Here is a 102,704-nt window from a genome sequence, read left to right on the forward strand (position 1 = left end):
GATGGATACCCCGTCCTCGGCGACCGAGAAGGAGTTCTGGATCTCCTCGCCGTCCAGGCGGACGGATCGGATCTTCGAGGTCGTCGGGTCCACGGTGCCCACGCGGCCCTGCCGGGTGACCCACCAGATGCGGCCGTTCCAGTCGGGCATCACGGAGGTGACGGGGTCGCAGGTGCCGCTCGGCCACAGGTTGGTCCAGCCGACGCAGTCGTGCGGGACCTGGCCGGTGAGGTCCCAGTCGGCGTCGACGGTGAACTTCCAGGTGCCGTCCGGGTTCTGGGAGTGGGCGAGGCGCAGGATGTGCTGGCGCGAGTCGGCCAGCACGGCCCGGTCGTGGTTGTCCAGGTAGAAGTAGGCGCCGCCCGAGGTGTCCTTGAAGATCTTGGAGAAGTCGAGGGTGGTGATCGCCTCGACGGTGGAGGAGCGCTGCGGGAGTTGGTGTTCGGCGAGCGTGGCCAGGGTCCGCGGGTCGAGGAGTTTGACCTTGAAGCCGGAGAAGGTGCCGCAGACGGTGACCAGGCGGCCGGCCGAGTCGAAGGTGGCGGTGGCGCATTCGCCGCCGAGAGCGGCGATCTTCTCGCTGGTCACCTTCGGGTTCCTGCCGAGCGGGCCGGACCACGGCGAGGTGGCGCTGCCGGCGGCGTCGGAGTGCATGCCGCTGCGGCCGTTGGGCGCGAGGTAGGGGTGCTGCGGCGGCGCCTCACCGGGCAACGGGAGGGCGGCGGCCGGGCTGCCGTCGTACTGGCTGACCAGGCGATGGCCCGGGGCCTTGGGTATCTCCTCCGCCTGTGCCGGGGATATCCCGTACATCGCCACGAGCACGGCGACGGCGGGGATCACGGCGCAGTTCAGCGCTCTTCGGAACATCCGGGCTTCCTCGATTCCTGTCGGTTCTTATCGGTTTCCGTCGGTTCTGCTGACACCACGTCTGATACCGCGCCGGCGCCAGACGCTAGGTCGAACCGTCGGAGGAGTCCATGGAGGAGCGGGATGATTCACGAACGCGCAACAGTCGATCACCCCCGCCGGGTCAGGGGTCGAGGCCGGAGACCACGTTCGCCGTGGCGGCGAGACCGCTGTGGATGGTCGCGGCGATGCTGCTGCTCGCGAGGTAGAAGCCGAGCAGGACACAGACGAGGGCGTGGGAGAACTTGAGACCGCCGCCCCGCAGGAAGATCCACGCGAGGACGAGGAGCAGGACGATCACGGAGAGGGAAATCACCATCGAAGCCTCCTTCGGGCGCCGCCATGGTGGCGCAGCGGAGGGGCTCCGGGGGCAAAACACGTGTCGGCCGTACGGGTGTTGACCCTGTGTTACCCCCGCGAGGCCGATGGCGCACGGGACTTGCCCGGTCCCGGCAGCCCGTGCCATATATGTCCAGACCTTTACGAGCCTGCGGCGGAAGGCGCTCCCGTGCGACATCCCGCGCGACACCCCTGGGGCCGGACCACCGCCGCGCTCTGCCTCTGCGCGGCCCTGGCCGCCTGCTCGGGCGGCGCCGAACCTCCCGGCGCCCCGGTCGGCATCACCGCCCAGGCGGGCAGCGCGACTTCGGTCCACGTGATGTGGGAGCCGGCCGCCGGCGGGACACCGGTGACGGGATACCAGGTGTACCAGGCCGACCGGCTGATCCGGAGCCTGCCCGCCGACAAGACGATGGTGGACATCACCGGGCTCAGCCCGCTCACCTCCTACGCCTTCACCGTCCGGGCCGAGGACGCCGGCGGGCACCGCTCCGCCCGCAGTGCGGCCGCCCGCGTCACCACCCCGACCGCGCGGGCGGAGGACCACCGACCCCCCACCGCCCCGACCGCCACCACCGGCCGCGCCGACGGGCCCCGCGCGGCCCGGCTGACCTGGGCACCGGCCGGCGACGACACGGGGGTGACGGCCTACGACATCTACCAGGGCGGTGTCCGCATCCACACGGCCGGCCCCGGCGAGACCACCACCGCCCTGACCGGCCTCCAGCCCGGGACCCGCTACGAGTTCACCGTCCGGGCCCGGGACGGGTCCGACAACACCTCCCCGGACGGCCCGGTCGCCGAAGTGACCACGCCGGCCGATCCGGGGCAGGGGCCGGACACAGCGCCCTCCGGGTTCACGGCGGTCCCGTCCCCGGGCACCGTCACCCTGTCCTGGACCGCGCCCGACACCGGGCACGAAACCGACGAGTACCAGCTGTACGTCAACGGACAACCCGTCACCGTCATCAGGTTCGGGGCCGGAGCGGTTCCCCACGGCAGGGTGGAGCACCGGCTGACGGCGACCGAGCCGGCCGGTACGGTCTGGTCCCTGAAACTGCGGGCCAGACTGCCCGACGGCAACTGGGGCGCCTTCACTCCGGAGCGGCGGACCGTCCTCGTCGGCTGAGCGATCCACTTGAGATCCAGTGGTGATTCTGGCGTGAACGGCATGGCCACGAAAGAAGATCACGCACAATACATCCGTGTTCGGTGAGTACTCGGTCAACAACAATCAGGCACCCTCCGCAGGTGGCGCCCCTGAGCCGGCCTCTCGCGCCGTGCCGGGAAACCTGCCTCCGGAATCGGCGGGGTTCATCGGCCGGGAGCGTGAACTGAGCGATCTGCGAACGCTTTTGGACATGGGGCGGCTGGTCACCCTGACGGGGGTGGGCGGAGTCGGCAAGTCCCGGCTCGCCCTCCGCGCCGCCTCGACCGGCCGGCCCCGGCCCGACGGGATCTGGTGGGTCGAGCTGTCACCGCTGCGCGATCCGGGCCTGCTCACCGCCACCGTGGCGCAGGCCATCGGGCTCGCGGGCCACTCCCCGCGCCCCCTCGACGAGGAACTCTGCGCGTGGATGGCCGACAAGGACCTGCTCCTGGTCCTGGACACCTGCGAGCACCTGATCCCCGCGTGCCGCCACCTCGTCGGCGAACTGCTGCAGTCCGCGCCCGGGCTGACGGTGCTCGTCACCTCGCGCGAACCGCTGGGCAGTCCGCGCGAGATGGTCTTCGAGGTGTGCCCCCTGCCGTACGAGGCACCGGACAGCGACGCCCTCGCCCTGTTCCGCGCCCGCGCCGTCGCGGCGATGCCCGAGGCCGCGGACGCGTTCCTGGATCCCGAACGGGCTCTGCTGGCAGCCGAGGTGTGCCGCAGGCTCGACGGGATCCCGCTCGCCCTGGAACTGGCGGGCGCCCGGATGCGGATGTGGACGCTGGAGCAGATGGTGAGGCGGCTGGACGCCCGGTTCGAGGTGCTGACCGACGCCCGGGCGCTGCTGCCGCGCCACCAGACCCTGCGGACCGCGATCGGCTGGAGCCACGAACTGTGCGAGCCGGTGGAGCGGTTGCTGTGGGCCCGACTGTCCGTGTTCACCGGCGACTTCGACGTGGCCGCCGCCCGGACGGTCTGCGCGGGCGGTCCGCTGCCCGCCGCCCGGGTGGAGCGGGTGCTGGCCGGGCTGGTCGCGAAGTCCGTGGTCCGGCGCACCGAGGAGCGCGGCGCGGGCGCCCGCTACCGGATGCTGGACACGATCCGCGAGTACGGGCGCGACTGGCTGGCCGAACTCGGGGAGCTGCGCGCCGTCGCGGACCGGCACGCCCACTGGTACGCGGCGCTGTGCCACGCGGCGGAGCGGGGCTGGATGGGGCCGGGGCAGGTCGACTGGTACCGCAGGATGAGCGCCGAGCACGCGCAGCTGCGGACCGCCTTGGAGCACCTGCTGGGCACCGACTCGGAAGCGGCCCAGGAGATGGCCGGGGCGCTCTGGTTCTTCTGGTTCGCCTGCGGGCACGTCCACGAGGGCCGCGCCTTCCTGGAACGGGCGCTCGCGACCGGTCCGCGCACGGGCCCCGCGTACACCCAGGCGGTGTGGGCGCTGGGGCTCACGACCCTCCTCCAGGGCGACATGGGAACGGCAGCGGAGCTCGGCCGGCGGTGCGCCCGCGAGGCGTCCCGGCTCGGGGACCCCGAACCGGAGCTGCGGGCCGCCTATCTGCACGCGGTCGCGGTGATGATGCCGGGGGACCCGGTCGGGGCGCTCGGGCTGGCGGGACCGCGGGCACGGGCCGCCCACGGTGGCCGCACTGACGGGACGGGCCGGCTGCTGTGCCGACTGGCCTCCGGCTTCGCGCTGTGCGACGAGCGGCGGTTCGAAGAGGCCACCGAGGAGGCGCGGGGGCTGCGCGAGGCGTGTGCGGCGCTGGGTGAGCGGTGGCTCCGCGCCTACGCCGATTACATCCTGGCGGTCGCGGCGCTGGGCGCCGGCGACCACGGTGAGGCGGCCCGGCACGCACGGGCCATGCTGTCCGGGAAGCGGCTGCTGGGCGACCGCTTCGGCATCGCGCTCGGCCTCGATCTGCTCGCGGCGGCCGTGGCGGGGCTGGGCGACGGGGAACTGGCGGCGCGGCTGCTGGGCACCGGGCACGCGTGGTGGCGCACGGTGGGGCGCCCGCAGATGGGCTCCCCGTCACTGACGGCGCTGCGGGACGAGGGCGAGCGGCGGGCCCGCGCCGCGATCGGCGACGCCGCGTACGAGAGCGCGTTCCGGGGCGGCGCGGCGGCGGCGACCGCCTGACCGCGCGCCCGTGGGCACCCCGCCTCCCGGACCGGCGGCGGGCGGGCCGCCGTCAGTACGGGAGGGGCCTGCCCGACGGGGTGCGCAGATCCAGGTCTCGGGGGGCGGGCTTGGGGACGGGCTTGCGGATCAGCTGCTGGCGCATGCTGCCTCCTGGCTCAGACCAGGGCCGGTCGGCGGGGTTCCACCGTGCGGCCGTCGGGGAGCAGCTCCCCGGTGTCGTCGAACACCACCAGACCGTTGCAGAGCAGGCTCCATCCCTGTTCGGGGTGGAAGGCCACGGTGCGGGCAGCGTCGTGATCGGCGCTGTCGGCGGACGGGCAGGGGGGCTGGTGGGAGCACATGGCGCACCTCCTCGCAGTGTGGGGCGGGAGGGCCGGTGGTCACCCGGTCGAATCCGCGATCCACGGTGGCGGTGAGTATTGCTGATCGCCGCCCCCTGACGGAACCCATATTCGCGGTCGAGTTCAGGGTGTGTATGCCCGATTACCATGCGCTCATGCCCCCGATCCGGATCGTTCACCGCACCTCCCTCCCGGCGCCCGAGGCATGGCGGAGGCTGACGGACTGGACGCGCCACGGGTCCCAGGTCCCCTTGACCCGGACGACGGTCGAAACGGCGCCGCCCACCCGCGTCGGGACGCGCTTCACGGCGCGCACCGGAGTGGGGAGGGTCACCTTCGACGACCCGATGGAAGTCACCGTCTGGCAGCCGCCGACGGCGGGCTCGGCGGGGCTGGTGCGCCTCGTCAAGCAGGGCCGCGTGGTCATGGGGTGGGCGCAGATCGAGGTCCGGCCGCTGGAGCCGGCCGGCGCGGAGGTGCGGTGGCTGGAGGACCTGCGGGTACGGGGGCTCGGGCGGCCCTTCGACCCGGTCCTGGCGGCGGCCGGCCGGCTGCTGTTCGGCCGCGCCCTCTCCCGGTTGCTACGTTCCTGACAAGTGGGGCTAGGGTGCCGTGATCACCGCGCCCGGTGATCACGTCACGTCTCCAGGGGGACCTCCATGGCCACTCCGCCACCGCCGCAGCAGGGCGCCGCCCCGCAGAACCCGTACGGCATGCCGCCACAGCAGGGCGCGGCCGCGCAGCACAATCCGTACGCGATGCCCCAGCAGCCGCCGCCACAGGGGGCTCCGTACGGGAACCCTTACGCCGCCTACCAGCAGCAGCCGCAGCAGGCCGGACAGCCCGGTTACGCCTGCCGCTTCTGCGGGGCCCAGCCGGCCGCGCCCGGCACCGTGCGCGGACACCAGGGTCTGCTGGTGATGATGCGGTTCCTGAGCACGCACGGCCCGTTCTGCCGGGACTGCGGTACCTCGATCGTGCGCGACATGTCGACGAAGACCCTGTGGCAGGGCTGGTGGGGCCCGGCGTCCTTGTTCATCACGCCGCTGACGGTGCTGATCAACCTCGTGCCCCGCTCCGCGTTCCGCAAGCTCGCCCCTCCGGTGGGCGGTTTCCGACCCCCGCTCGACCCGGGCAAGCCGCTCTGGCAGCGGCCGCCCGCGCTGATCATCGCGACACCGATGGTCTTGGTCGCCCTGTCGATCGTCGCCCTGGTCGTGATCGGCGCCGCGACGAGCTGACCGCAGACCGCCCCCGTCCCCGCGCGAAGACGCGGGGACGGGGGGACGGGGGCGGCCGGATGCGCCGGCACTAGCGGATGGGCATCTCCGAGATCGTGCGGGCGATCACGAGGCGCTGGATCTCGCTCGTGCCCTCGAAGATGGTGTAGATCGCGCTGTCGCGGTGCATGCGCTCCACCGGGTACTCCCGGGTGAAACCGTTCCCGCCGAGGATCTGGACCGCCTGGGCGGTGACCTTCTTCGCGACCTCGCTCGCGAAGAGCTTGGACATCGAGCCCTCCGCCGAGGTGAACGGCTTGCCCGCGACGGCCATCCACGAGGCCCGCCACACCAGCAGCCGGGCCGCGTCGATCTGAGTGCGCATGTCGGCGAGTTGGAAGGCCACACCCTGGTTGTCGATGATCGGACGGCCGAACTGGGTCCGCGTCTTGGCGTAGTCGAGGGCGACCTCGTATGCGGCGCGCGCCGTGCCGACGGCCATGGCGCCCACGGCCGGACGGGACGCCTCGAAGGTGGCCATGGCCGCGTTCTTCAGCCGCTCGCCGCCGCCCGCCTTGGCCCGCTCGCGGGCGCGAGCGAGGCGCTCGTCCAGTTTCTCCTTCCCACCGAGCAGGCAGGAGCCGGGGACGCGGCAGTCCTCCAGGACGACCTCGGCGGTGTGCGAGGCGCGGATGCCGTGCTTCTTGAACTTCTGCCCCTGCGACAGGCCCGGCGTGTTCGGCGGCACGATGAAGGAGGCGTGGCCCTTCGTCCCGAGTTCGGGGTCGACCACGGCGACGACGATGTGGACGTTGGCGATGCCGCCGTTGGTCGCCCAGGTCTTGGTGCCGTTCAGGACCCACTCGTCCTTGACCTCGTCGTAGACGGCGCGGGTGCGCATGGCCCCCACGTCGGAGCCGGCGTCCGGCTCCGAGGAGCAGAACGCGGCGACCTTGACGTCGGTCGCGTCGCCGTACATCTGCGGGATCCAGGTGCCGATCTGCTCCTCCGTGCCGTTGGCGAGGACGCCGATGGCCGCGAGGCCGGTGCCGACGATCGACAGGGCGATGCCGGCGTCGCCCCAGAAGAGCTCCTCCATCGCCATGGGGATGCCGAGACCGGTCGGGTCGAAGAACTGCTGGGCGTAGAAGTCGAGGGAGTAGATGCCGACCTTGGCGGCCTCCTGGATGACGGGCCAGGGAGTCTCTTCGCGTTCGTCCCACTCGGCGGCCGCGGGCCGGATCACATCGGCGGCGAAACCGTGGATCCAGTCACGCACCTGCTTCTGGTCGTCGTTGAGCTCCATGGTGAACTCCGCCATGTCCCCTCCAGCTGTCTCGCGTACCCGTGCCGTTCACCGGCAGGCTGTTACCTGCGGTAACCAGCCACGGCGTCCCAGTCTGTTACCGACGAGTAAGCACTGTCAAGCGGGGCACGGACCGGCCACGGGACCGCCGCCGGGTCGATCACCACGGTGTGCGGGGTGTTACGTTGCGTGGGCGTCACGCACATCGCAAGGGCGGGGAGAGAAACACGTCATGGAGACCACGCAGCAGGCCGGCGAACCGGGAGCGGCCGAGCGCCGACGGCGGGAGCTGCTCGAAGCGGCCGACCGCGTCGTACTCAGGGACGGCCCCAAAGCCTCGATGAACGCCATCGCCGCGGAGGCGGGCATCACCAAGCCCATCCTCTACCGGCACTTCGGCGACAAGGCCGGCCTCTACCAGGCCCTCGCCGTCCGGCACACCGACGCCCTGCTGGACTCCCTGCGGGCCGCCCTGGACGCCCCGGCCGAGCGGCGCAGCCGGGTCGAGTCCACCCTCGACACCTACCTCGCGGCCATCGAGGCCCGGCCCCAGGTGTACCGGTTCCTCATGCACCCGGCGGAGGACTCGCAGTCCGCCGAGCGCGGCTTCGACGTCGGCCTGCACTCGGCCCCGCTGCTGCGCCGCCTCGGCGAGGAACTGGCCAAGGTCATCGGCGAACGCGTGGACCTCGGTCCGGGCGGCGAACGCCTGGCCCGGGTATGGGGTCACGGCATCGTCGGCATGATGCACGCGGCGGGCGACTGGTGGCTCGGCGAACGCCCCTGTGAACGCGCGGAATTGGTGGCCGGACTCACGGACCTGCTGTGGGGGCGCCTGGCCACGGCCGGCAACCGCGTGGGCGGCCCCGGATTCTGAGCGCCGCCCGGCTCGCGTCAGGCCCGCGGGCCCGGTTCCGCGACGAGTGCCCGCGCGCCCCAGGCCGTCTTGGCGATCGCCCGCCGCAGCCGGCGCGCCCGCAACCCGGTGACCCGGTCCGCGTAGACGGTGCCCTCCAAGTGGTCGCACTCGTGCTGGAGGCAGCGGGCGAAGAACCCGGTCCCCGAGATCCGCACCGGCGCGCCGTCGGAGGTGACCCCTTCGACCACGGCGTGGTCGAAGCGGACAGTGCCGGCTTCCAGGCCCGGCAGCGACAGACAGCCCTCGGGGCCGCGGAACTCGTCCCCGTCGGCGCTCACCAGCCGCGGGTTGACGACGTGTCCGACATGGCGGACGTCCTCGTCGTCGGGGCAGTCGTAGACGAACACCCGCTGCCCCACCCCGATCTGGTTGGCGGCGAGGCCGACGCCCTGGGCCGCGTACATGGTCGCGAACATGTCCTCGACGAGCCGGGCGAGGGAGGGCCCGAACTCGGTGACCTCGGCGCACGGCGAGTGGAGCACCGGATCGCCCAGCAGGCTCATGGTGCGGACGAGTCCGGTGGTACCGGGGATGAGGCGCTGTCGCATGGCCGTAAGCGTACGACGGGCGAAGATATGAGCAGATCCGCGCCGCCCCTGGGGCGCCGCGGTCAAGGCCCCGGCAGGTACTGGATAGGCTGGGGCCGACCGACGCAAGGAGGACAAGGGACGATGGCAGGCAACACGGAGCCGCTTTCGCCGCGGGCCAAGCTGGCCGTGACGGCGGGCAAGGCCGCGGCGGCGGTGTCGCGGGCCGCGGGACGCGGAAGCGGATCGGTGATCGGTGGCAAGGTCGCACTCAGGCTGGACCCCGATCTCCTCGGCGCGCTGGCGCAGCATCTCGATGTCGTCCTCGTCTCCGCGACGAACGGCAAGACCACCACGACGCGCCTGATCGCCGAGGCCCTGCGGGCCAGCGGTCCGGTGGTCTCCAACGCCCTCGGCGCGAACATGCCGGCGGGCATCACCTCCGCCCTGGCGGGCGGCTCGGACGCCAAGTACGGCGTCATCGAGGTCGACGAGAAGTACCTCGCCGGGGTGGCCCGGGACGTCACCCCCAAGGTGATCGCCCTGCTCAACCTCTCCCGCGACCAACTGGACCGCGCCGCCGAGACCCGCATGCTCGCCGAGAAGTGGCGCGAGGGGCTCCAGGGCTCCAAGGCCGTCATCGTGGCCAACTGCGACGACCCGCTGATCGTGTGGTCCGCTTCCTCCTCGCAGAACGTGGTGTGGGTCGCGGCCGGCCAGGAGTGGAAGGACGACGCCTGGTCGTGCCCCTCCTGCGGTGGTGTCATGCAGCGCCCCGGCGACGACTGGTTCTGCGGCGAGTGCGGCTTCCGCCGCCCCACGCCCAGCTGGGTGCTCTCCGGCGACCACGTCCTCGACCCGCACGGCAGCGCGTGGCCGATCCACCTCCAGCTGCCCGGCCGCGCCAACAAGGCCAACGCCGCCACCTCGGCCGCCGTGGCCGCCGTGTTCGGTGTCCCGCCGCAGGTCGCGCTGGAGCGGATGTACCAGGTGCAGGCGGTCGCCGGCCGCTACGACGTGGTCTCCTTCCAGGGCCGTGAACTGCGGCTGCTGCTCGCCAAGAACCCCGCGGGCTGGCTGGAGACGTTCTCGCTGATCGACCCGCCGCCGACGCCGGTGATCCTGTCCGTCAACGCGCGCGGCGCCGACGGCACGGACACCTCCTGGCTCTGGGACGTGGACTACCCGCGCCTGGCCGGGCACCCCATCTTCGTGATCGGCGACCGCAAGCTGGACCTCGCGGTCCGCCTGGAGGTCGCGGGCCTGGACTTCCGGGTCTGCGAGACCCTGGACGAGGCCGTACAGCTCGCCCCGCCCGGACAGATCGAGCTGATCGCCAACTACACCGCCTTCCAGGACGTGCGCCGCCGCGTCGGCAACTAGTACTCATACCTCCAGAGGACACAAGAGCATGAGCGACAACAGCCTGCGTCTGGTGTGGGTCTACCCGGACCTGCTCAGCACGTACGGAGACCAGGGCAACGCCCTCGTCGTGGAGCGCCGGGCGCGCCAGCGCGGCCTGGACGTACAGCGCGTGGACGTGCGCAGCGACCAGCCCATCCCCACCTCGGGCGACATCTACCTGATCGGCGGTGGCGAGGACCGGCCGCAGCGCCTGGCGGCGGAGCGGCTGGTGCGCGACGGCGGCCTGGAGCGGGCCGTCTCGAACGGGGCGATCGTCTTCTCGGTCTGCGCCGGGTACCAGATCCTCGGCAACGAGTTCGTCAACGACATGGGCGAGCGCCAGCAGGGCCTGGGCCTGCTGGACGTGGTCACCGTGCGCGGCGAGGGCGAGCGGTGCGTCGGCGATGTGCTCGCCGACATCGACCCGCGCCTGAACCTGCCCCCGCTGACGGGCTTCGAGAACCACCAGGGCGTGACGCACCTCGGTCCGACGGCCAAGCCGTTCGCCCGTACCCGCCTGGGCCGGGGCAACGGCACCGGCGACGGCACCGAAGGCGCGTACAACGACACGGTGTTCGGCACCTACATGCACGGTCCCGTGATGGCCCGCAATCCGCAGATCGCGGACCTGCTGCTGAAGCTGGCCCTCGACGTGAACGCGCTGCCGGGCCTGGACGACCGCTGGTACGAGGCGCTGCGCGACGAGCGCATCGCGGCGGCCACGCAGCCCGCGTAACGCGTCCGTCACACCCCGTTCGGCCCGGATTCCCCTTGGGGGGTCCGGGCCGACGTGCGTTCGCACGACGGATGTGACCAGCATGTGGAGGATGGTTCAGTCCAGTGGGAATCCGCTTGTAGGCTGGCGGGCAGTACCAACCGGACGACGTGGTCCGGTCGTCGGCCCACGTTGCAAAGGTTCTTCCTGCCATGCGCATTGGTGTGCTCACTTCCGGAGGCGACTGCCCCGGCCTCAATGCCGTCATCCGCTCCGTCGTGCACCGCGCCGTCGTCGACCACGGTGACGAGGTGATCGGCTTCCACGACGGCTGGCGGGGCCTGCTGGAGTGCGACTACCGCAAGCTCGACCTGGACGCCGTGAGCGGCATCCTGGCCCGCGGCGGCACCATCCTCGGCTCCTCCCGCGTCCAGCCCGCGCATCTGCGCGACGGCGTGGAACGGGCTCGCGGTCACCTCGCCGACCTCGGTCTGGACGCCATCATCCCGATCGGCGGCGAGGGCACGCTCAAGGCGGCGAACCTGCTGTCCCAGGGCGGTCTGCCCATCGTCGGCGTTCCCAAGACCATCGACAACGACATCGCCTCGACCGACGTCACCTTCGGTTTCGACACCGCCGTCGGCGTCGCCACCGAGGCCCTGGACCGGCTGAAGACCACCGCCGAGTCGCACCAGCGGGTCATGGTCGTCGAGGTCATGGGCCGGCACACCGGCTGGATCGCGCTCCACTCGGGCATGGCGGCGGGCGCGCACGCCATCGTCGTGCCGGAGCGTCCGTTCGACATCGACGAGCTGACCGCGATCGTCGGCGAGCGGTTCTCGGCCGGCAAGCGGTTCGCGATCGTGGTGGTCGCCGAGGGCGCCAAGCCCGCCGAGGGCAGCTCGATGGCGCTGGAGGCGGGCGGCACCGACATGTACGGCCACGAGCGGTTCGCCGGCATCGGCAACCGGCTCGCCGTCGAGCTGGAGGACCGCCTCGGCAAGGAAGCCCGCCCGGTCATCCTCGGCCACGTGCAGCGGGGCGGCACGCCGACCGCGTACGACCGCGTCCTGGCCACCCGCTTCGGTTGGCACGCGGTGGAGGCCGCCCACCGCGGCGAGTTCGGCATGCTGACCGCGCTGCGCGGCACCGACATCGTGATGGTGCCGCTCGCCGACGCCGTGCGGACCCTCAAGACGGTCCCGGTCGAGCGTTACGACGAGGCGGAGACCGTTCTGTGATGTTTCCCCCCTTCTGACACCCGCCCCCGGACGCTTCGGTGTCCGGGGGCGGCACTACTGTGGTGGAGCGCCACAGTCAAGGGAGTGAACAGATGGATCACAGCGGTCACGGCATGGACATGAACATGGACATGGACATGGACCTGCCGCCGTTCACTCTCGGGCGCGGGCTGGAGTTCTCCTTCGACGCCTTCTTCCTGATCGGCTCGGTGCTGGGCCTGGGCCTGTACCTGTGGGGCGTGGCGCGGCTGCGCCGGCGCGGGGACGCGTGGCCGGTGGGCCGGACCGTCTCCTTCACCGTGGGCGTGCTGACGGTGGCCCTGATGATGTGCACCAAGCTGAACGACTACGGCATGGTCATGTTCAGCGTGCACATGGTGCAGCACATGGTGATCAGCATGCTCTCCCCGATCCTGCTGCTGCTCGGCGCTCCCGTGACACTGACGCTGCGTGCGCTCGCGCCGGCCGCCCGGGGCGTCAAGGGTCCGCGCGAGCTGTTGCTGATGCTGCTGCACAGCCGCTACCTGAAGGTGATCACGCACCCGGCGTTCACGATCCCGCTGTTCATCGCCAGCCTCTACGGCCTCTACTTCACCCCGCTGTTCGACTCGCTGATGCAGAGCAGGGCCGGGCACATCGGGATGATGGTCCACTTCCTGGCCGTCGGTCTGATCTTCTTCTGGCCGATCATGGGCGTCGACCCGGGGCCGCACCGTCCCGGCTACGTGATGCGGATGCTGGAGCTGTTCGCCGGGATGCCGTTCCACGCCTTCTTCGGCATCGCGCTGATGATGGCGAGCGAGCCGATGATCAAGACGTACGAGAACCCGCCGGCCTCCCTGGGCGTCGACGCGCTGCTCGACCAGCAGTGGGGCGGCGGGATCGCCTGGGCGTTCAGTGAGATCCCATCGGTGCTGGTGCTGATCGCGCTGGTCTACCAGTGGTACCGCTCGGAGCAGCGGGCCGCCAAGCGCTCGGACCGGGCGGCGGACCGCAACGGGGACCAGGAGCTGGATGCGTACAACTCGTATCTGGCCTCCCTCCAGGGGCGTGGCCGGTAGCGCGTCGGCCCCTCCCCGCGCAACCATGGGGCATGAGCGGATCCGTTAAGGCGATGGCCGTGATGACCGTCGGCTCCCTGGTGGCCGTCGCCGCGTACTCCGTGGCGCTCGGCAGCAACGGCTGGCTGTGGTTCGTGTGGGTGCTGCTGGGCCTGCTGACCGCCGGCCTGGCAGCCACGCGCCGTACGTGACCCACACGCCCCTTCCCCCGGTGTGCGCGGCCTCGCGCGGGCAGTCTCCTGATGCGGACGTTCGCCGGACCCGTGCGGTACCGCGGGCGCCACGCTGACCTGTCCGCCAGGTGAAGGGAAACGGCCGGTGTTCTACCACTTGCTCAAGCACGTGCTGCTCGGCCCGCTGCTGAGGCTGCTGTTCCGGCCGCGGATCGAGGGCCTGGAGAACATCCCGCCGGAGGGCGCGGCGATCATCGCCGGCAATCACCTGTCGTTCTCGGACCACTTCCTGATGCCGGCGATCCTCAAGCGCAGGATCACCTTCCTGGCGAAGGCCGAGTACTTCACCGGCCCGGGCCTCAAAGGGCGCCTGACGGCGGCCTTCTTCCGCAGCGCCGGGCAGATCCCGGTGGACCGTTCCGGCAAGGACGCCGGCCGGGCGGCGCTGCGCGAGGGACTCGGGGTGCTGGCCAAGGGCGAACTGCTGGGCATCTACCCGGAGGGCACCCGCTCGCACGACGGCCGGCTCTACAAGGGCAAGGTGGGGGTGGCCGCGATGGCGCTCGGCGCGGGCGTGCCGGTCGTGCCCTGTGCGATGGTCGGCACCTTCGAGATCCAGCCGCCCGGACAGAAGATCCCGAACATCCGGCGGGTCACGATCCGCTTCGGCCGGCCGCTGGACTTCTCCCGGTACGCGGGCCTGGAAGGCGAGCGGGCGATCCTGCGGGCCGTCACCGACGAGATCATGTACGCGGTCCTGGAGCTGTCCGGCCAGGAGTACGTCGACCGGTACGCGGCCGAGGTGAAGGCGGAGCAGGAGCAGACACGGAAGAAGGCCCGGCGCGGGACGCGCTGAGCCTTCTTCCGTGCTGCGATGCTCCGTGCTCGGGTGCTCCGTGCCGCGGTGCTTCACCGCTCCGTGCTCCGGTGCCGCCGACGGTCCTAGCGGACGGCCGGGAGCTCCTCACGCGGCGCGCGCTCGGCGCCCTGGGACCGGGCCGTCGACTTGGGGGCCGGGGCGACCGGGGCGGCGTGCGGCCCGCACGTCACGTCCTGGGCGTCGACCTTGCCGGTCAGCAGGTAGCCCTCAACGCGGGTGTTGATGCAGGGGTTCACCAGGCTGGTGACACCGTGCGAGCCCGCGTCCTTCTCGGTGATCAGACGCGAACCGCCGAGGCGGCGGTGCATCTCGACGCCACCCGCGTACGGGGTGGCCGCGTCGCGCTCGCTCTGGACGACGAGGACCGGCGGCAGACCGCGCTTGGCGCTCGCGCCGACCTCGATCGGGCTGCTCTGCTTGGACTTCCACGTCGCGCAGGGCAGGTTCATCCACGCGTTGGACCAGGTCAGGAAGGGGTACTTCTTGTTCAGCGCGGTGTTGTCCTTGTCCCACTTGGCCCAGCTGGTGGGCCACTTGGCGTCGGCGCACTCGACCGCGGTGTAGACGGCGTTGCCGTTCTCCGTGCTGATGTTGCCCTTGATGTCGGAGAGGTCCGGGGTGATCGCGTCGATCAGCGGCTTCTCGTCACCGGCGACGTACGCGCTCAGCGCCTGGGCGGTGGGTACCCAGGAGGAGTCGTAGTACGGGGCGTTCTGGAAGAAGCCGATGAGCTCCGCCGGACCGGCCACGCCACCGAGCGGGTTGGCCTTGGCCTTGGCGCGCAGTTCCAGCCACTTGGCCTCGACCTTGGCGCGGGTGTCGCCGATGTGGAAGACGTTGTCGTTCTTGGCGACCCAGTCCTCCCAGTCGTTCCAGCGCATCTGGAAGGCGACATCCTGTTCCAGGTTGGCCTGGTACCAGATGTTGTCCTGCTCCGGGTTGACCACGCTGTCGACGATCATGCGGCGCACGTGGCCCGGGAACAGGGTCGCGTAGACCCCGCCGAGGTAGGTGCCGTAGGAGACGCCGAGGTAGTTCAGCTTCTTCTCGCCGAGCGCGGCCCGGATGACGTCCAGGTCACGCGCGGTGTTCGGCGTGGTCATGAACGGCAGCATCTCGCCGCTGCGCTCCTTGCAGCCGTCCGCGTACTCCGCGGCGAGCTTGCGCTGGGCGCGCTTGTCGGCCTCGTTGGACGGGACCGGGTCCGCCTTCGGGACCTTCACGTACTCCTGCGGGTCGACGCAGGAGATGGGCGCCGAGTGGCCGACGCCGCGCGGGTCGAAGCCCACGAAGTCGTACGCCTTGGCGGTGTTGACCCACAGCGGGGACTTGGTGGTGGTCCGGCGCGGGAAGCGCATGCCGGAACCGCCGGGGCCGCCGGGGTTGTAGACGAGGGCGCCCTGGCGCTCCTCCTTGGTCCCGGTGCTGACCGCGCGGTCGACGGCGAGCTCGATGGTCTTGCCGTACGGCTTGGCGTAGTCGATCGGGACCTTCACCCAGCCGCACTGGATCGGCTTCTCGAAGCCCCAGTCGGCAGGGCAGTCCTTCCAATCGATCCCGGCGCGGGCCGCGCGGGCGGCGGCGACCTGGACGCCGATCGCCTCGTTGTAGCCGTTGTCACCGGAGGCCGGGGCGGCCTCGGCGGTCGGGGCGAGCAGCAGGCTCGCCGCCAGTGCGCCGGTGATCAGAGTGGCGGCGCTCCCCAGCGCCGCGGTGCGTATCACGTGGTTGTTCCCCCTGCGTCATCTGCCGTCGCGGGCAGCCGTCTTGGTCGGATTCGGTCGTTGACGTGCAGGGGGATCCTTGCGCCTGACCGGGACCGGGCGACAGTGCACGGCCCGGTTCTTTGCCAACCCGATATGCGGACGGGGGTGTACCGCTGAGCGGTGTCCGGTTCGCCCCGGGTCCGCCCTCCTGTTACCAGCCGTACGTCGCGCAGGCCGCGTCGAGCAGTTCCCGCAGCCGCAGGGCGTCCGGGGCGAGGGCCGTCACCAGGACGGCCGGTCCGGCGAGCGGGGTCACCGCCGCGAACTCTCCCAGCACCGCGGCGGCCGGCGGGTTTTCGGCGAAGGCCGGGTCCACGACGAGGAGCTGCCCGAGCGCACGGTGGCCCGCGAGTCCCGCCGGGCCGTCCCAACCGCCGGGGGCTCCCGGCCCGCAGGCCAGTTCCTGGTCCAGCAGCGAACCGCCGCCCCGGGTGACGGTGAGCCGGCTGCGGAGCAGGCCCGGGTCCTCTCCCGTGCGGCCGAGCACCTGCTCCTCGCGCAGCAACAGTCGGGCCGTGGCGGCGAGTTCCACGCGGGTGCGCACCCGCAGGTCGCTGCCGCGTACGGAGACCAGCGGTTCCGGCAGCCAGCGCACCGCCGCCGCCTCGGCCAGCGTCAGCCGTACGTCGTACCGTGCGGGCGCGCCGCCCCGGCCGGGCAGGGCCAGGGTGGCCGCCGCCGAGCGGAGCCCGAGCCGGGCCCCCGGCCCGACGTCGGCCTCGACGCTCAGGTGGTCCCCGCCGAGCGGCGCGCTCATCGCGCCGACCAGCATGACGCCGGCCTCGGCGCCCTCGCCGCGGGTGCGGCGCAGCGCGAGCGGGCCGTCCCCCACCAGCAACGGCAGCGCGGTGCCGCCCCGGCCGTCGGCGACGGCGGCGATCCGGGCGGTGGCCCGCAGACCCACCGGGGCGGGGGCCGGCGGGGCGGGGGCCGGCGGGGCGGGGGCCGGCGGGGCGACGACGGGCGCGCTGGTCACCGTGCGGCCCAGGCCGCGATCCGGCCGCGCACCCAGTCGGCGACCGGGGTGACGCCTTCGGGCCCGCGCAGGGACTGGAACGCCACGGGCAGGTCGCCGCGCTGGTCGGCGGCGTCGCGGGCCATCCGGTCCAGGTCGGAGCCGACGTAGGGGGCGAGGTCGGTCTTGTTGACGATGAGCAGGTCGGCGGTGGTGACGCCGGGGCCGCCCTTGCGCGGGATGTCGTCGCCACCGGCCACGTCGATGACGAAGATCTGGGCGTCGACCAGGCCGCGGGAGAAGGTCGCGGTCAGGTTGTCACCGCCGGACTCGACGAGGATCAGGTCCAGGGGCGCGGTGTGCCGGTGTGCTTCCTCCAGTTCCTCGACCGCCTCCAGGTTGGCGGAGATGTCGTCGCGGATGGCGGTGTGCGGGCAGGCCCCGGTCTCGACGGCGCTGATCCGCTCGGGCGGCAGGACCGCCTCGCGGAGCAGGAACTCGGCGTCCTCGCGGGTGTAGATGTCGTTGGTGACGACGGCCATGGACAGTTCGGCGCGCAGGGCCCGGCAGAGCGCCGCGACGGTGGCGGTCTTGCCGGAGCCGACCGGTCCGCCGAGGCCGACGCGCAGGGCGCGGCGGGTGCCGTCGGCGCGTACGGGCTCGGCGCTGTGGGTGTGGCGGTGGGGGAAGCTCCCGCCGTGGTCGAGGTGCATGGTTCTCCTTGGGGTGGGGGGCGGCGGCGGTCAGGAGGCGAAGAGCCGGACCGGCCAGTCGGCATGGACCTGCGCCGCGATGTCGAGCAGCGGCGAGGAGGCGGCCGGCAGTGCGTCCAGGCCCTCGTGCCGGGCCAGCAGTGCGGCGCTCGCCGCCCGACCGGACACGGCGTCGAGTTCGGGGGCGAGGCCGGCCAGGACCGCGCTCGCCTCGAAGGGGTCCAGGCCCAGCAGTCGGACGGTCGCGGTGGCCGGACCGCTGACGCTCTCGTACGCCGCCACGTGCGCGGCGTCCAGGGGCCCGAGCCCGGCGGCCCGGGCGGTGACGCCGAGCACCACGGGCTGGTGGACCCCGCGGGGGAAGGCGGCGGCCAGCGCGTCGAGTTCGGCCGCCGGCCAGGTCGCCCGGGCGGCCCGCAGCAATTGTCGGCCCAGCCGCCGCGCGGCCAGGCGCAGCGCGGGCGAGGGGGTGCGGGCGTCGGCGGCGGCATCGAGGTCGGCCGGGTCGAGGCCGTGCGCGGCGGCCGCGGCGAGGCCGGCGGCGACGAGGCCGGAGGTGTGCAGCCGGCCCCGGCAGAACTCCGCGAGGGTGGCGGCGTCATGGATCCGGCCCGCCTTGCAGGCGGCCTCCGCCCCGCCGGAGTGGGCGTGCCCTCCGGCGGGGAAGCGTCCGTCCGCGAGGACGAGCAGTGCTGCGAGGCTCATCAGAACAGGAAGTATCTCTGTGCCATGGGCAGTTCCGCCGCCGGGGCCGGTTCCACGACCTCGCCGTCGATGGTGACGGTGAAGGTGTCGGCGTCGACCTCGACCCTGGGCATGGCGTCGTTGTTGCGCATGTCCGTCTTGCTCACCTTGCGGGTGCTCTCGATGGCCACGAACCGCTTGTCGAGGCCGAGGCGTTCGGGCAGGTCGTCGTCGAGGGCGGCCTGCGCCGTGAAGTTGAGCGAGTTGAGGGCCGGCGCGCGCCCCATGGCCCCGTACATCGGGCGGGGCAGGATGGGCTGTGGGGTGGGGATGGAGGCGTTGGCGTCGCCCATCTGGGCGTAGGCGATCTGGCCGCCCTTGACGACGACCTCGGGCTTGACCCCGAAGAAGGCGGGGGTCCACAGGACCAGGTCGGCGAGCTTGCCGACCTCGACCGAGCCGATCTCGCGGGCGAGGCCCTGTGCGACCGCGGGGTTGATCGTGTACTTGGCGACGTAGCGCCGCGCCCGCTGGTTGTCGGCCGGGCCGTCGCCGGGCAGGAAGCCGCGCCGCTTCTTCATCACGTGGGCGGTCTGCCAGGTGCGCAGCACGACCTCGCCGACCCGGCCCATGGCCTGGGAGTCGGAGGAGATGATGGAGATGGCCCCGAGGTCGTGCAGGACGTCCTCGGCGGCGATGGTGGAGGGGCGGATCCGGGACTCGGCGAAGGCGAGGTCCTCCGGGACGGCCGGGTTGAGGTGGTGGCAGACCATCAGCATGTCGAGGTGTTCCTCGATGGTGTTGACGGTGTGCGGCCGGGTGGGGTTGGTGGAACTGGGCAGGATGTTCGGCTCGGATACCACGGTGATGATGTCGGGTGCGTGGCCGCCGCCCGCGCCCTCGGTGTGGTACGAGTGGATGGTCCGCCCGGCGATGGCCGCGAGGGTATCCGCGACGAAGCCGGCCTCGTTGAGGGTGTCGGTGTGGATGGCGACCTGGGCGCCGGTCTCTTCCGCGACGGTCAGACAGGCGTCGATGGCGGCGGGCGTGGCCCCCCAGTCCTCGTGGATCTTGAAGCCGAGGGCGCCGCCGCGCAGCTGCGAGTACATGCCCTCGCGGGACATGGTGTTGCCCTTGCCGAGCAGGCCGATGTTGACGGGGTACGCCTCCAGCGCCGCGAACATCCTGGCCAGGTGCCAGGGCCCGGGCGTGACGGTGGTGGCCTTGGAGCCCTCGGCGGGTCCGGTGCCGCCGCCGACGAGGGTGGTGATGCCGGAGGCGAGGGCCTCGTCGATCACGGTGGGGGCGATGAAGTGCACGTGGGCGTCGATGGCGCCGGCGGTGACGATCTTCCCGTTGCCCGCGATGATCTCGGTCTCGGGACCGATGATCAGGGAGGGGTCGACCCCGTCCATGGTGTCCGGGTTGCCGGCCTTGCCGATGCCGCAGATCCGGCCGTCGCGGATGCCGAGGTCCGCCTTGACGATGCCCCAGTGGTCGAGGATCACCACCCCGGTGATCACCGTGTCGGGGGAGCCTTCGGCGCGGGTGGTGCGGGCCTGGCCCATGGACTCGCGGATGACCTTGCCGCCGCCGAAGACGGCCTCGTCGCCGGAGCGTCCGGGTCCGCCGCTGAGGTCCTGCTCGATCTCCACGAAGAGGTCGGTGTCGGCGAGCCGGATGCGGTCGCCCTTGGTCGGGCCGAAGAGGTCCGCGTACGTCTGGCGCGAGATCTCAGCCATCGAGCGGCCCTCCGGTTTCCCCGCGCAGGCCCGGCACGGTGCGCAGGCCGCCCAGCGGGACGAGTTCGACGGAGACGGGGATGCCCGGCTCGAAGCGGACGGCGGTACCGGCGGCGATGTTGAGCCGGAGCCCGTGGGCGGCGGCGCGGTCGAAGTCGAGGCCCGGGTTGACTTCGGCGAAGTGGTAGTGCGAGCCGACCTGCACGGGGCGGTCGGCGGCGTTGAGCACGGTGAGACGGGTGATGGCGCGACCTTCGTTCAGGCGCACCGGACCGTCCCCGAAGGCGATTTCGCCGGGGATCATGCGGGTGCTCCCGTTCAGACGATGGGGTCGTGGACTGTGACGAGCTTGGTGCCGTCCGGGAAGGTCGCCTCGACCTGGACGTCGTGCATCATCTCGGGAATCCCCTCCATGACCTCTTCGCGGCGCAGCACGGTGCGACCGGAGGCCATGAGCTGGGCCACCGTCCGCCCGTCGCGGGCGCCTTCGAGGATGTGCGAGGTGATCAGGGCCACCGCCTCCGGGTGGTTGAGGCGTACCCCCCGTGCCCTACGCTTCTCGGCCACGTCGGCCGCGACGTGGATGAGCAGTCTCTCCTGCTCGTGCGGTGTCAGTTGCACACGTATCACCAAGTTTCCGGGACAAGATCAACTTCGCGCCAAGAAGACCCTAATCGCCTTCAACACTTTGTTGACCTGCACATATCCGTGTCAAGCATGTCTTGCCCAACACGGGGACAGGCTTTTCCATCCCGATCACCAGTGCTTTACCAGCCCATGGGTGATCATTGGCGGAAGGGCGCGGGCGTCAGAGTAGTACCCGCACTTTTCCGCCGAGTTAACCCACGTTTCCGGGAGGCACCCGGTTCACCCCGGAAGCCGCCCTCCGCGGGCTTCCGCATGCCTTCCGCGGGCTTCCGTATACGCAGGCCGTCCACGGCCTCGGGTCCGCGGTGTCCTCAACAGCCGGTGGCGCTCCGCGCCGGGGCCGCCGCCCAAGGCAGCGCGATCCACACCGTCTTGCCGCCGTCCTCGGTCGGGGTGACCGAGAGCCGGCCGCCCGCCTCCGCGGCGAGCCAGCGGATGATGACCATCCCCCGACCGTTGTCCTGCTGGACAGCGGCCGGCAGCCGCCGGGGGCGGCGCGGGTGGCTGTCGGTCACCCCGACCCGCAGCCACTCGCCGCGCTCCAGCCGGACGTCGACGGTGAAGGTGGGCGACTGGCCGAAGGTGTGCTGTACCGCGTTGGTCGCCAGCTCCGAGACGATCAGCCGGACGGTGTCGGCGGTCTCGGAGTCCTCGGGCAGTCCCCATTCACCGAGCACCTCCGCGACGTACCGGCGGGCAGCGGCGACCGCGGCCGGGTCGCTCGGCAGAGTGACGGATGCTTCCTGGTGGTCTGCCATGGCGACGTCCCTTTCCCACCGGGGCGCAGCCGCCCCGGATCTACGCTGAGCGTCAGAGTGCACCCATCGTGCCGCCGTTTCCGTCGTTCCCCCAAGATATGCATATATCTGTCGCTCAATGCGGTGAACTCTGCTACGGAAGAGCGTATTTGGACGGCAGACTGGTGCGAGGTGTGCCGGTGGAAGGAGAGCGGGTATGCAGCACGGTCCCGCGGTACGCCGCCGCAAGCTGGGCGAGGAATTACGTGCGCTCCGTGACCGTACCGGCCTCACCAGTGGTGAGGCCGCCCGGTTGGTGGGATGGCACCAGTCGAAAATCAGCCGCATCGAAACGGGTCGAAGTGGCGTGAAAACGGAGGACATCCGGCTCCTGCTCGATGCCTACGGGGACGTGGTCAGCACCCAACAGCGGGCCCTGTTGGAGGCGTTGGGCGCCTCGGCGGCGGGCCCGGGCGCGGGGGGCGAGCGCGCGCCGGGCCGCCAGTGGTGGCACGACTACCGGGGCCTGCTGCCCCAGGAGTACCGGGACTTCATCAGCCTGGAGGCGGGGGCCCGTTCCGCACGGACCGTCGAACTCTCGGTGGTGCCGGGGCTGCTGCAGACTCCGGAGTACGCGCGCGCCGTGACCCGGGCCGCGCTGGGCGGGCTGCCGGAACCGAAGGTGGACGCGCTGGTCGACGTACGCCTGGCCCGCCAGTCGGTGCTGCGGGCCGACCCTCCGCTGGAGCTGAGCGCGGTCCTGGACGAGGCGGTCCTGCGCCGTCAGATCGGCGGTCCGGGGGTGATGCGGGAGCAGTTGCGGCACCTGGTGGAGGTGGCACGACTGCCGCAAGTGCGGCTCCAGGTACTGCCGTTCAGCGTGGGGGGTCATCTCGGCCTGACCGGACCGTTCGTAATTTTCTCATTTCCGAACATCGCCGATCTGGATGTGGTGGTCCTCGACCATTTGACGAGTAGCCTCTACCTGGAGCGGAAGGAAGACCTTGAGGCGTACAGCGCCGCGTTCCGCACCATCCAGGCGCACGCCCTCCCGCCCCAGGACTCGTCGGACCTGATCAGCTCTATCGCTGACGACGCGTAAGGAGGCACCCCCGTGTCCGCAACCCCCTTATCCGCCCGCGGACTTCTGATCAGCGCGCGGTGGCGGCGGAGCAGCCGCAGCACCGGAATGAACAACTGCGTGGAAGCGGCCGTCCTCAGTGGCGGTCTCCTGGCCGTTCGCGACTCCAAGCGGACGGAGGGCCCGGCCGTACTCTTCACCGGACCCGCCTGGGACGGCTTCCTCGCCTCGGTCAGGGCGGACGCCCCGGCGTGACGTTCAGCCGGCCGTGGCCCCGGCGGGAGCGGTACGCAGGATCACCGCGACGGCCCGACTGATCTCTTCCCCCGTGAGGTCGGCCCGGGCGGTCAGCCGCAATCGGGAGATGCCGTCCGGAACCGACGGCGGCCGGAAACACCCCACGGACAGACCTGCCTCGCGGCAGTCGGCGGCCCAGCGCAGTGCCGCCGAAGCCGACGGGGCCCGTACCGACACCACGGCCGCGTCCGGCCGGGCCGAGGTCAGGCCGGACGCGGTGAGCCGCCCGTACAGTTCGGCGGCCACCTCACGCGCCCGCGCGGCGCGTTCCGGTTCCCGTCCGAGCAGGCGCAGCGCGGCCAGCGCCGCTCCCGTGGCGGCCGGGGCCAGCCCCGTGTCGAAGATGAAGGTCCGGGCCGTGTTGACGAGGTGCCGTATCACCTTGGCCGGTCCGAGCACGGCGCCGCCCTGGCTGCCCAGGGACTTGGAGAGGGTCATCGTCGCCACCACTCCCGGCGCCCCCGCGAGTCCGGCCGCGTGCAGGGCGCCCCGGCCGCCCTCACCCAGGACGCCGAGCCCGTGCGCGTCGTCCACGACCAGGGCGGCCCCCTCCTCCCGACAGGCGGCGGCGTACGCGGCGAGCGGGGCGGCGTCCCCGTCGACGGAGAACACCGAATCGCTGACCAACAGGGAACGACCTTCGTGCCCGGCGAGCGTCTTGCGTGCGGCGTCCGCGTCAGCGTGCGGGACGACGGCGACGTCGGCGCGCGCGAGTCGACAGCCGTCGACGATCGAGGCGTGGTTGCCCGCGTCCGAGACGACGAGCGTTCCCCGGTCGCTCAGCGCGGTGACGGCGGCGAGGTTGGCCGCATACCCGGATGAAAGCACCAAAGCGGCCTCGAAGCCGCAGAACGCGGCGAGTTCGCGCTCCAGCGTGGCGTGCAGTTCGGTGGTGCCGGTGACCAGGCGGGAGCCGGTGGCCCCACCGCCCCAGCGCTCGGCCGCCCCTTGCGCGCCGGCGATGATCTCGGGGTGCCGGGACAGCCCGAGGTAGTCGTTGCTCGCGAGGTCCAGCAGCGGCGAGGAGGCCGGGCGCGGACGCAGCGTCCGGACGAGCCCCGCCCGTTCGCGCGCACGTTCCGCGTCGTCGATCCAGGCGAAGACGTCCGGGGGCTCGGGGGTGTGCTGGAGCATCGGCGGGGTCCTCGCGTTTTGTCGGTTGTCCACAGGCCAGCTAGACCTTAGCCCGCCGGGGCGCGAGCGCCGGGTGTGGCGAGACACACACTGTCTTCGGGCGATGTTGTGCGATCTCTCCTTGGCCGTGAGCGGTCGCGTGGTCCAGGATCGGCGTCATGGACCTGCTGAACACCCTGGTGGAAAAGGGGCTGCGGCGCGAGCTGCCGACCCGCGAAGAGGCACTCGCCGTACTGGCGACTTCCGACGACGAACTGCTCGACGTGGTGGCCGCGGCCGGCAAGGTACGCCGCCAGTGGTTCGGACGGCGGGTGAAGCTGAACTACCTGGTCAACCTGAAGTCGGGCCTGTGCCCGGAGGACTGTTCGTACTGCTCCCAGCGCCTGGGATCGAAGGCGGAGATCCTCAAGTACACCTGGTTGAAGCCCGAGGAGGCGTCCCAGGCCGCCGCCGCCGGTGTCGCCGGCGGCGCGAAGCGCGTCTGCCTCGTGGCGAGCGGACGCGGTCCGACGGACCGTGACGTGGAGCGGGTCGGCAAGACGATCGAGGCGATCAAGGAGCAGAACGAGGGCGTCGAGGTCTGCGCCTGCCTGGGCCTGCTCTCCGACGGCCAGGCGGAACGCCTCAAGGACGCGGGCGCCGACGCCTACAACCACAACCTCAACACGTCCGAGGCGACGTACGGTCAGATCACCAAGACGCACACCTATGCGGACCGGGTCGACACCGTACAAAAGGCGCACGCCGCGGGACTGTCCGCCTGCTCCGGCCTGATCGCGGGCATGGGCGAGAGCGACGAGGACCTCGTCGACGTCGTCTACTCGCTGCGCGAACTGGACCCGGACTCGGTGCCCGTCAACTTCCTCATCCCCTTCGAGGGCACCCCGCTGGCCAAGGAGTGGAACCTCACCCCCCAGCGCTGCCTGCGCATCCTCGCGATGGTGCGCTTCGTCTGCCCCGACGTCGAGGTCCGCCTCGCGGGCGGCCGTGAGGTGCATCTGCGGAGCATGCAGCCGCTCGCCCTCCACCTGGTGAACTCCATCTTCCTGGGCGACTACCTGACGAGTGAGGGCCAGGCCGGTCAGGCCGACCTGGACATGATCGCCGACGCCGGTTTCGAGGTGGAGGGAGCCGGTTCGACGACCCTTCCGGCCCACCGCTCGGAGCGGACCGCGGGCGGGGGCTGCGGCTCGCACGGCGCGGGCGGTTCGGTCTGCGGCTCGGCGGCCCCCGGCGACGCCGCCGAGACCGCGGGCTGTGGGTCCGCGTGCGGCGGCTGCTCGGGACACTCCGCGCCCGCGGCGTCGGAGGAGGCTCCCGCCCCCGTACAGGCGGAGGCCGGCGAAGTCCGCTCGGACCTGGTGGCGGTCCGACGCCGCGGCGCGGGGACGGATCTCGCCCCCAATGCCTGATCAGCGCCCCCTGTCGGCCGCCGGTCTGCTAGCACTGGACCGGCAGCACGTCTGGCATCCGTACGGCCCCATGCCCGGGCGCCGGGATCCGCTCGTCGTCTCCTCCGCCGCGGGGGTCCGGCTGCGGCTCGGCGCCCCGGCGCACGGGCAGGAGGAGCTGGTCGACGGCATGTCCTCCTGGTGGTCGGCCATCCACGGCTACAACCACCCCGTGCTGAACGAGGCCGTCACCGCCCAACTGGGCCGGATGTCGCACGTGATGTTCGGCGGGCTCACCCACGAGCCCGCCGTCCGGCTGGCCGCGAAGCTGGTCGAGATCACCCCGGCCGGTCTGGAGCACGTCTTCCTCGCCGACTCGGGCTCCGTCTCGGTCGAGGTCGCCGTGAAGATGTGCCTCCAGTACTGGCGCTCCCTGGGACGGCCCGCCAAGACCCGGCTGCTGACCTGGCGCGGCGGCTACCACGGGGACACCTGGCAGCCGATGGCGGTCTGCGACCCCGAGGGCGGGATGCACGAGCTGTGGTCGGGGCAACTGCCCCGGCAGGTGTTCGCCGACGTGCCGCCCGGCGGGTTCGACACCCCGGTGGACCCGGCGTACACCGCGCACCTGCGGTCCCTGATCGCCGCTCACGCGCACGAGCTGGCCGCCGTGATCGTGGAGCCGGTGGTACAGGGCGCGGGCGGCATGCGCTTCCACAATCCCGGCTACCTGCGCGTGCTGCGGGAGCTCTGCGACGAGTACGACGTGCTCCTGGTCCTGGACGAGATCGCGACGGGCTTCGGCCGCACCGGCGCCCTGTTCGCCGCCGACCACGCCGGGATCACCCCGGACGTGATGTGCCTGGGCAAGGCGCTGACCGGTGGCTACCTCACCCTGTCGGCGACGCTGTGCACGGCCCGGGTGGCCGACGGGATCTCGCGCGGCGAGGTGCCGGTCCTGGCCCACGGGCCGACCTTCATGGGCAATCCGCTCGCCACGGCGGTCGCGCTGGCCTCCGTCGAGTTGCTGCTGAGCCAGGACTGGGCGGTGGAGGTCAAGCGGATCGAGGCGGCCCTCTCGGAGGGGCTGTCCCCGGTCGCGGCCCTGCCCGGCGTCAAGGACGTACGGGTGCTGGGTGCGATCGGCGTGGTCCAGCTCGACCACGAGGTCGACATGGCCGCCGCCACCCGGGCGACGGTCCGCGAGGGCGTGTGGCTGCGCCCGTTCCGCGACCTGATCTACACGATGCCGCCGTTCGTGACGGGCGACGAGGACGTGGCGCGCATCTGCCGCGCCGTCCGCGCGGCCGCGGAGGAGGGCTGACATGACGATCCTCTTCGTATCCGGCACGGGCACGGAGATCGGCAAGACGGTGGTGACCTCGGCGGTCGCCTCGGCGGCGGTGGCCGCCGGCCGGTCGGTGGCGGTGCTCAAGCCCGCGCAGACGGGCGTGGGCCCGGACGAGCCGGGTGACGCGGCGGAGGTCGTCCGGCTCGCGGGCCCCTCCGTCACGGCGGCGGAACTGGCCCGCTACCCGGAGCCGTTGGCCCCCGACACCGCGGCCCGCCGCTCCGGCCTGCCGACCCTTTCCCCCGCCGCCGTCGCGGAGGCGGCGCGGAAGCTGGCGGCCTCCCACGACCTGGTGCTCGTGGAGGGCGCGGGCGGTCTGCTCGTCCGCTTCGACGAGGAAGGGCACACGCTGGCCGACGCGGCGCGGTTGCTCGACGCGCCGGTGCTGATCGTGGCCCCTGCGGCCCTCGGCACCCTCAACTCCGTGACGCTGACGGCGGAGGCGCTGGCGGCGCGGGAGCTCACCTCGCCGGGCGTGGTGATCGGCGGTTGGCCGGTCTCGCCCGACCTGGCCTCGCGGTGCAATCTCGCGGACCTGCCGAAGGTGTCGGGACTCCCGCTGCTCGGCGCGGTGCCGCAGGGCTCCGGCGCGCTGGCGCCCGTCGAGTTCCGGGCCGCGGCCCCGAGGTGGCTCGCCCCCGCTCTGCACGGTGAGTGGTCGGCGCGGTCCTTCCAGGCCGCCTGGCCGGCCTGACGGCGCTCCCGGGCCGGCATCCGCCCGGCCCCGGTCGCGCCCCGGTCGCGCCCCGGTCGCGCCCCGGTCGCGCCGCCGATCGAGGCGCGGGACCGGGGCCGGGCGGCGGCGCGCGGCCTCCCGGCTCAGTGACCGCCGCGCGGCTCGTGACAGCCGCCCTCCATGTACACCCCATGGGCCTCGATCTTCACCGGGGCCCCCAGGTAGCCGGTGACGCACGGTCCGCTCTCCGGGATCGACAGGACGAACGTCAGGTACTGGGGCTGCGACCCGAACACGTCACCACTCTCGACGAGGTAGCCCAGCCCCGTCAGCAGCGCGCGGAGCTCCTCCGTGGTGCGCGGCATGCCCTTGCCGTCGGTACCGTCCAGCGCCGCCTTGATGCGCGCGGCGTGTGCGTCGCCCCGGCACTGGGCCGCCGGGGTGAGTCGGGCCTGGGTCTTGTAGCCGTGGTTCTCGGCGTACTTGCGCGCCGCTTGGTCCGTGGGCAGCTCCGCCGGGGTGCTCGCCCCGGTCGGGAGCGTCTCGGCCTTGCCCGCGCACCGCGCGGCCACTTCGGGGAACAGCCTGTCGTGGCGCTCGACGGCGGCGGCCCGCGCCGCGCCGTCGGTGCCCGGCGTCGCGGAAGGGGTGGCGGATACGGCCGCCGGCCCGGCGCCCGGGGCTACTGTGGTTCCACAGGCGGTCAACGCGAGCAGTCCCGCCGTGAGCAGCACGGTGCGGGCCGGGTCGGTGCGGAACTTCACGGCGTCTCCACGTCTTGGGCAGCCCTACGACAGGGGCCAGATCATCCGATTATCCGCACGCCCCGGCCGGGGCTCCTGAGTACGCGTACTCACCCCACGCGGCCTCAACTCCCCCGTCGTGACGGCCGGTAGCACGCGCCACCGGTCGTGCCACCGGTTTCGCCGGCCGCCCGGACGGGGAACAGCCCGGCAGGGCAACCGCACCCGTCGCACCCGCCCGGAGGCCCGTCATGCCCGCTTCACCCCTCAGTTCGGATTCCGTCCACCACCCCCTCTTCGCCCGGTTCTACGCCCGCGTCAGCCCCACCGCCGACACGCGGGGCGGTATCGCCGCGGTCCGGCACGAGCTGCTGCACGGGGTGTCCGGTCGCGTCATCGAGATCGGCGCGGGCAACGGGCTGAACTTCGCCCACTACCCCCGCGCCGTCTCCGAGGTCGTCGCCGTCGAACCGGAGCGCCTGCTGCGCCGGCGCGCCGCCGCGGCCGCGCTGCGCGCCGAGGTGCCGGTGGATCTGGTCCCCGGTGTTGCCGAGGCCCTCCCGGTCAAGAGCGAGGCGTTCGACGCCGCCGTCGCCTCGCTCGTGCTGTGCACCGTACGGAGCCTGCCCCGGGCGCTCGCCGAGCTGTACCGCGTCCTGCGCCCCGACGGCGAGCTGCGCTTCTTCGAGCACGGTCTGGCGCCGGGGCCGGGGATGGCCGGTGTCCAGCGCGCGCTGGACCGGACCGTCTGGCCGCGCCTGTTCGGCAACTGCCACACCGCGCGCGACCCGCTCGCCTCGATCGAGGCCGCCGGTTTCCGGATCGTCTCGCAGCGGACGTTCCGCCTGCCCGAACGGGGGCCGGCGCTGCCGACGTCGTACTGCGTCCTGGGCACGGCCCGCCGGGGCGTCGACTGAGCGGGGCCCGGCCGAGCGGACCCCGTGCGCAAGCCTGGATCGGGCGGCCCTCGACCGGGCCGGCCTCGGCTGAGCCGGTCCGGACCGGGCGGGGCCCGGCGGCCGGGCCGTGGGCGTCAGCCGTTCAGCGGCTTGACCCAGCGCGTCCAGTGGTCCTCGGGGTGGTAGCCGCCCGCCTGCCACGCCCCGTGCGCCGGCGTGTTCCCGTCGAGCACCATCGCGTCGGCGCGTCGGCCGCCGAGCGCGGAGAAACGCTCCTCCGCAGCGGACAGCAGGGCCGCGCCGATGCCCTGCCTGCGGTGCTCCGGGTGCACCGCGAGCCGGTAGAGGTGGCAGCGCCAGCCGTCGAACCCTGCGATCACGGTGCCCACGAGTTCCCCGTCCCGGCGGGCGAGGAGCAGCGCGTCCGGGTCCCGGACGTGCAGACGCTCGACGCCAGGGAGGTCGTCGCTGATGCTCGCGCCCTCGGCGGCGACCTTCCAGAAGTCGAGCACGGTGGGGAGGTCGGCAACCGACGCGGCGTCGATACGAAGATCACTCACACGCTGATCCCATCATCCGGTGGACCCGGCCCGAAAGCGCGAACACTTCCCTTTGCCCGTCCTTTACCATGTCAGGAACGTCCTCCCGACCGAAAGGTGTGAGCGTCCGCCCATGGGCGAGCCTCCCCGTACCCACAGCCGATTTCCGCCGGCGCGACGTCGCGCGATACCCCTCCTCCTGACCGATCATGGGACGGAGGTGACCGACCGATGACCGAAGTGCTCCTGCTCGTCCTGGCACTGTTGCTCTGCCTCGCCTGCGGGGTCTTCGTCGCGGCCGAGTTCTCCCTGACGACCATCGAGCGCGGCGAGCTCGAAGGGGCCGTCGAGCGCGGCGAGCGGGGGGCCGAGAGCACTCTGGCCGCCGTCCGCAGCCTGACGTTCCAACTGTCCGGCGCACAGCTCGGCATCACCGTGACGGGCCTGGTCATCGGCATGATCTCCAAGCCCTCGATCGCGGCCCTGCTCAAGGGGCCGTTCCAGGCCATGGGCCTGTCGGTCGGCGCCGCCTCCTCCACCGCCCTGGTGGTCGCCACCGTGTTGTCCACGGTGGTGCTGATGGTGGTCGGCGAGCTGGTTCCCAAGAACTGGGCGATCTCCTCCCCGCTCGCCGTCGCCAAGCGCGTGGCCACCCCGCAGCGGGTGTTCAGCCGGGCGTTCAGGCCCTTGATCAGCCAGCTCAACCGGACGGCGAACCACATGGTCCGCCGGTTCGGCATGGAGCCCGCGGAGGAACTCGCCTCGGCGCGCAGCCCTCAGGAGCTCGTCGCCCTCGCCCGACACTCCGCGAAGGCGGGAGCCCTGGAGAAGGACACCGCCGAGCTGTTCGTGCGGACTCTGAACCTGGCCGATCTGACCGCCGAGAACGTCATGACGCCCCGGGTCCAGGTCACCGCACTCGACGTGCAGACCACCGCGGAGGACGTGGCGAACGCGACGCTGGCGACGGGCCTGTCCCGTTTCCCCGTGTACCGGGGCAGCCTCGACAGCGTCGTGGGCACGGTGCACATCAAGGACGTCCTGGCACTGCCCGCCGAGGAGCGGCACGGCTATCCGGTGTCGCAGTTGCTGCGCGCGCCCCTGCTGGTGCCCGAGTCGCTCACGGTGGACCGACTGCTGGACCGGCTCTCCGGCAAACAGACGATGGCCGTCGTGATCGACGAGTACGGCGGCACGGCCGGTGTGGCCACGCTGGAGGACATCGTCGAGGAGGTCGTCGGCGAGGTCCGCGACGAGCACGACCCGCACGAGACGCCTGACCTGGCCCCGGCCGGCTCGGACGACAGCGGTCGCGCCCTCTACTCGGCGGACGGCGCCGCGCGCACCGATCAGCTGCGAAGGATCGGCCTGCGGGTGCCGGACGGCCCGTACGAGACGCTGGCGGGGCTGATGGCGACCGAGCTGGGCCGGATCCCGGACGTCGGGGACAGCCTGGAGCTGGACGGGTGGCGGCTGGATGTGGTGGACGCGAGTGGACGCAGGGCGGCCCGCGTGCTGCTGCGCCGGCCCACTGTCGCCGACGACGAGGGTGCGGGGGACGCGCGATGACCGTGATCCAGTTGCTGATCGGTCTGGCGACCCTGGTCGTCAACGCCTTCTTCGTCGGCGCGGAGTTCGCGTTGATCTCCGTCCGGCGCAGCCAGATCGAGCCGTACGCCGAGCAGGGCGACCGGCGGGGCCGCGCGGTGCTGTGGGGCCTGGAGCACGTGTCGGCGCTGATGGCGGCCGCGCAGTTGGGCATCACCCTGTGCACCCTGGTGCTGGGCGTGGTCGCCGAGCCGGCCATCGCCCACCTGCTGGCCCCGGTGTTCGACTTCTTCGGGGTGCCGGACGGGCTGACGCACGCCATCTCGTTCATGATCGCCCTGGCCCTGGCCACGTACCTGCACATGCTCTTCGGTGAGATGCTGCCGAAGAACGTGGCGCTGTCCGAACCGGTCCGCACGGCGCTGCTGTTGGGGCCGCCGCTGGTGACCCTGACCCGAGCGCTGAAGCCGGCGATCTTCGCGATCAACGCGTTCGCGAGCTTTCTGCTGCGTCTGCTGCGGGTGGACGCCAAGGGCGAGGTCGCCGCGACGTTCTCGGACGACGAGCTGGCCCGGATGGTCAAGGACTCCAGCGCCGCCGGGCTCATCGACAACCGGGCGAGCGCGCGGCTGCACGACGCTCTGGAACTCGGCCGACGGCCGGTCACGGATGTGGTGCTGCCGGCGGACCGGGTGGTCCCGGCGCGCGAGGACATCACCCCGGAGGGGCTGGAGCGACTCGCCGCCACGTCGGGGTACTCACGTTTCCCGGTCATCGACGCGCAGCACAAGATCCGCGGCTATCTCCACGTCAAGGACGCGCTCGACGCGGACGTGACGCAGCGGGACCGGCCGTTCCCGGCCTCCGCGCTGCGCCCGATCGCTCAGGTGCGTGCGGAGACCCCGCTGGACGACGTACTGACCGCCATGCGGCGCAGCCGTACCCACCTGGCCGCGGTTCAGGGAGAGGACGGTGCGATGACGGGGCTGGTGACCATGGAGGACGTCCTGCGCGAACTCTTCGGCAGGCCGGCCGCCGCATAGGCCGTACCGTTCGGTACGCCGCCCCGGGCGCGGGCATACGACAATGTGCCCGGCCGGTGCACGGGCCGGGCACGGGGCCGGGCACGGGCCGTGCGCGAGTGTCCTACCGCGCGGTAGCATCGCTGCGCCATGGAGATGAATGCGTCCTACACCAGTCTTGTCGCGATCGGCGACTCCTTCACCGAGGGCATGTCCGATCTGCTCCCGGACGGGTCCTACCGGGGCTGGGCGGATGTCCTCGCCGCACGTCTCGCCGCGCGGGAGCCGGGCTTCCGTTACGCGAACCTCGCGGTCCGCGGGAAGCTGATCGGGCAGATCGCGCGGGACCAGGCTCCCGTGGCCGCGGCGATGGGCGCCGACGTGGTGACCCTGGTGGGCGGGCTGAACGACGCGCTGCGGCCGAAGGTCGACATGGGCCGGGTGCGCGGACACCTGGAGGAGGCCGTGAGCCTGCTCGCCCCCACCTGCGGGACACTGGTCCTGATGCGTTCCCCGGGCCGTAACGGGCCGGTGATGGAACGTTTCCGCCCGCGCATGGAGGAACTCTTCGCCCTCCTGGAGGAGCTGGCCGCCCGCCACGGTGCGTTGCTCGTGGACCTGTACGGGGCCCCGGTGCTCGGGGACCCCCGTCTGTGGGACGTGGACCGGCTGCACCTGACGGCCGAAGGCCACCGGCGCGTGGCGGAGGCGGTCTGGCAAACGCTGGGCCTGCCCCCGGAGGAGGACTGGCGGGCACCGCTGCCGCCCGCCGCGGCCCCGGGCTGGTCCGTCCGCCGGACCGCGGACCTCCGCTTCGCCCGGCAGCATCTGTTGCCCTGGATCGGGCGCCGGATCACGGGGCGTTCGTCCGGCGACGGCCGCGCGGCGAAGCGCTCGGAGCTGCTGCCCTACGGGCCTGGGAGCCCGACCGACTCTCGTAGCAAGGCACAATCCGGGGCGGGCCCCGCACCTGCGTAAACGCACAGCGGCGGCCCAAGTAGAATCCCTATACGTGACAGCCAAGCCCCGCATCCCCAATGTCCTGGCCGGCCGCTACGCCTCCGCGGAGCTCGCCGTCCTGTGGTCCCCCGAGTACAAGGTGACGCTGGAGCGGCGGCTGTGGCTCGCCGTGCTGCGCGCCCAGAAGGACCTCGGCATCGAGGTCCCGGACGCCGCCCTCGCCGACTACGAGCGCGTCCTGGAGACCGTCGACCTCGCCTCCATCGCCGAGCGCGAGAAGGTCACCCGGCACGACGTGAAGGCCCGCATCGAGGAGTTCAACGCCCTCGCAGGCCACGAGCACGTCCACAAGGGCATGACCTCGCGCGACCTCACCGAGAACGTCGAGCAGCTCCAGATCCGGCTCTCCCTGGAACTGGCCCGCGACCGCACGGTCGCCGTCCTCGCGCGCCTCGGCAAGCTGGCCGGCGAGCACGCCGAGCTGGTCATGGCCGGTCGCTCCCACAACGTCGCCGCCCAGGCGACCACCCTCGGCAAGCGTTTCGCCACCGCGGCCGACGAACTGCTCGTGGCCTACGACCGCCTGGAGAACCTGCTGGCCCGCTACCCGCTGCGCGGGATCAAGGGCCCGGTCGGCACCGCCCAGGACATGCTCGACCTGCTGGGCGGCGACGCCGCGAAGCTCGCCGACCTGGAACGGCGGATCGCGGCCCACCTCGGCTTCGCCCAGGCGTTCACCTCGGTCGGCCAGGTCTACCCCCGCTCGCTCGACTACGACGTGGTCACCGCGCTGGTTCAGCTGGCCGCCGCCCCGTCCTCGATCGCCAAGACGATCCGCCTGATGGCCGGCCACGAGCTGGTCACCGAGGGCTTCAAGCCCGGCCAGGTCGGCTCGTCCGCGATGCCGCACAAGATGAACACCCGCTCCTGCGAGCGTGTGAACGGCCTCATGGTCATCCTGCGGGGCTACGCCTCGATGACCGGCGAGCTGGCGGGCGACCAGTGGAACGAGGGCGACGTCTCCTGCTCCGTGGTCCGCCGCGTGGCCCTGCCCGACGCGTTCTTCGCCTTCGACGGCCTGCTGGAGACCTTCCTGACCGTCCTCGACGAGTTCGGCGCCTTCCCGGCGGTCGTGGCCCGCGAGCTGGACCGCTACCTGCCCTTCCTCGCCACCACCAAGGTGCTGATGGGCGCCGTACGGGCGGGGGTCGGCCGGGAGGCCGCACACGAGGTCATCAAGGAGCACGCGGTGGCCTCCGCACTCGCCATGCGCGAGCAGGGTGCCGAGCGCAACGAGCTCCTCGACAAGCTGGCCGCCGACGAGCGGATGCCGCTGGACCGGGCCCAGCTCGACGCCCTGATGGCCGACAAGCTGTCCTTCACGGGCGCCGCCGGTGACCAGGTCGCGACGGTGATCTCCCGCATCGAGGACATCGCCAAGCAGCACCCGGAGGCCGCCGGGTACACGCCGGGGTCGATCCTCTGACTCCCGAGGAGCTGAATGCCGCCCGCGACCGCGTCGTCCCCGACGTGGTCGCGGGCGGCCTGCGTGTGCTCTTCTGCGGAATCAATCCGGGCCTCCTCTCGGCCGCGACGGGCCACCACTTCGCCCGCCCCGGCAACCGCTTCTGGCCGGTTCTGCACCTGTCGGGCTTCACTCCGCGCCGGCTGGCCCCCGCCGAGCAGGAGGAGCTGCTGTCCTACCGCCTCGGGATCACCAACGTCGTGGCCCGCGCAACGGCGCGCGCCGACGAGTTGAGCACCGAGGAGTACCGGGAGGGCGGCCGGCTCCTGACCGCCAAGGTGGAACTCCTGCGCCCCCGCTGGCTGGCCGTGGTCGGCATCACCGCGTACCGCATCGCCTTCGAGGAGCCCAAGGCCAAGATCGGCCCGCAAGACCGCACCATCGGCGCCACCCGCCTCTGGGTCCTCCCCAACCCCAGCGGCCTCAACGCACACTGGACGGCGGCGTCCATGGCCGAGGAATACGCCCTCCTCCGCCTCGCGGCCGAGGAGGTCGATCAGACCCCGTAGGCGCCCACGACGCGGCCCCGGGCCCGTGGGCCCTGGTCCGTCCGGGGCCGCGGGGGCCGGGGCGGGGCTACGGCGGGTCGATCACCGTGACGCCGGCCATGAGCCGGTACGGGCCCTCCGCCTCCGAGTGGGCCACGCAAGCCACGATCCACCGGTCCTCGGCCCGCCACAGGTGTACGTGGTCGGTGCTGTTGCTGAGCTCCTCCCATGGCTCCGGTATCTCCTCCCCGTCGAGCCCCCGGTGCATCGTGCCCTCGAGGCTGAAGACCTGCGGCTCGCCCCATCGATCGGTGAGCGCCTGCTCCAGCGCCCCGTACTCGGCGCTGATCTGGTCGACCGCCTCGATCCGCCCCGAGCCGTCGTCCTCCCAGAAGTCGCGGGTCTCCACGAGCTGGACCAGGTGGTATCCCGGCCCACTGCTGTGCCGGCCGGACCAGACCGGCTCGGAAGGAAACACCTGCGCCCGGAGCCGGTCGATCGTGTCGAGATGCTCTGCCGTGGTCATGGCGTCAGTATCCCGGCCGCCACTGACAACTGGCCGGACGTCACGCCGCCCGATGTCACGCCGCCCTGCGTCGCACCGCCGGCCATCCCCCTCCCAAGGCCGCGAGCGACCACAGCGCGGCGACCCCGAGCCCGCTCCACGGGCCCAGCACCCCCTCAGCCGCCATACGCATGACCAGTTCACCCGCCCGATCGGGCATGAACTGGCCCGGCCCGCCCCCACCTGCCCGATGACGAACGGCAGGATCAGCAGGAAGGGTATGAGCAGGCTCATCACGAGGGTGCCGCTGCGCGCCAACGCCGTCAGACCGGCTGCCGGCAGGGCGATCAGCGTCAGGTAGACACCGCTGCCGAACACCGCCCGCAACGTTCCCGGGTCACCCAGGCCCAGGGCGCGCTGCCCCATGAAAGCCTGTCCGGTGACGAAAGTGACCACACCTGTGACCTCCCCGGTCAGGAAGGCCAGGACGGCCAACAGGCCGGGCGGCGCTGGAGGATCTGGAGCGGGTGCTACTGGTCCTGCGGGAGTCGGCGCAGCCACCGTCCCGGCGTCCCACACTGGCCGAGGCGGACCGGCTGCTGGAGTCGGCGCGGGCGTCGGGGGCGGAGGTCGACGCACAACTGAAGGGCTCACTCGAAACGTTGCCGGGCCCGGTCACCCGGGAGGGGTACCGGAATCTTCAGGAGGCACTGACCAACGTCCTGAGGCACTGCGGGCCCGTGCCCGTCCGGGTGCGGGTCGAGATGGGCCCGGGGCGGCTCGACTTGGAGGTGACGAATCCGCTGCCGGACGGGCCCAGCGTCATCACCGGGGGTGGCGCCGGCCTGCGCGGAATGAGGGAACGGGCGGCGCTGCTCGGCGGGGAGGCCGACACCGGTCCGCACGAAGGCCGTTGGAGGGTGCGGGCCCGGCTGCCGCGGGAGCGAATAACCTGATCCGATGCCGGTTACCGTACTGCTCGTCGATGACGAACCCCTGGTGCGCGCGGGCTTGCGTGCCGCGCTCGAAGCCCAGCCCGACATCGAAGTCGTCGGTGAGGCGGCGGACGGGGCGTCCGTGGTCCCTCTGGTACGGCAGCTGCGACCGGACGTGGTGGCGATGGACGTGCGGATGCCACTGCTCGACGGGATCGAGGCGACGCGCGCGGTACTGCGCTCCGTGGACGCACCGCCGAAGATCCTCGTGGTCACCACCTTCGAGAACGCCGAGTACGTCTACCAGGCGCCGCGTGCCGGTGCCGACGGGTTCTTGTCGAAGCGAGCCCGGCCGTCGGAGATCGTGCACGCCGTCCGGCTCGTGGCGGAGGGGGAGACGCTCCTCTTCCCGTCCGCGGTGCGGGCGCTGGCGGCGGAGTACGGCAATCGGAAGGCACGGGCCGTGCTGGAGCGGGCCGCGCTCACCGAGCGCGAGGAGGCGGTGCTCCGGCTGATGGCACGAGGGCTGACCAATGTGGAGATCGCCGCCGAGCTGATCGTCGGTACGGAGACCGTCAAGCCCATGTGAGCGCGATCCTGGCGAAGCTGGCGCGCGCGAACGGACGCAGGCGGTCATCGCGGCGTACGAGTCCGGATTCGTCTCGCCGGCCTGAGAGGACCGGGCGGATCCGCCGATGGGGGGCCGCTTCTCGCCGCCGCACCGGCTGCGCAGTACGATCCGGCTGACAGGGCCGCTAGCTGGGAGGACACACGTTGGGGCAGCTGACCGGCGGGGACCCCTCTCTGCTCCGGCGCATCAATTCGGCCGTGGTGCTGCGCGCCCTGCGGGCGGCCGGATCGCCGACCCTCACCGACCTCACCCGGGTGACCGGTCTGTCCCGGCCGACGGTGGAGGGAGTCGTCGAAGGGCTGATCGGGGGCGGGCTGGTCGTTGAGGCCGACGCCGAGGAAGGTGCGCGACGGCAGGGCCGACCGGCCAGACGCTTCCGCTTCCGGGCCGAGGCGGGCCATCTGCTGGGCATCGAGATCGGCTCCCACCGGATCGCCGTCCTGCTGTCCGGGCTGGACGGTCGGGTGATCGGCGCGGGCACCAAGGACGTCGCCGAGACCGCTTCGGCCGACGAACGCCTGGAGCGGGTTCGCGCGGCGGTGGCCGATCTGCTGCGGCGTGCCGGGATACCGCGGGACTCGCTGAGAGCGGTGGGCGTCGGCAGCCCGGGCATCGTGGAGGCGGACGGCACGGTCCGCCTCGGCACGGCGCTGCCGGGCTGGACCGGGCTGCCGCTCGGCGACCGACTGCGGCGTTCGTTCCGCTGCCCGGTGCGGGTGGAGAACGACGCCAACGCGGCAGCCGTCGCCGAGCACTGGAAGGGGGCCGCACGCGACACCGACGACATGGTCTTCGTGATGGCGGGCCTCAGTCCCGGGGCCGGCTCCCTCATCGGTGGCCGCCTGCACCGTGGTTTCGGCGGGGCCGCGGGTGAGATCGGCGCACTCCACCTGCTGGGGCGCGAGGCCACCCCGGAGCGGCTGCTGTCGACCACCGGCGAACCGCTGCACCCGCTGGATGAGCCGGCGGTCGCGGAGGTCTTCGCGATGGCCCGGCGGGGTGACGCGCGGGCCGTGGCGGCGGTGGAGCGGTTCCTGCAACGGCTGGTCCACGACGTGGCGGCGCTGGTCCTGGCCATGGACCCGGAGCTGGTCGTGGTCGGCGGCTGGGCCGCCGGCCTGGACGGGGTGCTCGAACCGCTGCGCGACGAACTGCGGCGGTACTGCCTGCGCCCGCCGAAGGTGGAGCTGTCACTGCTCGGTGAGGCGGCGGTGGCCACGGGAGCGCTGCGGCTGGCGCTGGACCACGTGGAGGAAGAGCTGTTCGCGGTGGAGAAGACGGTGACGGCCCGCCGGCGCTGAGGGCGGGCGGATCTTTTCGCCGGCCCTTCCGCTCCGCGCAGGGTCCTTGCGCCCGTCGTGGTGGCCTCCCGCTGCTCCCACCGGGCCCGCGCGCATGCCGCTGGTGCCGACATCCCTCACCGGCGCCGGTGGGCGCGGCCGTCGCGCCACCCCCTCAGGAAGCGGCGCGGGCGGTCTCCGTGATCTCGACCCCGGAGTCACCGAAGGTCAGGCGGCAGGTGTCCGCGCGGTAGGTGGCCACCGAGACGGCGGCCGTCCCCTCGGCGGTGAAGTAGCGGGTGGTGACCAGCAGCACGGGCGCGCCGGGCAGCCGATCGAGCTCCTTGGCGTCGTCCGCGCGGGCGGAGCCGAGTTCCACGGACCGGTCCTGCCCGTCGAGCGTGAGCCGCTGGAGCTCCCGCAGGACGGCTCGGGCCCGGGCCGGGCCGGTGGGCACGTCGATGGCGGAAAGCCCGGGCACCGACCCGGCGGGTACGTACAGCAGCTCGGCGGCGACGACCTGGCCCTGTGTGACGCGGGTCCGGCGCACCGTGTGCACCGGCTGGTCGGCGGTGAAACCCGGCCCGGTCGCCAGCAGCGTCCGGACCGCGGCGGGCGCCACGGCCTCGACCGCGTCCACGCTCTCCCAGCCGTCGGCGCTCTCCCCCGGCCAGCTGTGGCCCGTACTGCCCACGGCCACCCCCACCCGAGGCGGGGCGACGGTGGTACCGACGCCCCGGCGCCGCTGCAGTCGGCCTTCCAGCTCCAGTTGCTCCAGTGCCTGGCGCAGAGTGGCACGGGCGACTCCGAAGCGGGCGGCGAGCTCACGCTCGTTCGGCAGCACCTCGCCCACGGCGAAGTCCTGGTCCAGCGCCTCGCTGAGCACGGTCTTCAGGTGCCAGTACTTCGGTTCCGGCACCGATTCGAGCTGCGTGGTCCCCACCCTGACTCCTTCTGCAATCGCCGCAACGCCGTTTTCCGGCGGCAGTTCCGCACCGCAGTCCCGCACCGCAGTCGCACCGCAGTTCCGCGCCCTTGTTTATTAAAGGTTCCTGCACTATCCCTGCGACGATAGGACCGCGCCCCACCTTGGTCAAGACCAATGCTCACCGCTTTGCCGGGCAGATCGGGCATATGTAGCAAGCCGTTCACAGGATGTTCGCGCGCACGAGAGAGCGGTCCGGCCCCGACCGCCCCGCACACGCCGGAGCCTTGCCGTCGGGACCTACTGAGCGGTAGTCATTACTGACAGCCTGTCTCACACGCGTCCACCCGACGAGGAGCAGCATGACCGCCACGGTCTCCTTCCCCATCGATTCCCCGCACGGCCCGCGCACCGCCACCGTCGCCTACGAACGCAAGGGCGCCGGCGAGCCGCTCCTCCTCCTCCACGGCATCGGCCACCACCTCCAGGCGTGGCACCCCGTGACGGACATCCTGGCCGCCGAACACGACGTCATAGCCGTCGATCTACCCGGCTTCGGTCTCTCCGGCCCGCTGCCGCACGGCGTCCCCTACGGCCTGACCACGGTCGCCCCCGCGCTCGGCGCCCTCTGCTCGGCCCTCGGCCTGAAGCGTCCGCACGTCGCGGGGAACTCCCTCGGTGGCCTGCTCGCGCTCGAAATGGCCCGTGGCGGCCTCGTGCGCTCGGTCACCGCCCTCTCCCCGGCCGGATTCTGGTCGGAGAGCGAGCGCCGCTACGCGTTCACCGCCCTGCGCGCCATGCGCACCGGGGCCCGCGCACTGCCCCGTCCCGCGCTGGAGCGGCTCTCGCTCACCGCCCCGGGCCGGGCGGCGCTCACCGGGACCATCTACGCCCGCCCGGCGCGCCGTTCGCCCGCGGCCGTGGTCGCCGAGACGCTGGCCCTGCGCGGCGCCACCGGCTTCGACGAGACGCTGGCCGCGGGCGGCTCCGTACGGTTCACCGCCGACCTGCCCGGACTGCCCGTCACCATCGCCTGGGGTGACCGCGACCGACTGCTCCTGCGCCGCCAGGGCGTACGCGCGAAGCAGACCATCCCCGGTGCCCGCCTGGTCCGGCTGCCGGGTTGCGGTCACGTCCCGATGAACGACGACCCGGCCCTCGTCGCCCGGGTCATCCTCGACACGGCGCGCTCCGCCTCCGCCTCCGCCTCCCCCTCGTCCGCCCTGTCCGCGAGCACCATGGCCGGCTGACGGGTGTTCACCCGCGGTTCGCGCGGGCGACCCGGCAGATCCACTACCGCGTCCTGCTCGCCGATTGCGACCCCGGCGCACCGCTCGGCCGTGAACTCCAGATCGCCGAACTCCTACGCCACATCAAGCACCAGCGCATCACCGGCACGTTGTGGCTCACCGCCGACGTCCACTACACGGCCGCGAACCACTACGCGCCCGAGCGCGCCGCCTTCCCCGACTTCGCGCCGTTCCGGGAGTTCGTCTCCGGCCCCATCGGCGCGGGCGGCTTCCCGGCGGGCCGGCTCGACGCCACCTTCGGCCCGCGCACGGCCTACGCCCAGTCGGCGCCGGTCGCCAACATGTCGCCGGCGGAGACCCCCCGTACTACGGTGAGGTGTCGATCGACGGCGCAGCGGCGAGCTCACCGTCCGCTTGCGCCGTCAGGGAGGTGGCGTACTCTTCACCACCACGCTGCAGCCGGGGCGCGTGGGGCAGTCGTAGGCCTCCCCGGGGCCGCCCTCGGAAACCGCTTCGAAACAGGTAGGCCGCCCACAGTCGAACCAACCGGACCAACGCCCCGGATCGACCACATCGACCAGATCGACACTTAACCAGTCGGTCACAGATCGTTCGTGATCACGCAACACCCCTGCGCCACAGTGGTGTGCATGACTGACCGTAACCCCGCCTCCGCCCAGCGTCCCCACCGCCACCACCACTGGCGCCGTGACCTCGTCGAACTGGCCGCCCTGTTCTGCGCCGTCGCGGTCGCCGACGGCATCGCCAATCTCGTCGCGCACGGCCCCCGGGGCCCCATGCTGCTGGTGGCCTCGGCCGTCGCGCTCCTGGTCACGGCGACGTTCCACACGTGGTGGGCGCGCCGTCACAGCCATGCGCCGCCGCCGGGCACGGCGCTCCCCGATCCGGGCGGCCGGGCAGCCGGCGCCGCCTCTTCCCCGTCCACGACCGCCGCGCTGTGGCGGATGCGCACGACGGTGCGTGACGAGCCCGGCAGCCTGGCCGCACTCTGCTCGGCCCTCGCCCGCAACGGCGCGGACATCCTGACCCTCCAGACCCACCCGCTGCCCGAGGGCGGCACCGTCGACGAGTTCCTGCTCCGCGCCCCCCAGCAGTTGCCCTCCGCCGACCTGACCCGGGCCATCGCCGGGGCCGGCGGCCGCGACACCTGGATCGAGCGCGCCGACGCCCACGACCTGGTCGACACCCCCACCCGGGTCCTGGGTCTGGCCACCCGCACCGCCCTGGACGCCGCCGAACTCCCCCTGGCCCTGCGCCAACTGCTCGGCCGCTGCACCATCCACTCGATCCCCGCGACCACCCTCTCCGGCCGCCCCAACGCGGGCGCCGACGCCCCGGTCGAGGGGGTCCTGGAGGCCACGGTGATGCGGCTGCGCGATCCGTCGGGCGGCGCCATCACCGTCGAGCGCCCCTACCTGCCCTTCACCCCGACCGAGTTCGCCCGCGCCCGGGCCCTGGTCGAACTCGACGCCCGTCTGGGCCCTCGCGTGCCGCGCAGCCAGGACGTGCTGACCCTGCCCGAGGGCAACGAGATCACCGTGCGCCGCGCCGACGGCTCCGACCGGGCCGCCGCCCGCGCCATGCACGACCGCTGCTCCGAGCGGACGCTGGGCCTGCGCTACCACGGCCCGGTCGCCGACGCCGACCGCTACCTCGGGCACCTGCTGAGCCCCCGCTTCGGCCGAACCCTCGCCGCCACCACCGCCTCCGGCAAGCTCATCGCGCTCGGCCACCTGCTGTGGGACGGTGACGAGACCGAGGTGGCGCTGCTCATCGAGGACGACTGGCAGCGCCGCGGCATCGGGTCCGAGCTGCTGCGCCGCCTCATCGCCATGGCGGTCGAGGCCGGTTGCGACAGCGTGTACGCCGTCACCCAGGCATCCAACACCGGCATGGTGGCCGCCATGCGCGGCCTTGGTCTGCCGCTGGACTACCAGATCGAGGAGGGCACGCTGGTGATCACCGCCCGGCTGGGCGCGACGCCGGTCACCTCGCGGGTCCCGTACGAAGTCCCGCGTGAGCGGCCCGCCCACGAGGTCCGGCGCCACCGGGACTGACCGGCCGCACGACGGTCGGAAGGAAGCACAGCCCGAAAGGGCGGTCCGAACAGCCGGAGGGCGGTTCCCGGGAGGCCCGGTCCGCCCTCCCCCCGGTAAGCAGGCCGAGAGCGAACGCAGATGACGCGGGGAGGCCACCCGTACGAAGATGGCCGCATGTCAGACACCCTCCACAATGACAGCGCCTCCCGGCTTCCCCGGCAGGTCGCAGACGCCTACGTCGACGACCTGATCGCCATGGATCCGATCATCGGCACCTACCTCGGTGTCACCTCCAGCTCCGACAAACTGCCCGACTTCTCCCCCGCCGGTCGCGCGGCGGTAGCCGACCTCGCCCGCGCCACCCTCGCCGGGCTCGACGCCGCCGAGCGGCTGCCCGGCGCGGGCACCGATGTCGAGCGGCGCTGCGGCCGGCTGCTGCGCGAGCGGCTGACGGCGGAACTCGCCGTATACGAAGCCGACGAGGATCTGCGCGGGGTCAGCAACATCCACTCCCCGGCGCACGCGGTCCGCGAGGTCTTCACCCTGACCCCGGCCGAGACCGAGGAGGACTGGGCCGCGATCGCCCGGCGGCTGCGCGCCGTTCCCGAGTCCTTGGCCGGCTACCGGGAGAGCCTGCGCGTCGGGCTGGAGCGCGGCCTGTACGCCGGCCCCCGCGCCACCGCCACCTTCGTCGGCCAGCTCACCACCTGGGCGGGCCAGGACGCCGACGACGAGCGGGACTTCTTCGGCGGGTTCGCCGCGGCCGGCCCCGAGGTACTGCGCGCGGAGCTGGACAAGGCCGCGGCCGGGGCGACCGCCTCCGTCGTGGAGCTGCGCGACTGGATGCGCGACGTGTACGCCCCCGCCGTCGAGGGCCGGCCGGACACCGTGGGCCGTGAACGGTACGCCCGCTGGGCGCGGTACTTCAACGGCACCGACCTGAACCTGGACGAGGCGTACGCGTACGGCTGGGCGGAGTACCACCGGCTGCTGGCCGAGATGAAGGCGGAGGCCGCGAAGATCCTCCCGGGCGCGGGTCCCTGGGAGGCGCTCAAGCACCTCGACGAGCACGGCACCCACATCGAGGGCGTCGACGAGGTGCGGGCCTGGCTCCAGGGCATCATGGACGAGGCCATCGAGAACCTCGACGGAACCCACTTCGAACTCGCCGAGCGGGTCAAGAAGGTGGAATCCATGATCGCGCCGTCGGGCGGCGCCGCGGCTCCCTACTACACCAACCCCTCCGAGGACTTCTCCCGCCCGGGGCGCACCTGGCTGCCGACCATGGGCCAGACCCGGTTCCCCGTGTACGACCTCGTCTCCACCTGGTACCACGAGGGCGTTCCGGGCCACCACCTCCAGCTCGCGCAGTGGACGCACGTGGCGGACCGGCTCTCCCGCTACCAGGCCAGTGTCGGCATGGTGAGCGCGAACGTCGAGGGCTGGGCCCTGTACGCGGAGCGCCTGATGGACGAACTCGGTTACCTGCGCGACGCCGAGCAGCGGCTGGGATACCTGGACTGCCAGATGATGCGCGCCGCGCGGGTCATCGTGGACATCGGCATGCACCTGGGGCTGGAGATCCCGGCGGACTCCCCGTTCCACCCGGGCGAGCGTTGGACGGTGGAGCTGGCGCAGGAGTTCTTCGGCCTGCACAGCGGCCGGCCGGCGGACTTCATCGAGAGCGAGGTGACGCGCTACCTGTCGATGCCGGGACAGGCGATCGGCTACAAGCTGGGCGAGCGCGCCTGGCTGCTCGGTCGGGACAACGCGCGCGCCGCGCACGGCGACTCCTTCGACTTGAAGGCGTGGCACATGGCGGCGCTGTCCCAGGGCTCGCTGGGCCTGGACGACCTGGTGGACGAGCTGTCGAAGCTCTGACGGATGCGGCGGGCCGCCCGTCTCCCCCGAGGGGCGAACGGCCCGCCGCGCCGAACAGCGGTTTCAGCAGCCGCAGTCGTCGGAGTCGGTGGGCGCGGTCAGCGGGTCGGCTTCGGCGCGCCGCTCGCTGCCCTGCCAGGTCTCGACCTCGAAGCCCTCACGAATCCAGTATTCGATCCCGCCGAGCATCTCCTTGACCTGGAAGCCCCGTTCGGCGAGGGCCAGGGCGGAGCGGGCGGCCCCGTTGCAGCCGGGCCCCCAGCAGTAGGTGACCACCGGGACGTTCTTGTCCAGGAGCCGTTCGGCATGCTCGGGGACGAGGGCGGTGGGCAGGTGGATCGCTCCGGGCACGTGGGCCTGGTCCCAGGAGGGCGTGGAGCGGGAGTCGACGAGCTGGAAGCCGAGTTCGGCGCCCTGCTCGCGGTGGGCCTTGAAGGCGGCGGCGACATCGGACACGTCCGCGTGGAAGGCGAGGCTCGCCGCGAAGTAGGCGGCGGCCGCGGCCGGGGCGGCCGGGGGCACCCGAAGCACGGGGTTGGCGGTGGCGGGGGCGGCGGTCGCGGGGGCGGCGGTGTGGTCCTGTGTCGTCGTCATGGCTGAGAATCTACGAGTTGTCGAACACCCGCGGAAGTGGATTTCCCCGGCCTTCCTCTTGTTCGACCGTGAAATCCCCGCTAGACCTGCACCATGACCGACTTTTCACCGGACGCCACTGACTGGCGGATCCTGCAAGCCCTCCAAGACGACGGCCGGGCCGGCTTCACCGACCTGGCCCGCACCGTCTCCATGTCCGCCAGCGCCGTCACCGAACGCGTGCGGCGGCTGGAGGAAGCGGGCGTCATCACGGGCTACACCGCCGTGGTGGATCCGGCGAAGCTCGGCAAGTCGATCCTCGCGCTGATCCGACTGCGCTACCCACACGGCAACTACAAGCCGTTCCATGACCTTTTGGAGACGACCCCCGAGATCCTGGAGGCGCACCACGTGACGGGCGACGACTGCTTCGTCCTCAAGGTCGCCGCGCGCTCGATGTCGCATCTGGAGGAGGTCGCCGGGCGGATCGCCGGTCTCGGCCCGGTCACCACCAGCATCGTCTACTCGTCGCCGCTCCCCCGCAGGCCGCTCAGTCCTTGAGCGGACCCGTGTGACGGCGCCGGCGGTTCAGTTCGCCGGAGCGCCCGCCGTACGGTGGCGCACCACCGAGCCGCCGCGCTGCTTGACGATCTCCAACTGGGCCTGGACACGGCTGCGCAGGTCGGCGACGTGGCTCACGATGCCGACGCTGCGGTCGCGCTCGCGCAGGGAGTCCAGTACGTCGAGCACCTCGTCCAGGGCCTGGTCGTCGAGGCTGCCGAAGCCCTCGTCGATGAAGAGGGTGTCCAGGCGCATGCCGCCCGCCTCGTCGGTGACCACGTCGGCCAGTCCCAACGCGAGGGCCAGCGAGGCGAAGAAGGTCTCCCCGCCGGACAGGGTGGCGGTGTCCCGCTCGCTGCCGGTCCAGGCGTCCACGACGTGCAGTCCCAGGCCGGAACGGCCCCGTCCACCGGCCCGCGCGTCGGAGTGGACCAGCGTGTAGCGGCCGCCCGACATGCGCAGCAGCCGTACCGTCGCCGCGGCCGCGACCTGCTCCAGGCGCGCAGCTAGAACGTACGACTCCAGCCGCATCTTGCGCTCGTTGTCGGCGGAGGTGCCCGCGGTGAGTCCGGCCATCCGGGCCACCCGGTCGTACTCCTGGCGCAACGGGCCCAAGGCGCGCAGCTCCTGCTCCGCCTGCCGTGACAGTCGGTCGAGTTCGGCGCAGCTCACGCGGGCGGCGTCGAAGGCCGAGCCCGCCGCCCGCAGTTTCGCCGCGGCAACGGCCGCGTACTCCTCGGCGCCCTCCGGGTCGGCGGGCGGCAGGGCGGCCGCCGCGACGGTGTCCCGCTCGGCGTGCCGGTCCGCCAGCATGGCCTCCTCGGCCTGCCAGGCGTCCAACCGGTGCTGGAGTGCGGTGCGTTCGTACTCGGGCAGTACGGCGTCGGCCGCGGCCCCGGTGGTGTCGAACCCGGCCTTGAAGGCGGCGTCGGCCAGTTGGTCGTCGGCCTCCTTGAGCCGCGCGGCGGTGTCGTCGGCGCGGCGCAGGGCGGCGGCTGCCGCGGTGACGATCCGGACCCGGTCCTCCAGAACGCGGGCGCGGGCCGCGACACTGGGCGCGTCGCCCCGCACGAGAGCCAACTCGAGCTCCAGCACCGCCTGTTCCCGGTCCAGGGCCTCCCGCCGCGAGGCCCTGGCGGCGGCCCGGCGTTCGGCGTCGAGCCGGTCGGCGCTGCGGGCGGCGTACTCCCGCTCGGCGCGGGCCAGGCGCTCCCGGGCGGTGTGCAGCCCGGCCGCCTCCGCGTGGGCGGCGGCGTGTCGGGCGCTGAGGTCGGAGGTGCGCTCCAGGAGCTCGGCGGTGGTGGCGTCTCCGGCGGCGGCCGCGGCTTCGGCCTCGGCCTCCCGGACGGCGGCCAGTTTCCGCTCGGCGGCGCCCCGCCGCTCCTCGGCCTGCTCGAAGCGGGCGTGGGCGGCGTCTTCGGCGGCCCGGTCGACGTGTCCGGCGGTCGGGCGCGCGGGGAGCGGGTGCTCCGCCGATCCGCACACCGCGCAGGGCTCCCCCGCCACCAGGGCCGCGGCCAGTTCGGCGGCGATCCCCCGCAGCCGGGTCTCCTTCAGCTCCAGCCAGCTCTCGCGCGCGGCGGCGGACTCCTCGCGCAGCCGCAGCAGCGCGGCGTCCGCGACCTCGGCGTCGGCGGCGAGGGCGTCGCGCCGGCGGGCGGCGTTCAGGTGCAGCCGGGCCGGTTCCAGCCGGGCCGCGAGCTGCTCGGCGAGGGTGGCGGCCTGCTGGGCGGCTTCGACGCGTCCGGCCAGCTCGGCGCGGGTGCCCTCCCAGCGGGCGAGCCACTCGGCGGACTCCTGACGTTGCTCCTCGGCGTCCCGGGACTCCCGGTCCAGCGTGGCCCGCTCGCGGCCGATCTCGGCGCTGCGCTGCTCGGCCCGCCGGGCCGCCCCGACGGCGCCGAGTTCCTCCCGCAGCCGCTGCTCGAAGGCGGCGAGCTGCTCGGCTCCCGCTTCGGCGAGGCCGGACGGGAGTTCGGCGAGGGCGAGGCTCTGCGCGTGGGCGGCGGTCAGGTGCGCGGCGGCGGCCGCCCCGCGCAACTCCAGGGCGGGGGCGACGAGGGCGCCGCGGCGCGCCCGGTCGAGCAGGGCGCGCACCCGTTCGCGTTCGGGCTCGGCGGCTGCGAGCAGGGCGGCCCGGCGGGCGGTCTCCGCGTGGCGGCGTTGCAGCCGGTCGAGTTCCCGCGCCTCCTCGGCGGCCCGCCGGGCGGCCGCGTACCGGCCCTCCACGGCGGCCAGCGCGTATTCCGCGACGGCGAGCCGCTCCCGGGCGGCGCAGCGGGCGATCGCCGCCCACGCACGGACGGCCTCGGCGAGTCCGGGGTCGCCCGGCTGCCGACGGGGCAGCGGCCAGGCCCGCAGGTCGGCGCTGTCCCCGGCGGCCTGGGCCATGCGCTGGGCGATGCCGAGTACCTTCTGGTCGCCCGCGCGCACCTTGGCCTCGGCGGTTCGGCGCCGCTCGGCGAGCAGGGTTTCGACCGCGGCGAAGCGGCGGGTGTCGAAGAGCCTCCCCAGGAGCCGGCCGCGCGCTTCGGCGCCGGCGCGCAGGAACTGGGCGAACTCGCCCTGCGGCAACAGCACGACCTGGCAGAACTGTTCGCGGCTCATGCCGAGCAGTTGCTCGATCTCCTCGCCGATCTCCTGGTGGGAGCGGCTGAGCCCCTGCCAGGCGCCATTGAGGCGTTCGCGCAGCCGGCTCTGGGCCCGGTCCCTCGTCGTACCGCTGCCGCGCTTCTTGGGCCGGTCCTGCTCGGGCCGCCGGGTGATCTCCAGCCGGCGGCCGCCCGCGGTGAGTTCGAGGGTGACCTCGGTCGCGGTGTCGGGGCCGGCGTGGTCGCTGCGCAGACTGGTGAGGTGGGGGAGGCGGGAGCCGGGCACCGCGCCGTAGAGCGCGAAGCAGACGGCGTCGAGGACGGAGGTCTTCCCCGCGCCGGTGGGTCCGTGGAGCAGGAAGATGCCGGCGCCGGAGAGGGCGTCGAAGTCGATCTCCTGGGGCTCGGCGAACGGCCCGAAGGCGGTGACCGTGAGCCGGTGCAGCCTCATCGGAGGGTCTCCTGGTTCACGGCCTGGGTGCGTACGTCGTCGAATGCGCCCCGCAGCACCGCCCGTTCGGCATCGTCGGCGCGGCCTCCCCCGCGCACGTGCGCGACGAAGTCCTCGGCGATCTCCTGGTCGGTGCGGCCCTTCAGGCGCTGCGCGTAGGAGGCCGTGCCGTCCTCCTCGCGGCCCTCGGGGTCGAAGGCGAGGCTCAGGACGTGCGGGAAGCGGGCGGCGAGGCGGGCCATGGGGTCCTGGGGGCGGACAGGGTCGGTGAGAGTGGCCTCGATCCAGCGGTCCTCGTGGGCGTCGAGGGCCGGATCCTCCAGCAGTTCCTCCAGCCGGCCGCGGAGCCGGCCGAGGGCGCGCGGTACGGGTGTGTCGATCCGCTCGGCGGTGACGAGTTCGCCGGCCGCCCCGAGTTCGATCAGCCACATCGTCTTGCGGTGGTCGGTCTCGGAGAAGGAGTAGGCCAGCGGGGAACCCGAGTAACGGATCCGTTCGTTGATCTTCTGGCAGCCGTGGAGGTGGCCGAGGGCCACGTAGTCGACCCCGTCGAAGACGGCGGCGGGGACGGCCTCGACCCCGCCGACCGTGATGTCGCGCTCGCTGTCGCTGGCCTGCCCGCCGGTGACGAAGGCGTGGGCGAGGACGAGGGAGCGGGTCCCGGGAGCCCGGTCGGCGAGGTCGGCGCGGACCCGGTCCATGGCCGCGCCCAAGACCGCCTCGTGGCTGACCTTCGGCGCGCCGAGGGCCTCCTTCACCAGGGCGGGCTCCAGGTAGGGCAGCCCGTACAGCGCCACGTCACCGTGTACGTCGGCCAGCACCACGGGGTCGGAGCAGCCGGCCGGGTCGGTCCTGAGGTATATCCCGGCCCCCTCGATCAGTCCGGCACCGACCCCCAGACGGCGGGCGGAGTCGTGGTTCCCGGAGATCATCACCGTGGGCACGCCGAGCGCGGCGAGCCGGTGCAGGGCCCGGTCGTACAGCTCGACGGCGGGCAGCGGGGGCACGGCCCGGTCGTAGATGTCGCCGGCGACGAGGACGGCGTCCACCCCGTGTTCCTCGACGGTCGCGACGAGGTGGTCGATGAAGGCTGCCTGGGCGTCGAGCATGTTGACGCGGTGGAAGGACCGTCCGAGGTGCCAGTCGGAGGTGTGCAGAAACTTCACTCGCCGGCCCCGCCGCGCATGCCCGTCCCCCTGGTCGTCCTCTGTCCCTCTGCCCCCCTACGCTAACCCGTCGCGCGGGTCGCCACGGCCGCTCCGGCAGGTCCGCGCCCGGCGGTCAGGGCGCGTACGTCTCCCCGCCCAGGGTGAGGGTCGCGCTGCCCGCGGTGCTGTCGGCCAGCCATGCCTCGAAGGCGGGGAGGTCGGCTTCGGGGAGGGCGACCTCGATCTCGACGGCGGAGCCGTAGCGCAGGTCGACGACGGTCCGGCCGGTGGAGCGCAGGTCGTTCTGGGTCTTGCCGGCCCGCTGGTGGTCGACGGTGACGGTGGCCAACCGGTAGCGCCGACGGGTGACGGTGCCGAGCGCGTCGAGGGCTTCGCCGACGACCCCGCCGTAGGCCCTGATCAAGCCGCCGGCGCCGAGCTTGACGCCGCCGTAGTACCGCGTGACGACGGCGACCGCGTACCGGATGTCGCGCCGCGTCAGCATCTGCAGCATCGGCACCCCGGCGGTGCCGCCCGGTTCGCCGTCGTCACCGGCCTTCTGGACGGAGGCGTCGGCGCCGATCACGTAGGCGAAGCAGTTGTGCGAGGCGGTGGGGTGCTCCTTGCGGACGCGCGCGATGAACTCCTGTGCCTCCCGCTCCGTCGCGGCGGGCGCGAGCGCGCACAGGAACCGCGAGCGGTTGATCTCCGCCTCGTGCACGCCCTCCCGGGCCACCGTCACGTACTGGTCTGCCTTCACCGCTCCCACCCTACGGGGAATCGGACAGGCGTCCGCGCGGTTGATCCCCGCGTGCGGCCGGGACGAGCCGGGCCGGCGGGCAGCAGGAGGCGGTGCGCGTGTACGGCGACCAGGAGACCATCCGCAGGATCCTCACCGAAGCCGGTGACACCTGGGCCGTGGTGGGCCTGTCGAACAACGAGAGGCGGGCGGCCTACGGGGTGGCGCGCGTGCTGCAGCGGTTCGGGAAGCGGGTGGTTCCCGTACACCCCAAGGCGGAGACGGTGCACGGCGAGCCCGGGTACGCGTCGCTCGCGGACATCCCGTTCCCGGTGGACGTGGTCGACGTCTTCGTCAACAGCTCCCTCGCGGGTCCGGTCGCCGACGAGGCGGTGGCGATCGGCGCGCGCGCCGTCTGGTTCCAGCTGGGGGTGATCGACGAGGCCGCCTGCGCGCGGACGCGCCAGGCGGGCCTGCTGATGGTCATGGACCGGTGCCCCGCGATCGAGATCCCCGCCCTGTAGCGACGCCCGTGGCGTCGCCGACGCCCGTCAGTGCGAGGCCGGCGGTTCGTGCCCGCCGACCGGCGGGATGGAGACCGCCATGGTCATTTCCATCGGTTCCGGGCCGTCGTTGCGGTACTCGTGCGGGACGTTCGCCTCGAACGAGACCGCCCCGCCCTGCGGCACCTCGTACGGTTCGCCGTCGACGGTGAGGGTGAGCCGTCCTGCCGTGACGTGCAACATCTCCAGGGTCCCGGCCGGGTGCGGGTCCGACGCCGTGCCCTCGCCCGGCTCCAGCCGGTACGTCCACACCTCAAGCGGGCCGCGCCGGTCGTCGCCGAGCAGCATCGTCGCGCCGCTGCCCCCGTCCGTGGACCACATCCGTACCCCCTCGCCGGGCGGCACGAGGTGGACCCGCGGGCCGCGGTCGCGGTCCAGCAGCGTGGTGATGCTCACGCCGAGGGCGTCGGCCAGTTTGACCGTGGTGCCGACGCTGGGGTTCGTGCGGGCCTGCTCGATCTGGATGATCATCCCGCGGCTCACGCCCGCCCGCGCCGCCAACGCCTCCAGGGTGAAGCCGCGTTCGCCTCGCCAACGCCTGAGGTTGCGCGCGAGCGCTTGGGTGAGCTGTTCCAGGTCCGACACCATTCCCCCAGCTTCTGCGTCCAATATTCTGGATGACGCAGTCCATCAAACTGAACTACGGTGTGGTGTACTCGACGCTGCACCCCACCGTTCACCACACTGTACTGCGAGGTCCCCGCATGACCGTCCTCTTCGCCCTGGCGACAGCCCTGCTGTGGGGACTCGCCGACTTCGGCGGCGGGCTGCTGACGCGCCGCATACCGGCGCTGACGGTGGTGGTGGTCTCGCAGGTCGTCGCCGTCGTCGTGCTCGGTGCGATGGTGCTCGCCACCGGCGCCTGGCGGGAGGCCGGGCCACAGCTGTGGTTCGCGGCGGCCGCCGGGCTCGTCGGACCGGTCGCGATGCTCAGCTTCTACAAGGCGCTGGCCCTCGGCCCGATGGGCGTGGTCTCCCCGCTCGGCTCCCTCGGCGTGATCGTTCCCGTCGGAGCCGGTCTGGCGCTGGGCGAGCGCCCGGGTCCGGGGCAGTTCGCCGGCATCGCGGTGGCCGTCGTCGGCATCGTCCTGGCCGGCGGACCTGAACTGCGCGGAGCGCCGGTACAGCGCCGGGCCGTCCTGCTCACCGTGGTCGCCGCGTTCGGTTTCGGCGCGGTGATGGCCCTCATCGCGGAGGCGTCCCACACCGTCACCGGGCTCTTCCTGGCCCTGTTCGTGCAGCGCGTGACCAATGTGGTCGCGGGCGGCACGGCCCTGTGGGCGCAGGTGCGGCGGGGCGCGCCCGCCCTGCCGGACGGCAACGGGCCCCGGCTCCTGTGGTGGCTCCTGCCGGCGCTGGCCTTCGTCGGGCTCGCGGACGTCGCGGCGAACGGCACGTACTCCGTGGCCGCGCAGAGCGGCCCGGTCACGGTGGCCGCCGTGCTCTCCTCGCTCTACCCGGTGATCACGGCGCTCGCCGCCTTCGCCGTCCTCAAGGAGCGCCTGCGTACGGTCCAGGCCGCCGGAGCCGGCCTCGCCCTCGCGGGGACCGTCCTGCTCGCCGCCGGTTAGCCCGCCGGTCGGCCCGCCGCCGGTCGGCCCGCGCCGGAGCCGAGCCGCTCGGCCTTGGGCCCCGTCTCCCTCTCCGGCTCGGCCACTACCTCTGCCTTGGCCACTACCTCTGCCTTGACCTCCGCCTCGGCTTCGGCCTCCGCCAGGGCGGCCAGGCCCCGCAGTTGCTCCGATGTGATGCCGTCGGCGATCGGGACCGGCGCCGGGGTGCGCAGCGGCGGCTGCCAGCCCGTCTCGGGCTCCCACCGCCGCACGATGCGCGCCGGGGCCCCCGCCACCACCGCGTGGTCCGGCACCTCGCCCCGTACGACGGCTCCGGCCGCCACGACGACGTTGCGGCCGAGCCGCGCCCCCGGCAGGATCACCGCCCCGGTGCCCAGCCAGCAGCCCGGGCCGATCTCCACCGGCGCGCTGCGCGGCCACTGCCGGCCGACCGGCTCGTGCGGGTCGTCGTAGCTGTGGTTGGTGGAGGTGATGTACACGCCCGGCCCGCAGAAGGTGTCGTCCCCGATACCGATCCGGGCATCGGCTATGACGTGGCTGCCGCGGCCGAGGACCACCCCGTTGCCGAGCACGAGCAACGGGTCCGGGCCGAGGTCCAGGTCGGGCATCATCCCGGCCGTCAGGGTGACCTGCTCGGCGATGATGCAGTGGTCGCCGAGGCGGATCCACCGCTCGCCGAAGACGGTTCCCTGGGGGAAGGCGAGGCGCGTGCCGTGGCCGATCGCGCCGAAGCGCAGCCGCCCGGGCGTTTCGGGGGTCACGGCCCCGGCACGTTGCATCCAACGCCACCCGGCCTGGACGGCGCGGTTGGCCATGCGACGGCGCAGGGATGAGAACGTGTTCTGGTTCTTCGGCACCGGGTCACCGTAGCGTGCCGCGCGCCGCCACCGCGCCGTGATCTTCACCCCATCGCCGAAGGCCCCGCCCCCGTGTCCTACGGTGCTGTGAGCGCGGCACGGAGCACAGAGAACCGAGGGAAGAGAACATGACACAGCAGACGGACCGGGCACTGGTGGCGGGCGTGGGCGGAAAGCGGCCGGTCGTCGACCCGTCGGCCTTCACCGCGCCCACGTCCGTGGTCGTCGGCGACGTCACACTGGGCGCCGGCTCCAGCATCTGGTACTCGGCGGTGCTGCGCGCCGACTGCGGGCCGATCGTCCTGGGCGCCGACAGCAACGTGCAGGACAACTGCACCGTCCATGTGGACCCCGGGTTCCCCGTCACCATCGGCGAGCGCGTCTCCATCGGCCACAACGCCGTCGTGCACGGCTGCACCGTCGAGGACGACTGCCTGATCGGCATGGGCGCGACCGTCCTGAACGGCGCGGTGATCGGCGCCGGGTCGCTGGTGGCGGCGCAGGCGCTGGTCCCGCAGGGCATGGTGGTGCCGCCCGGCTCGCTGGTCGCGGGGGTCCCGGCCAAGGTGCGGCGGGAGCTGACGGAGGAGGAACGCGAGGGCATCCGGGTCAACGCCCTGATGTACACGGGGCTGGCCGAGCAGCACCGCGCGGCGGTGGGCCCGACGGCCTGACCGGGCCCACCGGAGCTGTCCGGGGTCGGTCTCAGTCCGAGATCGACGCCGGCGCCGGGGCCGCGGGTTCGCCCTCGGCCGCGCTCGCCGCCTTCCGCATCCGGTGGCGCAGCACCAGGGTCACCGTGAGCCCGATCAGCAGGGCCGCCACCAGCGCCAGCCACGAGAACCGCTTCAGCCACGGCTCGGCGACGACGCCGACGGTGTAGATGACGGCGGTCGTGCCGCCCGCCCAGATGATCCCGCCGAGCACGTTGGCGATGAGGAACTTCCAGTACGGCATGCGCAGCACGCCCGCCAGCGGCCCGGCGAAGATCCGCAACAGGGCCACGAACCGCCCGAAGAAGACGGCCCACATGCCCCACTTCTCGAAGGAGCGCTCCGCGAGGGCGACGTGCTGCGGCCCGAAGTGCTTGGGGAAACGCCGACCCAGCCGCTCCAGCAGCGGTTTGCCGCCCCGGCGCCCGATCGCGTACCCGATGGAGTCGCCGATGACGGCGCCCGCGATGGCGCACAGTCCCAGCACCACCGGATCGATGTGCCCCTGCTGCGAGGCCAGCAGGGCCGCGCTGACCAGGACGATCTCACCGGGCAGCGGAATGCCCAGGCTCTCCAGTCCGATGACCAGCCCCACAAGGAGATAGACGCTGATCGCCGGGATCGTCTCCAGCCATTCCTGGATGTGCACCGGTACGTCCTCCAGAGTCGTCCCCGGCGCGCCCCCTGTGACACGCCGAACAGGCAGCCTATCCGCTCGCCACGACAGCCTTCCCGCTCAGCGGCGGTTCGCGCGGTGAACGGCCGACGTACACCTCGCGGGGGCCGGAGCCCCGTGCCCGGGCGTGCCGCTCGGGATCCCAGGACGACAGTGCCCGCGCTTCCACGTCCACCGTGACCCGCCGCTCCTCCCCCGCGGCCGGCGTCGGCCGCCGGTGGCCGCCGGTGGCCGACCAGCGCGCGCACCGGCTGGTCCGGCTTCAGCTCGGTGGACGGGCCGACGCACACCTGCGGCACGTCCCTGCCCGCGGCGGCCGGTGCTGCGGACGGTGAACTCCACGGGCATCCGCGGCGCAGGGGCCGCACCGCCGGCTTCGTGTACTCCCACGTCGTGTACGAGAGCCCGTGCCCGAACGGGAACAGCGGCTCCACGCGCTGCGCGCCGTACCGGCGGTGGCCGACGTGGACGCCATCGGAATACCCCTGGCGCCCGGCCACGCCTGGTAGCGCAGCGGCCACCGCCGACCGGGGTGGCCCGCTCGGGGCTCCCTGCGGCGTCGGCGAGGACGGGAGCGGCCCGCGCCGGACCGCTCCCCCGCCCACTTTCGGCCCGCGCCCGCCGGCCCGCGCCGGGACGCGCCACCGGTGCCCGTAGATTCAGCCCTGCGGCGGCGGCGCCGAAGACGTTTTACGCGTTGGGCCGCAGGGTCCAGACGACCGTCATCTCGCCGGTCACGGCCTCGTCCTCGCGCTGGATCGCGACGGTGACGGGGAACTCGGGGCGACCGCCCGCGTCGAGTTCCGCGACGACCTCGGCGGCCGGGCGGCCGAGGGTGGCGGTGGCGGTCACGACGCCCTTGGCCAGCTTCTTGTAGCCGATCTCGGCCTTGACGGCGAGCGGTACGGCGCGCGAGAGCCGGTCCCCGAACGCAGCGAGGACGATGGCGCCGCTCGCGGACTCGGCCAGGGTGAACATCGCGCCCGCGTGCGGACCGCCGACGTGGTTGTGGAAGTCGGGCTGGTCGGGCAGCCGGACGACGGCGCGTTCGGGGGTCGTCTCCAGGAACTGGAGGTTCAAGGTGCGGGCCATCGGCACGGTCGCGGCGAGCAGTTCGCCCACGTTCATCTGTTCTGCGCTCATGACCCGCGATGTTACCCACGAGTAAGGGCGGTTGACCAGACCGGACGAGGGGGCGGCCGTGGCCACTGTCCTTCCCTCCCACTATCGTTACCGGCCATGTGGCCAGGACAGCAGCAGCCGCCCGGGGGACAGCCCGACCCCCGGGACGCGCAACAGAACCCGTACCAGCAGCAGCCGGGACAGCCGAACCCGTACCAGCAGCAGCCGCAACCGGGATTCGGTGAGTCGCAGCTTGGCTACGGATACCCGCAGGCGGGCTACCAGACGCCCCCGCCCGTTCAGCCGTGGGGTCAGCCCCAGCCGGCGCCGCAGCCGCCGACGCGCGGCAGGAGCCCGTACGCCACCAAGACGGTGGCCATCATCGCCGCCGCCGCAGTGGTCGTGACCGCGGCCGTCACCGGGACGTTCGTCCTCACGCGCGACAAGAAGACCACCCACCAGGCCAACGACAAGCCGGCCACCGTGTCGTCGGCTCCCGCCGTCACTTCGCCCCCGCCGCCGGCCCCGAGCGGCAACCCGCGCGCCGGCGGCGAGGTCAAGCCGGTGATCCCCGGCTGGAAGGTCGTCGTCAACCCGTTGCACGGCACGGCCTTCGACGTACCGGCGGACTGGACCGTCGCCAGCTCCGGCATGAGCAGCGGCTTCGAGGACTCGAAGAAGGGCGACGGCTCCCCCCTCGTCATGATGACGGCACCCGCCTACTACAAGCAGGACTGGTGCAAGGTCGACTCCAACAAGGACGGCAAGGAGGAGACCACCGAGCTGGCCGGGACCGGCGCCAAGGGCGCCCAAGGCGCCAAGGACACCGCCGAGGCCGCGCGCATCGCCGCCGAGAACTGGGTGTACGCCGCCTACGCCCAGGACGCACCGAACCCGAAGGAGACGGTCAAGTCCACGGACGCCAAGGACTACACGACCCTCTCCGGCCTCAAGGGCAGCTTCTCCACCGCCACCGCCACCGGCCTGCCGAAGAAGAACAAGTGCTCCTCGGACGGCAAGAGCATCGCCTTCGCGTACAAGCTCGCCAACGGTGACTTCGCCGTCTGGGTCCTCTACGCGGCCGCGGGCGTCCCCGGCGAGGTCTCCAAGGAGACGTACGAGAAGATCCTGAGCTCGGTCCGCCTCACCGGCAGCTGATCCAGGGCCTCCCCCGCCCGGGCCGACAATCCGTTTGGATTGCCGAGCCGGGGCGGGTGATAGTCCGGGGGTGAGTTCTCCCCCCGCCGCCCCGTCCCGCATGCCCTCCCGCCACCGGCCCGCCTGGGCCGGCCGCAACTACACCCTGCTGACCGGCGCCGCCGTCGTCACCAACCTCGGCAGCCACGGGGCGCTGATCGCCGCCGCCTTCGCCGTCCTCGACGCGGGCGGGAGCACGGGCGACGTCGGACTGGTGGCGGCGGCCCGCACCCTGCCGCTCGTCCTCTTCCTGCTGATCGGCGGCGCGCTGGCCGACCGGCTGCCGCGCCACCGGGTGATGGTCGCGGCCAACGCCCTCAACTGCCTTTCGCAGGCCGCCTTCGCCACGCTCGTCCTCACCGGTGACCCGAAGCTGTGGCAGATGATGCTGCTCACCGCCCTCGGCGGCACCGGCACCGCCTTCTTCAACCCCGCCGCCGAGGGCATGCTGCTGTCCAGCGTCTCAGGCGAGCACGCCAACCGCGCCTTCGCCCTGTTCCGGATGGCCGTGAACGGAGCGGGCATCGGCGGCGCGGCCCTCGGCGGGGCGATGATCGTCGCGATCGGCCCGGGCTGGGTACTGGCCGTGGACGCCGCCGCCTTCGCCGTCGCGGGCGCGCTACGGGCCTTCCTGCGGGTCGGCCACATCGCCGACCGGGCCCCCGGCGGAGGTCTCCTGGCCGATCTGCGCGAAGGGCGGCACGAAGTCACGAGCCGCTCCTGGCTGTGGGGGATCGTGCTCCAGTTCTCCGTCGTCGTCGCCGTCGTGGGCGCGGCGGAGGCCGTGTACGGGCCCCTGGTCGCCCGGGACCGACTGGGCGGCCCCGCTCCGTGGGGGGCGGCCCTGGCCTTCTTCGGCCTGGGCACGATCGGCGGGGCGCTCCTCATGACGGTGTGGAAGCCGCGCCGGCTGCTGCTGGTCGGCACGCTGTGCGTGTTCCCGATGGCGCTGCCGTCCGCCGCGCTGGCAGTGCCGCTGCCGGCCTGGGGGCTGTGCGCCGTGATGCTCGTCAGTGGCGTGGCCATCGAGGTGTTCGGCGTGAACTGGATGACGACCCTGCACCAGGAGATACCGGAGGACAAGTTCTCCCGGGTCTCGGCGTACGACTGGTTCGGCTCCGTCTCGATGCTCCCGCTGGCCACCGCGCTGGCCGGCCCCGCCGAGACGCTCCTCGGCCGTACGCGGGCCCTGTGGGGATGCGCGACGCTCGTGGTCGTGGCCACGGCCCTGGTCCTCGCCGTGCCGGAGGTACGCCGCCTCACCCGCCGTCCGACGCCGGAGCCGGCCCCCGACCCGACGCCCGAGCACGCAGCCGTGTGAAGCCCCGCCCGCCGCGGCGGGGCTATCCGACGCTGAACGCCCCCGCCGGGGGCTCCGGCGAGGCCACCGCCTCGGCGTCCCGCACCGGAACCGCGCCCCGTACCAGCCGGGCGAGGGCCGCGCCCGCCTCCACCCGGGCCGGGAACGCGTCGGCCGCGCACCGCCGGGCCAGGGCCGCCACCGGGACCTCCCGGTCCGAGGCCACCAGCACCGCGTTGCCGAACCTCCGCCCCCGCAGCACCCCCGGCTCCGCGATCAGCGTCAGCTCCGCGAACACCGCCCCGAAGTTCGCCAACTGCCCGCGCAGGAAGGCGAACGGCGCCCCGTCCGCCAGGTTCGCCACGTACAGTCCGCCGGGCCTCAGCACCCGCGCCGCCTCCCGCGCGTACTCCAGCGAGGTCAGTTGTGACGGGACCCGCGAGCCCCCGAAGACGTCCGCGACGACCACATCGGCGCTCGCCGCGGGAGCGCCCCCCAGCCAGGCCCGCGCGTCGGCGGCGTGCACCGTGATGCCGGAGTCCTCACCCCACGGGAGGTGCTCCGCCACCAGGGCCACCAGCCCCGCGTCGAACTCCACGACCTGCTGCCGGGACCCCGGCCGGGTCGCGGCGGCGTACCGCGGGAGCGTCAGCGCGCCCCCGCCCAGGTGCAGCAGGTCCAGCGGCGCCCCCGGCTCCGCCGCGCAGTCCAGGACGTGGGCGAGGCGGCGTACGTACTCGAACTCCAGGTGCTCCGGCTCGTCGAGGTCGACGTAGGACTGCGGCGCCCCGTCGACGGTCAGCAGCCAGGCCCGCTCCCGGTCCACGTCCGGCATCAGCTTGGCGGTTCCCTGGCCCACGTCCCGGATCACCGGGATCTGCTCGTCGTTCACCCCACCATTGTCAGGCCCTCCGGACGCCGGTCAGGCCCCCCAGACGCGCGCCGCCTCCACCGCATGCGCCACCGCCTGGGCCAGCCCCGCGCGGGCCGCCGGGTCCCGCCGGGCGGGATCCAGGACGTTGCGCCCGAAGGTCTTGCGGGCCTCGGCGGACGGGGTGATCAACAGGACTTCCGCCCCGGCCTTCCGCAGCCGCTCGGCCTGCGCGGCGGGCGACGGGATCAGCTTCGATCCGAGCGACATCGGCGCGATGATCACCACCCGCTCGTAGCCGGCGGCCAGGTCTGCGTTGGTCGCGGAGCGGACTCCGCCGTCGATGAACCGCCGGCCGTCCACCGTCACCGGCGGCCACACCCCGGGCACCGCGCAGCTCGCCGCGACCGCGTCCAACAACCCGGCCCCGCTCTCCCGGTCGAAGGCCGCCAGTTCCCCGGTCAGCGCGTCGACGGCGGTCACGACCAGCCGCCGCTCGGGCCACTCGTACGAGACGAGCCGGGCCTTCAACACCTCGCGGCGCACCGCCTCGGGCTCGGTCTGGGCGGCCAGCGCGAAGGCACCGACCCGCCTCCGATAGGTCGCGGCGTCCCGGGAACGCAGCATCGAGACGGCGTACCGCGCGAAAGTGCCGGCTCCCAGCTTCGCCGCGAGCTCGCCGGCCGGCTCCCCGAGCTGGCGCTCGTACAGCTCCCTCGGCGTGAGCAGCCCGGAGGCCAGCTGGGCGCCGACGACCGAACCGGCCGAGGTGCCGACCACGAGGTCGGCGGTGGTCAGGTCCGTGCCCGCCGCGGCCAGGCCGCACAGGATCCCGGTCTCCCATCCGACCCCGGTCAGTCCGCCGCCGCCGAGCACCAGTGCCGTCTTGCCGCCCATCGCCGCCCGCCCCTCGTCACGTCGCACCCTTGTGGTGACGGCAGTCTGACGCAGCCCCACCACCGTCACCACACCGGGTGTCCCACCGACTCCCGGGGGCCGGACCCAAGGGCTTGCAGGGAAGCAACACCTTGATTCCCTGCAAGCCCTTAGCCGACCGAGGTGACCGTCCCCGCGCCGACCGTGCGGCCGCCCTCGCGGATCGCGAAGCCGAGGCCGGCCTCCAGGGGAACGTCACGGCCCAGTTCGACGGTCATGGTGACCGTCTCCCCCGGCCGGGCCACCGCCACCGCCCCCAGGTCCACGTCCCCGACCACGTCGGCGGTGCGGATGTAGAACTGCGGCCGGTACCCGGAGGCCACCGGCGTCGTCCTGCCGCCCTCCCTGCCGGAGAGCACGTACACCCGGGCGGTGAAGCGGCGGCCGGGCACGACGCTGCCGGGCGCCGCGACCACGTGCCCGCGGCGCACCCCGTCGCGCGGCACGCCGCGCAGCAGCATGGCGACGTTGTCCCCGGCCTCGGCGGACTCCATCGGCTTGCCGAAGGTCTCCAGGCCGGTGACCACCGTCTCGACCGGCTCGCCGTCGCCGCCGAGCACGCTGACCCGGTCGCCCGTCCGCACGCCGCCGCGCTCGACGGCGCCGGTGACGACCGTGCCGCGCCCGGTGATGGTCAGCACGTTCTCCACCGAGAGCAGGAACGGCGCGTCCGTGTACCGCACGGGCATCGGCACGTACGTGTCCACCGCGTCCAACAGCGCCTCGACGGCCGCGGTCCAACGCGGGTCGCCTTCGAGCGCCCCGAGCCCGGAGACCCGTACGACCGGCGCGCCGTCACCGCCGTAGCCGTGGGCGGTGAGCAGTTCGCGGACCTCCAGCTCGACCAGGTCGGTGAGCTCCGGGTCCCCGGCGTCGGCCTTGTTGAGGGCCACCACGATGTGGTTCACGCCGACTTGGCGGGCGAGCAGCACGTGCTCGGCGGTCTGGGGCATCACCCCGTCGAGCGCGGAGACGACCAGGATCGCGCCGTCGAGCTGGGCCGCTCCCGTCACCATGTTCTTGATGTAGTCGGCGTGGCCGGGCATGTCGACGTGGGCGTAGTGGCGGGTGTCGGTCTCGTACTCGACGTGCGTGAGGTTGATGGTGATCCCGCGCCGGGCCTCCTCCGGGGCCCGGTCGATGCGGTCGAAGGGGACGAAGGAGGCACCGCCACGCTCGGCGAGGACCTTGGTGATGGCGGCGGTGAGGGTCGTCTTGCCGTGGTCGACGTGTCCCATGGTGCCGATGTTGAGGTGCGGCTTGGTGCGCACGAAGGCCGTCTTGGCCATGATGTCTTCCCGTGTGTCGCGAAGCTGAGAGCGGGACCCCTGGAGCGAACCGACCCTCCCCCTGTGGGGTCCGCCGGACGTTCCGGGAAGGGTCAGCTTCGTGCGCCGTCGAATGCGGCGAAGGGCAGTGCCTCTGCGAGGACGGCAGCCTTCGGCGCGTCCGCGACTGCGGACGGCGCTGCGGGGAAGGCGTACCGGGACATGCGGCTGATCCTGCCTCAGGGTGCCCGGGGACCGCGAACGCTTTTTCGGGACGGCGAACGGCGCCCGGCACGACGTGGCCTTCGTCACTGTCCGCGCGGGGCGCGGCCCGGTGGCCTCGCGGGTGTCGCCCGCCGTTCGTCCCCGCGTGACCCGCAGGACGGCGCCTCGGCGGACCCGTCGGCTAGTCTCCCGGAATGTCCCTTCTCCTCGCGCCGTGGACCCGGCTGTCGCTGCTCGTCCTGCTGCTCGCGGGGGGCGGCGTGGGCGTGCTGTTGTACCAGCCCCAGCGGTTGCTTTCGGAGGGCTTGCCGCCGGGACTCCCGGTGGGCACGGCGATGCTGCTGTTCGCGACGGTGTACGGCCTGTGCACGGCGGCGTTCGTCCCGAGGCCGTTGCTGAACCTGGCGGCCGGGGCGGTGTTGGGTTCCCCGCTCGGGTTGGTCGCGGCGGTCGCCGGCACGGTCCTCGGCGCCGCGATCTCCTTCGGCCTGGGCCGGGCACTGGGCCGTGGCGCGCTACGGCCGCTGGTGCGCGGCCGGTGGCTGCGCGCGGCCGACGGGCAGCTCGACCGCCACGGCTTCCGCTCGATGCTCGCGATCCGCGTCTTCCCGGGGGTTCCCTTCGCGGCAGCCAACTACTGTGCGGCGGTGTCCCGCTGCGGGTGGCTGCCCTTCCTCTGCGCGACCGCCCTGGGCACCGTCCCCAACACCGCCGCGTACGTGATCGCCGGAGCGAGCGCCTCCTCCCCGGATTCCCCGGCGTTCCTCGTCTCGTTCGGTTTCATCGCGGTGTCGGGGGTGGTCGCGGCGGCGGTCGCCTGGCGCAAGCGGCACCGCCTCGCGCCCCCGTCCGCGCCGGCGGCGTACGGTCTCGCGCCCCAGCACCCCCCTGCGGTCACCGGTGTTCCCCACGGGCCCTAGCATCGGACGCGACCCTCCCGACGATCACAAGGACGAGCGCACCCCGACATGAGCTGGTTCGAATCCCTAATCCTCGGTCTCGTCCAGGGGCTTACGGAGTTCCTCCCGATCTCCTCCAGCGCCCACCTCCGGCTGACCGCGGCATTCGCCGGCTGGCAGGACCCGGGCGCGGCCTTCACCGCGATCACGCAGATCGGCACCGAGGCCGCCGTGCTGATCTACTTCCGCAAGGACATCGCGCGGATCGTGTCCGCCTGGTTCCGTTCGCTCTTCGACAAGTCGCTGCGCGGGGACCAGGACGCCAAAATGGGCTGGCTGGTGATCGTCGGCTCGATCCCGATCGGTGTGCTGGGTGTCACGCTCAAGGACGCGATCGAGGGCCCTTTCCGCGATCTTCGGCTGACCGCCGCCACCCTCATCGTGATGGGCATCGTGCTCGGCGTCGCCGACCGGCTGGCGGCGCGTGACGAGCAGGGCGGCCGGCACCGCGCCGTCCGCGAGCGCAAGACGCTCAAGGAGCTCGGCGTCAAGGACGGTCTGATCTTCGGCATCTGCCAGGCGATGGCGCTGGTGCCGGGTGTCTCCCGTTCCGGCGCGACGATCTCCGGCGGTCTGCTGATGGGCTTCACGCGCGAGGCCGCGGCACGTTACTCCTTCCTCCTCGCCATCCCGGCGGTACTCGCCTCGGGCGGCATGGAGTTGACGAAGTTGGGTGAGGGCCAGATGTCCTGGGGCCCGACGGTCTTCGCCACGGTCATCGCCTTCTTCGTCGGTTACGTGGTGATCGCCTGGTTCATGAAGTTCATCTCCAGCAAGAGCTTCATGCCCTTCGTGGTCTACCGCATCCTGCTGGGCATCGCCCTGATCGTCCTGATCAGCATGAACGTGCTGAGCCCGCACGCGGGCGAATCGGCGGGGTAAATCACCGTTTCGCGTGAATCGGAGGCCGTCCGGGAACGTTCCCGGACGGCCTCCGCGTCGTTGTGCCTGTAAAGAGACGAGAGACCTGAGAGCAAGCAGCAGGGGGTGTCCCATGCGTCGAGTGGTGTTGGAGCGTTTTCCGGCCGGAAGTCCGAGGGGAAGCTGGCCGGCCGAGGAGTACGCGGCCCAGCGGATGCGGGAGGGTGTGCCCGCCGAGGTGGTGATGGACCTGGACAGCGACGCGTTCCTGGTCGTCGTGCGCCAGCGGGAGGCGCATTCCGGTCGCTGACGGACCGGCCGGGATCACCCGCGGCGGGCCGGCCGGATCACGTTCGCGCACGCCCCTTGGCCTCGCGGCCGGGCGCCCGCACACTGACCCGATGACGCAGCGTGTGGATCTCGCGACCGTGCTGGACCGGCTGGCGATCGACGAGGTGGTGTCGGGGTACGCGATGGCCGTCGACGACGGCGACTGGGACGCCTACCGGGCCCTCTTCACCCCGGACGGGCGGGCGGACTACCGGTCTGCGGGCGGCGTGGAGGGCCCGGCCGGGGAGGTCGCGCGGTGGCTGGCGCGGACCATGACCTTGTTCCCCGTACGCCAGCACCTGATCGTCAACCGGCTGGTCCGGTTGGAGGTCACCGACGGCGCCCCCGGTGACACGGCGCAGATGAGGGCAGACTTCCTCAACCCCATGCGGCTGGCCGACGCCGGGTCCGACCCGGCGGTCACCGTCCCCAACTTCGTCGCCGCGGGCCGCTATGCCTTCGCCTTGGCCCGCACGCGCGATGGCTGGCGGCTCTCCGGGGTAACCGTGCACGAGAAGTGGCGGCACCCGGCGGGCTGAAGCGGCCCCGCCGTCCCACACTGGAAGCGGAGGCGCCTCATGGTCCCGGAGCACAACGGGTGGTGGCGTGCGGCTGCCGCGGTCGCCGTGGGGGCGCTGCCCGCACTCGCCTTCCCCGCTCCCGCGCTCTGGTGGTTCGCCTACGTCGCCCTCGTGCCCTGGATGCTGCTTCTGAGGTCCGCCCCCACCGGGCGGCGCGCGGCCGTGGAGGGTTGGCTCGGCGGGGCCGGGTTCGTCTTCGCCGTCCACCACTGGCTGCTGCCCAGCCTGCACGTGTTCCTCTTCCTGCTGTCGGCCCTGCTCGGCGCGCTGTGGATTCCCTGGGCACTGCTCGTACGGGAACTACTCGGTGGCCTCGCGACGGCCGGTCGGGCGGGGGCGGCACTGGTGCTCGTACCGGCGGGTTGGTTGCTGCCGGAACTGGTGCGGTCCTGGCAGGGGCTGGGCGGCCCCTGGGGACTGCTCGGGGCCAGTCAGTGGCAGGTTCCGCCCGCGCTGCTGCTGGCGTCGGTGGGAGGCGTGTGGCTGGTGAGCCTGCTGGTGGTGGCGGTCAATTGTGCGCTGGCGCTGCTGGTCGCGGTGCCGGGGGCGCGGGTGCCCGCGGTGGCGGGAATGACGGGGTGTGCGTTGCTGACGGGGGCGGTGTGGCTGTGGGTGCCGCGTCCGGAGGTGTCGGGCGGGTTGCGCGTGGCCGTCGTACAGCCGGGTCTGGTGGCGGACGGTCCGGACAGCGCGGAGCGGCGGTTCGCGGCCGGGGAGCGGCTGACCCTGGAGCTGGCGGAGCGGCCGGCCGACCGGCGCCCCGACCTGGTGGTGTGGGGCGAGAGCAGCGTCGGCGAGGACCTGACGGCCCGGCCGGACCTGGCCCGGCGGCTCGCGGCGCTGTCGGCGCGGGTGGGCGCCCCGCTGTTGGTCAACGTGGACGCCCGGGGCAGTGATCGGCCCGGGATTTACAAGAGTTCCCTGCTGATCGGCCCGGAAGGGCCGACCGGCCAGCGGTACGACAAGATGCGGCTGGTGCCGTTCGGCGAGTACATACCGGCCAGGGCCCTGCTCGGCTGGGTCACCTCGTTCGGCAAGGCGGCGGGCGAGGACCGCAGGCGCGGGGACGCCCCCGCCCTGATGGCGCTGCCGGACCGGCCCGGGGTGCGGCTGGGCCCGCTGATCTGCTTCGAGTCCGCCTTCCCCGACATGAGCAGGCGGCTCGCCCGCGACGGGGCCGATCTGCTCGTCACCCAGTCGTCGACCTCCAGCTTCCAGGACGGTTGGGCACCGGCCCAGCACGCTTCGCTGGCCGCCCTGCGGGCCGCCGAGGACGGCCGGCCGGTGGTGCACGCCACCCTGACCGGCATCAGCGAGGTGTACGGGCCGTCCGGGGAGCGGATCGGGCCGGCGCTGGCCACCTCGGCGAGCACGGCGGCCGTGTACGAGCTTCCGCTCGCCCGGGGCACGACGCTCTACGTGCGCTTCGGGGACTGGCCGGTGGGCGCGGCCCTCGCCGCCCTGGCCGCCTTCTGCGCGGCGCGGGCGGCAAGTTCGCTCAGGCGGCCTGCTCCAGAGCCGAGCGCACCACCCGCTCGCACAGCTCATGGGTGAGCAGGGCGTCGCGGGCGCTGAGGACCCGGCCCGCCCCGACGGCTTCCAGGAAGGTGTCCACCACCTGTTCGATCCCGCGCTGGCGGGCGACCGGCACCCAGTCGCCGCGCCGGCGCACGGTCGGCTGGCCGCGGTGGTCGATGACCTCGGCGAGGTTGACGACCTGGCGCTTGGTGTCCTGCCCGGACACCTCCAGGATCTCCTCCGTCGAGCCGGAGAGGCGGTTCATGACGCCGAGCGCGGTGAATCCGTCGCCGGACATCTGGAGGACCACCTGGTGCATCAGCCCGTCGCGCACCACGGCCCGCACGTCGACGTGGTCGGCCTCGCCGGGCAGCAGGAAGCGCAGGGTGTCGACGACGTGGATGAAGTCGTCCAGGACCAGGGTGCGCGGGTCCTCGGGGATGCCCACCCGGTTCTTCTGCATGATGATCAGCTCGCGCGGGTGGTCGGCGCACTGCGCGTAACCGGGTGCGTGACGGCGGTTGAAGCCGACGGCGAGGGACACCCCGCGCGCCTCGGCCAGTTCGACGAGCGCCCGCGACTGGGCGAGTTCGTAGGCCAGGGGCTTGTCCACGTAGGTCGGTACGCCCGCCTCCAGCAGCCGGGTCACGATCTCGGGGTGGGCGGTGGTGGGCGCGTGGACGAAAGCGGCGTCCACGCCTTGGGCGATGAGCCCGTCGAGGGTGGTGTGGCGGCGTTCGGCGGGGACGTGGTGGATGTCGCCGATCCGCCGCAGGGTTTCGGGGGTTCGGGTCTGCAGGTGTAGCTCGACCCCGGGGCGGGTGGTGAGGACGGGCAGGTACGCCTTGCGGGCGATGTCGCCGAGTCCGATGACGCCGACCTTCACCGGGTACCTCCTGGTTGCTTCCTTGTGGGACGCTGGCAGCTTAATCCCTGGTGGCAGGGGCCGCGTTCGCCGAAGATGAGCGGCATGACCAGTTCTGGATCACACCGTGACGAGCCGTCCACCACCGCGAACGAGCGGGAGATGTTGGACGGCTGGCTCGACTACCACCGTTCCACCCTCGCCTGGAAATGCGAGGGCCTCAAGGAGGAGCAGCTGCGCAGCACTCCGCTCGCGCCGTCCGAGCTGAGCCTGCTCGGCCTGGTACGCCACATGGCGGAGGTGGAGCGCTACTGGTTCCGGGAGATCATGCTCGGCGCGGACCTGCCGGAGCTGTACTCCACGCGCGAAGACCCGGACGGTGACTTCCACTTCACCGCCGACGACACCTGGGCGGAGTCCGAGGAGGTCTGGCAGACGGAGGTCGAGCTGGCCCGGCAGGCCGCCGCGGGCCGGTCCCTGGACCTGCTGTCGGAGCCCGAGAGCCACCACCGCGGCGAGGTGTTCAGCCTGCGCTGGGTCTACACCCACATGATCGAGGAGTACGCGCGCCACAACGGCCACGCGGACCTGCTGCGCGAGCACATCGACGGCGCCACGGGCGACTAGTGGGTCCGGACCCGGACCCCGCGCCGGGCGTCAACCTGGGGTGCTTCGGCGGCCGGCCGTCACCCGTGCGGGGGCAATATCCGCTCCGGGTTTTCGCAACGGGGTCCCCGCACAGCAGAGTTGCGCGGGTGCATCCAACCCGAACCACGACAAAACTGCTGCTCGGAGTGGCCTGTGCCGTCTCGGCCGTCTCCGGCTGTGTGAACGTGAGCCCCACCGCGACGCAGCCCGCGGCGGGAACCTCCAGCGGGCAGCCGCCCCGGCACGAGCCGCGCGGCGGGCCGGGGGCCGTACCGGTGGTGGTCCAGGCCCCCGCGCTGGAGGCGCTGAAGGCGGCGCCGCGGGAGTCCGCGCGCCCGGCCGCTTCGGGAGGCTCCCACCTGCCCGCCCCACGCCCGTCGGGCCGGACCGCCGCGGGCGCGCAGGAGGGCGCGCCGCCCGTCATCGACATCCCGGAGCCCCGACGACCCGCGGGGGCGGCCCCCGGGCATTCCGGGGCCGTGCCCGACGCCTCCGGGCACGAGGCGGAGGTCGGCCGTAAGGTGATGCGGGAGCTGCCGGTCCGCCCGGCCGACGTGTGCGCCCTCGGGCGGCGCCACGGCCGCTGGCATCCGGACAGCCCGGAGGCCCGGATCTGCGCCGGCGTCCACGGCGGCTGACGCCGTACGGTGCCGGCCGCCAGGCGAGGCAGGTACGGGGGCGCCCGGACGGGCTACGGGCCCTGCTCGGGGAACGGCCGGGCCCGGCCGGCCCGGTCCCCGTCGAGCCGCCGCTCCAGCCGGGCGATGGCGGCCCGCACCCCGTTGCCGTAGCCGTCGTCGGCCAGCACGCCGGCGGCGGCCCGGGCCCGCGCGAGGTGGGCCCGGGCGGCCTCGGGGCGGCGCAGCTTCACGTAGTCGGCGGCCAGGCTCAGGTGCAGCGACGGGTAGAACACCCGGACCGCCTGATGCGGCTCCCGCTGTAGGGGCGGCCCCTCCGCGGTCCCCTCGACCGCCATCCCCTCGGCGGCGTTCCCCTCGGCCGCGCTCAGGGCCCGCAGGTCCCACGCCAGTTCCTCGGCGGGATCGTCCTGGGCGTCGGCCATGTAGTGCGCGAGGGTGCAGCGATGGAGCAGGTCGCCGCCCTCCCCGATCTCGGACCAGATCTCGCCGAGCCGGTTGCGGGCCTCCTCGCGGTCACCGGCGTGCAGCAGGATGACCGCCTGGCCGATCCTGGTCATGACGGCGTCCTCCGACGCCTCCCGCTGCTCCGTCAACGCGACCTCCGACTGCTCCGCCAGACCTGCTCCGGTCTGATCATCAAGACGCTAACCGGAGCAACCGGCTCAGGCACCGAGGCGCGGTGTGGCGTCAGCCCAGGTCCGGAATGCGCCAGTCGATCGGCTCATGGCCCTGCGCGGCGACGGCCTCGTTGATCTGCGTGAAGGGCCGGGAGCCGAAGAACTTCTTGGCCGACAGCGGGGAGGGGTGCGCGCCCTTGACGATCACGTGCCGCTCCTCGTCGATGAGCGGGATCTTCTTCTGGGCATAGGCACCCCAGAGGACGAAGACGACCGGGTCGGGGCGGGCGGAGACCGCGCGGATCACCGCGTCCGTGAACTTCTCCCAGCCCTTGCCCTTGTGGGAGTTGGGCTCGGCCTCGCGGACGGTGAGTACCGCGTTGAGCAGCAGGACACCCTGCTCGGCCCACGGCATCAGGTACCCGTTGTCGGGGATGGGGAGGCCGAGCTCCTCCTTCATCTCCTTGTAGATGTTGCGGAGCGAGGGCGGGGTCTTGACCCCGGGCCGCACGGAGAAGCACAGGCCGTGGCCCTGGCCCGCGCCGTGGTAGGGGTCCTGGCCGAGCACCAGCACCTTCACCTTGTCGAACGGCGTGGCGTCCAGGGCGGCGAAGACCTGCTCGTGGGGCGGGTAGACCGGCCCGTTGGCCCGCTCCTTCTCGACGAACTCCAGGAGCTCTTTGAAGTAGGGCTGGTCCAGCTCCCCGCCGATCGCGGGGAGCCAGGACTCGGGCAGCATCTGGCTCACGTCTACATCCTCCGGTACAGGTCCGTGCAACTGCTTGGTGCGACTGGATCCGAACCTACCCGGAGGCACTGACAACGCCTCATCCGCCCGTGCGGGACCCGTGCGGTGGGACCGGGCTACCAGCTGGTCTTGCGGTACAGCTCCCACATCTGCATGACGGTCTGCGGGTCCAGCGCCCGCTCGGCGCCCGCGACGTCGTCGCGCGCCGCCACGTACAGCTTGCCCTGCCACAACGGCAGCAGGCGGACGTCCTGCGCGAAGGTCTGCTGGGCCTGCTCGAATTCCTTGACGCCCGCCGAGCGGTCGCTCTCGCGGCGGGACTTGGGGAGCAGGTCGCCCAGGATGTCCGCCGGCTCGTACGGTGTGCCGACCGCGTTCTCCTTGCCGACGAACGGCGCGATGAAGTTGTCCGGGTCCGGGAAGTCGGGGAACCAGCCTCGACCGAAGACGGGGAACTCGCCGTTCTTGTAGCCGTCCTGGAACTCGATCCAGGGCTTGCTGCGCAGGGTGATCTTGAAGAGGCCGCTCTCGTCCAGCTGGCGCTTGATCTCGGTGAACTCGTCCGCCGTGGAGGAGCCGTACCGGTCGGTGGTGTACCAGAAGGTCAGCTCGACGGGCTGGGTGATGCCCGCGTCCCGGAGGGTCTTCCTGGCCTTCTCGACGCTGGGCTGCCCGTACATGTCGTAGAACGGCGTCTTGTGGCCCAGGACACCCTTGGGGACCATCGAGTAGAGCGGCTCGGCCGTGCCCTGGTAGACCTTGCTGACGAGGGCGCCGCGGTCGATGGTCTGGGCGATCGCCTGGCGCACGGCCGGCTTGGCGACCTGCGGGTCCTTGGGGTTGAAGACCAGGTAGCGGATCTCGGACCCGACGTTGTCGACGACCTGGACGCCCTTGTCGTGCGAGGCGGGGGTCTGGAGGTCCTTGATCTCGGCGGCGGACAGGCCGCGGTAGGTGGCGTCGATCTCCTTGTCCTTGAGCGCCGCGACCATCTTCTTGGAGTCCGTGAAGTAGCGGATGGTCACGGAGTCGTTGCGCCGGTTGGCGAAGCCCACGTAGCTGTCGTTGCGGCCGAGGACGGCCTCGCCGTCCTTGTAGGACGTCAGGACGTACGGGCCGGACCCGGTGGTCTTGCCGTCCTTGCGGACCTTGTCGGCGGGGTACTCGCCGGGCGGCACCAGCGAGGCGGCCGGCGAGCCGAGGACGTAGGGGAAGGTCGCGTCGGGGGTCTTCAGGTGGAAGACGACGGTCAGCGCGTCAGGGGTCTCGATCTTGTCCAGGCTGCCGAACAGGTCCTTCGGGCCGGTCTTGGCGCCGATCGTCTGGATGCGGTCCAGGGAGTGCTTGACGGCCTTGGCGTCGAGGGCCTCGCCGTCGGAGAACTTCAGGCCCTTGCGCAGCGTGCAGCGGTAGGACTCGTTGGCGGAGTCGGTGAACTCGCAGCTCTGCGCGGCGTCCGGCTCGGGCTTGGTGCTGCCGGTGGGAAAGGCCAGCAGGGTCTGGTAGATGTTCCGGTACAGCTCCCAGGAGCCGTCCCAGGCCGCCGCCGGGTCGAGGGTGCTCGGCTTGCTCGTCGTACCGACCACGATCGGCTTCTTGTCGGCACCGCTGTCATCGGAAAGCAGACCGCATCCGGCGAGCAGGGATATGGACGCAAGGGCTGCAGTGATCTGCAGGCATCTGGTCCGGTTGAACACGTGCACGCTCCTCGATCAGCCAGGGGTGCGGCAGACCCTACCGCAGTGCCTCACAAATCCAATGGGCAGGTTTGATGAGGCACTTGACCGATTTCATGCACATTCGATACGCATTTGCCTCCCTTTGGGAGGCAAATGCGTCCGGTTACCGGTCAGTGCACTCCGGCATTGAGGAACATTCCCCCGTCGACGACGAGAGTTTGCCCCGTGATCCATTCCGCTTGTGCAGACGTAAGAAACGCTGCGGCCCCTCCGATGTCCTCGGGGACGCCGAGTCGGCCGAGCGGATAGGCCGCCGACGCTTCCTGCTCGCGCCCCTCGTACAGGGCCTGCGCGAATTTGGTCTTGACCACCGCGGGCGCGATCGCGTTGACCCGGACCCCCGGCGCCATCTCGTGCGCGAGTTGGAGGGTCAGGTTGACCATGGCGGCCTTGCTCATCCCGTACGCGCCGATGAAGGGCGAGGCGGAGATTCCCGCGATGGAGGCGATGTTCACGATCGCGCCGCCATTGTCCTTCTGCCAGGCGTGCCAGGTGCGCTGGGCGAAGCCCAGCGCCGAGATCACGTTGGTCTCGAAGACCTTGCGCGCCACGCCGAGGTCGAGGTCCGCGATCGGTCCGAAGACGGGATTGGTTCCCGCGTTGTTGATCAGGAAGTCCACCCGCCCGAATGCTTCCATCGTGCGCTCCACGGCGAGGGCCTGGTGGGCCTCGTCGTGCGCCTTGCCGGGCACTCCGATCACCCGGTCCGCCCCGAGTGCCTCGACGGCCTCCTTGAGGGCGTCCTCGTTGCGTCCCGTGATGCAGACCCGGTCGCCGCGGGCGACCAGCGCCTCGGCGATGCCGTAGCCGATGCCCCGGCTCGCTCCCGTGATCAGGGCGACCTTGCCGCTGTCCGTTCCTTCGTACGTCGTCATCGCGCCGTGCCTCTCCTCGATTGCCGTGCCTCGCGTCGGTTGCCGGACCCGGGTCAGTTCAGCGGGCCGCCCGCCACGTACAGGACCTGGCCGGAGACGAAGCCGGCGGCCTCGCCGGTGAAGAAGGCGATGGCGTTGGCGATGTCGTCGGGGCGGCCCACGCGCTGCACCGGGATCTGCGTGGCGGCGGCGGCCTGGAACTCCTCGAAGCCCATGCCGACGCGGGCGGCGGTCTGGGCGGTCATCTCGGTGACGATGAAACCGGGGGCCACGGCGTTGGCGGTGACGCCGAACTTGCCGAGTTCGACGGCCAGCGTCTTGGTGAAGCCCTGGAGGCCGGCCTTGGCGGCGGAGTAGTTGGCCTGGCCGCGGTTGCCCAGCGCCGAGCTGCTGGAGAGGTTGACGATGCGGCCGAACTTGGCCTCCACCATGTACTTCTGACAGGCCCGGGCCATCAGGAACGCGCCCCGCAGGTGCACGTTCATGACGGTGTCCCAGTCGGTGTCGCTCATCTTGAAGAGCAGGTTGTCCCGGAGCACACCCGCGTTGTTGACGAGGACGGTCGGCGCGCCGAGCGTGTTCGCGACGCGCTCGACCGCGGCCTCCACCTGTGCGCTGTCCGAGACGTCGCAGCCGACCGCGAGGGCCGTGCCGCCCGCCGCCGTGATCGCCTCCACGGTGTCCTTGCAGGCGGCCTCGTCGAGGTCGAGCACGGCGACCGCACGGCCTTCGGCGGCCAGGCGCACGGCGGTGGCCGCGCCGATGCCCCGGGCCGCCCCGGTCACGATCGCTACACGCTGCTCGGTGGTGGACATGCTGGGTCTCCTCGCGCTCGGAATCCTCTGGAGCGGTGTCTCACGGGTGAGCAACCGCTTAGTAGCTTCAGCTGAGGAGACGCTAGGAGCCCTGGCACCCGGTGTCAACGGCACCGGGCCCCAGGGCCCCAGGTCGTACGGCTCCTCCTCCGCGTTCAGCGCACCAGCAGGTCGAGCAGTCGCTCCACCTCGACCTCCGGGTCGGCCGTCAGCCCCGTGTGGACGGGGCCCGGCTGCACGACGGTGCTGCGCGGCGCGATCAGCCACCGGAACCGGCGCCCCGGATCGTCCCCCGCCGCCTGACCGGCGCGCTCCCCGCCGCGGCAGAGCCCCTCGACGGCGTGCAGGGCGGCCCGGACGCCCGCCACGTCGGCGCCTGGGTCCAGGGCGCGGAGCTTGGCCTCGTCGAGATGGGTGCGCGCGGCGACGTAGGACTTCGCCCGGCAGTAGACGATCACGCCGGCGTTGAAACACTCGCCGCGCTCCACGCGGGGCACCACACGCACCAGCGCGTACTCGAACACGTCCCGCTTGATCACTCGCTGTCGCTCTTCTTCTTGGTCGTGTGGGGCCATTCGGGCAGGTGGTCGGTCAGCCAGCCCGGCGGCTTGGACGGGGCCTTCACCTCTGCCTCCATCGAGATCCTCTCGTGGATCGTGGCCGCGCGCCCCAGCAGCGCCTCCACGTAGGCCAGGCGCAGGGCGTCGGTCGAGTCGAAGCCGGGCTCGTCGACCAGCCACTCGTCGGGGACGTCGGCGGCGACCTCGGTGAGCAGTTCCCGCGTGACCAGCGGCGCGAGCACCTCGGCGGCGGCCGCGATGTCCGGGCCGAAGGGCGCCAGTACGTGGTCGGAGGCGTTGTAGGGCTTCGCGGCGGCGCTCCGGGCGGAGGGCCAGTTGTGGTGCCAGATCATGGTGGCGCCGTGGTCGATGAGCCAGACGTCCCCGTGCCAGACCAGCATGTTGGGGTTGCGCCACGACCGGTCGACGTTGTTGATCAATGCGTCGAACCACACCACTCGACCGGCCTCGACCGGGTCCACCCGGTACGCGAGCGGGTCGAAGCCGATCGAGCCGGGCAGGTAGTCCATCCCGAGGTTCAGCCCGCCGCTGGCCTTGAGCAGTTCCTGCACCTCCTGGTCGGGCTCGCCGAGCCCGATGACGGGATCGAGCTGCATCCGCACCAGCCTCGGGACCCGCAGGCCCAGCCGCTGACCCAGGAGGCCGCAGATGACCTCGGCGACCAGGGTCTTGCGGCCCTGGCCGGCTCCGGTGAACTTCATGACGTAGGTACCGAGATCGTCGGCCTCGACGATCCCCGGGAGCGAGCCGCCCTCACGCAGAGGCGTGACGTAACGGGTCGCGATCACTTCGGACAGCATCCGCCCAGGTTACGGGGGTCAGCGCGCGGGGTCCCACTCGTTGAGGAGGGCTTCGGTCGTGATGACGGTGGCGACGAGGGAAAGGGAGTTGCGGATCACCTCGTCCGTGTAGGCGGCGGGCACTCCACAGACGGCGTCCGAGGGCACCACGACCCGGTAGCCGAGGTTCACGGCGTCGAAGACGGTGTTGGGGATCGCGATGTTGGACGAGACGCCGGTGACGACCAGGGTGCGGACGCCGAGGTTGCGCAGCAGGGGGTCGAGGTCGGTGCCGGCCATCGGCGAGAGCCCGTGCAGGCGGCGCACGATCAGGTCCCGCTCGGCCACCTCGATGGGCGGGGCCACTTCCACCGCCCGGGTTCCGGACAGCTGGCGCACCGGCAGTCGCCCGGCGGCCCGGAAGAGCCGGGCGTTCGTGTTGGCCGCGAGGCCGTCGCGGCGCCGTTCGGCGACCGCGTGCACCACCTGTACGCCGGACCGGTGCGCGGCGGCGACCAGGGCGGCCACCCGGTTCAGCATCCCGGAGTCCCGCGCTTCCTTGGCCAGTTCGGGCAGGGCGCTCTCGTCGCCGACCACCCCGTTCTGGCATTCGACGGTGAGGAGGGCGGTGGTGGCGGTATCGGATGCGGGTGCGGGTCCGGGTGCGGGTCCGGGTGCGGGTCCGGGTTGCGGCATGGCTCCCCCTGGCGTGACGGCCGAAGAGCCCGCATGATTCCTGACACACAATCAGATGTGAAGGGGTGCAGGACGCATGGACGGGACACAGCGGCGGGGCCGGCGGATCATGATGACCGACGAGGAGGTGGACGCCTTCCTGCGCGAGCAGCGCACGTGTCGGGTGGCCACGGTCTCTCCCGACGGGCGCCCCCACGTGGGCGCCCTGTGGTTCGCCTGGGACGGCCGGTCGCTGTGGCTGTACTCGATCACGCGCAGCCGCCGCTGGTCGGACCTGCGCCAGGACCCGCGGATGTCGGTGGTCGTGGACGCGGGCGAGGCGTACGACGAGCTGCGCGGGGTCGAGCTCTCGGGCGACGCCGTCTTCGTGGGCGAGGCTCCCCGCACGGGCGAGCCCTGCCCGGAACTGGCGGAGCCGGAGCGCCTGTTCCCGGCCAAGAACTTCGGCATCGCGGAGATGCCGCACGACGGCCGGCACGCCTGGATCAGGCTCACCCCGGACTCGGTCGTCTCCTGGGACTTCCGCAAACTGTAGGCCGGGCGGTACGCGCCGGCCTGCGGCGCTCAGAGAGCGAGGGCGGCCGTCCGCAGGGCCTCCACGGCGGCCCGGATCGAGGGCCGCCGGTCGGCATCGGCGCGCCAGACGACGTACACGTGACGCTGGACGGCGTCTCGGACGGGCAGCAGCCGGACCCCCTCGGGCATCGGCCCGCGCCCGAGCCGTGGCGTCACGCACACCCCCAGGCCGGCTTCCACGAAGGCCAGTTGGGTGTGGTGCTCCTCGGCGATGTGCGCGACGCGGGGCTCGATGCCCATGTCGCGCAGGGTGAACACCAGCCACTCGTGGCAGAACTGGCCCTCGTTCCAGGAGATCCACTCGTCGGCGGCGAAGTCGGCGAGGCCGACCTCGCTCCGCCCGGCCAGCGGGTGCCCGGCCGGCACGGCGACGTCACAGGAGTCGTCGAGCAGGTGCGCGCGGGTCAGTTCGGCGGGCACCGGCATCCGCTTGTTGTACCAGTCGATGGCCAGCGCCAGGTCGAGGTCGCCGCGCACGACGGCCGCCATCGCCTCCTCGGGCTCCTGCTCCCGGACCCGCGGCCGCAGTTCGGGGTGGTCGTCGCGCAGCGCGGACAGGGCGGGCGGCAGCAGGCCGCGCATCGCGGTCGGGAAGGCGCCGATGCCCAGTTCGCCGACGGCGCAGCCGCGCCGGGCCTCGACATCGGCCTGCGCGAGTTCGACCTGCGAGATGATCCGCGCCGCGTGACCGGCGAGCAGCCGTCCCGCGTCGGTGAGCCGGACCCCGCGCCCGTTCTTGACCAGCAGGGGTTGCCCGACCTCGCGCTCCAGCTTGGCCATCTGCTGGGAGACCGCGGAGGTGGTGACGTGCAGGCCGTCCGCCGCGCCGCTGACCGATCCGTGGCGGGCGAGGGCGTCCAGGGTGCGCAGGCGCTCCAGGTTCAACATGTAAGCGATGCTACGGGGTCATGGTGACAAAATCTCGCTTGTTCTAATCGTTCTCGGGCACCAGAGTGAACCCATGAGCGCACCCGCCACCACCAGGTCCGTCCCGACCACCACCCTCTCCCCCGCCCCCGGCACCCGCACCCTCGACTGGCGCGTGCGGTTCGCCGTCCTCTCGGTGATCTGGGGCTTCAGCTTCCTCCTGATCAAGGTGGGCACCGACGGCTACGCGCCGTTCCACGTGGCCTTCGGACGGGTCCTGTGCGGGGCGCTCGCCCTCCTCGCGGTGCTGCTCGTCCGCCGTGAGCCCCTCCCCCGCGGCCGGCGCACCTGGGCCCACCTGACGGTGAGCGCGCTGCTGCTCAACACCGCGCCGTTCTCGCTGTTCGCCTTCGCCGAGCAGAGCATCCCCTCCAGCCTCGCCGGGATCTGCAACGCCACATCGCCGCTGTGGGGCATGGTGCTCTCGCTCGTGGCGCTGTCCGAGGACCGCCCGACCCGGCGCCGCTTCGCGGGGCTGGGGCTCGGCTTCCTGGGGGTCCTGACCGTGCTCGGCGCCTGGCAGGGCTTCTCCGGTGTCGACGCCAGGGGCGCCGCCCTCGCCCTGCTGGCCTCGCTGTGCTACCCCATCGGCTGGATCTACGTCCGCCGCACCCTGGCCGGCACACCGGGCTCCCCGGTGGCGATGACCGGCGCCCAGCTCATGGTCTCGGCGCTCCAACTGCTCGTGGTGAGCGCGCTGTTCACCTCAGCGCCCAGCGGCTTCCCGCTCTGGCCCACCCTGGCGGTGGTGGCCCTGGGCGCCCTCGGGACGGGCACGGCCCTGCAGATGCAGTACGGCCTGGTGGCGGAGGTCGGCCCGACCACCGCGCAGATGGTCACGTACTTCGTCCCGGTCATCGCCACCACGGCCGGCGTCCTCGTCCTCGGCGAGCAGCTCCACTGGAACACCCCGGTCGGCGCGGCCATCGTCCTCGCGGGCGCCGCCCTCACCCAGGCCCGGCCCTCGGTCCGCGGGTCCGCCTGACGACTGTTACGGTCCGGGCGATCACCACGACGCCCGGGGGCACATGAACAGCACCGTCTTCCTCACTATGGGCCTGGCCGGAGCCCTTCTCGGCGGCTGGATCGCCCTGAACGTGCGGGGATCGGCCGCCTCGCCGGAGCGCCGGAGTGATGCCAACGCCGAGTTGCGCATGCACGCGCAGGGCGACCTCGGCCCGGCACAGAGGCGCATGTCGGCCCGCCTCATCCGCCTCTTCGGCGCGGTGATCGGCTTGAGCGGGATGCGTGCTCATGCTGGGTGGGCTGCTGGAGCCCGTCGCCTGACCTCCCGGCAAGTGGCCGGGCCGCCCCGCCCCACGCCCGCGCCCCACGTCACGCGTAGCGCACCCCAGCGGGGCCCGGCCTGACCGCCGCGGCCACCGCGTCGGCCAGGCCCGGCAGTTCGGCGGGCTCGACCCCGGACACCGTCACCCGCACCCCGGGGCCGCTTTCCACCCGGAACCGCGCCCCCGGGGCGACGGCCCACCCGGCGCCCAGCAGCCGCGTCACCGTCCCCGTCTCGTCGGCGACGGGCACCCACACGTTCATCCCGCTGCGCCCCCGGGCCCGTACCCCGCGCTCCGCGAGCGCCGCCACCAGGCCGTCCCTCCGTTCCCCGTAGGACCGGGCCACCGCCGCGGGGTCGAGCGCGCCGGAAGACCACAGCTCCACCACCGCGTACTGGAGCAGTCGGCTCACCCACCCCGGCCCCAGCCGCTGCCTGCCGCGCACCCGGTCCATCGTCACCGCGTCGCCGGTCAGCACCGCGAGCCGCAGGTCGGGGCCGTACGCCTTCGCCGTCGAGCGGACCAGCGCCCAGTGCCGGGTCACCCCGCCCAGGCAGTGCAACGGCAGGTCCACGATGCCGTGGCCGTGGTCGTCGTCCAGGACCAGCACCCCGGGATGGCGGGACAGCAGTGCGCGCAGCTCCGCCGCCCGGGCCCCGCCGACCGCGGCGCCCGTGGGGTTCTGCGCCCGGGACGTCACCACCAGCGCCCGGGCACCGGCCGCCAGGACCCGCGCCACCGCCTCCGGCCGCGGCCCCTCGTCGTCCACCTCCAGCGGCAGCACCGGCAGACCCAGGGCTGCCGCCAGGTCCAGCACACTGCCCCAACCCGGGTCCTCCACCGCCACCGCGTCCCCGGGCCGCAAGTGCGCCGCCAACACCCGCTCGATGCCGTCCAGCGCGCCCGAGGTCACCGCCATCGCTCCGGGCGGCACCCCGTCCGCGTCGAACCCGGCCCGGGCCAGCCGGGCGAGCTCCGGCGCGACCGGGTCGGCCCCGTACAGGGTCGGCGCCTTCGCGTACCGGCCGGCCGCGGCGGCGAGGGCGCCGTCCAGCGGGGGCAGCAGCGCCACGTCGGGGTTGCCCGAGGCGGCGTCCCGGACGCCGTCCGGGACCACCGTACGCAGTTCGTCGCGGGGCGCGCTCGCAGGCCGGGCCCTTACGCGACTGCCGCGCCGGCCGTCCGTCTCGATGACCCCGCGTTCGCGCAGCGTCCGGTACGCGGCGGCGACGGTGTTGGGGTTCACCCCCAGCACGCCCGCCAGCTGCCGCATCGGCGGCAGCAGCGCTCCCGGCGCGAGCGCGCCCGATCCGATGCCCGCCTCGACGCTGGCCGCGATGTCCGATGCGCGACGCCCGATGATCCGATACTCTCCTAGCACAAACAGGATTATGCACTAGTACAACGGAGTTCGCACCATGAGCGTCACGCCCGTCACCGAGCCGACCGACCAGCCGACCGAACCGGCGACCACGGACGCCGCACCGACCGACTCGTACGCGCCCACCTCGCGCACCGTTCCGACCCGCTCCAAGGACCGGGCCCGCTACGACCGCGAGACGGTCCACTCGATACTCGACCAGACCTACCTGTGCCACCTCGGCTTCGTCCGCGACGGCGCGCCGGTGGTACTGCCGACCCTCTTCGGCCGGGTGGGCGAACGGCTCTACCTCCACGGCTCGACGGGCTCCCGCCCGCTGCTCGCCGCCGGCACGACCGACCCCGGACTGCCCGTGTGTGTGACCGTCACGCATGTCGACGGCCTGGTTCTGGCGCGCTCCGCCTTCCACCACTCGATCAACTACCGCTCCGTGGTCGTGCACGGCACCGCGTACCAGGTCACCGACGAGAAAGAGCGCCGCATGGCGCTCGACGCCCTGGTCGACCACGTCGTCCCGGGCCGTTCCGCCGACTCCCGCCCGGCCAACGCCAAGGAACTCGCGGCCACGGCGGTGATCCGCCTGGACCTCGACGAGGTGTCGGCGAAGCTCCGTACCGGCGGCCCGAACGACGACGCCGAGGACCTGGACCTGCCCTTCTGGTCGGGCGTGGTCCCGGTCGCCCCGGCGTACGGAGCCCCGGTCCCGGCCGCCGACCTGGCCCCCGGCATCGCCGTCCCCGGCTACCTCGCCGCGCTCTGAGCCAACGGGGCGGGCCGGACATCTTCCGACCCGCCCGCCGGCCGCCGCGCCTCGGCGGCGATCAGGGCACCGACCGCGGTCAACAGCAGTACGGTGCCCAGCACCACCGCGCCGGTCAGCCGCTCACCGAGCAGCAGGACGGCGATCACCGCGGCGCTCACCGGCTCGATCAGCATGATCACGGACACGGTCGCGGCCCGCACCGCCGCGGCGCCCGTGAAGTACAGGGCGTACGCCAGGGCCGTCGGCACCACGGCGACGTACACCAGCAGCCAGCCCACCCGGGCCGGTTCGGCGGTGTGCGGGAGCAACCCCTCCATCACCGCGAGCGGCAGCAGGCACACCGCGCCCACCCCCACCGACCAGGCGGTGGTGACGAGCGGGTCCCCGCCCGCCCCGCGCTGCCCCAGCCACCGGGCGCGCAGGGTCATCCCCGCGTAGCCCGCCGCCGACAACAGCGCCCAGCCGACACCGACCGGCCGCACGTCACCGCCGCCGCCGCCCAGCACCAGAACGGCGAGGCCGGCCAGCGCCCCGCCCACCGCCGCGGCCCCGCCCCGGCCGAGCCGCTCGCCCATCCAGTACCGCGCGCCGAGCGCGATCAGCACGGGGCCGGCGCCCAGGGTGACCACGGTGCCCACCGCAAGGCCCGTCTCCCGCACGGCGCCGAAGTACGCGGCCTGAAAAACGGTGAACATCAGACCGGTGCCGATCAGGGACCGGACGGAAGGACGGGGCGCACGGCCGGGGCGGCGGCGTACGGCGAGCACCCCCGCCAGGACGAGGAGGCCGCCCGCGCTCCGCCAGAACGAGAGGGCGAGCGGGCCGAGGCCACTGGTCAGGAAGAGGAGCGAGGCAGCCGCCCCGGCGGTGCCCCAGGCGGCTCCGGCGACGACGAGGTACAGCAGACTGCGCCCGGAAGCGGGCGAATGGTTCGACACAGGTGTCTCCGCGCATGCGTGAAGGATGAGAAGAACGGGTCATCGCTTCGCGGGCAGCGTGAGTCCGCCCGGGTCACTCCCGGGCCGGGACTGTTGGCGTGAGGGCCGCCCGCGCTACGCGGCGGGAGGCGGAAGCACTGCGGTCGTAGGCACGATCGCCACCTTAGACATTCGTCGCCTCGCGGTCCAACGCGGCCGGCTCGGGGGCCGCCGGCGGTGTGGGGCGCGAGGACTGTGCGATGAAGGCCCCGCCCAGGACGAGCGTGCCGCCCAGCGTCTGCCAAGTGGAGAGGTGCTCACGCAGGAGCACCCAAGCGAGCACGGTCGCGACGACCGCCTCCAGGCAAGCCACGACGCCCGCAACCTGTGGCGACAGCTTGCGCACGGAGACGACCCCGGTGACATACGCGAACACGGTCGCGACCAGCACCACGAAGGCGAGCAGGATCGGCGCGGGTACGCTCATGTCGCCCATGACCGCGTCGCCGGCCAGCACCTGCCAGTCGATCCGCCACGGCCGCGCGATCACGGTCATGACCACGGTTCCGACGAGCATGCCGAACGCGATCACACCGAGCGGGTCCGGCACGTCGCCCTCGCCGCTGCCCTGGTCGGCGAAGACGAAGTAGCAGGCTTGGCAGCAGGCGGCGGCGAGGCCGAGCAGCACACCGAGCAGGTCCAGGCTGAGCCCGGCCCAGATTTCCACGACGCAGGCCAGTCCGGCGACGGCCACGGTCGCACCGGCCGCGGCGGCCCGGGTCACCGGCTTGCGCTGGACGAACCGGATGTACCCGAGGAGCAGGCACGGCCCCAGGTACTCCAGCAGCAGGGCGACACCGACCGGGATGCGCGAGAGGGAGGCGAAGTAGAAGGCCTGCACACCGGCGACGGCTACGAGTCCGAAGCCGGCCAGCAGGAGCGGTTTGCGCCGCACCAGGTCGCGGTGGCGCCAGGCCAGCGGGGACATCACCAGGGCCGCGCCGGCCACCCTGAGCCAGACCATGTGGAGCGGGTCCAGACCCGCCTCGATCAGCGGCTTCGCCGCGACCCCGGAACCGCCGAACGCACACGCCGAGACGAGGGCGAGGCCCAGTCCGGCGTTCTTCCCTGACGCTTGCATGGGGTCATCATGGCAGGGCCGGACAGGAGTATCACCCGGGTGACACCTGTTGAGACGGAGCCCGGGGCAGGGCCGGCGACCCCACTGCATCTGACAGGCCGTCAGTATTGAATGTTCCGGCCGCCGGGGCTACGTTCCGCGCACGTACCCGACGAGAAGGGGTGGTCGCATGGCCGAAGTCACCGCGGAATCACGCATCGAGGCGCCCGCCGCGAAGGTCTGGGCGCAGTTGACGGACTGGGACGCCTACGGCCGGTGGAGCATGACCCACACCGACTTCCCGAAGGGCGGCCCGACGAGCATCGCGCTCGGCTCCACCTTCACCGAGAACATGAAGATGATGGGTTTCCCGGCCGAGGTGCTGTGGACCGTCTCGGAGCTGGAGGACGAACGCCTCTTCGCCATCACCGGCAAGGGCCCGATGGGCGTGGCCGTCCTCACCCGCTACACCCTCGTCCCGGACGGCGGCGCCACCACCGTCCGCATCGACGGCGAGTTCACCGGGGCCGCCGTCTCGCTGATGGCGGGCAAGCTCAAGGACTCCGCGACCGCCGCCCTGAACGAGTCGCTGCGCAAGCTGTCTGCGCTGGTCGCCTGACCTCTCCGCTCACACGGCCCAGACGCCCGACCCCCGCGCACACACGTCGGCGCGCCCCCACGAGAGGACACATGGGGGCGCGCCGACGTGTGTGTGCGCAAGGTGCGGCCGACTCAGTGCTCGTCGGCGAGGATGAGGTAGAGCTTCTTGCGGGCGTCGTTGATGACCGCGAGGGCCTTCTCGCGCTGCTCGGGCGTGCCGGTCTTGAAGACCTGGCCGAACGCCTCCATCAAGCCGATCCCGGCCGTCCGGACCTCGTGCATCGCCTCGAAGTCGAAGCCCCGGCCCGCCTCGGCCCACGGGGCCGACGGGCCCGACTCGGCCTCGGCGCGCCCGGCGTCGGTGAGCGTGAACAGCTTCTTGCCGCCGTCGCTCTCACTGGTGATGAGGCCCTCGTCCTCAAGCAGCTGGAGGGTCGGGTAGACCGAGCCCGGGCTGGGCTTCCACGCCCCGCCGCTGCGCTCGACGATCTCCTGGATCATCTCGTAGCCGTGCATCGGCTGGTCGGCGAGCAGCGCCAGGATCGAGGCGCGCACATCGCCGCGCCGGGCGCGACCGCGCGGTCCGCCGCGTCCGCCGCGTCCACCGAAGGGGCCGCCGCCGAAGGGCGGTCCAAACGGGCCGAAGGCGGCGCGCCGCCCCTTGAACTCCTCCCGACGGTCCGGGCCGCAGTGCCCGTGACCCCGTCCGTGCTCGTGGCCGTGGTCATGTCCGTGCTGTCCGTGTGAACGCATCACTGCGCTCCTTTCGTCATGGGGATCTCGATGTCGATCGTCGCGATCGACCCTCGGACCCGACGTGCGGGCTCCGATATCTCTACTATCACCGACCACTCGCGATGCGTCAACGATATATCGGAAACAGTTCGCCGACAGGGCCAGTCACCCCGTATTGGCCTTGGCCGGCGATCAAGGGCCGGCCATACGGTCGAGGGCATGCGCATCCGAATCGTCGACGCCTTCACCGACCGCCCCTTCGGCGGCAACCCCGCCGGAGTGCTGCTCCTCGACGGCGGGTTCCCTCCGGACCACTGGCTCCGGCAGGTCGCGGCCGAGGTCAACCTCTCCGAGACCGCCTTCGCCCACCCCCTGCCGCCCGGCGGGGACGTCGACTGGGCGCTGCGCTGGTTCACCCCGGCCACCGAGGTCGACATGTGCGGCCACGCCACCCTCGCCACGGCCCACGTCCTCGCGACGAACGGCCTCGCGAACGGCCTGATCCGCTTCGCCACGCGCAGCGGTGTGCTGACGGCACTGGCCGAGGACGACGGCCGGATCACCATGGACTTCCCGACGTCCTCGCTCACCCCGGTCGAGACGCCCGCCGAGGTGGAGCGCGCCCTCGGCGCCGCCGCCCGGTCCGTGCACGACACGTCCCCCCACATCGGGGACCTGGTGGTCGAGCTGGCCGACGAACGGACCGTACGGGACCTCTCGCCCGACCACGCCGCCCTGCGCGCCTACGCCCGCCGCGGGGTGATCGTCACCGCGGCAGCCGAGGATCCCGCCCGCGGGTACGACTTCGTCTCCCGTGGCTTCTTCCCGGCCGTCGGGATCGCCGAGGACCCGGTCACCGGCAGCGCCCACACCGCGCTCGCCCCGTTCTGGGCCGCCCGCCTGGGCCGCACCGAACTCGTCGGCCGCCAGGGCGGGACGCGCACCGGACTCGTCACCGTCCGGCTCGCCGGTGACCGTACGCTCCTGACCGGCGACGCCGTCACGGTCCTGGACGGGGAGCTGCACACCCGCCCCTGACCCCTCAGGGCGTCGGCAGCCAGGAGACGTGGCCCGCCAGCAGCGCGTACCCGCCGAAGGCCACGATGTCGAGCAGCGCGTGGGCGACGACCAGCGGGGCCACCCGGCCCCAACGGCGGTAGGCCAGGACGAAGACGACGCCCATCACCACGTTGCCGAGGAAGCCGCCGACACCCTGGTACAGGTGGTAGGAGCCGCGCAGCACCGAGCTGGCCACCAGCGCCGCCGTCGGGGACCAGCCGAGCCCGTCCAGCCGCCGCAGCAGGTACGCCAGCACGATGACCTCCTCCACCACCGCGTTCTGCACGGCGGAGAGGATCAGCACCGGGAACTTCCACCACACGTCCGGCAGGGCCTCGGGCACCACCGTCAGGTTGAAACCGGCGGTCCGCGACGCCAGGTAGAACGCGAGCCCCGCGCTCCCGATCCCGGCGGCGACGAGCGCGCCGCGGGCCAGGTCCCAGCCGGGCCGGGTGCGGTCGAAGCCGAGCACCCGCAGACCCGGCGCGCCTTCGCGGGTCAGCAGGTGGGCGACGAGCAGCACGGGAACCAGTGCGGTCGCGATGCCGAACAGTTGCCAGGCCAGGTCCAGCCAGGGCCGCCCGGGAGCGTAGGAGCCGTTGAGGGTGGCGGCCTGGTGCCGGAGGCCGCCCGGCTTGGTGAGCGAGCCGATGAAACTGATCAGCGCGGAGACCGCGCTCGCGCCCAGGGAGAGCGCGAGCACCAGCAGCGTCTCGGTCCGCAGGTACCCGCGGCCGTCCTCCCGCCGGCCCTCGGCCGCCGGCTCCGGCTCCACCCGCACGTGCGACTCCCGTCCCGCCGTCCCGTTGTCCGCCACAATCCCCATACTGCCTCGTGGGCGGGGCCGCGGACGCACCGGACCCGGTGGGTCATCGGCCGACCGCCGCCGTGGCGTCCGCCTCCCGCTCCGGGAGCCCGACCGGCCAGGTGTGCACGGGGTCTCCCCGGTGCATCAGCTCGCTGTACCGCCGGGTCGTCGCGGCGAGCGCGGCGTCGCGCTCCAGGCCGCCCGCGAGCGCCTGGTGGTAGGTGTCGACCTGCCAGGTCGCGCCGTTCACCCGGCGCTTGCACCGCTCCTCGATGATCCCGAGGTACCGGTCCCGGTCGGCGGGGGCGATGCCCCAGGCGTCCAGGCCCGCCGCCGCCATGGGCAGCAGCTCGTCCAGCACCAGGCGCACCGCCGGCACGCTCGCCAGGCCCGGCCCCCGGCCCCGGCGCGGCCAGTGCAGCCGCGCGTCGATCCCGTACCGGCAGGCCGCGTCGAAGTTGGCCTCCGCCTCGGCGAAGGGCAGTCGGGTCCACACCGGACGCGGCTCGTCCGCGAGGGTCCGTACCAGGCCGTAGTAGAAGGCCGCGTTGGCGACGACGTCGACCACGGTCGGCCCTGCGGGCAGCACCCGGTTCTCGACCCGCAGGTGCGGCACCCCGTCGGCCACCCCGTACACGGGCCGGTTCCAGCGGTAGACCGTCCCGTTGTGCAGCACCAGCTCCTGAAGGCTCGGCACCCCGCCCTCGGCCAGCACCCGCAGGGGTTCCTCCTCGTCGCAGATCGGCAGCAGCGCGGGGAAGTAGCGGACGTTCTCCGCGAAGAGTTCGTACGCCGACTCCACCCACCTCTCCCCGAACCAGGTGCGCGGTCGCACGCCCTGCGCCTGGAGCTCCGGCGGACGGGTGTCGGTGGCCTGGGTGAACAGCGGCGGTCGCGACTCGCGCCATAGCTCCCGGCCGAACAGGAACGGGGAGTTGGCGCCGACGGCGATCTGTACGGCGGTCACGGCCTGCGCCGCGTTCCAGACGTCCGCGAACCGGCCCGGGGTCACCTGCAGGTGCAGTTGGACGGAGGTGCAAGCCGCTTCCGGCACGATCGAGCCGGTGGTCCAGGTGACCCGCTCGACCCCCTCGATGTCGAGGGTGAAGTCCTCGCCCCGCATCATCAGGATCTGTTCGTTGAGCAGCGAGTAGCGGTCCACCGCCGAGAGGTTGGCCGGCGCCAGGTCCGAGCGCGAGATCGTCGGCAGAATCCCGATCATCACCACGCCCGCGTCGATCTCCGCGGCCTGCCGGTGGGCGTAGTGCAGTCCCGCGCTCAGTTCCTCGGCGAGCTGGTCGAAAACGCGGCCCTCCAGCCGGTGCGGAAGGACGTTGACCTCCAGGTTGAACATTCCGAGCTCCGTCTGGAAATCGGGGCTCGCTATACGTTCCAGGACCTGGGCATTCACCATTTTCGGCAACCCGTCGGCACCCGCGAGATTCAATTCGATCTCCAGCCCCATCATGTTCTTGGGGCGATCGAACCTCTGCTCTGCCAGAAGTCGCTCCAGACCCTCCAGGCACTCCCGCAGCTTCCTCCGGTACCGCTGCCGATCGGACAGGTCGAATCCGCCTGCCACGACCTTCTCCCCCATCGAGGTGTCCCTCCCTCAAGTGGCCCGGCCCACAGCACCCGGGCGCGCGTTACGGTCGATGATGCCCAGGCCGCGAGATCGCTAACGCCGAGGGGGCGTGCGTGGCGGGGAGCGCGCGCCGGTTTGGCGCGAAGGGCGCTTCGGCACATTCACCCGGCAAGTCCACCCCCGCAAATTCCGCGTCGACTTTGCCCATTCCGGATAACCGGTGCTATCCAGCCGAGCCCCCGTCCGGTAACCTCCGAGGTCAGCGCTGCATGTTCGTCTGGAACCGGCATGTACGTCAGGTCAGCGGGACCGGTAAACGCCTTGTCGACAATAGCCGGGACAGCTAGCCGAAACATTGCGTGAACACATGTCGTATAAACTCCGCAAACGAGGCAGAGAGTTGGCGCGCGGCCATTGCCCCACAGCCCACCTCTGACCCCAGAATGCGACAGCGCCGTCAGCACCTTCTCCCGTAGCACCGGTCTCCCAAGTGAGAGGCGACCCACCATGCCGCTGCATGTCCCTCCGGCTCCCGCGCCCGCCCTGCGCAGCGTCCTCGCGGCACTCGGTTCCCCCACCGCCGTCAACGAGGCACACACCCCTTCCCTGCGCGCCCTCCACGGGCCGGTCACCGCCGAACTCCCGCTCCCGGTCCACGTGCTCGACCGGTTGCACGCCTCGGGGCCGACACCCGGTGGCAGGCCGCCCCGTACGCGGCTGACGGGCTGGCGGTTCCTGATCCGCAGCGGCGACCGGTTCGTCGCGGCCGCCGACACCCGCCTCACGGCGGACGGCTGGGCCTTCTCGCACTTCTTCGAGGGCCCCTACGTCGCCGCGACGGAACGCGCGCTGCGCCAGGCGGAGTCGCTCGGCCAGGGCTACCAGCCGCGGCTGCTGTCCGTACCGGAGCTGTACATGCTGACGCTGTGGCTGCACGGGGCCGTCAACGCGGACGCCTCGGCCGGTCTGCCCGCCGCCGCCGACCTGCTGGTGCCCCTGGCCCCCGCGCCGCCCGGGATCGCCGCCTACCGGCCGCACACCGTGTCCGAACTGCTGCCCGTACTGACCCGCCGACTCAGGCGTACGGCGCCGCCCACACCGCCGCCGGTGGTCGCTCCGGCGGCCTGACCTGCACGGCTCCGCCGGTATGGCCCGAGTGGCCCATGCGGCGTAGCCCGCTTGGGCCGGCGGGAACCACCCCGATCGGCAGGGGAGTTGGCTGAACCGCCCGCACGAGTGATGCGTCATCAATCTATGAGGACAGCTGCCGGGAAATCCCTGCGAAGCGGCCCTCATGGGGGAAGACTGACGACACGCTCCCCGCCTGCGCGGGGAGGAGACACAGGGGGACGGCCATGAACCACGCATCGAGCCGTAGCACGCAGACCACACCGCAGCGAAAGAACGCATCCATGTGCCAGCACCAGCCTGCCTGCCCGTCATCAGACTCCGCCGACCGGGAGGCCGCGCGCCCGGTGGCCAACCACCCGGAACAGGGCTGGAGCCTGCTGTGCAACGGCGTCCTGCTCTTCGAGGACACCGGTGAGCTGCTGCCGGACGGCCAGATCATCGCCCCGCACCGCCCGCTCGCGGTCGCGTAGGCGGCGCGAACACGACAAAGGCCGGTCCCGGAGCACGCGCTCCGGGACCGGCCCCTTGTGATGTCATCCGACCACGGAGTCGGCTCAGACGTCGTACTCGTCCAGCGGCGGGCAGGAGCACACCAGGTTCCGGTCGCCGAAGGCCCCGTCGATCCGGCGCACCGGAGGCCAGTACTTCTCGGCGGCGGTGACCCCGCCCGGGAAGACGGCCTCGTCACGGCTGTACGGGTGGTTCCACTCGCCGCCCAGCGCCGCCGCGGTGTGCGGGGAGTTGGCCAGCGGGTTGTCGTCCACCGGCCACTCGCCGCCCGCGACCCGCTCGATCTCGCCGCGGATGGCGATCATCGCGTCGCAGAACCGGTCGATCTCGGCGAGGTCCTCGGACTCCGTCGGCTCGATCATCAGCGTGCCGGCCACCGGGAAGGACATCGTCGGCGCGTGGAAGCCGTAGTCGATCAGGCGCTTGGCGATGTCGTCCACGCTCACGCCCGTCGCCTTCGACAGCGGACGCAGGTCGATGATGCACTCGTGCGCGACCAGGTTGCCCGGGCCCGTGTAGAGCACCGGGTAGTGCGGCTCCAGGCGCTTGGCGATGTAGTTCGCGCCGAGCACCGCCACCTGGGTGGCGCGCTTGAGACCCTCGCCGCCCATCAGGCGGACGTAGGACCAGGAGATCGGCAGGATGCCCGCCGAACCCCAGGGCGCCGCCGAGATGGGACCGACGCCCGTCTCGGGGCCGGCGGTCGGCTGGAGCGGGTGGTTGGGCAGGTACGGGGCGAGGTGCGCCCGGACACCGACCGGGCCGACGCCCGGACCGCCGCCGCCGTGCGGGATGCAGAAGGTCTTGTGCAGGTTCAGGTGCGAGACGTCGCCGCCGAAGTGGCCGGGCTTGGCCAGACCCACCAGGGCGTTGAGGTTGGCGCCGTCCACGTAGACCTGGCCGCCCGCCTCGTGCACCTGGGCGCAGATGTCGGCGACGTGCTCCTCGAACACACCGTGCGTCGAGGGGTAGGTGATCATCAGGACGGCGAGTTCCTCGCGGTACTGCTCGATCTTGGCGCGCAGGTCGTCCGCGTCCACCTCGCCGTCGTCGGCGGTCTTGACGACGACGACCTTCATGCCGGCCATCACGGCGCTGGCGGCGTTCGTGCCGTGCGCGGAGGACGGGATGAGACAGATGGTGCGCTGGTCGTCACCGTTCGCGCGGTGGTAGGCGCGGACGGCCAGCAGGCCGGCGAGCTCGCCCTGGGAACCGGCATTCGGCTGGATCGAGACCTTGTCGTAGCCGGTGACCTCGCAGAGACGTTCCTCCAGCTCGGTGATGAGAGTGAGGTAGCCCTCCGCCTGCTCCACCGGGGCGAACGGGTGCACCTGGCCGAACTCGGGCCAGGTGACCGGCTCCATCTCGGTGGTCGCGTTGAGCTTCATGGTGCAGGAACCCAGCGGGATCATGCCGCGGTCCAGCGCGTAGTCCTTGTCCGCGAGCTTGCGCAGGTAGCGCAGCATCGCGGTCTCGCTGCGGTGCTGGTGGAACACCGGGTGGGTCAGGTAGGCGTCCGAGCGCAGCAGGCCCTCGGGCAGCGTGTCCTCGGTGGTGGCGTCGAGGGCCTCGATGTCCGCGGTGACGCCGAAGGCGCCCCAGACGGCCTCGATGTCGGCGCGCAGCGTCGTCTCGTCGCAGGAGACGGAGACGAGGTCGTCGTCCACCCGGTAGAGGTTGACCCCGGCCTCGCGGGCGGCGGCCACGACCTCGGCGGCACGCCCGGGAACCCGGGTGGTGACGGTGTCGAAGTAGGCGCCGTGCACGACCTCCACCCCGCCGGCCGTCAGGCCCGCGGCGAGCAGGGCGGCGTAGCGGTGGGTGCGGCGGGCGATCGTGCGCAGGCCGTCCGGACCGTGGTAGACGGCGTACATTCCGGCCATGACGGCGAGCAGCACCTGCGCGGTGCAGATGTTGCTGGTGGCCTTCTCGCGGCGGATGTGCTGCTCACGCGTCTGCAGCGCGAGGCGGTACGCCTTGTTGCCGTCCGCGTCGACGGAGACGCCGACCAGGCGGCCGGGCAGCGAACGGGCGTGCTTGGACTGGACGGCCATGTAGCCGGCGTGCGGTCCGCCGAAGCCCATCGGGACACCGAAGCGCTGCGTGGTGCCTACGGCGATGTCGGCGCCCAGCTCGCCCGGGGAGGTCAGCAGGGTCAGCGCGAGCAGGTCGGCGGAGACGGTGACGATGGCGCCGAGCTCGTGCGCCCGGTCGATGACCGGCTTGATCTCCCGCACGGCGCCGGAAGCGCCGGGGTACTGGAGCAGCACGCCGAAGACACCGCGCTCGGCGATCTCGGCCGGGATGCCCTCGGACAGGTCCGCGACGACGACCTCGACCCCGATCGGCTCGGCGCGGGTCTCGATCACGGCGATGGTCTGGGGCAGCGCGTCGGCGTCGATCAGGAAGACGCCGCCCTTGACCTTGCCGACGCGGCGGGCCAGGGACATGGCCTCGGCCGCCGCGGTGCCCTCGTCGAGCAGGGAGGCGCCGGAGGTCGGCAGACCGGTCAGGTCGGCGACGACGGTCTGGAAGTTGAGCAGCGCCTCAAGCCGGCCCTGCGAGATCTCCGGCTGGTACGGGGTGTAGGCCGTGTACCAGGCCGGGTTCTCCATGACGTTGCGCAGGATCACCGGCGGCGTGAAGGTGCCGTAGTAGCCGAGGCCGATCATGGAGGTGAGGACCTGGTTGCGGTCGGCGAGCGACCGCAGCTCGGCCAGCACCTCGGCCTCGGTCCGCGCCTCGGGCAGGTTCAGCGCGGCGGCGGTCTTGATCACATCCGGTACCGCGGCGGCGGTCAGTTCGTCAAGGGAGCCGTAGCCCACCTGGGCGAGCATCTTGGCCTGCGCCTCGGCATCCGGGCCGATGTGGCGCTGCTCGAAGGGGATGCCTCGCTCCAGCTGAGAGAGCGGAATGCGGTTGGCGGTCATGTACGGAGGCCTCCTGGTCGTACGACCTGCGAGGGGCACCACGGCGCGGGCACCCGGACGGCCTCCCCCTCTGTCATCTCAACCTGAGAGCTTCACCGGAGTCGCGGCAACGGGCCCACGAGATCCGGCTTTCACCGTCGGTGAGGAGGGGAACCGGCACTGCGCGCCCGGTACCCGCCCCTGCTTTCCAGAGTGGCCTCGTCACGTGCGGTACGTATGCCTGAGAGATTCCGGGGAGGATTTGCTCCTTCGGCGCCTCCGTCATGCTCACTCGGAGGACTCTCCCGCACAGGGTCAACAGCCGTCACCCAGCCTACCAGCGAGGATCTGGAAGCTCCCTCGAGTGGCCCCCTGTGCGGATATGCCCTTCTGTAGTCATTACGGAGGAGTTGCGACCACTTGGAGGGACCGGACCGTGCAGACCGACATCGATCCCCGCAGTCTCATCGGCCGCAAGGCGTTCGACCGCAATGGCGTGAAGATCGGCACCGTGGACGAGGTCTACCTCGACGATGCCACCGGCGTACCGGAATGGGCGGCCGTCCGGACCGGCCTGTTCAGTCGGGACGCCTTCGTCCCGCTGGAACCCAGTGAGGTGGTCGACGACACCCTCCGGGTGCCCTTCGAACGCTCCCTGATCAAGGACGCCCCGGACTTCGGCGTCGGCCGCCACCTCTCCCCGGAACAGGAACTCCAGCTCTACCACCACTACGGGTTGGACGTGACGCTCCCCGCGGACTTCCACCGCCCCCCGCCCGCACAACAGCCCCGGGACTTCGGCAGCCTGGCCGGCGAAGGCTAGGGGGTGTCCGAGACCGGGGGCGGCTCCTCCTCCCCCACGAGCGGCAGCGGATCGGACGGCTCCAGCTCGGGGTCGTCCAGCCGGAAGGTCCGTACGCGCCCGGGCGCCGATCCGGGCCGTTCGAAGCGCACGGTCACCCGGCCCACCCCGCTGCCCTGGACCCAGCCCGGGCCGTAGACCGCGTGCCGGACGTCACTGCCGGCCGGCCAACGGCGCCCGGCGGCCGGCTCGGGCCCCCGCGCACCCCCGGTGGCCGGTACGAGTGCCACGGCCGGACCGGCCTCCCCACCCGGCTCCCGCCACCCGTCCGGCCCATCGGCCTCCCCTGTCCCCGCCGCGCCCCTCCCGCCCCTCCCCGTTGCGCCACCCTCCGCCGCGCCGGAGTCAGGGCCCTCACCCGTCGCCGGCGCGTCGGCCTGCGCGAACAGGTCCTCCTGCGTGTAGTCCGCGAGCCCGGTCACCCCGACGCCCAGCAGCCGCACCCCGCCCGTGGTGTCCACAGACTCCAGCAGCCGGGCGGCCGCCTCCCGCACCACCACCGGGTCGTCGGTCGGGCCGCGCAGCGTCTCCGAGCGGGTCAGCGTCGAGAAGTCGTAGCGGCGCACCTTCAGCACGATGGTGCGTCCGGAGTGTCCCGAGCCGCGCAGCCGCCCCACGCAGCGGTCGGCGAGCCGCTGCACCTCGTACCGGATCCGCACCCGGTCGTGCAGGTCCACGTCGAAGGTGTCCTCCACGGACACGGACTTCGCGTCCCGCTCGGCGACCACCGGTCGGTCGTCCAGGCCCAGCGCCATCCGGTACAGCCCCGCGCCGTGCGCCCGGCCCACCATGCGCACCAGCTCGTCCTCACCCGCCTCGGCCAGGTCCCCCACCGTGGTGATCCCTGCCCGCCGCAGGTGCTCCCCGGTGGCCGGTCCCACGCCCGGCAGGGTGCGTACCGACATCGGCGCGAGCAGTTCGCGCTCCGTCCCCGGCTCGATCACCAGCAGCCCGGCCGGTTTGGCCTCCTCCGAGGCGATCTTGGCCAGCATCTTCGACCCGGCCAGGCCCACCGAGCCGCTGAGCCCGGTGGCGGCCATGATGTCGGCGCGCAGATGCTCCCCCGTGGCCCGGGCCGTCGCCGAGTCGAAGGCGACCCCGCCCGCCTCCAGGTCCACGAACGCCTCGTCGAGGCTGAGCGGCTCCACCAACGGTGACAGGCCCCGCAGCAACGCCATGACGGTGTCGCTGACCTCCCGGTACAGGGTGAAGCGCGGGATCAGGTAGGCGCCGTTCGGGCACAGCCGCCTGGCCTGCGCCGTCGGCATCGCCGAATGCACCCCGAAGCGCCTGGCCTCGTAGGAGGCGGTGGCGACGACCCCGCGGGGTCCCAGGCCCCCGACGATGACCGGCTTTCCGCGCAGGCTCGGCTTCGACGCCTGCTCCACGGCGGCGTAGAAGGCGTCCATGTCCAGGTGGAGGATGGTCGGCGCGGATCTCACGGCTCCGATGCTCCCCTACGCCACTGACAACGCCGCCCCGGGCCCCGGCGGCGCGCGGCGCGTCAGACGGCCCGGTTGCGGCGCGCGGCCAGTTCGTCCCTCGGGTTGTGTCCCAGCAGCGTCTCGCCGGTGTCCACGCGTTCCCCGTGCAGTTGCGACAGGGCGTTCTCCACGTCGCGCCAGACCACGCCCACCGCGATGCCGAAGACGCCCTGACCGCCTTGGAGCAGGCTCACGACCTGGTCCGGCGAGGTGCACTCGTACACGGTGGCGCCGTCGCTCATCAGCGTCATGCGCTCCAGGTCCGCGAAACCCCGGTCGCGCAGGTGCTGCACCGTGGTGCGGATGTTCTGCAGCGCCACCCCGGTGTCCAGGAAGCGCTTCACGATCTTGAGGACCACCACGTCGCGGAAGCTGTAGAGCCGCTGCGTGCCCGAGCCGTAGGCGGGACGCACGCTCGGCTCCACCAGACCCGTCCGCGCCCAGTAGTCCAGCTGCCGGTAGGTGATGCCGGCGGCGGCACACGCCGTCGGCCCCCGGTAGCCCACCTGCTCGGGCGCCGGTCCCTCGCCACCCGGTGCGGCCGGCGCCGGTTCCGGTTGACGGCGCGCACCGCCCGCCGCACCGCCGTGCAGCGGGTACGGGCCACCGTCACTCCGTGCGGGGATGCCCCCGGTCATGCCGTCGCCCGTGATGCTCACGCCGACCCTCCGTCCTTGACCTGCCCCCTCGAAGGTAGGCAGTCACCAGGGGTGCGTCAACGATCGCCACACTCGGCACGCCGAGTGATAATCACCCTGAGAGTGGTTTCCCGTGCCCCTTATCGGGGAAAGGCTAACCGAATGGGCCGAATGTCCCTGGTGAGGCGGCTTGTCCGCCCCTCACTGCGGGCCGGTGCCGAAGTCCTCGGGCGAGATCTGGTCGAGGAACTCGCGGAACTTCTCCACCTCGTCCTCCTGCTCGTCCGGAATGGCGATGCCGGCGTCGTCCAGCACGCCGTCACTGCCGTAGATCGGCGTCCCCGTCCGCAGGGCCAGCGCTATGGCGTCGGAAGGCCGAGCGCTCACCTCGACCCCGCTCGCGAAGACGAGCTCCGCGTAGAAGACTCCCTCCCGCAGATCCGTGATCCGGACCTCGGTGAGCTCCTCGCCGACCGCCTCCAGCACGTCCTTGAACAGGTCGTGCGTCAGCGGCCGCGCGGGGGCCATCCCCTGCTGCGCGAAGGCAATGGCGGTCGCCTCCCCAGGACCGATCCAGATGGGGAGGTACCGATCGCCTCCCACTTCACGCAGGAGCACGATCGGTTGGTTCGAGGGCATTTCCACCCGGACACCCACAACGTCGAGCTCGTTCACACAGCAACCCTAGGACGTGCCCGACCGGTTTGGGTAGTCGGGCTGTTTCCGGTCAACGCAGACGGACTCCGAGAGCGGTCTGCACGAGGGCCTCGTGCAGCCGTACGGAGAGTCCCGCCAGCTCTTTCATGGTGGCCTCGGCATGGGCCCTGGTCTGCGGGTTGCGGTGCCGGCGCAAGGGGGAGACGACCTGCTCCACCAGTCCGGCCTCGCGGTCCGCCGCCGCCTTCATCGCGCGCAGGTGCCTGGGCTCCAGTCCGAAACGGCCGAGATCGGCGATCAGCCGGGCCACGGTGACCGCCTCGGCCTCGAACCCGCCGTCCGGCGCCTCGCCCAGCAGGCCGTACGACTCCCACTCGGCCAGTTGCCCTTCGTCCACCTCCGCGGCGGCGAGCAGCTCCGCCCGACCCACCCGGGCCGCCGTCGGCCGCTCCCGGCCGACTTCGCCGTAGACGGCCGCCGGGCCGGTGGAGGGCGCGCCCTCCGGGTCACGGGGCGCCGTGGGGGCCGGGATACGGATCTGCTCACCGCGGTCGAGCGCGTCGAGCTGCTCCCGGATGACCTTCAGCGGCAGGTAGTGGTCGCGCTGGAGGCGCAGGATCCGGCCCAGCCGCTCGACGTCGTCGGCGCTGAACTTGCGGTATCCGGAGGGTGTGCGTCTGGGCTCCACCAGACCCTCCGCCTCCAGGAAGCGGATCTTCGAGATCGTGACGTCGGGGAACTCGTCGCGCAGCGTGGTCAGCACCGTGCCGATGCTCACCAGGCGCCCGGCGGTCCCGGCGGTGCCGTTCTTCGCGGCACCGCCGGTCGGGGTACGCAGCATGGGACCTTCCCTGTTGGGTCCCCTGGGGGCACCCTCCGACGGTGGGCCGGAGGGTGTCCGGGGGAGGTCAGATGCCTCGCAGGCTCGCGTAGAAGACCAGCCGGTACTTGCCGATCTGCACCTCGTCGCCGTTGTGCAGGGCGACCGAGTCGATCGGCTCACGGTTGACGTACGTGCCGTTGAGACTGCCCACGTCGGAGACGGTGAACCCGCCCTCCTGGCTCCTGCGGAACTCGACGTGCCGCCGCGAGACGGTGACGTCGTCCAGGAAGATGTCGCTCTGCGGGTGCCGGCCCGCCGTGGTCAGTTCGCCGTCCAACAGGAAGCGGCTGCCGGAGTTGGGGCCGCGCCGCACGATGAGCAGCGCGGAACCCGGAGGCAGGGCTTCCACCGCGGCCTGGGCCTCGGGGGAAAGCGAGGACGACACGTGCCCCGCCGCCTCGGCCTCGTAAGCCTCCAGGCCCGAGATCGAGATGGTGGACGTGGTCTCCGAGGCACGCTCCGGCGTCAGACCCGCCCGCAGCGGCGCCCCGCAGTTGGAGCAGAACCGGCTCGCCGCATCGCTGCGGTGCCCGCACCTGCTGCAAACCTGCTCGGCCGACATGGACGGCTCCTCGCGCCGCGGCTGCCCCGCGGAGGCATTGGTGGCATACGGGTCGGAGGCAAACCCTCCACCCGCACTTGAGGTTGATGGGTCACCGAAACCTATGCGTCCGGAACCGGCAGGGTCAACAGCCGACGCGCCCGAAGCGCCCGGAATGTCACCTCCGCCCGCGACCTCGTCCCGGAAGAGGGGCCGGTCGCCCTGCGCTTCCGCGTCGCCATGCCCCGCGCGGTGCCGTGCACCGCTTTCCTCGCGGTTCTTCTTGCCGAACAACTTCTCAAACAACTTCACGGGCGATTCCCCTTGACCGAAACAGACCCGCCCGTGGGGCAGGACGAACTCCGCATGCACACACCTGCCGACCCGGACATTCTCACAACGTCCGTAACCACCAGACAGTTTCCACCACGCACCGCGACTTCGACGCGTCGACCCCCCGCAGGCATCCGCCCACGTGAGCCGCTCCACATCCCGCCACGCTTCACGACGATGACGACCGAGCGTAGTCAGGCTGCTTCGCAGCCCGCAAGGCGTCCACAATGATCTTCGCCGACCGTGTGACGGCGACCGTGGCCTGCTCCTTCTCCAGCGTCTGCACCACACCACCGGGGATGTTGAGCGCGGGCTCCAAGTCCTGGGGTTTGCCGATCACCCTGAACTCGTAGGGCTGTGTGATCTTCTTACCGTCGATCCCGACCCCACCGCCCTCCTCCGAGAAGAACGAGCTCGCCACGACCCGCACGCCGTTGATCTGGATCGCCTCGGCGCCGGCCGCCCGCAGCTCCTGGAGGGTGTCCAGCAGCTGGTCGGACTGCACCTGGCCCTTGGGGTCGGTGATCCGCAGCGTGATGCCCGGGCCCTGTGCGGCCACCGTACCGGCCAAGATGCCCAGTTGGCGCTCCTTCTCCACGGTCTGCTTGCGCGCCTCCTCCGCCTGGTTGGAGCTGCTCTCCAGCTCCTTGCGCTGGTCCTGCAGCTTCTGCTTCTCGTCCTCCAGCCGCTTGGTACGCCCGTCCAGCTCGTCGAGGATCCGTACGAGGTCCTCCTGGCGGGCTCCGCGCAGCGGGGCACTGGCGTCGCTGTTGGACCGGACCTGGATGGCCAGGCCCAGTCCCAGCACGAACAGCAGCAGCGCGACGACCAGTTGCGCCCGGCTCAGCCGCGGCGGCCACAGACCGGCGGCCAGCCTCCGGCGGCCGCTCGGCTCCGGGGCCCCGGCCGCTGCCGGCGTCCCTTCTACAAGAGGCTTCTCCGGAACGTTCGGTTCCTCGGGAGGGGTGTCATTCGTATTCATCGGCCTCACGCCCGGAACACATGCCGGCGGATGGCCGCCGCGTTGGAGAAGATGCGGATGCCGAGCACGACGACCACACCGGTCGACAGCTGAGAGCCGACGCCCAGCTTGTCCCCGAGGAAGACGATCAGCGCGGCCACCACCACGTTCGACAGGAACGACACCACGAACACCTTGTCCACGAAGATGCCGTCCAGCATCGCGCGCAGACCGCCGAAGACCGCGTCCAGCGCCGCCACCACGGCGATCGGCAGATAAGGCTCCACCACGGCCGGCACTTCGGGCCGGACCAGAAGTCCGACCACCACTCCGGCCACGAGGCCCAGTACCGCGATCACGATGCACCCTTCTTCGGCTGTTCTGCTGTGGCTGTACGTACGGTCAGGCTCGACGCGGCCTGGAGCCGGAGGTCCTCCACCGAGGACAGGGCGGAGCGGATCCCGTAGCTTTCCTGGAGGACGTGCAGGTACTGGCCGCCCTCCGAGTCCTGGAACCGGGTGCCCAGCCGCTTGGGGTCGCCGACGGCGAGGACCTCGTAGGGGGGCACCAGCGGCCGGTTGTCGACCAGTATCGCGTCACCGGCGGCCCGGATCGCGGACAGCGCCGTCAGCCGCTGCCCGTTGATCGAGATCGCCTCGGCCCCCGACTGCCACAATCCGTTGACGACCTTCTGCATGTCACGGTCCCGCAGCCGCCCGGTGTCAGAGAACCCCTTGCTCTCGCGCGGGCCGCCGCCACCGCCCGACGAGGAGCCCTTGGCGTCGTCCACCACCAGCTTCACCCCGGGCCCTCGCACGTCGGTGGCGCCGGACAGCAGGGCCACGAGACCGCCCTGGTCCCCGCCGACCTGCTTGAGCGCGGCCTGCTGGCGATCGGCGACCTCGGTGCGCAACCGCTCGATGTCACCCTCCAGCCCGTCCGCGTGGGCGTTGGCCCGGTCCACGCGGTCGATGAGCTCCTGACGCTCCTTGGCGAGCACCGGCGCCGCCACCCTCGCCTGGGCGGCACCCAGGGTGACCACCATCGCCGCGAGCACGAGCCCGCCCGCGAGCGCCAGCTTGGCCTTGAGCGTGCGCGGAAGCCCGGCGGTGCCCTCCGCCTCGCGCCGCGCCGATGCCTCCGCGTAGCCCTCGTCCAGGCTGTGGTCCATCACGTGCGTCAGCAGCGACATGGAAGCGTCCGGGCGCGCGGCCCGTGTGACCGAACTCCGGTTGTGGTGCGGCTGCGACATGCCGCTCATCGTCGCATGATGGCCCCGCCGACACCGAATGCGCCGTCCGGCGGCCGGACAGGGAGACATCCCGCCCGGCCGCCGGACGGCGCTCCCGCCCGCCGCGGCACGCCGTCAGTGTTCGCCGGCGTCCACCACCGCGGCCCACTCGTCCAGCAGCGCCTGCGCGGACGCGTCGTCGGGACCCTCGGCCCACAGGTGCGTGACGGCCTCCGCCGGGTCCGGCAGCACCAGCGCCCACCGCCCGTCGGCCTCGACCACGCGCACCCCGTCCGTCGTGTCCACCTGCCGGTCGCCGGCCGCCTCCACGACCCGCCGCATGACGAGCCCCTTCACCGCCCACGGCGTCGGCACGTCCCGCTTGAGCACGTGCGCCCGCGGGATGCGGGCGTCGATCTGGCTCAGCGTGAGCTGGGTGCGCGCCACCAGCCCGATCAGCTGCACGAACGCCGCCGAGCCGTCGAACACACTGCTGAACTCGGGAACGATGAATCCACCGCGGCCGTCACCACCGAAGATGGTGCTTTCCGCCCGGCCCACCCGGGTCAGGTCGTCCGGAGAGGTCGTCGTCCATTCCACCTGGGTGCCGTGGTACGCCGCCACCTGCTCGGCGACACGGGTGGTGGTCACGGGCAGCGCCACCTTGCCGCTGCGCTTCTCCGCGGCGACGAGGTCGAGCAGCACCAGCAGCGCCCGGTCGTCCTCGATGATCCGCCCGCGCTCGTCCACCAGCGAGATCCGCTCGCCCACCGGGTCGAAACGCACGCCGAAGGCCGCCCGCGAGGAGGCCACGATCTCGCCCAGCCGCACCAGGCCCGCGCGCCGGGATTCCCTGGTCTCCGTCGGGCGGGTTTCGTCGAGCCCCGGATTGACGGTCAGGGCGTCCACCCCGAGGCGGCCCAGCAAACTGGGCAGGACGAGGCCGGCGCTGCCGTTGGAGGCGTCCACGACCACCTTCAGCCCGGAGTCGGCGACCCCGGTGATGTCCACGCGCCGGAGCAGCGAACCCGTGTAGGCGTCGAAGACGCTGCCCGGGAACTGCAGGTCGCCGATCTCGCCGGGGAACGCGCGCCGGTACTCCTGGCGGGCGTACACGCGGTCCAGCTTGCGCTGCTGCTGGAGGGAGAGGTCGGCGCCGCGCTCGTCGAGGAACATGATGTCCACCGAGTCCGGCACCCCGGGCGAGGTGCGCAGCACGATGCCGCCGGCGCTGCCTCTCGCGGTCTGCTGCCGCGCGACGGGCAGCGGTACGTTCTCCAGGTCCCGCACGTTGATCGCGCTGGCCTGGAGCGCCGAGATCACCGCCCGCTTGAGCGCTCGCGCGCCACGGGAGTGGTCACGGGCCGTGGTGACCGTGGCGCCCTTCTTCAGGGTCGTCGCGTAGGCACCGGCCAGCCGCACCACCAGCTCGGGGGTGATCTCGACGTTCAGGATGCCGGTGACGCCCCGGGCGCCGAACAGATGGGCCTGACCGCGCGACTCCCAGATGACGGAGGTGTTGACGAAGGCACCGGCCTCGATCGTCTTGAAGGGGTAGACGCGTACGTTCCCCTGGACGATCGATTCCTCACCGACGAGGCACTCGTCGCCGATGACGGCGCCGTCCTCGATCCGGGCGGACCGCATGATGTCGGTGTTCTTGCCGATCACGCAGCCGCGCAGGTTGCTGTGGGGACCGATGTACACGTTGTCGTGCACCACGGCCTTGTGGAGGAAGGCCCCGCTCTTGACGACGACGTTCGATCCGACGACCGTGTGCTCGCGGATCTCGACGCCGGCCTCGACCTTGGCGTAGTCACCGATGTACAGCGGCCCGCGCAGCACGGCGTCGGGGCTCACCTCGGCGCCTTCGGCGATCCACACGCCGGGCGAGATCTCGAAGCCGTCCATGTCGACCTGGACCTTGCCTTCGAGCACGTCGGCCTGGGCCTTGACGTAGCTCTCGTGCGTGCCGACGTCCTCCCAGTAGCCCTCGGCGACGTAGCCGTAGATCGGCCGGCCTTCCTTCATCAGCTGGGGGAAGACATCACCGGACCAGTCGACCGAAACGTCCGCGTCGACATAGTCGAAGATTTCCGGCTCCATCACGTAGATGCCGGTGTTGATGGTGTCCGAGAAGACCTGGCCCCACGTCGGCTTCTCCAGGAAGCGCTCGACCTTGCCCTCCTCGTCCACGATGGTGATACCGAATTCCAGCGGATTCGGTACCCGAGTCAGACAGACCGTGACGAGGCCGCCCTTCTCCTTGTGGAAGCGGATCAGATCGGTGAGGTCGAAGTCGGTGAGCGCGTCGCCGGAGATGACGAGGAAGGTGTCGTCCTTCAATGCGTCTTCGGCGTTCTTGACGCTGCCGGCGGTCCCGAGTGGCTTCTCCTCGTTGGCATAGGTGAGCTCCATCCCGAGCTCCTCGCCGTCACCGAAGTAGTTCTTGACGAGCGACGCCAGGAACTGAACAGTCACAACGGTCTCATTCAGCCCATGCCGCTTGAGCAGCCTGAGTACGTGCTCCATGATCGGCCGGTTGGCCACCGGCAGGAGCGGCTTGGGCATGCTCGAGGTCATGGGGCGAAGACGTGTGCCTTCGCCACCGGCCATCACGACGGCCTTCATGTCGGAAGAGTCCTCCTTGAGAGATGACGGTCAAGCCGACCTCACCCGTCTCGGACGGTGACTCCGCAACTCCTCCGCGTGTACCGGCGTCGAGCAAGCTCAATCGGCCGTGGCATCCGCCTTGACCAGCCGGCGGACTTGGACCACGTAAAGGATTCCTGCCCACCAATAGAGGGTTGTACCCCATCCGGCGAACGCCCATCCGAAAACTGACGCCATCCAGGCCAACGAACCGTCGCCGTCACTCAGCAACAGCAAGGGGAACGCGTACATCAGGTTGAAGGTCGCGGCCTTGCCGAGGAAGTTGACCTGCGGCGGCGGATAGCCGTGCCGGCGCAGGATCCACACCATGACCAGCAGCATCAGCTCACGGGCGATCAGCGCCGCGGTGAGCCAGAGTGGCAGAATCCCGCGCCAGGTGAGGCCGAAGAGAGTCGTCAGGATGTATAGGCGGTCGGCGGCCGGGTCCAGCAGCCGACCGAGGTTGCTGATCTGATTCCAGCGCCGCGCGAGTTTCCCGTCGAGGTAATCGCTGATCCCGCTGAGCATGAGGACGAGAAGTGCCCATCCGTCGTGCTTCGCCAGGATGAGCCAGAGGAACAAGGGCACGCCGACGAGGCGAGCCATGCTCAGGATGTTCGGAATGGTGAAAATTCGGTCGGTCTGAACCCGAGTCTCCTGGACCTCCACCCGGGGGCCTCCACTGTGACGGTAGAACTAGTCGAACGATGCACACTGACCCTACAGGAGACCCGAGGGGCCCTGAACGCAGAAAAGCCCCGCACCGAACCCGGTAAAGGGCTGGTGCGGGGCTTCCGCAATGATTGTTCGGCGGCGTCCTACTCTCCCACAGGGTCC

103 protein-coding genes, 4 pseudogenes and 1 riboswitch (1 of these 108 only partly in view) are annotated in these 102,704 nt (G+C 72.2%); of the genes and pseudogenes, 50 read left to right on the forward strand and 57 right to left on the reverse strand.

Annotation, left to right across the window (positions count from 1 at the left end; genetic code table 11):
- Together ABZ934_RS20325 and ABZ934_RS20330 are read right to left on the reverse strand one after the other, a co-directional pair.
- Positions 1-810, reverse strand: partial view of a hypothetical protein gene (locus ABZ934_RS20325; RefSeq protein WP_361315200.1) — the 5' portion only. The gene continues 702 nt to the left of window position 1, outside the view; only the first 810 of its 1,512 coding nucleotides appear in the window; its start codon is at positions 808-810; the stop codon falls past the left edge of the window.
- Between the two features lie 220 nt (positions 811-1,030).
- Complete coding sequence (locus tag ABZ934_RS20330) at positions 1,031-1,225, reverse strand: hypothetical protein (protein ID WP_361314974.1); 195 nt, start codon at positions 1,223-1,225, stop codon at positions 1,031-1,033.
- A 189-nt stretch (positions 1,226-1,414) separates the two neighbouring features.
- On the opposite strand from ABZ934_RS20330, the gene ABZ934_RS20335 reads away from it, so the two are divergent.
- Together ABZ934_RS20335 and ABZ934_RS20340 are read left to right on the forward strand one after the other, a co-directional pair.
- Complete coding sequence (locus tag ABZ934_RS20335) at positions 1,415-2,374, forward strand: fibronectin type III domain-containing protein (RefSeq protein WP_361314977.1); 960 nt, start codon at positions 1,415-1,417, stop codon at positions 2,372-2,374.
- Between the two features lie 232 nt (positions 2,375-2,606).
- Positions 2,607-4,541 carry an NB-ARC domain-containing protein gene (locus ABZ934_RS20340; protein WP_361314979.1) on the forward strand — a complete coding sequence of 645 codons (1,935 nt, stop codon included), beginning with the start codon at positions 2,607-2,609 and terminating at the stop codon, positions 4,539-4,541.
- Between the two features lie 158 nt (positions 4,542-4,699).
- Here the strand turns inward: ABZ934_RS20340 and ABZ934_RS20345 are convergent, their stop codons facing one another.
- Positions 4,700-4,885 carry a DUF5999 family protein gene (locus ABZ934_RS20345; RefSeq protein WP_136211506.1) on the reverse strand — a complete coding sequence of 62 codons (186 nt, stop codon included), beginning with the start codon at positions 4,883-4,885 and terminating at the stop codon, positions 4,700-4,702.
- Positions 4,886-5,040: 155 nt separating this feature from the next.
- Between ABZ934_RS20345 and ABZ934_RS20350 the strand changes: the two genes are divergently transcribed.
- Positions 5,041-5,478 carry an SRPBCC family protein gene (locus ABZ934_RS20350; RefSeq protein ID WP_361314981.1) on the forward strand — a complete coding sequence of 146 codons (438 nt, stop codon included), beginning with the start codon at positions 5,041-5,043 and terminating at the stop codon, positions 5,476-5,478.
- 66 nt (positions 5,479-5,544) lie between these two features.
- Positions 5,545-6,126, forward strand: a complete 582-nt coding sequence (locus tag ABZ934_RS20355) for a hypothetical protein (RefSeq protein ID WP_361314983.1) — start codon at positions 5,545-5,547, stop codon at positions 6,124-6,126.
- 70 nt (positions 6,127-6,196) lie between these two features.
- Here the strand turns inward: ABZ934_RS20355 and ABZ934_RS20360 are convergent, their stop codons facing one another.
- Positions 6,197-7,426, reverse strand: coding sequence for an acyl-CoA dehydrogenase family protein (locus tag ABZ934_RS20360; RefSeq protein ID WP_361314985.1), 1,230 nt, complete (start codon positions 7,424-7,426; stop codon positions 6,197-6,199).
- 217 nt (positions 7,427-7,643) lie between these two features.
- On the opposite strand from ABZ934_RS20360, the gene ABZ934_RS20365 reads away from it, so the two are divergent.
- Positions 7,644-8,288, forward strand: coding sequence for a TetR family transcriptional regulator (locus tag ABZ934_RS20365; RefSeq protein WP_361314987.1), 645 nt, complete (start codon positions 7,644-7,646; stop codon positions 8,286-8,288).
- A gap of 17 nt (positions 8,289-8,305) precedes the next feature.
- Here ABZ934_RS20365 and def read toward each other — a convergent pair whose 3' ends face one another.
- Positions 8,306-8,878, reverse strand: coding sequence for a peptide deformylase (def, locus tag ABZ934_RS20370; protein ID WP_361314989.1), 573 nt, complete (start codon positions 8,876-8,878; stop codon positions 8,306-8,308).
- 123 nt (positions 8,879-9,001) lie between these two features.
- Between def and ABZ934_RS20375 the strand changes: the two genes are divergently transcribed.
- The 6 genes from ABZ934_RS20375 (at position 9,002) to ABZ934_RS20400 (ending at position 14,307) form a co-directional block, all read left to right on the forward strand.
- Positions 9,002-10,240, forward strand: coding sequence for a MurT ligase domain-containing protein (locus tag ABZ934_RS20375; RefSeq protein ID WP_136211516.1), 1,239 nt, complete (start codon positions 9,002-9,004; stop codon positions 10,238-10,240).
- Positions 10,241-10,268: 28 nt separating this feature from the next.
- The gene (locus ABZ934_RS20380) at positions 10,269-10,997 is read left to right on the forward strand and encodes a glutamine amidotransferase (protein WP_361314991.1); all 729 of its coding nucleotides are present in this window, start codon (positions 10,269-10,271) and stop codon (positions 10,995-10,997) included.
- Positions 10,998-11,188: 191 nt separating this feature from the next.
- On the forward strand, positions 11,189-12,217 hold the full coding sequence (locus tag ABZ934_RS20385) for a 6-phosphofructokinase (RefSeq protein ID WP_361314993.1): 1,029 nt from the start codon (positions 11,189-11,191) through the stop codon (positions 12,215-12,217).
- Between the two features lie 92 nt (positions 12,218-12,309).
- Positions 12,310-13,278 (forward strand): cytochrome c oxidase assembly protein, encoded by a 969-nt coding sequence (locus ABZ934_RS20390; RefSeq protein WP_361314996.1) that lies wholly within the window; start codon positions 12,310-12,312, stop codon positions 13,276-13,278.
- A 32-nt stretch (positions 13,279-13,310) separates the two neighbouring features.
- Positions 13,311-13,469, forward strand: a complete 159-nt coding sequence (locus ABZ934_RS20395; protein WP_361314999.1) for a hypothetical protein — start codon at positions 13,311-13,313, stop codon at positions 13,467-13,469.
- 127 nt (positions 13,470-13,596) lie between these two features.
- The gene (locus ABZ934_RS20400; protein ID WP_361315001.1) at positions 13,597-14,307 is read left to right on the forward strand and encodes a lysophospholipid acyltransferase family protein; all 711 of its coding nucleotides are present in this window, start codon (positions 13,597-13,599) and stop codon (positions 14,305-14,307) included.
- Positions 14,308-14,393: 86 nt separating this feature from the next.
- On the opposite strand, the gene ABZ934_RS20405 is transcribed toward ABZ934_RS20400, so the two are convergent.
- The 8 genes from ABZ934_RS20405 to ABZ934_RS20440 form a co-directional block, all read right to left on the reverse strand.
- Positions 14,394-16,055 carry an alpha/beta hydrolase gene (locus ABZ934_RS20405; protein WP_361315003.1) on the reverse strand — a complete coding sequence of 554 codons (1,662 nt, stop codon included), beginning with the start codon at positions 16,053-16,055 and terminating at the stop codon, positions 14,394-14,396.
- 193 nt (positions 16,056-16,248) lie between these two features.
- A complete protein-coding gene (locus ABZ934_RS20410; RefSeq protein WP_361315203.1) occupies positions 16,249-17,001 on the reverse strand; it encodes an urease accessory protein UreD in 753 nt (250 codons plus the stop codon).
- A gap of 68 nt (positions 17,002-17,069) precedes the next feature.
- Positions 17,070-17,765, reverse strand: coding sequence for an urease accessory protein UreG (gene ureG, locus ABZ934_RS20415; protein ID WP_361315005.1), 696 nt, complete (start codon positions 17,763-17,765; stop codon positions 17,070-17,072).
- 30 nt (positions 17,766-17,795) lie between these two features.
- Positions 17,796-18,470: an urease accessory UreF family protein gene (locus tag ABZ934_RS20420; protein WP_361315007.1), complete on the reverse strand. Its 675-nt coding sequence runs from the start codon at positions 18,468-18,470 to the stop codon at positions 17,796-17,798.
- Positions 18,470-20,191, reverse strand: coding sequence for an urease subunit alpha (locus ABZ934_RS20425; protein ID WP_361315010.1), 1,722 nt, complete (start codon positions 20,189-20,191; stop codon positions 18,470-18,472). Before ABZ934_RS20425 ends, ABZ934_RS20420 begins: the two co-directional genes overlap by 1 nt.
- The gene (locus ABZ934_RS20430; protein WP_136211536.1) at positions 20,184-20,495 is read right to left on the reverse strand and encodes an urease subunit beta; all 312 of its coding nucleotides are present in this window, start codon (positions 20,493-20,495) and stop codon (positions 20,184-20,186) included. Before ABZ934_RS20430 ends, ABZ934_RS20425 begins: the two co-directional genes overlap by 8 nt.
- 14 nt (positions 20,496-20,509) lie before the next feature.
- The gene (locus ABZ934_RS20435; protein WP_361315012.1) at positions 20,510-20,812 is read right to left on the reverse strand and encodes an urease subunit gamma; all 303 of its coding nucleotides are present in this window, start codon (positions 20,810-20,812) and stop codon (positions 20,510-20,512) included.
- Positions 20,813-21,150: 338 nt separating this feature from the next.
- A complete protein-coding gene (locus ABZ934_RS20440; RefSeq protein ID WP_361315015.1) occupies positions 21,151-21,597 on the reverse strand; it encodes an ATP-binding protein in 447 nt (148 codons plus the stop codon).
- A 196-nt stretch (positions 21,598-21,793) separates the two neighbouring features.
- On the opposite strand from ABZ934_RS20440, the gene ABZ934_RS20445 reads away from it, so the two are divergent.
- Both ABZ934_RS20445 and ABZ934_RS20450 read left to right on the forward strand, forming a co-directional pair.
- Positions 21,794-22,678 (forward strand): helix-turn-helix transcriptional regulator, encoded by an 885-nt coding sequence (locus ABZ934_RS20445; protein WP_361315017.1) that lies wholly within the window; start codon positions 21,794-21,796, stop codon positions 22,676-22,678.
- 12 nt (positions 22,679-22,690) lie between these two features.
- Entirely contained in the window at positions 22,691-22,912 is a 222-nt protein-coding gene (locus ABZ934_RS20450; RefSeq protein WP_361315020.1) for a DUF397 domain-containing protein, read from the forward strand.
- A gap of 3 nt (positions 22,913-22,915) precedes the next feature.
- Here ABZ934_RS20450 and ABZ934_RS20455 read toward each other — a convergent pair whose 3' ends face one another.
- Entirely contained in the window at positions 22,916-24,088 is a 1,173-nt protein-coding gene (locus ABZ934_RS20455; protein WP_361315022.1) for an 8-amino-7-oxononanoate synthase, read from the reverse strand.
- A 158-nt stretch (positions 24,089-24,246) separates the two neighbouring features.
- Here ABZ934_RS20455 and bioB point away from each other — a divergent pair, with 158 nt between their 5' ends.
- From bioB to bioD, 3 genes are read left to right on the forward strand one after another with little or no spacing between them, the layout of a single operon-like run.
- Positions 24,247-25,500: a biotin synthase BioB gene (gene bioB / locus ABZ934_RS20460; protein WP_361315025.1), complete on the forward strand. Its 1,254-nt coding sequence runs from the start codon at positions 24,247-24,249 to the stop codon at positions 25,498-25,500.
- Complete coding sequence (locus tag ABZ934_RS20465; RefSeq protein WP_361315027.1) at positions 25,493-26,803, forward strand: adenosylmethionine--8-amino-7-oxononanoate transaminase; 1,311 nt, start codon at positions 25,493-25,495, stop codon at positions 26,801-26,803. The genes bioB and ABZ934_RS20465 overlap by 8 nt, the downstream gene beginning before the upstream one ends.
- Position 26,804: 1 nt before the next feature.
- Positions 26,805-27,524 carry a dethiobiotin synthase gene (gene bioD / locus ABZ934_RS20470; RefSeq protein ID WP_361315030.1) on the forward strand — a complete coding sequence of 240 codons (720 nt, stop codon included), beginning with the start codon at positions 26,805-26,807 and terminating at the stop codon, positions 27,522-27,524.
- Positions 27,525-27,649: 125 nt separating this feature from the next.
- Here the strand turns inward: bioD and ABZ934_RS20475 are convergent, their stop codons facing one another.
- Positions 27,650-28,270, reverse strand: a complete 621-nt coding sequence (locus ABZ934_RS20475) for a hypothetical protein (protein WP_361315032.1) — start codon at positions 28,268-28,270, stop codon at positions 27,650-27,652.
- A gap of 230 nt (positions 28,271-28,500) precedes the next feature.
- On the opposite strand from ABZ934_RS20475, the gene ABZ934_RS20480 reads away from it, so the two are divergent.
- Positions 28,501-29,166, forward strand: a complete 666-nt coding sequence (locus tag ABZ934_RS20480) for a class I SAM-dependent methyltransferase (protein ID WP_361315035.1) — start codon at positions 28,501-28,503, stop codon at positions 29,164-29,166.
- 116 nt (positions 29,167-29,282) lie between these two features.
- Here ABZ934_RS20480 and ABZ934_RS20485 read toward each other — a convergent pair whose 3' ends face one another.
- Positions 29,283-29,708 (reverse strand): GNAT family N-acetyltransferase, encoded by a 426-nt coding sequence (locus ABZ934_RS20485; protein WP_361315037.1) that lies wholly within the window; start codon positions 29,706-29,708, stop codon positions 29,283-29,285.
- A gap of 210 nt (positions 29,709-29,918) precedes the next feature.
- Between ABZ934_RS20485 and ABZ934_RS20490 the strand changes: the two genes are divergently transcribed.
- The 5 genes from ABZ934_RS20490 to mug all read left to right on the forward strand — a co-directional run bounded on the left by ABZ934_RS20490 (position 29,919) and on the right by mug (position 35,251).
- On the forward strand, positions 29,919-31,256 hold the full coding sequence (locus ABZ934_RS20490) for a hemolysin family protein (RefSeq protein ID WP_361315039.1): 1,338 nt from the start codon (positions 29,919-29,921) through the stop codon (positions 31,254-31,256).
- Entirely contained in the window at positions 31,253-32,278 is a 1,026-nt protein-coding gene (locus ABZ934_RS20495) for a hemolysin family protein (protein WP_361315041.1), read from the forward strand. The genes ABZ934_RS20490 and ABZ934_RS20495 overlap by 4 nt, the downstream gene beginning before the upstream one ends.
- Before the next feature lie 129 nt (positions 32,279-32,407).
- Entirely contained in the window at positions 32,408-33,235 is an 828-nt protein-coding gene (locus tag ABZ934_RS20500; RefSeq protein ID WP_361315043.1) for an SGNH/GDSL hydrolase family protein, read from the forward strand.
- 34 nt (positions 33,236-33,269) lie between these two features.
- Positions 33,270-34,703, forward strand: coding sequence for an adenylosuccinate lyase (gene purB / locus ABZ934_RS20505; protein ID WP_361315045.1), 1,434 nt, complete (start codon positions 33,270-33,272; stop codon positions 34,701-34,703).
- Entirely contained in the window at positions 34,700-35,251 is a 552-nt protein-coding gene (mug, locus tag ABZ934_RS20510) for a G/U mismatch-specific DNA glycosylase (protein WP_361315206.1), read from the forward strand. The genes purB and mug overlap by 4 nt, the downstream gene beginning before the upstream one ends.
- A 67-nt stretch (positions 35,252-35,318) precedes the next feature.
- Here mug and ABZ934_RS20515 read toward each other — a convergent pair whose 3' ends face one another.
- Positions 35,319-35,756: a hypothetical protein gene (locus tag ABZ934_RS20515; protein ID WP_361315047.1), complete on the reverse strand. Its 438-nt coding sequence runs from the start codon at positions 35,754-35,756 to the stop codon at positions 35,319-35,321.
- A 473-nt stretch (positions 35,757-36,229) separates the two neighbouring features.
- On the opposite strand from ABZ934_RS20515, the pseudogene ABZ934_RS20520 reads away from it, so the two are divergent.
- From ABZ934_RS20520 to ABZ934_RS20530, 3 genes and pseudogenes are all read left to right on the forward strand, one after another.
- Positions 36,230-36,691 (forward strand): annotated as a pseudogene (locus ABZ934_RS20520) (two-component sensor histidine kinase); the annotation flags it as partial.
- 4 nt (positions 36,692-36,695) lie between these two features.
- Positions 36,696-37,344: pseudogene (locus ABZ934_RS20525) on the forward strand (response regulator transcription factor).
- 100 nt (positions 37,345-37,444) lie between these two features.
- Positions 37,445-38,602, forward strand: coding sequence for an ROK family transcriptional regulator (locus tag ABZ934_RS20530; protein ID WP_361315050.1), 1,158 nt, complete (start codon positions 37,445-37,447; stop codon positions 38,600-38,602).
- 154 nt (positions 38,603-38,756) lie between these two features.
- On the opposite strand, the gene ABZ934_RS20535 is transcribed toward ABZ934_RS20530, so the two are convergent.
- The gene (locus ABZ934_RS20535) at positions 38,757-39,524 is read right to left on the reverse strand and encodes a GntR family transcriptional regulator (RefSeq protein ID WP_361315053.1); all 768 of its coding nucleotides are present in this window, start codon (positions 39,522-39,524) and stop codon (positions 38,757-38,759) included.
- A gap of 344 nt (positions 39,525-39,868) precedes the next feature.
- Here ABZ934_RS20535 and ABZ934_RS20540 point away from each other — a divergent pair, with 344 nt between their 5' ends.
- The 4 genes and pseudogenes from ABZ934_RS20540 to ABZ934_RS20555 all read left to right on the forward strand — a co-directional run bounded on the left by ABZ934_RS20540 (position 39,869) and on the right by ABZ934_RS20555 (position 44,697).
- Positions 39,869-40,756, forward strand: coding sequence for an alpha/beta fold hydrolase (locus tag ABZ934_RS20540; protein WP_361315056.1), 888 nt, complete (start codon positions 39,869-39,871; stop codon positions 40,754-40,756).
- A 68-nt stretch (positions 40,757-40,824) separates the two neighbouring features.
- Positions 40,825-41,239: pseudogene (locus tag ABZ934_RS20545) on the forward strand (alkaline phosphatase D family protein); the annotation flags it as partial.
- Positions 41,240-41,406: 167 nt separating this feature from the next.
- The gene (locus ABZ934_RS20550) at positions 41,407-42,834 is read left to right on the forward strand and encodes a GNAT family N-acetyltransferase (RefSeq protein WP_361315058.1); all 1,428 of its coding nucleotides are present in this window, start codon (positions 41,407-41,409) and stop codon (positions 42,832-42,834) included.
- Positions 42,835-42,990: 156 nt separating this feature from the next.
- Complete coding sequence (locus tag ABZ934_RS20555; RefSeq protein WP_361315060.1) at positions 42,991-44,697, forward strand: DUF885 domain-containing protein; 1,707 nt, start codon at positions 42,991-42,993, stop codon at positions 44,695-44,697.
- A 63-nt stretch (positions 44,698-44,760) separates the two neighbouring features.
- On the opposite strand, the gene ABZ934_RS20560 is transcribed toward ABZ934_RS20555, so the two are convergent.
- Complete coding sequence (locus tag ABZ934_RS20560; protein WP_361315063.1) at positions 44,761-45,291, reverse strand: rhodanese-like domain-containing protein; 531 nt, start codon at positions 45,289-45,291, stop codon at positions 44,761-44,763.
- A gap of 93 nt (positions 45,292-45,384) precedes the next feature.
- Between ABZ934_RS20560 and ABZ934_RS20565 the strand changes: the two genes are divergently transcribed.
- Complete coding sequence (locus tag ABZ934_RS20565; protein WP_361315066.1) at positions 45,385-45,831, forward strand: Lrp/AsnC family transcriptional regulator; 447 nt, start codon at positions 45,385-45,387, stop codon at positions 45,829-45,831.
- 27 nt (positions 45,832-45,858) lie between these two features.
- Here ABZ934_RS20565 and ABZ934_RS20570 read toward each other — a convergent pair whose 3' ends face one another.
- From ABZ934_RS20570 to ABZ934_RS20580, 3 genes are all read right to left on the reverse strand, one after another.
- Complete coding sequence (locus ABZ934_RS20570; protein ID WP_361315069.1) at positions 45,859-48,873, reverse strand: SMC family ATPase; 3,015 nt, start codon at positions 48,871-48,873, stop codon at positions 45,859-45,861.
- Positions 48,870-50,039, reverse strand: a complete 1,170-nt coding sequence (locus ABZ934_RS20575) for an exonuclease SbcCD subunit D (protein ID WP_361315072.1) — start codon at positions 50,037-50,039, stop codon at positions 48,870-48,872. The genes ABZ934_RS20570 and ABZ934_RS20575 overlap by 4 nt, the downstream gene beginning before the upstream one ends.
- A gap of 115 nt (positions 50,040-50,154) precedes the next feature.
- Positions 50,155-50,781 carry a YigZ family protein gene (locus ABZ934_RS20580; RefSeq protein WP_361315075.1) on the reverse strand — a complete coding sequence of 209 codons (627 nt, stop codon included), beginning with the start codon at positions 50,779-50,781 and terminating at the stop codon, positions 50,155-50,157.
- A gap of 98 nt (positions 50,782-50,879) precedes the next feature.
- Here ABZ934_RS20580 and ABZ934_RS20585 point away from each other — a divergent pair, with 98 nt between their 5' ends.
- The gene (locus ABZ934_RS20585; RefSeq protein ID WP_361315077.1) at positions 50,880-51,284 is read left to right on the forward strand and encodes a CoA-binding protein; all 405 of its coding nucleotides are present in this window, start codon (positions 50,880-50,882) and stop codon (positions 51,282-51,284) included.
- A gap of 27 nt (positions 51,285-51,311) precedes the next feature.
- On the opposite strand, the gene ABZ934_RS20590 is transcribed toward ABZ934_RS20585, so the two are convergent.
- Positions 51,312-51,908: a helix-turn-helix domain-containing protein gene (locus ABZ934_RS20590; protein WP_361315208.1), complete on the reverse strand. Its 597-nt coding sequence runs from the start codon at positions 51,906-51,908 to the stop codon at positions 51,312-51,314.
- Positions 51,909-52,027: 119 nt separating this feature from the next.
- Between ABZ934_RS20590 and ABZ934_RS20595 the strand changes: the two genes are divergently transcribed.
- Complete coding sequence (locus ABZ934_RS20595; RefSeq protein ID WP_361315210.1) at positions 52,028-52,894, forward strand: EamA family transporter; 867 nt, start codon at positions 52,028-52,030, stop codon at positions 52,892-52,894.
- Here ABZ934_RS20595 and ABZ934_RS20600 read toward each other — a convergent pair.
- A complete protein-coding gene (locus tag ABZ934_RS20600; RefSeq protein ID WP_361315079.1) occupies positions 52,891-53,754 on the reverse strand; it encodes an acyltransferase in 864 nt (287 codons plus the stop codon). The genes ABZ934_RS20595 and ABZ934_RS20600 overlap by 4 nt on opposite strands.
- A 128-nt stretch (positions 53,755-53,882) precedes the next feature.
- Here ABZ934_RS20600 and ABZ934_RS20605 point away from each other — a divergent pair, with 128 nt between their 5' ends.
- Positions 53,883-54,428: a gamma carbonic anhydrase family protein gene (locus tag ABZ934_RS20605; RefSeq protein WP_361315082.1), complete on the forward strand. Its 546-nt coding sequence runs from the start codon at positions 53,883-53,885 to the stop codon at positions 54,426-54,428.
- 31 nt (positions 54,429-54,459) lie between these two features.
- Here the strand turns inward: ABZ934_RS20605 and ABZ934_RS20610 are convergent, their stop codons facing one another.
- The 3 genes and pseudogenes from ABZ934_RS20610 to ABZ934_RS20620 form a co-directional block, all read right to left on the reverse strand.
- Positions 54,460-55,116: a DedA family protein gene (locus ABZ934_RS20610; protein WP_361315084.1), complete on the reverse strand. Its 657-nt coding sequence runs from the start codon at positions 55,114-55,116 to the stop codon at positions 54,460-54,462.
- A gap of 58 nt (positions 55,117-55,174) precedes the next feature.
- Positions 55,175-55,333: pseudogene (locus ABZ934_RS20615) on the reverse strand (fibronectin type III-like domain-contianing protein); the annotation flags it as partial.
- Positions 55,334-55,833: 500 nt separating this feature from the next.
- Complete coding sequence (locus ABZ934_RS20620; RefSeq protein WP_361315087.1) at positions 55,834-56,286, reverse strand: DUF4442 domain-containing protein; 453 nt, start codon at positions 56,284-56,286, stop codon at positions 55,834-55,836.
- Between the two features lie 96 nt (positions 56,287-56,382).
- On the opposite strand from ABZ934_RS20620, the gene ABZ934_RS20625 reads away from it, so the two are divergent.
- Positions 56,383-57,423: a hypothetical protein gene (locus tag ABZ934_RS20625; RefSeq protein WP_361315090.1), complete on the forward strand. Its 1,041-nt coding sequence runs from the start codon at positions 56,383-56,385 to the stop codon at positions 57,421-57,423.
- Between the two features lie 100 nt (positions 57,424-57,523).
- Positions 57,524-58,783, forward strand: coding sequence for an MFS transporter (locus tag ABZ934_RS20630; RefSeq protein WP_361315213.1), 1,260 nt, complete (start codon positions 57,524-57,526; stop codon positions 58,781-58,783).
- Positions 58,784-58,805: 22 nt separating this feature from the next.
- Here ABZ934_RS20630 and ABZ934_RS20635 read toward each other — a convergent pair whose 3' ends face one another.
- The 3 genes from ABZ934_RS20635 to tuf all read right to left on the reverse strand — a co-directional run bounded on the left by ABZ934_RS20635 (position 58,806) and on the right by tuf (position 61,858).
- Entirely contained in the window at positions 58,806-59,597 is a 792-nt protein-coding gene (locus ABZ934_RS20635; protein WP_361315215.1) for a fused MFS/spermidine synthase, read from the reverse strand.
- Between the two features lie 87 nt (positions 59,598-59,684).
- Positions 59,685-60,530 carry a patatin-like phospholipase family protein gene (locus ABZ934_RS20640; protein WP_361315217.1) on the reverse strand — a complete coding sequence of 282 codons (846 nt, stop codon included), beginning with the start codon at positions 60,528-60,530 and terminating at the stop codon, positions 59,685-59,687.
- Positions 60,531-60,679: 149 nt separating this feature from the next.
- Positions 60,680-61,858, reverse strand: coding sequence for an elongation factor Tu (tuf, locus tag ABZ934_RS20645; protein ID WP_361315093.1), 1,179 nt, complete (start codon positions 61,856-61,858; stop codon positions 60,680-60,682).
- A gap of 398 nt (positions 61,859-62,256) precedes the next feature.
- Here tuf and ABZ934_RS20650 point away from each other — a divergent pair, with 398 nt between their 5' ends.
- The 5 genes from ABZ934_RS20650 to lnt all read left to right on the forward strand — a co-directional run bounded on the left by ABZ934_RS20650 (position 62,257) and on the right by lnt (position 66,347).
- Entirely contained in the window at positions 62,257-62,982 is a 726-nt protein-coding gene (locus ABZ934_RS20650; protein WP_361315096.1) for a TVP38/TMEM64 family protein, read from the forward strand.
- Between the two features lie 48 nt (positions 62,983-63,030).
- Entirely contained in the window at positions 63,031-63,903 is an 873-nt protein-coding gene (locus ABZ934_RS20655; RefSeq protein WP_361315099.1) for an undecaprenyl-diphosphate phosphatase, read from the forward strand.
- Positions 63,904-64,015: 112 nt separating this feature from the next.
- Entirely contained in the window at positions 64,016-64,192 is a 177-nt protein-coding gene (locus ABZ934_RS20660; RefSeq protein ID WP_190186999.1) for a hypothetical protein, read from the forward strand.
- Positions 64,193-64,283: 91 nt separating this feature from the next.
- Positions 64,284-64,751 carry a nuclear transport factor 2 family protein gene (locus ABZ934_RS20665; RefSeq protein ID WP_361315101.1) on the forward strand — a complete coding sequence of 156 codons (468 nt, stop codon included), beginning with the start codon at positions 64,284-64,286 and terminating at the stop codon, positions 64,749-64,751.
- A gap of 39 nt (positions 64,752-64,790) precedes the next feature.
- Entirely contained in the window at positions 64,791-66,347 is a 1,557-nt protein-coding gene (lnt, locus tag ABZ934_RS20670) for an apolipoprotein N-acyltransferase (RefSeq protein ID WP_361315104.1), read from the forward strand.
- Here lnt and ABZ934_RS20675 read toward each other — a convergent pair.
- Positions 66,292-67,197, reverse strand: coding sequence for a Gfo/Idh/MocA family oxidoreductase (locus ABZ934_RS20675; protein WP_361315107.1), 906 nt, complete (start codon positions 67,195-67,197; stop codon positions 66,292-66,294). The genes lnt and ABZ934_RS20675 overlap by 56 nt on opposite strands.
- 84 nt (positions 67,198-67,281) lie before the next feature.
- On the opposite strand from ABZ934_RS20675, the gene ABZ934_RS20680 reads away from it, so the two are divergent.
- Both ABZ934_RS20680 and ABZ934_RS20685 read left to right on the forward strand, forming a co-directional pair.
- Positions 67,282-67,803 carry a DinB family protein gene (locus ABZ934_RS20680; RefSeq protein WP_361315110.1) on the forward strand — a complete coding sequence of 174 codons (522 nt, stop codon included), beginning with the start codon at positions 67,282-67,284 and terminating at the stop codon, positions 67,801-67,803.
- 128 nt (positions 67,804-67,931) lie between these two features.
- Positions 67,932-68,462, forward strand: a complete 531-nt coding sequence (locus tag ABZ934_RS20685; protein WP_361315113.1) for a hypothetical protein — start codon at positions 67,932-67,934, stop codon at positions 68,460-68,462.
- Positions 68,463-68,515: 53 nt separating this feature from the next.
- Here the strand turns inward: ABZ934_RS20685 and ABZ934_RS20690 are convergent, their stop codons facing one another.
- The 8 genes from ABZ934_RS20690 to ABZ934_RS20725 form a co-directional block, all read right to left on the reverse strand.
- Positions 68,516-69,058, reverse strand: coding sequence for a hypothetical protein (locus ABZ934_RS20690; protein WP_361315115.1), 543 nt, complete (start codon positions 69,056-69,058; stop codon positions 68,516-68,518).
- 94 nt (positions 69,059-69,152) lie between these two features.
- Complete coding sequence (locus tag ABZ934_RS20695; protein ID WP_361315220.1) at positions 69,153-69,821, reverse strand: uracil-DNA glycosylase; 669 nt, start codon at positions 69,819-69,821, stop codon at positions 69,153-69,155.
- A 125-nt stretch (positions 69,822-69,946) separates the two neighbouring features.
- Entirely contained in the window at positions 69,947-71,527 is a 1,581-nt protein-coding gene (locus ABZ934_RS20700) for an ABC transporter substrate-binding protein (RefSeq protein ID WP_361315117.1), read from the reverse strand.
- A gap of 152 nt (positions 71,528-71,679) precedes the next feature.
- Positions 71,680-72,444 (reverse strand): SDR family oxidoreductase, encoded by a 765-nt coding sequence (locus ABZ934_RS20705; protein WP_361315120.1) that lies wholly within the window; start codon positions 72,442-72,444, stop codon positions 71,680-71,682.
- 53 nt (positions 72,445-72,497) lie between these two features.
- Entirely contained in the window at positions 72,498-73,259 is a 762-nt protein-coding gene (gene fabG, locus ABZ934_RS20710) for a 3-oxoacyl-ACP reductase FabG (protein ID WP_361315122.1), read from the reverse strand.
- Between the two features lie 155 nt (positions 73,260-73,414).
- Positions 73,415-73,798 (reverse strand): DUF3037 domain-containing protein, encoded by a 384-nt coding sequence (locus ABZ934_RS20715; protein ID WP_361315124.1) that lies wholly within the window; start codon positions 73,796-73,798, stop codon positions 73,415-73,417.
- On the reverse strand, positions 73,795-74,640 hold the full coding sequence (locus ABZ934_RS20720) for a HipA family kinase (RefSeq protein WP_361315127.1): 846 nt from the start codon (positions 74,638-74,640) through the stop codon (positions 73,795-73,797). Before ABZ934_RS20720 ends, ABZ934_RS20715 begins: the two co-directional genes overlap by 4 nt.
- 18 nt (positions 74,641-74,658) lie before the next feature.
- Positions 74,659-75,315: a cysteine hydrolase gene (locus ABZ934_RS20725; protein ID WP_361315130.1), complete on the reverse strand. Its 657-nt coding sequence runs from the start codon at positions 75,313-75,315 to the stop codon at positions 74,659-74,661.
- A 76-nt stretch (positions 75,316-75,391) separates the two neighbouring features.
- Between ABZ934_RS20725 and ABZ934_RS20730 the strand changes: the two genes are divergently transcribed.
- Complete coding sequence (locus ABZ934_RS20730; protein WP_361315132.1) at positions 75,392-75,850, forward strand: pyridoxamine 5'-phosphate oxidase family protein; 459 nt, start codon at positions 75,392-75,394, stop codon at positions 75,848-75,850.
- Positions 75,851-75,879: 29 nt separating this feature from the next.
- Here ABZ934_RS20730 and ABZ934_RS20735 read toward each other — a convergent pair whose 3' ends face one another.
- Positions 75,880-76,779, reverse strand: a complete 900-nt coding sequence (locus ABZ934_RS20735; RefSeq protein WP_361315135.1) for a LysR family transcriptional regulator — start codon at positions 76,777-76,779, stop codon at positions 75,880-75,882.
- 73 nt (positions 76,780-76,852) lie between these two features.
- On the opposite strand from ABZ934_RS20735, the gene ABZ934_RS20740 reads away from it, so the two are divergent.
- The gene (locus tag ABZ934_RS20740) at positions 76,853-77,803 is read left to right on the forward strand and encodes a DMT family transporter (RefSeq protein WP_361315138.1); all 951 of its coding nucleotides are present in this window, start codon (positions 76,853-76,855) and stop codon (positions 77,801-77,803) included.
- Between the two features lie 350 nt (positions 77,804-78,153).
- On the opposite strand, the gene ABZ934_RS20745 is transcribed toward ABZ934_RS20740, so the two are convergent.
- Positions 78,154-79,488: an aminotransferase class I/II-fold pyridoxal phosphate-dependent enzyme gene (locus tag ABZ934_RS20745; RefSeq protein ID WP_361315141.1), complete on the reverse strand. Its 1,335-nt coding sequence runs from the start codon at positions 79,486-79,488 to the stop codon at positions 78,154-78,156.
- A gap of 37 nt (positions 79,489-79,525) precedes the next feature.
- Here ABZ934_RS20745 and ABZ934_RS20750 point away from each other — a divergent pair, with 37 nt between their 5' ends.
- Positions 79,526-80,248 carry a pyridoxamine 5'-phosphate oxidase family protein gene (locus tag ABZ934_RS20750; RefSeq protein ID WP_361315143.1) on the forward strand — a complete coding sequence of 241 codons (723 nt, stop codon included), beginning with the start codon at positions 79,526-79,528 and terminating at the stop codon, positions 80,246-80,248.
- On the opposite strand, the gene ABZ934_RS20755 is transcribed toward ABZ934_RS20750, so the two are convergent.
- Complete coding sequence (locus tag ABZ934_RS20755) at positions 80,230-81,189, reverse strand: EamA family transporter (RefSeq protein ID WP_361315145.1); 960 nt, start codon at positions 81,187-81,189, stop codon at positions 80,230-80,232. The genes ABZ934_RS20750 and ABZ934_RS20755 overlap by 19 nt on opposite strands.
- Positions 81,190-81,352: 163 nt before the next feature.
- Positions 81,353-82,309, reverse strand: a complete 957-nt coding sequence (locus ABZ934_RS20760) for an EamA family transporter (RefSeq protein WP_361315147.1) — start codon at positions 82,307-82,309, stop codon at positions 81,353-81,355.
- A gap of 169 nt (positions 82,310-82,478) precedes the next feature.
- Between ABZ934_RS20760 and ABZ934_RS20765 the strand changes: the two genes are divergently transcribed.
- On the forward strand, positions 82,479-82,907 hold the full coding sequence (locus ABZ934_RS20765) for an SRPBCC family protein (protein ID WP_361315150.1): 429 nt from the start codon (positions 82,479-82,481) through the stop codon (positions 82,905-82,907).
- Between the two features lie 113 nt (positions 82,908-83,020).
- Here the strand turns inward: ABZ934_RS20765 and ABZ934_RS20770 are convergent, their stop codons facing one another.
- Positions 83,021-83,641 (reverse strand): PadR family transcriptional regulator, encoded by a 621-nt coding sequence (locus ABZ934_RS20770; protein ID WP_361315152.1) that lies wholly within the window; start codon positions 83,639-83,641, stop codon positions 83,021-83,023.
- Between the two features lie 201 nt (positions 83,642-83,842).
- Between ABZ934_RS20770 and ABZ934_RS20775 the strand changes: the two genes are divergently transcribed.
- Positions 83,843-84,661 carry a PhzF family phenazine biosynthesis protein gene (locus tag ABZ934_RS20775; RefSeq protein ID WP_361315154.1) on the forward strand — a complete coding sequence of 273 codons (819 nt, stop codon included), beginning with the start codon at positions 83,843-83,845 and terminating at the stop codon, positions 84,659-84,661.
- A gap of 4 nt (positions 84,662-84,665) precedes the next feature.
- Here ABZ934_RS20775 and ABZ934_RS20780 read toward each other — a convergent pair whose 3' ends face one another.
- Positions 84,666-85,463, reverse strand: a complete 798-nt coding sequence (locus ABZ934_RS20780) for a CPBP family intramembrane glutamic endopeptidase (RefSeq protein WP_361315222.1) — start codon at positions 85,461-85,463, stop codon at positions 84,666-84,668.
- 88 nt (positions 85,464-85,551) lie between these two features.
- Complete coding sequence (locus ABZ934_RS20785; protein WP_361315157.1) at positions 85,552-87,087, reverse strand: glutamate-cysteine ligase family protein; 1,536 nt, start codon at positions 87,085-87,087, stop codon at positions 85,552-85,554.
- A gap of 495 nt (positions 87,088-87,582) precedes the next feature.
- Between ABZ934_RS20785 and ABZ934_RS20790 the strand changes: the two genes are divergently transcribed.
- Both ABZ934_RS20790 and ABZ934_RS20795 read left to right on the forward strand, forming a co-directional pair.
- A complete protein-coding gene (locus ABZ934_RS20790) occupies positions 87,583-88,203 on the forward strand; it encodes a hypothetical protein (RefSeq protein ID WP_361315159.1) in 621 nt (206 codons plus the stop codon).
- A gap of 284 nt (positions 88,204-88,487) precedes the next feature.
- A complete protein-coding gene (locus tag ABZ934_RS20795) occupies positions 88,488-88,676 on the forward strand; it encodes a DUF5999 family protein (protein WP_361315160.1) in 189 nt (62 codons plus the stop codon).
- A gap of 84 nt (positions 88,677-88,760) precedes the next feature.
- Here ABZ934_RS20795 and gcvP read toward each other — a convergent pair whose 3' ends face one another.
- A complete protein-coding gene (gcvP, locus tag ABZ934_RS20800; RefSeq protein WP_361315162.1) occupies positions 88,761-91,646 on the reverse strand; it encodes an aminomethyl-transferring glycine dehydrogenase in 2,886 nt (961 codons plus the stop codon).
- Between the two features lie 198 nt (positions 91,647-91,844).
- A riboswitch (glycine riboswitch) is annotated at positions 91,845-91,943 on the reverse strand.
- A gap of 118 nt (positions 91,944-92,061) precedes the next feature.
- On the opposite strand from gcvP, the gene ABZ934_RS20805 reads away from it, so the two are divergent.
- Positions 92,062-92,448 carry a PRC-barrel domain-containing protein gene (locus tag ABZ934_RS20805; RefSeq protein WP_361315164.1) on the forward strand — a complete coding sequence of 129 codons (387 nt, stop codon included), beginning with the start codon at positions 92,062-92,064 and terminating at the stop codon, positions 92,446-92,448.
- Here ABZ934_RS20805 and ABZ934_RS20810 read toward each other — a convergent pair.
- From ABZ934_RS20810 to ABZ934_RS20855, 10 genes are all read right to left on the reverse strand, one after another.
- Positions 92,445-93,929: a DNA polymerase IV gene (locus tag ABZ934_RS20810; RefSeq protein ID WP_361315167.1), complete on the reverse strand. Its 1,485-nt coding sequence runs from the start codon at positions 93,927-93,929 to the stop codon at positions 92,445-92,447. The two genes, ABZ934_RS20805 and ABZ934_RS20810, sit on opposite strands and share 4 nt — an antisense overlap.
- A gap of 62 nt (positions 93,930-93,991) precedes the next feature.
- On the reverse strand, positions 93,992-94,609 hold the full coding sequence (locus tag ABZ934_RS20815; RefSeq protein ID WP_361315224.1) for a MerR family transcriptional regulator: 618 nt from the start codon (positions 94,607-94,609) through the stop codon (positions 93,992-93,994).
- A 201-nt stretch (positions 94,610-94,810) separates the two neighbouring features.
- Positions 94,811-95,284, reverse strand: coding sequence for a bifunctional nuclease family protein (locus tag ABZ934_RS20820; RefSeq protein WP_007262890.1), 474 nt, complete (start codon positions 95,282-95,284; stop codon positions 94,811-94,813).
- A 52-nt stretch (positions 95,285-95,336) separates the two neighbouring features.
- Complete coding sequence (locus ABZ934_RS20825; protein WP_361315170.1) at positions 95,337-96,107, reverse strand: MerR family transcriptional regulator; 771 nt, start codon at positions 96,105-96,107, stop codon at positions 95,337-95,339.
- Between the two features lie 67 nt (positions 96,108-96,174).
- Positions 96,175-97,110, reverse strand: coding sequence for an FHA domain-containing protein (locus tag ABZ934_RS20830; protein WP_361315227.1), 936 nt, complete (start codon positions 97,108-97,110; stop codon positions 96,175-96,177).
- Between the two features lie 82 nt (positions 97,111-97,192).
- The gene (locus tag ABZ934_RS20835) at positions 97,193-98,014 is read right to left on the reverse strand and encodes a DUF881 domain-containing protein (RefSeq protein ID WP_361315176.1); all 822 of its coding nucleotides are present in this window, start codon (positions 98,012-98,014) and stop codon (positions 97,193-97,195) included.
- Positions 98,011-98,343, reverse strand: coding sequence for a small basic family protein (locus ABZ934_RS20840; RefSeq protein ID WP_030158423.1), 333 nt, complete (start codon positions 98,341-98,343; stop codon positions 98,011-98,013). Before ABZ934_RS20840 ends, ABZ934_RS20835 begins: the two co-directional genes overlap by 4 nt.
- Positions 98,340-99,245 (reverse strand): DUF881 domain-containing protein, encoded by a 906-nt coding sequence (locus tag ABZ934_RS20845; RefSeq protein WP_361315179.1) that lies wholly within the window; start codon positions 99,243-99,245, stop codon positions 98,340-98,342. Before ABZ934_RS20845 ends, ABZ934_RS20840 begins: the two co-directional genes overlap by 4 nt.
- Before the next feature lie 105 nt (positions 99,246-99,350).
- Positions 99,351-101,846: a mannose-1-phosphate guanyltransferase gene (locus ABZ934_RS20850; RefSeq protein WP_361315181.1), complete on the reverse strand. Its 2,496-nt coding sequence runs from the start codon at positions 101,844-101,846 to the stop codon at positions 99,351-99,353.
- Positions 101,847-101,945: 99 nt separating this feature from the next.
- A complete protein-coding gene (locus ABZ934_RS20855) occupies positions 101,946-102,536 on the reverse strand; it encodes a CDP-alcohol phosphatidyltransferase family protein (RefSeq protein ID WP_361315184.1) in 591 nt (196 codons plus the stop codon).
- Positions 102,537-102,704 lie beyond the last annotated feature (168 nt).

This window comes from Streptomyces sp. NPDC046557 (genome assembly GCF_040645975.1).
GTDB lineage: Bacteria > Actinomycetota > Actinomycetes > Streptomycetales > Streptomycetaceae > Streptomyces.

What these genes read in the sequence shown, in the direction of transcription:
- ABZ934_RS20430 (WP_136211536.1), bottom strand. Translation starts at nt 20,495, where the DNA reads ATGATCCCCGGCGAAATCGCCTTCGGGGACGGTCCGGTGCGCCTGAAC.
- tuf (WP_361315093.1), bottom strand. Translation starts at nt 61,858, where the DNA reads ATGGCCAAGACGGCCTTCGTGCGCACCAAGCCGCACCTCAACATCGGC.
- ABZ934_RS20765 (WP_361315150.1), top strand. Translation starts at nt 82,479, where the DNA reads ATGGCCGAAGTCACCGCGGAATCACGCATCGAGGCGCCCGCCGCGAAG.
- ABZ934_RS20680 (WP_361315110.1), top strand. Translation starts at nt 67,282, where the DNA reads ATGACCAGTTCTGGATCACACCGTGACGAGCCGTCCACCACCGCGAAC.
- ABZ934_RS20720 (WP_361315127.1), bottom strand. Translation starts at nt 74,640, where the DNA reads ATGCTGTCCGAAGTGATCGCGACCCGTTACGTCACGCCTCTGCGTGAG.
- ABZ934_RS20565 (WP_361315066.1), top strand. Translation starts at nt 45,385, where the DNA reads ATGACCGACTTTTCACCGGACGCCACTGACTGGCGGATCCTGCAAGCC.
- ABZ934_RS20725 (WP_361315130.1), bottom strand. Translation starts at nt 75,315, where the DNA reads ATGCCGCAACCCGGACCCGCACCCGGACCCGCACCCGGACCCGCACCC.
- ABZ934_RS20825 (WP_361315170.1), bottom strand. Translation starts at nt 96,107, where the DNA reads ATGCTGCGTACCCCGACCGGCGGTGCCGCGAAGAACGGCACCGCCGGG.
- ABZ934_RS20395 (WP_361314999.1), top strand. Translation starts at nt 13,311, where the DNA reads ATGAGCGGATCCGTTAAGGCGATGGCCGTGATGACCGTCGGCTCCCTG.
- ureG (WP_361315005.1), bottom strand. Translation starts at nt 17,765, where the DNA reads ATGCACCTCGACCACGGCGGGAGCTTCCCCCACCGCCACACCCACAGC.
- ABZ934_RS20705 (WP_361315120.1), bottom strand. Translation starts at nt 72,444, where the DNA reads ATGACGACGTACGAAGGAACGGACAGCGGCAAGGTCGCCCTGATCACG.
- ABZ934_RS20425 (WP_361315010.1), bottom strand. Translation starts at nt 20,191, where the DNA reads ATGGCTGAGATCTCGCGCCAGACGTACGCGGACCTCTTCGGCCCGACC.
- ABZ934_RS20595 (WP_361315210.1), top strand. Translation starts at nt 52,028, where the DNA reads ATGACCGTCCTCTTCGCCCTGGCGACAGCCCTGCTGTGGGGACTCGCC.
- ABZ934_RS20550 (WP_361315058.1), top strand. Translation starts at nt 41,407, where the DNA reads ATGACTGACCGTAACCCCGCCTCCGCCCAGCGTCCCCACCGCCACCAC.
- ABZ934_RS20815 (WP_361315224.1), bottom strand. Translation starts at nt 94,609, where the DNA reads ATGACCGGGGGCATCCCCGCACGGAGTGACGGTGGCCCGTACCCGCTG.
- ABZ934_RS20740 (WP_361315138.1), top strand. Translation starts at nt 76,853, where the DNA reads ATGAGCGCACCCGCCACCACCAGGTCCGTCCCGACCACCACCCTCTCC.
- ABZ934_RS20465 (WP_361315027.1), top strand. Translation starts at nt 25,493, where the DNA reads ATGCCTGATCAGCGCCCCCTGTCGGCCGCCGGTCTGCTAGCACTGGAC.
- ABZ934_RS20500 (WP_361315043.1), top strand. Translation starts at nt 32,408, where the DNA reads ATGGAGATGAATGCGTCCTACACCAGTCTTGTCGCGATCGGCGACTCC.
- ABZ934_RS20420 (WP_361315007.1), bottom strand. Translation starts at nt 18,470, where the DNA reads ATGAGCCTCGCAGCACTGCTCGTCCTCGCGGACGGACGCTTCCCCGCC.
- ABZ934_RS20640 (WP_361315217.1), bottom strand. Translation starts at nt 60,530, where the DNA reads ATGGGCGGCAAGACGGCACTGGTGCTCGGCGGCGGCGGACTGACCGGG.
- ABZ934_RS20850 (WP_361315181.1), bottom strand. Translation starts at nt 101,846, where the DNA reads ATGAAGGCCGTCGTGATGGCCGGTGGCGAAGGCACACGTCTTCGCCCC.
- ABZ934_RS20375 (WP_136211516.1), top strand. Translation starts at nt 9,002, where the DNA reads ATGGCAGGCAACACGGAGCCGCTTTCGCCGCGGGCCAAGCTGGCCGTG.
- ABZ934_RS20665 (WP_361315101.1), top strand. Translation starts at nt 64,284, where the DNA reads ATGACGCAGCGTGTGGATCTCGCGACCGTGCTGGACCGGCTGGCGATC.
- ABZ934_RS20360 (WP_361314985.1), bottom strand. Translation starts at nt 7,426, where the DNA reads ATGGCGGAGTTCACCATGGAGCTCAACGACGACCAGAAGCAGGTGCGT.
- ABZ934_RS20635 (WP_361315215.1), bottom strand. Translation starts at nt 59,597, where the DNA reads ATGCCGGACGTGGACCGGGAGCGGGCCTGGCTGCTGACCGTCGACGGG.
- ABZ934_RS20845 (WP_361315179.1), bottom strand. Translation starts at nt 99,245, where the DNA reads ATGAGCGGCATGTCGCAGCCGCACCACAACCGGAGTTCGGTCACACGG.
- ABZ934_RS20730 (WP_361315132.1), top strand. Translation starts at nt 75,392, where the DNA reads ATGGACGGGACACAGCGGCGGGGCCGGCGGATCATGATGACCGACGAG.
- ABZ934_RS20790 (WP_361315159.1), top strand. Translation starts at nt 87,583, where the DNA reads ATGCCGCTGCATGTCCCTCCGGCTCCCGCGCCCGCCCTGCGCAGCGTC.
- ABZ934_RS20380 (WP_361314991.1), top strand. Translation starts at nt 10,269, where the DNA reads ATGAGCGACAACAGCCTGCGTCTGGTGTGGGTCTACCCGGACCTGCTC.
- ABZ934_RS20365 (WP_361314987.1), top strand. Translation starts at nt 7,644, where the DNA reads ATGGAGACCACGCAGCAGGCCGGCGAACCGGGAGCGGCCGAGCGCCGA.
- ABZ934_RS20570 (WP_361315069.1), bottom strand. Translation starts at nt 48,873, where the DNA reads ATGAGGCTGCACCGGCTCACGGTCACCGCCTTCGGGCCGTTCGCCGAG.
- ABZ934_RS20630 (WP_361315213.1), top strand. Translation starts at nt 57,524, where the DNA reads ATGCCCTCCCGCCACCGGCCCGCCTGGGCCGGCCGCAACTACACCCTG.
- ABZ934_RS20785 (WP_361315157.1), bottom strand. Translation starts at nt 87,087, where the DNA reads ATGGGGGAGAAGGTCGTGGCAGGCGGATTCGACCTGTCCGATCGGCAG.
- bioD (WP_361315030.1), top strand. Translation starts at nt 26,805, where the DNA reads ATGACGATCCTCTTCGTATCCGGCACGGGCACGGAGATCGGCAAGACG.
- ABZ934_RS20540 (WP_361315056.1), top strand. Translation starts at nt 39,869, where the DNA reads ATGACCGCCACGGTCTCCTTCCCCATCGATTCCCCGCACGGCCCGCGC.
- ABZ934_RS20495 (WP_361315041.1), top strand. Translation starts at nt 31,253, where the DNA reads ATGACCGTGATCCAGTTGCTGATCGGTCTGGCGACCCTGGTCGTCAAC.
- ABZ934_RS20655 (WP_361315099.1), top strand. Translation starts at nt 63,031, where the DNA reads ATGAGCTGGTTCGAATCCCTAATCCTCGGTCTCGTCCAGGGGCTTACG.
- ABZ934_RS20750 (WP_361315143.1), top strand. Translation starts at nt 79,526, where the DNA reads ATGAGCGTCACGCCCGTCACCGAGCCGACCGACCAGCCGACCGAACCG.
- ABZ934_RS20340 (WP_361314979.1), top strand. Translation starts at nt 2,607, where the DNA reads ATGGGGCGGCTGGTCACCCTGACGGGGGTGGGCGGAGTCGGCAAGTCC.
- ABZ934_RS20605 (WP_361315082.1), top strand. Translation starts at nt 53,883, where the DNA reads ATGACACAGCAGACGGACCGGGCACTGGTGGCGGGCGTGGGCGGAAAG.
- ABZ934_RS20560 (WP_361315063.1), bottom strand. Translation starts at nt 45,291, where the DNA reads ATGACGACGACACAGGACCACACCGCCGCCCCCGCGACCGCCGCCCCC.
- gcvP (WP_361315162.1), bottom strand. Translation starts at nt 91,646, where the DNA reads ATGACCGCCAACCGCATTCCGCTCTCTCAGCTGGAGCGAGGCATCCCC.
- ABZ934_RS20770 (WP_361315152.1), bottom strand. Translation starts at nt 83,641, where the DNA reads ATGCGTTCACACGGACAGCACGGACATGACCACGGCCACGAGCACGGA.
- ABZ934_RS20795 (WP_361315160.1), top strand. Translation starts at nt 88,488, where the DNA reads ATGTGCCAGCACCAGCCTGCCTGCCCGTCATCAGACTCCGCCGACCGG.
- ABZ934_RS20555 (WP_361315060.1), top strand. Translation starts at nt 42,991, where the DNA reads ATGTCAGACACCCTCCACAATGACAGCGCCTCCCGGCTTCCCCGGCAG.
- ABZ934_RS20455 (WP_361315022.1), bottom strand. Translation starts at nt 24,088, where the DNA reads ATGCTCCAGCACACCCCCGAGCCCCCGGACGTCTTCGCCTGGATCGAC.
- ABZ934_RS20650 (WP_361315096.1), top strand. Translation starts at nt 62,257, where the DNA reads ATGTCCCTTCTCCTCGCGCCGTGGACCCGGCTGTCGCTGCTCGTCCTG.
- ABZ934_RS20445 (WP_361315017.1), top strand. Translation starts at nt 21,794, where the DNA reads ATGCAGCACGGTCCCGCGGTACGCCGCCGCAAGCTGGGCGAGGAATTA.
- ABZ934_RS20390 (WP_361314996.1), top strand. Translation starts at nt 12,310, where the DNA reads ATGGATCACAGCGGTCACGGCATGGACATGAACATGGACATGGACATG.
- ABZ934_RS20735 (WP_361315135.1), bottom strand. Translation starts at nt 76,779, where the DNA reads ATGTTGAACCTGGAGCGCCTGCGCACCCTGGACGCCCTCGCCCGCCAC.
- ABZ934_RS20440 (WP_361315015.1), bottom strand. Translation starts at nt 21,597, where the DNA reads ATGGCAGACCACCAGGAAGCATCCGTCACTCTGCCGAGCGACCCGGCC.
- ABZ934_RS20695 (WP_361315220.1), bottom strand. Translation starts at nt 69,821, where the DNA reads ATGCTGCCCGAGTCCTGGCTCCCCGCGATCGGCGGGGAGCTGGACCAG.
- ABZ934_RS20760 (WP_361315147.1), bottom strand. Translation starts at nt 82,309, where the DNA reads ATGCAAGCGTCAGGGAAGAACGCCGGACTGGGCCTCGCCCTCGTCTCG.
- lnt (WP_361315104.1), top strand. Translation starts at nt 64,791, where the DNA reads ATGGTCCCGGAGCACAACGGGTGGTGGCGTGCGGCTGCCGCGGTCGCC.
- ABZ934_RS20660 (WP_190186999.1), top strand. Translation starts at nt 64,016, where the DNA reads ATGCGTCGAGTGGTGTTGGAGCGTTTTCCGGCCGGAAGTCCGAGGGGA.
- ABZ934_RS20385 (WP_361314993.1), top strand. Translation starts at nt 11,189, where the DNA reads ATGCGCATTGGTGTGCTCACTTCCGGAGGCGACTGCCCCGGCCTCAAT.
- bioB (WP_361315025.1), top strand. Translation starts at nt 24,247, where the DNA reads ATGGACCTGCTGAACACCCTGGTGGAAAAGGGGCTGCGGCGCGAGCTG.
- ABZ934_RS20480 (WP_361315035.1), top strand. Translation starts at nt 28,501, where the DNA reads ATGCCCGCTTCACCCCTCAGTTCGGATTCCGTCCACCACCCCCTCTTC.
- ABZ934_RS20355 (WP_361314983.1), top strand. Translation starts at nt 5,545, where the DNA reads ATGGCCACTCCGCCACCGCCGCAGCAGGGCGCCGCCCCGCAGAACCCG.
- ABZ934_RS20515 (WP_361315047.1), bottom strand. Translation starts at nt 35,756, where the DNA reads ATGACCACGGCAGAGCATCTCGACACGATCGACCGGCTCCGGGCGCAG.
- ABZ934_RS20625 (WP_361315090.1), top strand. Translation starts at nt 56,383, where the DNA reads ATGTGGCCAGGACAGCAGCAGCCGCCCGGGGGACAGCCCGACCCCCGG.
- ABZ934_RS20330 (WP_361314974.1), bottom strand. Translation starts at nt 1,225, where the DNA reads ATGGTGATTTCCCTCTCCGTGATCGTCCTGCTCCTCGTCCTCGCGTGG.
- ABZ934_RS20620 (WP_361315087.1), bottom strand. Translation starts at nt 56,286, where the DNA reads ATGAGCGCAGAACAGATGAACGTGGGCGAACTGCTCGCCGCGACCGTG.
- ABZ934_RS20490 (WP_361315039.1), top strand. Translation starts at nt 29,919, where the DNA reads ATGACCGAAGTGCTCCTGCTCGTCCTGGCACTGTTGCTCTGCCTCGCC.
- ABZ934_RS20345 (WP_136211506.1), bottom strand. Translation starts at nt 4,885, where the DNA reads ATGTGCTCCCACCAGCCCCCCTGCCCGTCCGCCGACAGCGCCGATCAC.
- def (WP_361314989.1), bottom strand. Translation starts at nt 8,878, where the DNA reads ATGCGACAGCGCCTCATCCCCGGTACCACCGGACTCGTCCGCACCATG.
- ABZ934_RS20775 (WP_361315154.1), top strand. Translation starts at nt 83,843, where the DNA reads ATGCGCATCCGAATCGTCGACGCCTTCACCGACCGCCCCTTCGGCGGC.
- ABZ934_RS20350 (WP_361314981.1), top strand. Translation starts at nt 5,041, where the DNA reads ATGCCCCCGATCCGGATCGTTCACCGCACCTCCCTCCCGGCGCCCGAG.
- fabG (WP_361315122.1), bottom strand. Translation starts at nt 73,259, where the DNA reads ATGTCCACCACCGAGCAGCGTGTAGCGATCGTGACCGGGGCGGCCCGG.